This window comes from Cystobacter fuscus (assembly GCF_044360685.1).
Classification (GTDB): Bacteria; Myxococcota; Myxococcia; order Myxococcales; family Myxococcaceae; genus Cystobacter; species Cystobacter fuscus_C.
Genome location: NZ_CP043491.1, coordinates 4,602,449 through 4,716,557, shown reverse-complemented (window position 1 = coordinate 4,716,557; position 114,109 = coordinate 4,602,449). Strand labels below are relative to the sequence as shown.

At 69.3% G+C, this 114,109-nt stretch carries 92 protein-coding genes and 2 pseudogenes (2 of these 94 cut by a window edge); 46 read left to right on the top strand and 48 right to left on the bottom strand.

Features of this window, described 5'->3' with window-relative positions; translation table 11 throughout:
* Positions 1-139 carry the beginning of a GNAT family N-acetyltransferase gene (locus F0U63_RS19410; RefSeq protein ID WP_395847419.1) on the bottom strand. Its footprint begins 473 nt before the window's first position, so only the first 139 of its 612 coding nucleotides appear in the window; the start codon lies at positions 137-139; its stop codon lies off the left edge, out of view.
* Between the two features lie 193 nt (positions 140-332).
* Between F0U63_RS19410 and F0U63_RS19405 the strand changes: the two genes are divergently transcribed.
* The gene (locus F0U63_RS19405; RefSeq protein ID WP_395847418.1) at positions 333-2,246 is read left to right on the top strand and encodes a hypothetical protein; all 1,914 of its coding nucleotides are present in this window, start codon (positions 333-335) and stop codon (positions 2,244-2,246) included.
* A gap of 41 nt (positions 2,247-2,287) precedes the next feature.
* On the opposite strand, the gene F0U63_RS19400 is transcribed toward F0U63_RS19405, so the two are convergent.
* Both F0U63_RS19400 and F0U63_RS19395 read right to left on the bottom strand, forming a co-directional pair.
* Positions 2,288-3,655, bottom strand: coding sequence for a class II 3-deoxy-7-phosphoheptulonate synthase (locus F0U63_RS19400; protein WP_395847417.1), 1,368 nt, complete (start codon positions 3,653-3,655; stop codon positions 2,288-2,290).
* A gap of 75 nt (positions 3,656-3,730) precedes the next feature.
* Entirely contained in the window at positions 3,731-6,211 is a 2,481-nt protein-coding gene (locus tag F0U63_RS19395) for an ATP-binding protein (RefSeq protein WP_395847416.1), read from the bottom strand.
* Between the two features lie 505 nt (positions 6,212-6,716).
* Between F0U63_RS19395 and F0U63_RS19390 the strand changes: the two genes are divergently transcribed.
* Positions 6,717-7,640: a DUF4382 domain-containing protein gene (locus F0U63_RS19390; protein WP_395847415.1), complete on the top strand. Its 924-nt coding sequence runs from the start codon at positions 6,717-6,719 to the stop codon at positions 7,638-7,640.
* A gap of 536 nt (positions 7,641-8,176) precedes the next feature.
* The gene (locus F0U63_RS19385; protein ID WP_395847414.1) at positions 8,177-10,081 is read left to right on the top strand and encodes a hypothetical protein; all 1,905 of its coding nucleotides are present in this window, start codon (positions 8,177-8,179) and stop codon (positions 10,079-10,081) included.
* 120 nt (positions 10,082-10,201) lie between these two features.
* On the opposite strand, the gene F0U63_RS19380 is transcribed toward F0U63_RS19385, so the two are convergent.
* The 4 genes from F0U63_RS19380 to F0U63_RS19365 all read right to left on the bottom strand — a co-directional run bounded on the left by F0U63_RS19380 (position 10,202) and on the right by F0U63_RS19365 (position 15,445).
* Positions 10,202-10,822 carry a hypothetical protein gene (locus tag F0U63_RS19380; RefSeq protein ID WP_395847413.1) on the bottom strand — a complete coding sequence of 207 codons (621 nt, stop codon included), beginning with the start codon at positions 10,820-10,822 and terminating at the stop codon, positions 10,202-10,204.
* A 177-nt stretch (positions 10,823-10,999) separates the two neighbouring features.
* Positions 11,000-12,073 (bottom strand): SMP-30/gluconolactonase/LRE family protein, encoded by a 1,074-nt coding sequence (locus F0U63_RS19375; RefSeq protein ID WP_395847412.1) that lies wholly within the window; start codon positions 12,071-12,073, stop codon positions 11,000-11,002.
* Between the two features lie 115 nt (positions 12,074-12,188).
* A complete protein-coding gene (locus F0U63_RS19370) occupies positions 12,189-14,717 on the bottom strand; it encodes an ABC transporter permease (RefSeq protein ID WP_395847411.1) in 2,529 nt (842 codons plus the stop codon).
* Positions 14,714-15,445: an ABC transporter ATP-binding protein gene (locus F0U63_RS19365; RefSeq protein WP_395847410.1), complete on the bottom strand. Its 732-nt coding sequence runs from the start codon at positions 15,443-15,445 to the stop codon at positions 14,714-14,716. The genes F0U63_RS19370 and F0U63_RS19365 overlap by 4 nt, the downstream gene beginning before the upstream one ends.
* Positions 15,446-15,518: 73 nt before the next feature.
* Here F0U63_RS19365 and F0U63_RS19360 point away from each other — a divergent pair, with 73 nt between their 5' ends.
* The gene (locus tag F0U63_RS19360) at positions 15,519-16,184 is read left to right on the top strand and encodes an arylesterase (protein ID WP_395847409.1); all 666 of its coding nucleotides are present in this window, start codon (positions 15,519-15,521) and stop codon (positions 16,182-16,184) included.
* A gap of 117 nt (positions 16,185-16,301) precedes the next feature.
* Here the strand turns inward: F0U63_RS19360 and F0U63_RS19355 are convergent.
* Positions 16,302-17,165, bottom strand: a pseudogene (locus F0U63_RS19355) (MBL fold metallo-hydrolase); the annotation flags it as partial.
* A gap of 70 nt (positions 17,166-17,235) precedes the next feature.
* Here F0U63_RS19355 and F0U63_RS19350 point away from each other — a divergent pair.
* The 5 genes from F0U63_RS19350 (at position 17,236) to F0U63_RS19330 (ending at position 22,357) form a co-directional block, all read left to right on the top strand.
* Positions 17,236-18,195: a LysR family transcriptional regulator gene (locus tag F0U63_RS19350; RefSeq protein ID WP_395847408.1), complete on the top strand. Its 960-nt coding sequence runs from the start codon at positions 17,236-17,238 to the stop codon at positions 18,193-18,195.
* A gap of 217 nt (positions 18,196-18,412) precedes the next feature.
* On the top strand, positions 18,413-19,252 hold the full coding sequence (locus F0U63_RS19345; RefSeq protein WP_395847407.1) for a LytR/AlgR family response regulator transcription factor: 840 nt from the start codon (positions 18,413-18,415) through the stop codon (positions 19,250-19,252).
* Positions 19,253-19,460: 208 nt separating this feature from the next.
* Positions 19,461-20,042, top strand: coding sequence for a hypothetical protein (locus tag F0U63_RS19340; protein ID WP_395847406.1), 582 nt, complete (start codon positions 19,461-19,463; stop codon positions 20,040-20,042).
* 227 nt (positions 20,043-20,269) lie between these two features.
* Positions 20,270-21,136, top strand: a complete 867-nt coding sequence (locus F0U63_RS19335) for a helix-turn-helix domain-containing protein (protein WP_395847405.1) — start codon at positions 20,270-20,272, stop codon at positions 21,134-21,136.
* A gap of 57 nt (positions 21,137-21,193) precedes the next feature.
* The gene (locus F0U63_RS19330) at positions 21,194-22,357 is read left to right on the top strand and encodes a nucleotide disphospho-sugar-binding domain-containing protein (RefSeq protein WP_395847404.1); all 1,164 of its coding nucleotides are present in this window, start codon (positions 21,194-21,196) and stop codon (positions 22,355-22,357) included.
* An 18-nt stretch (positions 22,358-22,375) separates the two neighbouring features.
* Here F0U63_RS19330 and F0U63_RS19325 read toward each other — a convergent pair whose 3' ends face one another.
* The 4 genes from F0U63_RS19325 to F0U63_RS19310 all read right to left on the bottom strand — a co-directional run bounded on the left by F0U63_RS19325 (position 22,376) and on the right by F0U63_RS19310 (position 28,300).
* Positions 22,376-23,413: a PKD domain-containing protein gene (locus tag F0U63_RS19325; RefSeq protein WP_395847403.1), complete on the bottom strand. Its 1,038-nt coding sequence runs from the start codon at positions 23,411-23,413 to the stop codon at positions 22,376-22,378.
* A gap of 132 nt (positions 23,414-23,545) precedes the next feature.
* The gene (locus tag F0U63_RS19320; protein WP_395847402.1) at positions 23,546-25,942 is read right to left on the bottom strand and encodes a glycosyl hydrolase family 18 protein; all 2,397 of its coding nucleotides are present in this window, start codon (positions 25,940-25,942) and stop codon (positions 23,546-23,548) included.
* A gap of 121 nt (positions 25,943-26,063) precedes the next feature.
* Positions 26,064-27,533 carry a putative metal-binding motif-containing protein gene (locus F0U63_RS19315; RefSeq protein ID WP_395847401.1) on the bottom strand — a complete coding sequence of 490 codons (1,470 nt, stop codon included), beginning with the start codon at positions 27,531-27,533 and terminating at the stop codon, positions 26,064-26,066.
* Positions 27,530-28,300 (bottom strand): hypothetical protein, encoded by a 771-nt coding sequence (locus F0U63_RS19310; RefSeq protein ID WP_395847400.1) that lies wholly within the window; start codon positions 28,298-28,300, stop codon positions 27,530-27,532. The genes F0U63_RS19315 and F0U63_RS19310 overlap by 4 nt, the downstream gene beginning before the upstream one ends.
* A gap of 225 nt (positions 28,301-28,525) precedes the next feature.
* Between F0U63_RS19310 and tauA the strand changes: the two genes are divergently transcribed.
* The 4 genes from tauA to tauD are packed head-to-tail and all read left to right on the top strand — an operon-like array spanning position 28,526 to position 32,011.
* The gene (gene tauA / locus F0U63_RS19305) at positions 28,526-29,506 is read left to right on the top strand and encodes a taurine ABC transporter substrate-binding protein (RefSeq protein WP_395847399.1); all 981 of its coding nucleotides are present in this window, start codon (positions 28,526-28,528) and stop codon (positions 29,504-29,506) included.
* The gene (gene tauB, locus F0U63_RS19300) at positions 29,503-30,324 is read left to right on the top strand and encodes a taurine ABC transporter ATP-binding subunit (protein WP_395847398.1); all 822 of its coding nucleotides are present in this window, start codon (positions 29,503-29,505) and stop codon (positions 30,322-30,324) included. The genes tauA and tauB overlap by 4 nt, the downstream gene beginning before the upstream one ends.
* A complete protein-coding gene (gene tauC / locus F0U63_RS19295; RefSeq protein ID WP_395847397.1) occupies positions 30,321-31,154 on the top strand; it encodes a taurine ABC transporter permease TauC in 834 nt (277 codons plus the stop codon). The genes tauB and tauC overlap by 4 nt, the downstream gene beginning before the upstream one ends.
* Positions 31,155-31,177: 23 nt before the next feature.
* Positions 31,178-32,011: a taurine dioxygenase gene (tauD, locus tag F0U63_RS19290; RefSeq protein ID WP_395847396.1), complete on the top strand. Its 834-nt coding sequence runs from the start codon at positions 31,178-31,180 to the stop codon at positions 32,009-32,011.
* Between the two features lie 52 nt (positions 32,012-32,063).
* On the opposite strand, the gene F0U63_RS19285 is transcribed toward tauD, so the two are convergent.
* The gene (locus tag F0U63_RS19285; RefSeq protein ID WP_395847395.1) at positions 32,064-33,086 is read right to left on the bottom strand and encodes a pyridoxamine 5'-phosphate oxidase family protein; all 1,023 of its coding nucleotides are present in this window, start codon (positions 33,084-33,086) and stop codon (positions 32,064-32,066) included.
* Positions 33,087-33,247: 161 nt separating this feature from the next.
* On the opposite strand from F0U63_RS19285, the gene F0U63_RS19280 reads away from it, so the two are divergent.
* Positions 33,248-34,069, top strand: coding sequence for an AraC family transcriptional regulator (locus tag F0U63_RS19280; protein WP_395847394.1), 822 nt, complete (start codon positions 33,248-33,250; stop codon positions 34,067-34,069).
* A gap of 92 nt (positions 34,070-34,161) precedes the next feature.
* Here the strand turns inward: F0U63_RS19280 and F0U63_RS19275 are convergent, their stop codons facing one another.
* Positions 34,162-34,572: a hypothetical protein gene (locus F0U63_RS19275; RefSeq protein ID WP_395847393.1), complete on the bottom strand. Its 411-nt coding sequence runs from the start codon at positions 34,570-34,572 to the stop codon at positions 34,162-34,164.
* A gap of 199 nt (positions 34,573-34,771) precedes the next feature.
* On the opposite strand from F0U63_RS19275, the gene F0U63_RS19270 reads away from it, so the two are divergent.
* The 4 genes from F0U63_RS19270 (at position 34,772) to F0U63_RS19255 (ending at position 40,559) form a co-directional block, all read left to right on the top strand.
* A complete protein-coding gene (locus F0U63_RS19270) occupies positions 34,772-38,044 on the top strand; it encodes a GH92 family glycosyl hydrolase (RefSeq protein WP_395847392.1) in 3,273 nt (1,090 codons plus the stop codon).
* Between the two features lie 136 nt (positions 38,045-38,180).
* Entirely contained in the window at positions 38,181-38,474 is a 294-nt protein-coding gene (locus F0U63_RS19265) for a hypothetical protein (RefSeq protein ID WP_395847391.1), read from the top strand.
* 186 nt (positions 38,475-38,660) lie between these two features.
* Entirely contained in the window at positions 38,661-39,449 is a 789-nt protein-coding gene (locus tag F0U63_RS19260) for a ceramidase (RefSeq protein WP_395847390.1), read from the top strand.
* A 111-nt stretch (positions 39,450-39,560) separates the two neighbouring features.
* On the top strand, positions 39,561-40,559 hold the full coding sequence (locus F0U63_RS19255) for an SRPBCC domain-containing protein (protein WP_395847389.1): 999 nt from the start codon (positions 39,561-39,563) through the stop codon (positions 40,557-40,559).
* Between the two features lie 370 nt (positions 40,560-40,929).
* On the opposite strand, the gene F0U63_RS19250 is transcribed toward F0U63_RS19255, so the two are convergent.
* Entirely contained in the window at positions 40,930-41,421 is a 492-nt protein-coding gene (locus tag F0U63_RS19250; protein ID WP_395847388.1) for a DUF1579 domain-containing protein, read from the bottom strand.
* A 40-nt stretch (positions 41,422-41,461) separates the two neighbouring features.
* Between F0U63_RS19250 and F0U63_RS19245 the strand changes: the two genes are divergently transcribed.
* The 7 genes and pseudogenes from F0U63_RS19245 to F0U63_RS19215 all read left to right on the top strand — a co-directional run bounded on the left by F0U63_RS19245 (position 41,462) and on the right by F0U63_RS19215 (position 48,788).
* A complete protein-coding gene (locus F0U63_RS19245; protein ID WP_395847387.1) occupies positions 41,462-41,953 on the top strand; it encodes a cation:proton antiporter regulatory subunit in 492 nt (163 codons plus the stop codon).
* Between the two features lie 256 nt (positions 41,954-42,209).
* Entirely contained in the window at positions 42,210-43,808 is a 1,599-nt protein-coding gene (locus tag F0U63_RS19240) for a hypothetical protein (RefSeq protein ID WP_395847386.1), read from the top strand.
* Between the two features lie 15 nt (positions 43,809-43,823).
* Positions 43,824-44,552, top strand: a pseudogene (locus F0U63_RS19235) (RCC1 domain-containing protein); the annotation flags it as partial.
* A gap of 380 nt (positions 44,553-44,932) precedes the next feature.
* Positions 44,933-45,505 carry a DUF6992 family protein gene (locus F0U63_RS19230; RefSeq protein WP_395847385.1) on the top strand — a complete coding sequence of 191 codons (573 nt, stop codon included), beginning with the start codon at positions 44,933-44,935 and terminating at the stop codon, positions 45,503-45,505.
* Between the two features lie 171 nt (positions 45,506-45,676).
* On the top strand, positions 45,677-47,263 hold the full coding sequence (locus F0U63_RS19225; protein WP_395847384.1) for a methyl-accepting chemotaxis protein: 1,587 nt from the start codon (positions 45,677-45,679) through the stop codon (positions 47,261-47,263).
* Between the two features lie 185 nt (positions 47,264-47,448).
* Positions 47,449-48,348 (top strand): TIGR04222 domain-containing membrane protein, encoded by a 900-nt coding sequence (locus F0U63_RS19220; RefSeq protein ID WP_395847383.1) that lies wholly within the window; start codon positions 47,449-47,451, stop codon positions 48,346-48,348.
* A 47-nt stretch (positions 48,349-48,395) separates the two neighbouring features.
* The gene (locus F0U63_RS19215) at positions 48,396-48,788 is read left to right on the top strand and encodes a cysteine/serine endopeptidase inhibitor (protein WP_395847382.1); all 393 of its coding nucleotides are present in this window, start codon (positions 48,396-48,398) and stop codon (positions 48,786-48,788) included.
* Positions 48,789-48,883: 95 nt separating this feature from the next.
* Here the strand turns inward: F0U63_RS19215 and F0U63_RS19210 are convergent, their stop codons facing one another.
* From F0U63_RS19210 to F0U63_RS19195, 4 genes are all read right to left on the bottom strand, one after another.
* Complete coding sequence (locus tag F0U63_RS19210; protein WP_395847381.1) at positions 48,884-50,899, bottom strand: PQQ-dependent sugar dehydrogenase; 2,016 nt, start codon at positions 50,897-50,899, stop codon at positions 48,884-48,886.
* 215 nt (positions 50,900-51,114) lie between these two features.
* The gene (locus tag F0U63_RS19205) at positions 51,115-51,630 is read right to left on the bottom strand and encodes a hypothetical protein (protein ID WP_395847380.1); all 516 of its coding nucleotides are present in this window, start codon (positions 51,628-51,630) and stop codon (positions 51,115-51,117) included.
* Between the two features lie 278 nt (positions 51,631-51,908).
* Complete coding sequence (locus F0U63_RS19200; protein WP_395847379.1) at positions 51,909-52,253, bottom strand: antibiotic biosynthesis monooxygenase family protein; 345 nt, start codon at positions 52,251-52,253, stop codon at positions 51,909-51,911.
* On the bottom strand, positions 52,250-53,395 hold the full coding sequence (locus F0U63_RS19195) for a cytochrome P450 (protein ID WP_395847378.1): 1,146 nt from the start codon (positions 53,393-53,395) through the stop codon (positions 52,250-52,252). The genes F0U63_RS19200 and F0U63_RS19195 overlap by 4 nt, the downstream gene beginning before the upstream one ends.
* A 62-nt stretch (positions 53,396-53,457) precedes the next feature.
* Between F0U63_RS19195 and F0U63_RS19190 the strand changes: the two genes are divergently transcribed.
* On the top strand, positions 53,458-54,141 hold the full coding sequence (locus F0U63_RS19190; RefSeq protein WP_395847377.1) for an ArsR/SmtB family transcription factor: 684 nt from the start codon (positions 53,458-53,460) through the stop codon (positions 54,139-54,141).
* Positions 54,142-54,150: 9 nt separating this feature from the next.
* On the opposite strand, the gene F0U63_RS19185 is transcribed toward F0U63_RS19190, so the two are convergent.
* On the bottom strand, positions 54,151-55,059 hold the full coding sequence (locus tag F0U63_RS19185) for a hypothetical protein (protein ID WP_395847376.1): 909 nt from the start codon (positions 55,057-55,059) through the stop codon (positions 54,151-54,153).
* Positions 55,060-55,124: 65 nt separating this feature from the next.
* Here F0U63_RS19185 and F0U63_RS19180 point away from each other — a divergent pair, with 65 nt between their 5' ends.
* From F0U63_RS19180 to F0U63_RS19170, 3 genes are all read left to right on the top strand, one after another.
* Entirely contained in the window at positions 55,125-55,742 is a 618-nt protein-coding gene (locus F0U63_RS19180) for a hypothetical protein (RefSeq protein ID WP_395847375.1), read from the top strand.
* Positions 55,739-57,361 carry an apolipoprotein N-acyltransferase gene (gene lnt / locus F0U63_RS19175; protein WP_395847374.1) on the top strand — a complete coding sequence of 541 codons (1,623 nt, stop codon included), beginning with the start codon at positions 55,739-55,741 and terminating at the stop codon, positions 57,359-57,361. The genes F0U63_RS19180 and lnt overlap by 4 nt, the downstream gene beginning before the upstream one ends.
* Positions 57,362-57,576: 215 nt before the next feature.
* Positions 57,577-58,581, top strand: a complete 1,005-nt coding sequence (locus F0U63_RS19170; RefSeq protein ID WP_395847373.1) for a hypothetical protein — start codon at positions 57,577-57,579, stop codon at positions 58,579-58,581.
* 21 nt (positions 58,582-58,602) lie between these two features.
* On the opposite strand, the gene F0U63_RS19165 is transcribed toward F0U63_RS19170, so the two are convergent.
* Positions 58,603-60,564, bottom strand: a complete 1,962-nt coding sequence (locus F0U63_RS19165) for an ABC-F family ATP-binding cassette domain-containing protein (protein ID WP_395847372.1) — start codon at positions 60,562-60,564, stop codon at positions 58,603-58,605.
* 146 nt (positions 60,565-60,710) lie between these two features.
* Here F0U63_RS19165 and F0U63_RS19160 point away from each other — a divergent pair, with 146 nt between their 5' ends.
* Positions 60,711-62,462 (top strand): serine/threonine protein kinase, encoded by a 1,752-nt coding sequence (locus F0U63_RS19160; RefSeq protein WP_395847371.1) that lies wholly within the window; start codon positions 60,711-60,713, stop codon positions 62,460-62,462.
* A gap of 138 nt (positions 62,463-62,600) precedes the next feature.
* Positions 62,601-63,098 carry a GAF domain-containing protein gene (locus F0U63_RS19155; protein WP_395847370.1) on the top strand — a complete coding sequence of 166 codons (498 nt, stop codon included), beginning with the start codon at positions 62,601-62,603 and terminating at the stop codon, positions 63,096-63,098.
* A 9-nt stretch (positions 63,099-63,107) separates the two neighbouring features.
* Here F0U63_RS19155 and cmk read toward each other — a convergent pair whose 3' ends face one another.
* Together cmk and F0U63_RS19145 are read right to left on the bottom strand one after the other, a co-directional pair.
* On the bottom strand, positions 63,108-63,797 hold the full coding sequence (gene cmk / locus F0U63_RS19150; protein ID WP_395847369.1) for a (d)CMP kinase: 690 nt from the start codon (positions 63,795-63,797) through the stop codon (positions 63,108-63,110).
* Positions 63,798-63,831: 34 nt separating this feature from the next.
* On the bottom strand, positions 63,832-64,797 hold the full coding sequence (locus F0U63_RS19145) for an acetyl-CoA carboxylase carboxyltransferase subunit alpha (protein WP_395847368.1): 966 nt from the start codon (positions 64,795-64,797) through the stop codon (positions 63,832-63,834).
* Positions 64,798-64,893: 96 nt separating this feature from the next.
* Here F0U63_RS19145 and F0U63_RS19140 point away from each other — a divergent pair, with 96 nt between their 5' ends.
* Both F0U63_RS19140 and F0U63_RS19135 read left to right on the top strand, forming a co-directional pair.
* Positions 64,894-65,574, top strand: coding sequence for a tetratricopeptide repeat protein (locus F0U63_RS19140; protein ID WP_395847367.1), 681 nt, complete (start codon positions 64,894-64,896; stop codon positions 65,572-65,574).
* Positions 65,575-65,646: 72 nt separating this feature from the next.
* The gene (locus F0U63_RS19135) at positions 65,647-66,105 is read left to right on the top strand and encodes a hypothetical protein (RefSeq protein ID WP_395847366.1); all 459 of its coding nucleotides are present in this window, start codon (positions 65,647-65,649) and stop codon (positions 66,103-66,105) included.
* Positions 66,106-66,150: 45 nt separating this feature from the next.
* Here the strand turns inward: F0U63_RS19135 and F0U63_RS19130 are convergent, their stop codons facing one another.
* From F0U63_RS19130 to F0U63_RS19105, 6 genes are all read right to left on the bottom strand, one after another.
* Positions 66,151-68,163: an ArsA family ATPase gene (locus tag F0U63_RS19130; RefSeq protein WP_395847365.1), complete on the bottom strand. Its 2,013-nt coding sequence runs from the start codon at positions 68,161-68,163 to the stop codon at positions 66,151-66,153.
* Between the two features lie 337 nt (positions 68,164-68,500).
* Entirely contained in the window at positions 68,501-69,934 is a 1,434-nt protein-coding gene (nla6, locus tag F0U63_RS19125) for an enhancer binding protein Nla6 (protein ID WP_395847364.1), read from the bottom strand.
* Positions 69,935-70,010: 76 nt separating this feature from the next.
* Complete coding sequence (locus F0U63_RS19120) at positions 70,011-70,688, bottom strand: histidine kinase dimerization/phospho-acceptor domain-containing protein (protein ID WP_395847363.1); 678 nt, start codon at positions 70,686-70,688, stop codon at positions 70,011-70,013.
* A 234-nt stretch (positions 70,689-70,922) separates the two neighbouring features.
* Complete coding sequence (locus F0U63_RS19115; protein WP_395847362.1) at positions 70,923-71,387, bottom strand: deoxycytidylate deaminase; 465 nt, start codon at positions 71,385-71,387, stop codon at positions 70,923-70,925.
* A gap of 54 nt (positions 71,388-71,441) precedes the next feature.
* A complete protein-coding gene (locus tag F0U63_RS19110) occupies positions 71,442-72,335 on the bottom strand; it encodes a serine protease (protein WP_395847361.1) in 894 nt (297 codons plus the stop codon).
* A 136-nt stretch (positions 72,336-72,471) separates the two neighbouring features.
* Entirely contained in the window at positions 72,472-74,733 is a 2,262-nt protein-coding gene (locus F0U63_RS19105; protein ID WP_395847360.1) for a PrkA family serine protein kinase, read from the bottom strand.
* Positions 74,734-75,079: 346 nt separating this feature from the next.
* Between F0U63_RS19105 and F0U63_RS19100 the strand changes: the two genes are divergently transcribed.
* Complete coding sequence (locus F0U63_RS19100; protein ID WP_395847359.1) at positions 75,080-76,600, top strand: Hsp70 family protein; 1,521 nt, start codon at positions 75,080-75,082, stop codon at positions 76,598-76,600.
* Between the two features lie 154 nt (positions 76,601-76,754).
* Here F0U63_RS19100 and F0U63_RS19095 read toward each other — a convergent pair whose 3' ends face one another.
* From F0U63_RS19095 to F0U63_RS19080, 4 genes are all read right to left on the bottom strand, one after another.
* Positions 76,755-79,244: a kelch repeat-containing protein gene (locus F0U63_RS19095; RefSeq protein ID WP_395847358.1), complete on the bottom strand. Its 2,490-nt coding sequence runs from the start codon at positions 79,242-79,244 to the stop codon at positions 76,755-76,757.
* A gap of 554 nt (positions 79,245-79,798) precedes the next feature.
* Positions 79,799-81,076 (bottom strand): ATP-dependent Clp protease ATP-binding subunit ClpX, encoded by a 1,278-nt coding sequence (gene clpX / locus F0U63_RS19090; protein WP_071900379.1) that lies wholly within the window; start codon positions 81,074-81,076, stop codon positions 79,799-79,801.
* A gap of 206 nt (positions 81,077-81,282) precedes the next feature.
* Positions 81,283-81,915 (bottom strand): hypothetical protein, encoded by a 633-nt coding sequence (locus F0U63_RS19085; RefSeq protein WP_395847357.1) that lies wholly within the window; start codon positions 81,913-81,915, stop codon positions 81,283-81,285.
* Between the two features lie 54 nt (positions 81,916-81,969).
* Positions 81,970-82,914 (bottom strand): AgmX/PglI C-terminal domain-containing protein, encoded by a 945-nt coding sequence (locus F0U63_RS19080; protein ID WP_395847356.1) that lies wholly within the window; start codon positions 82,912-82,914, stop codon positions 81,970-81,972.
* Positions 82,915-82,980: 66 nt separating this feature from the next.
* Here F0U63_RS19080 and F0U63_RS19075 point away from each other — a divergent pair, with 66 nt between their 5' ends.
* The 3 genes from F0U63_RS19075 to F0U63_RS19065 all read left to right on the top strand — a co-directional run bounded on the left by F0U63_RS19075 (position 82,981) and on the right by F0U63_RS19065 (position 86,378).
* Positions 82,981-83,838: a tRNA pseudouridine synthase A gene (locus F0U63_RS19075; RefSeq protein ID WP_395847355.1), complete on the top strand. Its 858-nt coding sequence runs from the start codon at positions 82,981-82,983 to the stop codon at positions 83,836-83,838.
* Positions 83,839-83,964: 126 nt separating this feature from the next.
* A complete protein-coding gene (locus tag F0U63_RS19070) occupies positions 83,965-84,396 on the top strand; it encodes a MerC domain-containing protein (RefSeq protein WP_395847354.1) in 432 nt (143 codons plus the stop codon).
* A 77-nt stretch (positions 84,397-84,473) separates the two neighbouring features.
* On the top strand, positions 84,474-86,378 hold the full coding sequence (locus tag F0U63_RS19065) for a permease (RefSeq protein WP_395847353.1): 1,905 nt from the start codon (positions 84,474-84,476) through the stop codon (positions 86,376-86,378).
* 14 nt (positions 86,379-86,392) lie between these two features.
* Here F0U63_RS19065 and F0U63_RS19060 read toward each other — a convergent pair whose 3' ends face one another.
* The 5 genes from F0U63_RS19060 to F0U63_RS19040 form a co-directional block, all read right to left on the bottom strand.
* Positions 86,393-86,557 carry a ribbon-helix-helix domain-containing protein gene (locus F0U63_RS19060; RefSeq protein WP_002623731.1) on the bottom strand — a complete coding sequence of 55 codons (165 nt, stop codon included), beginning with the start codon at positions 86,555-86,557 and terminating at the stop codon, positions 86,393-86,395.
* 198 nt (positions 86,558-86,755) lie between these two features.
* Entirely contained in the window at positions 86,756-87,640 is an 885-nt protein-coding gene (larE, locus tag F0U63_RS19055) for an ATP-dependent sacrificial sulfur transferase LarE (RefSeq protein ID WP_395847352.1), read from the bottom strand.
* 85 nt (positions 87,641-87,725) lie between these two features.
* The gene (gene cysC / locus F0U63_RS19050; protein WP_395847351.1) at positions 87,726-88,520 is read right to left on the bottom strand and encodes an adenylyl-sulfate kinase; all 795 of its coding nucleotides are present in this window, start codon (positions 88,518-88,520) and stop codon (positions 87,726-87,728) included.
* A gap of 164 nt (positions 88,521-88,684) precedes the next feature.
* Positions 88,685-89,173 carry a Mov34/MPN/PAD-1 family protein gene (locus F0U63_RS19045; RefSeq protein ID WP_395847350.1) on the bottom strand — a complete coding sequence of 163 codons (489 nt, stop codon included), beginning with the start codon at positions 89,171-89,173 and terminating at the stop codon, positions 88,685-88,687.
* 3 nt (positions 89,174-89,176) lie between these two features.
* Positions 89,177-89,449, bottom strand: a complete 273-nt coding sequence (locus tag F0U63_RS19040; RefSeq protein ID WP_395847349.1) for a MoaD/ThiS family protein — start codon at positions 89,447-89,449, stop codon at positions 89,177-89,179.
* A gap of 143 nt (positions 89,450-89,592) precedes the next feature.
* On the opposite strand from F0U63_RS19040, the gene F0U63_RS19035 reads away from it, so the two are divergent.
* From F0U63_RS19035 to F0U63_RS19025, 3 genes are all read left to right on the top strand, one after another.
* The gene (locus F0U63_RS19035; protein WP_395847348.1) at positions 89,593-89,955 is read left to right on the top strand and encodes a hypothetical protein; all 363 of its coding nucleotides are present in this window, start codon (positions 89,593-89,595) and stop codon (positions 89,953-89,955) included.
* A gap of 92 nt (positions 89,956-90,047) precedes the next feature.
* Positions 90,048-91,328 carry a sensor histidine kinase gene (locus tag F0U63_RS19030; RefSeq protein ID WP_395847347.1) on the top strand — a complete coding sequence of 427 codons (1,281 nt, stop codon included), beginning with the start codon at positions 90,048-90,050 and terminating at the stop codon, positions 91,326-91,328.
* The gene (locus F0U63_RS19025; protein ID WP_395847346.1) at positions 91,325-92,062 is read left to right on the top strand and encodes a response regulator; all 738 of its coding nucleotides are present in this window, start codon (positions 91,325-91,327) and stop codon (positions 92,060-92,062) included. Before F0U63_RS19030 ends, F0U63_RS19025 begins: the two co-directional genes overlap by 4 nt.
* A gap of 32 nt (positions 92,063-92,094) precedes the next feature.
* Here the strand turns inward: F0U63_RS19025 and F0U63_RS19020 are convergent, their stop codons facing one another.
* Both F0U63_RS19020 and F0U63_RS19015 read right to left on the bottom strand, forming a co-directional pair.
* Positions 92,095-93,732, bottom strand: coding sequence for a hypothetical protein (locus F0U63_RS19020; protein ID WP_395847345.1), 1,638 nt, complete (start codon positions 93,730-93,732; stop codon positions 92,095-92,097).
* A gap of 52 nt (positions 93,733-93,784) precedes the next feature.
* Entirely contained in the window at positions 93,785-94,933 is a 1,149-nt protein-coding gene (locus F0U63_RS19015) for an AI-2E family transporter (protein ID WP_395847344.1), read from the bottom strand.
* Between the two features lie 107 nt (positions 94,934-95,040).
* On the opposite strand from F0U63_RS19015, the gene F0U63_RS19010 reads away from it, so the two are divergent.
* Positions 95,041-95,529, top strand: a complete 489-nt coding sequence (locus F0U63_RS19010) for a hypothetical protein (RefSeq protein WP_395847343.1) — start codon at positions 95,041-95,043, stop codon at positions 95,527-95,529.
* A 45-nt stretch (positions 95,530-95,574) separates the two neighbouring features.
* Here F0U63_RS19010 and F0U63_RS19005 read toward each other — a convergent pair whose 3' ends face one another.
* The 4 genes from F0U63_RS19005 to F0U63_RS18990 all read right to left on the bottom strand — a co-directional run bounded on the left by F0U63_RS19005 (position 95,575) and on the right by F0U63_RS18990 (position 101,871).
* On the bottom strand, positions 95,575-95,688 hold the full coding sequence (locus F0U63_RS19005; RefSeq protein ID WP_002623709.1) for a hypothetical protein: 114 nt from the start codon (positions 95,686-95,688) through the stop codon (positions 95,575-95,577).
* A 40-nt stretch (positions 95,689-95,728) separates the two neighbouring features.
* A complete protein-coding gene (locus F0U63_RS19000; protein ID WP_395847342.1) occupies positions 95,729-97,042 on the bottom strand; it encodes a P1 family peptidase in 1,314 nt (437 codons plus the stop codon).
* Positions 97,043-97,074: 32 nt separating this feature from the next.
* Positions 97,075-101,142 carry a PAS domain S-box protein gene (locus F0U63_RS18995; RefSeq protein WP_395847341.1) on the bottom strand — a complete coding sequence of 1,356 codons (4,068 nt, stop codon included), beginning with the start codon at positions 101,140-101,142 and terminating at the stop codon, positions 97,075-97,077.
* An 87-nt stretch (positions 101,143-101,229) separates the two neighbouring features.
* Positions 101,230-101,871 (bottom strand): TetR/AcrR family transcriptional regulator, encoded by a 642-nt coding sequence (locus F0U63_RS18990; RefSeq protein WP_395847340.1) that lies wholly within the window; start codon positions 101,869-101,871, stop codon positions 101,230-101,232.
* Between the two features lie 226 nt (positions 101,872-102,097).
* On the opposite strand from F0U63_RS18990, the gene F0U63_RS18985 reads away from it, so the two are divergent.
* Together F0U63_RS18985 and F0U63_RS18980 are read left to right on the top strand one after the other, a co-directional pair.
* A complete protein-coding gene (locus F0U63_RS18985; protein ID WP_395847339.1) occupies positions 102,098-103,531 on the top strand; it encodes a carotenoid oxygenase family protein in 1,434 nt (477 codons plus the stop codon).
* A gap of 53 nt (positions 103,532-103,584) precedes the next feature.
* Entirely contained in the window at positions 103,585-104,772 is a 1,188-nt protein-coding gene (locus F0U63_RS18980) for an acyl-CoA dehydrogenase family protein (protein WP_395847338.1), read from the top strand.
* Between the two features lie 10 nt (positions 104,773-104,782).
* On the opposite strand, the gene F0U63_RS18975 is transcribed toward F0U63_RS18980, so the two are convergent.
* From F0U63_RS18975 to F0U63_RS18960, 4 genes are all read right to left on the bottom strand, one after another.
* Positions 104,783-106,045 carry a hypothetical protein gene (locus F0U63_RS18975; protein WP_395847337.1) on the bottom strand — a complete coding sequence of 421 codons (1,263 nt, stop codon included), beginning with the start codon at positions 106,043-106,045 and terminating at the stop codon, positions 104,783-104,785.
* A gap of 107 nt (positions 106,046-106,152) precedes the next feature.
* The gene (locus tag F0U63_RS18970) at positions 106,153-106,623 is read right to left on the bottom strand and encodes an FBP domain-containing protein (RefSeq protein ID WP_395847336.1); all 471 of its coding nucleotides are present in this window, start codon (positions 106,621-106,623) and stop codon (positions 106,153-106,155) included.
* A 119-nt stretch (positions 106,624-106,742) separates the two neighbouring features.
* Complete coding sequence (locus tag F0U63_RS18965) at positions 106,743-107,480, bottom strand: 2OG-Fe dioxygenase family protein (protein ID WP_395847335.1); 738 nt, start codon at positions 107,478-107,480, stop codon at positions 106,743-106,745.
* 105 nt (positions 107,481-107,585) lie between these two features.
* Positions 107,586-108,092 (bottom strand): Hsp20/alpha crystallin family protein, encoded by a 507-nt coding sequence (locus F0U63_RS18960; protein WP_395847334.1) that lies wholly within the window; start codon positions 108,090-108,092, stop codon positions 107,586-107,588.
* 440 nt (positions 108,093-108,532) lie between these two features.
* Between F0U63_RS18960 and F0U63_RS18955 the strand changes: the two genes are divergently transcribed.
* The 3 genes in view from F0U63_RS18955 to F0U63_RS18945 are tightly spaced (at most 17 nt apart) and all read left to right on the top strand, a layout consistent with a single transcriptional unit that may run on beyond the window.
* Positions 108,533-112,024, top strand: coding sequence for a squalene/phytoene synthase family protein (locus F0U63_RS18955; protein WP_395847333.1), 3,492 nt, complete (start codon positions 108,533-108,535; stop codon positions 112,022-112,024).
* A 17-nt stretch (positions 112,025-112,041) separates the two neighbouring features.
* On the top strand, positions 112,042-114,003 hold the full coding sequence (locus F0U63_RS18950) for a terpene cyclase/mutase family protein (protein WP_395847332.1): 1,962 nt from the start codon (positions 112,042-112,044) through the stop codon (positions 114,001-114,003).
* Between the two features lie 11 nt (positions 114,004-114,014).
* Positions 114,015-114,109: the 5' end (the start) of an MMPL family transporter gene (locus F0U63_RS18945; RefSeq protein WP_395847331.1), read on the top strand. 2,170 nt of this gene lie beyond the right edge of the window; the window shows 95 of its 2,265 coding nt (coding positions 1-95); it begins with the start codon at positions 114,015-114,017; its stop codon lies beyond the right edge, outside the window.

Here is a 114,109-nt window from a genome sequence, read left to right as displayed (position 1 = left end):
ACGCGGACCAGCTCCAGTAGCGTGTCACCTCGGGATGGGAGAAGAGTTCGAAGAGCGCGGGAATGTCCGCCTCCGTCATCCAGCGCAAGCGCAGGCGGGGCGTCTCCAGGGTGGGCAGGCTCGAGGCACCGGTGAGCATGATGTTCCCCAGCCTAGAGCGCTCGCGCCTCCAAGTGCACCCACGAAGCTCGACCAGGGAATGGCTAACCCCTCGTTTCTTCAGCACTTCTCAGCCCCACGCAACATCGCGCCTCATTTGCCGAGAATAGAGAGCTCGTTTGGGTCCGAAATGACCTCACGATTGGTCGGTCGGTAGAAAAGGAGCTGGAACCATGGGTGTTGGACGCGTGGGGGATGGAGGCGCGGCGGAGGCGCGACGGGCGGCGGCGGCGGAGGCGCGACGGGCGGCAGCGGAGGCGGCACGGCGCGCGGCGGCGGAGGCCGCGGCTCGGCAGGCGGCGGAGGCCAAGAGCCGCGCGCCGGCGCAGCAGCAGTCCACCTTCGAGCCGGCGGCCCCGAAGAACAAGCTGAACCTGGATGGCCAGGGCGCGCCCGCGTCCTCGCTGTTCACCGAGAACTCGAAGGACGGCCAGGTCAACTGTCTCGATCAGGCAGCGGACTGGGTGAACAAGAGCTCTCCCGAGCAGCAGCGCCGCTCGGAGCTGGTGTTCCTCAAGGACTCGCGCGCGGGCACCGAGGGCCAGACGGGCCACGTGGTGGTGCGCGAGGGCGAGCGCGTGCTCGACCCGGGCAGTGGCAAGAGCTACGAGGACATGAACGCCTACCTGCGCGAGCAGCCGCACTACAGCGAGGCCGGCTCCATGTCGGGCACGGCGGCCGCGAAGGTCTTCTCCACCGAGCCCGGCTCCCTCGAGCGCGCCGAGGCCCTGGCCGACGCGAAGGTGTCTCCCGAGCTTCAGCAGATGATGGTCGCCGATCCGCCCATCACCGAGCTCGCGCCCAACCCCGCCACCGCCGAGCCGCGGAACATCACCGTCCCCGGCCAGCCCGGGCCGGTGTCCGTGGAGTTCAGCGACACGCTCGAGAAGGACGTGAAGAAGGAGGACGGCTACGTCACCGTCTCCATCAACGCCGAGACGAACGTCTCCGCCTCCGGAACGGTGGAGTTCGGCAAGGCGAAGGTGGGCGCGTCCGTGGGTGGCGGCGTCTCCGCGGGCAAGAACATGTCGTACGAAGTGAAGATGAAGGAGGAGGACTTCGAGAAGCTCAAGCGCGGCGAGATTCCTCCGCCCCACCCGCTCAACCCGGAGACGCTACCGGACGGGGCCTCCATCAAGATGGAGCAGAGCCAGTTCAAGGGCTACTCCACGGAGGCGGGCCTGTCCTACCACGAGGTGGAGCTGGGCCTGTCCGGCGAGGTGACGCAAGGCAAGGGCATGTCCGTGGACATCAGTCGGACCGGGGACAAGGTGCGGGTGACGGCGGGCCCCACCGAGTTCATCGAGAACGACGGCAAGGTGAGCATCGGTGCCGGGCCGGTGTCCGTGAGCATGGGCCGCACCGACACGCTCAAGGAGTACAAGCTGCGCACCGCCGAGTTCGACCTGTCCAACCCGGAGGGCCAGAAGGCCTTCGAGTCCTTCCGCAAGGACGGCCGCATGCCGGAGAAGGAAGGGCCGGGCGTGTCCAACACCCTGCGCTTCGACAAGGTCAACTACGAGTCGGTGGGCGGCAAGTTCGGCATCGAGCTGGGTCCCCTCAGCGCGGAGTCCGAGGGCACCACCAACACCGGCGACTACCTCATCACCCACCACCCGGACGGGACGCAGTCGCTCACCATGGACGTCACCTACGGGGGTGACCACCCGGACCTCACCTTCGAGCAGAAGTACGACAAGGACAACAAGCCCATTGCCGGCACGGAGAAGTACTCGCTGAAGTTCGACACCCAGGACGACAACGCCCGCGAGCTGCTCGTCTACGCGTACACGGGCGACGAGGCCCAGGCGAAGGCCGCGCGTGGGAATGACGATCCCATCACCGTCAACCTCACCGCCTCCGACGTGCGGGAGCTCCAGCGCCGCGCCGCGGACCAGCCCATGGCCCACATGGGACTGCACGCCCTGCTCTCCGACTACGACGACAAGCCGGTGGAACCGCTGATGGCGGTGCGCACCATGGCCTGCTCGCCGACGTACAACGAGTACCGGCTGGCCGAGAGCCTCATCAGCATCATGATGCAGGACGGGCGCAAGCCCATCCCCGGCGAGCTGAAGGTCGGCTGAGCTTCACCATGTGACGCGAGCAGGCCCGGCTCCCGCTCGGCTCAGGGCCGGGGCGCGCGGGGAAGGCGGCTCATGCGCCGGGCGAGGTGGAAGCTCATCTCCAGCGCCTGACGGTAGTTGAGCCGCGGATCGCACAGGGTGGCGTAGTTGCGCTCCAGGTCCTGCTCGGTGATGCCCACGGCGCCGCCCACGCACTCAGTGACGTCCTCACCCGTGAGCTCGAAGTGCACCCCACCCAGGTAGGAGCCGAGCTTCTCGTGCACGTCGAAGCTCTGCTCCACCTCGCGCAGCACGTCCTGGAAGTTGCGCGTCTTGATGCCGGAGGAGGTGCTCACGGTGTTGCCGTGCATCGGATCGCACACCCACAGCACGAGCCGGCCCGCCCGCCGCATGGCCTCCACCACCGGGGGGAGCGCGTCCGCCACCTTCTGGGCGCCCATGCGGGTGATGAGCACGAGCTTGCCCGGCTCGTTGTCCGGGTTGAGCGCCTCGGCCAGGCGGACGGCGTCCGCGGGGGACACGCTGGGGCCCAGCTTCACCCCCACCGGGTTGCGGATGCCGCGGAAGAACTCCACGTGCGCCCCGTCCAGGGCCCGGGTGCGCTCGCCAATCCACGGCAGGTGCGTCGTCAGATCGTACCAGCCCTCGCGCCACGGCACCTGGCGTGTCTGGGCCGACTCGTAGTGGAGGTTGAGGCCCTCGTGGCTGGTGTAGAAGTCCACGCGGGTGAGGTCCGCCACGGTGCGCTCGCCTAGGGCCTCCATGAAGCGCAGGGCCTCGCTGAGCTTGCGGGTGGTCTGCTCGTACTCCTCGCGCAGCTCGCCCGGCACGGCGGCCTGCCGGAAGAAGCTCAGGTCCCAGTACTCGGGGTGGTGCACGTCGGCGAAGCCACCGTCGCTCAGCGAGCGCACGAAGTTGAGCGTCATCGCCGCGTGGTGGTAGCAGGCCAGCAGCAGCTTCGGGTCCGCTCGCCGCGCCTCGGGAGTGAACTCCGGCCGGTTGACCAGGTCCCCGAAGTAGCTGGGCAGCTCCACGCCCCCGCGAACCTCCGTGGGCTTGGAGCGCGGCTTGGCGTACTGGCCAGCGATGCGTCCCACCCGGATGACGGGCCGGTGCCCCCCGTGGATGAGCACCAGCGACATCTGCAGGATGATCTTCTGCCGGTTGGTGATGATGTCCGAACGGCAGTCGGAGAGCGACTCGGCGCAGTCTCCGCCCTGCAGCAGGAAGCGGCGGCCCTGCTGGGCCTCCGCCAGCAGCTCACGCAGCCGCTCCACCTCCCAGGAGGTGACCAGCGGAGGCAGGCGGCCGAGCGACGCGACGACGTCCTCGACCTCCTTCGGATCCTCGTAGCGGACGTCTTGGGTAATGGGCTTCGTCTTCCAGGAACCGGGGGACCAGGTGCTCATACGCGGGTAGGAATATCAGACCGAGGGCATGGCGCGTACTCGGGTATCGGGGCTCCCTTGCTTCCACGTGGCGCATCAGGCCGCGTCCGCGACGCTCGCCCGGAGCAGCCTCACCGTGAAGCAGGAGCCCAGGCCCGGCCCGTTACTCGTCGCCTGGATGCGGCCCCCGTGGCGCTCCACGATTTCGCGGCAGATGGCCAGCCCCAGCCCCAGCCCTCCGGCATAGTGCTCGGTGGCGTTGCGCGCGCGGAAGAAGGGCGTGAAGAGCTGCGGCAGGCTCTCCCGGGGAATGCCGATGCCCCGGTCCTCCACTTCCACCCGCACCCCGTCCGCCTCCGCGCGCACCCGCACGACCACCGGCATGTCCGGCGGCGAATAGCGCAGCGCGTTCTCCACCAGGTTCGTGAGGAGCTGATCCAAGCGCTGCTCGTCCCACCAGCCCACCAGGGGCTCCGCGGGGACCTCCAGCGTCAACTGGCGCGCGCGCTCCGGCCGCGCGCTCTGGATGCGCTCCACCACCTCGCGCGCCAGTGCCCCCAGCTCCACGGGCGCCACCTTCAACGTGAAGCGCCCGGACTGCAGCCGTGACACGTCCAGCATGTCGCCAATCAGCCGCGTCAGCCGGTCCACCTGCCGGTTCAGCCGCGCGAAGGTGTCCCGCTGCCGCTCCGGGCTCATCCCCGGGCCGGACCCGGACTGGCGGATGAGCAGCTCCAGCGTCGCCTTCAACGGCGTCAGCGGCGTGCGCAGCTCGTGGCTCGCCATGGACAGGAACTGGTCCCGGATGGAGATGGCCTCGCGCAGCTCCTTCTGCGTGTGATCGATGCGCGTCGCCATCTCGTTGAAGCCCTGGGCGAGCTGCGCGATCTCATCGTCTCCCCGGGCCGGCACGTGCTGCTCCACCGACGGTGTGCCCAGCACGGCGAAGCCGTCCCGGAGGGTCTCCAGCCTCCGCGCCACGTCTCGCCCCACCCACTGCGACAACAGGAGCGCGATGGCGCCCGCCAGCACCGCGATGGCCACCACCCAGGCGCCCATGCGCGTCACCGGCGCGACGGCCTCGCGCAGCCGCGCGGTCACCACCACCGTCCACGGCGTTCCCGCCACCTGCGCGTGCGCCACCACGATCCGGCGCCCCGCGTCGTCGAACACCTCCAGGAGTCCCTCCGGACGCGCCAGCGTCTGCACCCCGAGCAGCTCCAGCACCGGCGACCGGGTGAGCACGTCGCCCCGCTCCGTCTCCCGCAGGAGGCTGCCATCCCGGCGGTCGAACATCTCCATGTGGTAGCTGCGCGAGGCCAGCGTCGGCTGCAATCCCAACCGCCCCAGGGACAGCCCGCCCACCAGGACGGCGCGCCGGCCCGCGCCCAGGTCCATGGGCACGGTGAAGACGATGAACGGCTGCCCCGAGCGGGTGAGGAAGGGCCGCGACAGCAGCACCTGGGCGCCGCCCTTCAGCGCGTCCTGGAAGTAGGCCCGGTGCGCGAAGTTGCCGCCCGCCTGGTTCAGCCACCCGGAGGACACCAGCGTGTCCCCGGCCTCGTCCAGCAGCCACACCGCGTCGAACAGCCCGGACTGGTGCGCCAACAGCGACACCCGCTCCCCCATGCCTTCGCGGTTCCCATCGCGAACCAGGGCGATGAAGCCCGGGTCCTGGCCCTGCACGCGCAACAGCGAGCTGGCGATGAGGGCCGTCCGCTCCAGCCACGCCGTCTCCGCGGCCACCACCTGTTGCGCATTGCCGTGCAGCTCCTCCTCGAGGGCCTTCTGCGCGAGGAACGACGCCACCGCGCCCACACCCACGATGGGCAGCACCGACGCCAGCGCCATGCCGCGAAAGAGCCGCCAGCGCACCCCCACCAGCGTCGGCCACCGGCGCACCGTCACGAGCAGCACACACGACAGGGTCAGCACGGAGTACACGCTCAGCCCCGACCACGAGCCCCGCGTCACCACCGAGATCACCATGTTCAGGAACAGGAGGCTCAGGACGCCCAGGGCCAGGCGGCAATAGCGCGGCTCGCGGCGCCACAGCCCCACGGCCAGCAACGCCCCCGTCACGAAGAACAGGACGCCCACCCACCGCACGTAGGGGCCCAGCCCCGCCAGGGCGAAGCGCAGGAACTCCTGGGGCGCCCAGAGCATCACCCCGCCGAAGCACAGCGCCAGGCCGGCGATGAACACCGGGAGCAGACCCCTCCCCCGGCGCAGGGTGCGCCGCTCCACGACGAGCGCGACCATCAGCAACAGGTAGAGAATGGAGCCCGTGAGGCTGACGGGCAGGACGCCGGCCGCCCACCAGTAGACCGCGATCGCGCCCAGCAGGAACGCACGACCCACCCCTCCCACGAAGGCGGGCCAGGCCGGGTACATGAGCGCGACGAGCATCATCGCCGAGCCCACCAGGAACAGGCTCCCCAACAGCCGGATGTGCGGATAGATGTATTGGAACATCGCGGCCCCGAACTCATAGGGCACGAACACCATCGTGGTACCCACCATGAGACCAAACGCCGCCGCGAACCATTCAATGCGTGCCCGCTCCAAGATGTCCACGGCTGGCACCCTGACACAAACCGACTCCGCTGTTGGAACCAAGTGCCTCACGAAAGGACCGTTCGTCCGGTGCCTATCTTCGTCGACAGGCGTCGAGCAGGTGGCCCACCACTACGTCCCCCCTCCCACGTCCCTTGTTGATGATCAAAATATCCAACTGCTGACGGCTTGATGCCCGGTCCGCCCTCGCGTACTCGTTCGCCATGACGCTGTGCGGCTCCGCCTCGGGTCAGTGATGAACCGTGGACATCTCGGGCATGAACCGGAGCGATGTGTCTGGGATTGACGTAGGGTAAGGCGCGAGCGGCAGGAGGCCCGCGCCTGGGGTGAAGCCCGTGCGCCTCGCTGTCGCTGGAACGAAGTAGATGCAGCGGGCTTGAATCACCCTCGCCACGGGCCCGGAAATGTATACGGGGCCGTGGTCGCCGCATCTCGGGCCGGGTGTTGAAGCCCGACAGCCCCCGACGGGTTGGGCCGGACCCGTCCTTAGCTTGGAGTACTCCAAATGAAGACTCGTTTCATCTCGCGACTGACCGCGCTCGTGGCCGTCATGCTGCTGCCCGTGCTGGGCTGTGGCAGCGGCAACAGCAAGCTCACCGTGCTGCTCAAGGACGCCCCCGGCGACTTCAAGGAGGCCGTCGTCACCATCGACCAGGTCTACCTCCAGGGTGAGGGGGGCAGACTGGTGCTGAGCGACAAGAAGGTCACCACCGACCTGCTCACGCTGGCCAACGACACCGCGACGCTGGTGCGGGACGCCGTCGTCCCCGAGGGAACCTACGGCGAGCTGCGCTTCGTCATCAGCGGCGCCTACGTGCGGGTGGACAACGGTAACGGCACCACCAGCATCTACGCCACCTCGCCCAACTACGAGGGCCTGCCCGAAGGCGCCCGGGTGGACGGCGATCTGCAGGCGCCGAGCCTCGGCACCTCCGGCCTGAAGGTGAAGCTGGACGGCGACAAGCTCGAGGTGACGGGCGAGCAGAAGGTGCTCGTGGTGGACTTCGACGTATCGCAGAGCTTCGGCCACGACGCGGGCAACCTGCGCAAGTGGGTCATGCACCCGGTCATCAAGGGCGCGGACATCACCCTGACGGGCAGCGCCGCCGTCACGCTGGCCCTGGCCGACGGCACCACGCTGCCCACCGTCAACGGCGAGCGGCTCACCCTGGCCGACTTCAACGCCGTGCTGACCAACTCGGACGGCACCCGCACGGTGGTGGCCCTGGCGGACACCAACGCGGACGGCGTCTTCGAGGTCAATTTCAAGTTCCTCTTCCCGGGCACCTACACCCTCTCCTTCGAGGGCCCCGAGGGCGTGACGAGCATCCACGTCACCCCGGCCATCCCCTTCACCCTCAACGTCGAGTCGGGCAAGACGGGCACCTACGCCTTCACGCTCAACGGCGCGGTGGCGGGCGCGCAGTAGCCCCGTACAGGCGCTCCCTCACCGGGGGAAATGGTCCGAGGTCCAGGCGATCGATGCGCGCGGACAACTGCCACGTCCGCCGCCTCCCTGGGCACGGCAGCGGCACGAGCAGCAGGTAGTGAAGCGGAAGCAGGAGGCCGAGAACTCCCGGCGGCGAGCACCTTCAACCGCCTCGCCGCCTGGAGTGGGCCTCCCCCGCCCTGGAACGAGTCCGCGCGGTTGTCCTCCTGGGAGCCCTGCCCCCCCAACGCCCCGGGCCCTTCGTCCGCCTTCAATCCCAGACACACCCCCTCGCAATGCAAGACACGCTGTTGCCGCCCAAGCAACGTGTTGCCACCCGGGCAACGTGTTGCTTGGACGGCAACATGTTGCTTCCAGAGCAGCGTTGCTCCCGAGGCAACAAAAACAGAATACTCAGCGAGACTTGAAATGGAAAGACAGACATGAGACAAAACTCTCCGCCCGCCGGACGCGGTTGCGTCCACGCTCCCCCTGGGAGTGGCTCGGGTCCCTGTCTCGTTTCGAGGATAGACGCCATGACTTACGCCTACCGAGTGAACACGGCCTCGCGCCGTGGATGGAAGACCCTTGCCCGCGGCCTGCTCGCGAGCCTGTCCCTGCTGACGTGCGCCGAGGCGTTCGCCCAGCAGCAAGGCGAAGAGGGTGACCAGGGCGAGCTGGAGGAGACCGGGGCGGACCCGAAGCTCTACTCGGAGAAGGTGATCGAGGAGGGAGAGGGCTATCAGCTCAAGATCATCACCGGCGTCACGGCGGATGACGAGACGCCCGTGGCCTACCAGCGCGAGTTCTACAGCATCTCGTCGCCCGAGGCCCTGCGGAAGATCAAGATGTCCCAGGGGCTGTACGAGGATCTGTCGGTCGCGTTCGCCGAGGCCAAGGGACAGGAAGACAAGGTGTTCTCGATCGACAAGCGCATCGTCGACGAGCTCCTCATCGCCGAGCAGAAGGGCGAGCTGACGCCCTACCTCAAGGAGATCGCCGAGCCGGCGGACGAAGAGGGTGGCGTCCAGCGCATGGGGCCCTTCGGCTCGTGCTCCGACCAGTCGAAGAGCAAGAGCAAGAGCTTCAGCTTCAGCTCCCCCATCAACACCTCCAGCAACCTGGGAGGCGGCTTCACCGGTTCCATCTACACCACCGGCAACATGTCGGGCAGCGCCACCGGTGAGGTGGTCATCAAGATCAAGCGCACCAAGGTCTTCTGGGTGTGCATCCCCTACGGCGTCCGGTTCGGCCACGCGCGCGCCTTTGGCAATGCCTCGGTGAGCAACAACTCGTCCATCAACGGCTCGCTCAGCTACGCCTTCAACTGGCAGAAGCAGGTGGCCAAGCCGAGCCTGGGCTCGCTCAACTTCCTCGTCGGGCCCATCCCGGTGCACATCGGCTTCAACCTGCCCATCGACCTGGGCCTGAGCCTCAACGCGACCGCCACCGGCACCGTCGCCTACAACGGCCAGCAGACGGCCACGGGCAGCTTCGACTACACCTGCACGAGCGGCGGCTGCAGCGGCTACGCCAACTACAACCTGGGCAGCGCCACGCCCCAGCCCGTGACGGGCAGCGTGTCCGGCCGCATCCAGCCCACGCTCTGGGCCCAGGTGGCCGTGCGCGCCTACCTCTACAGCGAGTGGATCGCCCATGCGCAGGTGGGTGTGCGCGCCTACCTGTACGGCGACCTGTGGGGCTACTACGGCAACACCTGCGGTGACGCCAACGGCGACCTCGTCAACGAGACCGTCAGCGCGCTGACCTTCGACCTGGACTGGCGCCTGTTCATCACCGGGCGCGCCTCGCTCGTGGGCAGCACCTCCAACTGGGACAACCTGTGGAGCACCTCGCGCCGCCACATCAAGTTCTGGGATCTGCTCAGCGGCGGCTCCAGCGCCCTGCGGCCCACGCTGCTCGGCCCCGCCACCGTGCCGCTCAACTACACCAACTCCTACAGCTCGCGCATGCGCCCCTGCTGGCCGTACGCCGACAGCGTGAACTCCCAGTTCAACTGGGGTGACGGCACCTACGCCTCCTTCAGCGCGGTGCCTGGCACCACCACCACGCGCGCCAAGTTCTGGACGTCCACGGGCGCCAAGGCCGTCCGCGTCACGGCCCTGAACGACAGCCACGGCCGCTCCTTCACCAACGCCTTCACCGAGCGCACCGTGCAGGTCAACGCTCCGGTGTGGACGAGCTGGATCAACCGCGACGTCCCCGGCGGCGTGGGGGACTACGAGACCCTGGTGAACATCCGCGATGAGGGCTACCCCGTGTGCGCCAGCCCCCTGGCCGTCGAGTGCAAGACCACCGCCGGCGTGGACTGGAGCCAGACCGGCCAGAGCTACACCTGCAACGCCTCCACCGGCGGCACGTGCGTCAACTCCTCGTCCCAGAGCTGCCTGGACTACCAGGTGCGCTTCCTCTGCTTCTGAGCGAGCCCCCCTGCTGAAGCTCCCCGCCCCCTTCTGGCCCGCCGGAAGGGGGCGGTCGTCTTTTCAGCGCTCGGGCAACAGGCCGATGCGCGTTCGTGCTCACCGGGCTTTCTGGCCTGATTAGAGGTGAAGACCTAGATTGGTCTCGACCAGGCCCGACCAGGTATCGCTCGGAATGAGGCAGAACCGAGCCTGTGCGGACCGGGCTTCGCGGAGTCGCTCGAGAAGGTATCGCAAGTCGACCAGGAGGAGGGCTGACTCGGGAAGTGTCTGGGGTGACTCCTCAAGCGCCCGGATGAGTGCCTCGACCAGGGGTATCGCGCTCGCTGGCTCATGACAGGCGGCGCCCTGCCTGGGTACGGGGAGCGGCGCCATGAACTGGCTGAGCGGAGAAAAGCCCGATGCGACAGCGAGCCGGTCGAGTTCTTCCCCGTAAAGGGTCAGCATTCTCCCGCCCTCGGGAGTGCGGCGGGCGCTCACGGGCAGACGCCGATCGAAGGCGACTTGAATCTTCTCGGGCTTGGCGAGGAGCGAAGCCACATAGAGACACCCGAGATAGATGGCGACGGCGGTGGACAGGCCCGCGCACAGCACCGGGACGTCCTCGTTCATGAAGCCATGAAAAAGCAGCAGGCTGAAACAGATGGCGCCCGCCGTCACGAATCCCCAGGTGATTTTCGTTGCCCGTAGAAATTCCCGATAAGGACTGGCCAGCACGGAAGAATGCATCGCAAGGGGCATGCCAGCCCGCCCCCGCGTCGACCCCTGGGAGCGGAGCCGCCGCCTCCGCGACTTCTTGTCTCGATGGAAGAGCAGCAGCGCGACAAGCTGGCAAACCCATCCCCGTGAGTGCGCCGCCCACCGACTTCGACACATCTCTCGGGATGGCAACGGCCGCGTCCGAGGTCCTCGGACGGGTCATCCGAGCGGCTGCTTCAGCTCGCCGAGCGGCACGATCAGGAGCGCGCGCGAGACAAAGGAGCCGATCCAGAGCTCGTCACCGACGACGATGGCGCTCGTGCCCCCGCTGAAGGTCTCGTTCGCGCCTCGCTTGAAGAGCGTGGCCGCCTGGAAGGTGGACGGATCGATGCGGGCCACCTCCGTCCCAACGCCACACCTCACGACGAATCCACACAGGGCAACGATGGCAATCGAATTCGGGTGCCCTGTCGCGAGGATGGAGCCATCGGGCGCGAACCGGATGTTGTCTGGATGGAAGCCCAGGTTGACGGACCGGGGGGGCGTGGCGGCTCCAACGAGGGGGACCTCGTGCACCTTGCTGTTGTTGTACTCGTTCACGTACAGGCGCGTGCCGTCCGGAGACACGAGGAGGCCGTTGTCCCCTTTGAAGCGCGTCCCCGGAACTTCGCTCCAACCGCCGCCAGGCCCCCACCGCAACACCGCGCCTTCTGAGTCTGACGAAGACGGAAGGTGCGGAATGGTGACGACGATGCCGCCGTCCGGGAGGGGGGCGATGGAGTTGGCCGCATGCTCCGCGGGCAGCACCACGCAGCCGGTCCAGGTCAGCTCGGGCCCCTCGGCGGAAACCCGGACGTCGAACACCTCGACCGACTCGCGACCGCCGTGGTTGACCGCGTACAGCGTGTACTCACCCTCGCCGCGGGCACGGAGCGCGATCCCGTGCGCGGAGAAGAGCTTCGGATCGGGTGCACCGGGGCAGTCCCGGTAGGTCGGCGCGACCGGGCGCGAGAGCTCGGGTGTCAGGGCGCGGAAAGCTTTGTCGCTCGTCCTGATGGCGAAAAAGCCGCCCTCGGCCCAGTCGTTGTTGCCCATGTTGCCCGTGACGACCCAATCACTGTCCCCGAGGCGCAGCATGTCCTCGGGCTTGTTGAGCCCACACAGGGCATGGACGCCGCTGGTGAGTTCGCACTCCCTGCCCTCTCCTCGTCCGGCCGGCCAGAGCGTCCAGTAGAGCGCGAACGCGGCAACGAACACCAGAAGAGCGAGGAGGCCGCGTGCGGCGATGCGCACGCCCCTCCTGGAGAAAAAGCGACGGGGGGCGGCGGGTGCCCGTGTCGCATCCCCGCCAGGTGTCGGCATGTCTTTCACCCAGATCTCCTTTTCACACGTCAACAAGGACCCGCGCTCAGCCCTGCAACTCGCGCAGCGTCACCGAGGGCGGCGCGTCCAGCACCCGCCGGGTGGCGAACATGCCCGCGCTCACCGCCGCCAGCACCCCCAGCCCGCCCCCCACTCCCACCAGCCGCCAGTCCGCCTGCCATGGCAGTTCGAACACCTGCGTGGCGATGACTCCGGCCAGGAGAGAGGCGGCGGCCGCCGCGGTGAGACCCGACAACAGTCCAAGGGCCGCGAACTCCGAGGCCTGCGCGAGCCGCAACTGCCGGCGGCTGCCTCCCAGCACCCGCATCACGCCACCTTCCAGCAGACGCTCGTCCTGACTGGCGTTGACCGCGGCCATCAGCACCAGCAGGCCCGCGAGCAGCGAGAAGTAGAACACCACTTCCACCACGGTGGAGACCTGGTCCGCGGTGCTGCGCGCCTGCTTGAGCAGCGCATCCACATCCACCACCGAGAGGTTGGGGAAGCGGGACACCAGCTCCGCGGTGAAGCGCGTGCGCGCGGGGGGCACGTGCATCGCGGTGATGTAGCTGGCCGCATAGCCCGCGAGCGCGCCCGGCGACACCAGCACGATGAAGTTCGGCCGGAAGCTCTCCCACTCCACCTCGCGCAGGCTGGTGACGGTGGCCTCGAGCCGCTGGCCCGCGATGTCGAAGGCCACGCGGTCTCCGAGCTTCCAGCCCATCGAGGAGGCGAAGCCCTCCTCCACGGACAGCTCCGGCTTCTCCGGGCGTTGCTGCTCCCAGAACGTGCCCGCGGTGATGCGGTTGTCGTCGCGAAGCGTGGTGGCGCTGGAGAGGTTGTACTCGCGCTCCCTCCGCCACTGTCCGCGACGCTCCTCCTCGGTGTTGGCGGCCCCCTCGGCGGGTGAGGCCTTCACCGGCTCGCCGTTGTGCGCCACCAGCCGGCCGCGCACCATGGGGAAGAGGTCCGGCACGGGCAAGCCCTGCTCGGCCATGAACGCGCGCACCGGCTCGAGCTGATCTTCCTGCACGTTGACGATGAAGCGGTTGGGGGCCTCCCTGGCGAGCGCCATCTGCCAGCGGTCGAGCAGGTCGGTGCGCACGAAGGTGAGCAGCAGCAGCGCCATCAGCCCCAGGCCGAGCGCCGACACCTGCGCGACACTGGTGGCCGCGCGCCGGCTCACGTTGGCCAGCCCGTAGCGCAGGCTCCCGCGCAGCCGCGAGCGCAGCCGCCGCACGACGGAGATGAGCCCCCACGCCAGGGCGGCCAGCACGCCCAGCGTGGCGACGATGCCCAGGAGCATCGCGGACGCCAGCCCCGCCGAGCCGGCCTTCCACCACAGCAGCGCGGTCAGCCCCGCCACGCCCGCGAGCCCCACCAGCCAGGAGCTCGGCTCGGTGCGGTCGAGGTCCCTGCGCAACACGCGCAACGCGGGCACCCGGCGCAGCGCGAGGATGGGGGGCGCACCGAAGGTCAGCAGGACCACCAGTCCCACCCCATACCCCTGCACCGCCGGCACCCAGCCGGCCGCCGGGATGTCCAGCTTCAGCGCTTCGGCGAGCCACCTGCCCACCAGCCACTGCAGGAAGAAGGCGAGCAGGACGCCGAGGGAGCTCGCGATGAGGCCGGCGAGGAGCAGCTCGCCACCGTGGGTGGCCACCAGCGTGCGCTGGCTCGCGCCCAGACACCGCATCACCGCGGTGCTCGACAGGTGCCGCTCGCTGTGCCGGCGCGCCGCCATGGCCACGGCCACCGCCGCCAGTACCACCGACACCAACGCCGCCAGGCTCAAGAAGCGGTCGGCCCTGTCGAGCGCGGAGCGCATCTCCGGGCGCGCGTCCTTCACCGTCTCCAGGCGCTGGCCACGCGCGAGCCCCTCCCGCGCGGTGCGCACGAAGCGCTCCACCGCGTCCGGCGCTCCGGCGACCACCAGGCGGTAGCGCAGCCGGCTGCCCTCCTGCACCAGCCCCGTCGCGGGCAGGTCGCCGAGATTGAGGAACACCCGGGGCGCGATGTTGAAGTAGTCGATCGCCGCGTCCGGCTCCTGCACCACCAGCGCGGAGAGCCGCAGCTGCGACTCGCCAATGCCAATCATGTCCCCCACCCTGGCATCCAGCGCGTCCGCGCCCGCGCGGCTCAGCCACACGCTGCCCCGCTCGGGAATGCCCGAGGCGTCGTGCTCGGGGCCGCCCACCGAGTCCACGAGGCGGAAGCGGCCCCGCAGGGGAAAGCCCTCTCCGAGCGCCCGGAGCTCTCCGAGCTTGAGCCGCTCATCGTCCGCGTCGCCGACCCGGATCATGCTGGGCAGCTCCTGCGTCTCGGTACTTCGCAGCCCGGGCGCCTTCGCCGCCTCGCGCACCACCCCCTCGAGGGGCGTGTCGCCGAGCACCACCGCGTCTCCGCCGAGCAGCCGGTTGGCCTCGAGGACCAGCGCGCGCTCGGCCCGGTCGGTGACGAAGCCGATGGCCGTCACGGCCAGCACCGCGAGCACCAGGGCGGCGAGGAGGATGCGGAGCTCTCCGGCGGCGAAGTCACGGAGCAGCTGGCGCCAGGCCATCTTGAGCAATCTCATGACGCTTGCCGCTCCTCGGTGACCAGGCGGCCCCCGTCGAGCCGCAGCCGCCGTCCGCAGCGCGCCGCGAGGTGCTCGTCATGGGTGACGAGCACCAGGGTGGTGCCGGCCTCCGCGTTGAGCGAGAACAGCAGCTCGACGATGGCCTGGCCGGTGCGGGTGTCGAGGTTGCCGGTGGGCTCGTCGGCGAAGAGCACCGCTGGCCGGGTGACGAAGGCGCGCGCCAGGGCGACGCGCTGCTGCTCTCCGCCGGACAGCTGGCGCGGGTAGTGGCCCAGCCGCTCCCCCAGCCCCACCTTGCCCAGGATGGCCCGAGCGGGCGTCTCCACGTCCGCGTCTCCGCGCAGCTCGAGCGGCAGCATCACGTTCTCCAGCGCCGTCAGCGAGGGCAGCAACTGGAAGCTCTGGAAGACGAACCCCACCTTCTCGCCGCGCACGCGCGCACGGCCGTCCTCGTCCAGGGCGGACAGCGGCTCGCCGTCCAACAACACGCTCCCGCTGCTGGGCGTGTCCAGCCCGGCCATCAGCGACAGCAGCGTGCTCTTTCCCGAGCCGGAGGCCCCGACGATGGCCACGGTGTCACCATGGGAGATGGAGAAGCCCACCCCCTCGAGGATGGTGAGCGCGCCGGATGGCAGGGACACGCGTTTGCCCAGCTCCGACACCTGGAGGGCCAACCGCTGAGGGTCGGGCTGGACTTTGATGTGCATCGCGAGGTCGTGGGGCATATTGGGTTCTTCTTCAGGCGAGCCTCTGCTCGCGGCGCAGACTTGTAACGGCGGACCGGAGGAGTTGCAGCGGATGAGCCAAGGATACATGGGGATGCGCACCCGGACCGCCGGTGTGCTCGGTTACCTGGTGGTGGCGTTGGTCGTGGGGCTGGCCACGCTGGGCGCATCGGTCGCGGAGGCCGGGCCCGAGCGGACGGTGCTGGTGATGGGGGACTCGCTGTCCGCCGCCTACGGGCTCGCGCCCGAGGAGGGCTGGGTGGCGCTGACGGCCGAGCGGATGGGCAAGGAGACGCCCGGCTGGCGGGTGGTGAACGCCAGCGTCAGTGGAGAAACCACCGCGGGCGGAGCCGCGCGAATCGAAGGAGAACTCGCGCGCAACCGGCCCGCGGTGGTGGTCATCGCCCTGGGCGGCAACGACGGGCTGCGGGGCCTGCCGCTCAAGCAGACCCGGGCCAACCTGGAGAAGATGGTGAGCGCGGCCAAGGCCTCGGGAGCCCGGGTGTTGCTGGTGGGCATGCGCATGCCGCCCAACCTGGGGAAGACCTACACGGAGGGCTTCGCGGCCAACTACCGGACCGTGGCCGAGGCGCAGAAGGTGTCCCTACTCCCGTTCCTGCTGGAACCCATCGCCATGGACCGCGCCTCCTTCCAGGCCGACAACATCCACCCCGTCGCCACCGTGCAGCCCAAGCTGCGCGACCATGTCTGGCCCGCGCTGGCTCCGCTGCTGAAGTGAGGGCCCTCGTGCCCCCCGGTCCCTCGAGACCCGAGGCTGTGCTCCAATGCACGGGGGGACCCCACCGTCGTCCGCGCCGAAGAGTTCCACGAAGGCCCGGCGATCGTGCGCGGGCAGGATGAGCAGTTCCGGATCCTGCGCGTGGAGCTGCACCAGCTTCGCCACCTCCGCCTGGGTGCGCGCGGAGTCTTCGTCGGTGAGCTGCCGCATCAGCCACGACTTTCCTACCTTCCGCTCGATGGACTCCCTCAGGTTGATGAGGTCCCCCACGTGCACGAAGCGCTGGGCCGGTGACACGTTCACGAACGTCGTCACGCTGCCTGGTGTGTGCCCGAAGGTCGGCACCACCACCACGGTGCCATCACCGAAGACGTCGAAGCGGGCCTCGTAGTTCGCGTACGGCTCCGCCACGAAGGGAATGGGCACCATGCGGCCCATCAAGGCCCGGGCATGCGCGGGGAGCGCCACTCCGCGCGGGTGCTTCAGCTCCGCTTCGATGAGCTGCTTCTCCTCGGCGGCCAGCCACACCGGCACGTCCGGCAGTGACGCCGCCCCACCGGCATGATCGGCGTGCACGTGGGAGAGCAGCAGCGCCATCGGCCGGGTGACTCCGAGCGCGGTGAGGGCTTCCTTCAAGTCCCGCCGGGGAACGTTGCGGCCCGCTGTCTGCGAGAAGGTGAAGCGGCCCCAGGCGCCCAGCTCCCGCTGCTCCTCGTGCGCATGGGGGGAGATGCCGGTATCGAGCACGAGGTCGCCCTTCGGGTGGCGGATGACGAGCGCCGCGGAGGTGATCTCCCAGGTGGCGGCCACGGTGGAGCCGCCCGCGCCGTACCCTCCCGGCACCGTCACGCCTCCCGTTTCGACCCAGCACACCTGGAGCGGCGCGCCCGGAGCTGGCGGGGGCACGAAGGCGTGCGGCGCCGCCGGGGGCAACGACGCGCACGCAGTGAACAGCAACGACAACACGATGAGCTTCCGCATGGAGCACCTCCGCTGAAGGTTCGACCGCAAGGTGCCCGCCCAGCGCCTCATTTGCATGCTGGATGTGGGAATGAGCAGTATTCACGGGATGAATCTCGCCACCTTCGACCTGAACCTGCTCCGCGTGCTCGACGCGCTCTTCATCGAGCAGAGCGTGGGGCGCGCGGCGGCGCGCTTGCGGCTCTCGCAGCCGGCCACCAGCAACGCGCTGGCGCGACTGCGCGATGCACTCGGGGACCCGCTCTTCGTCCGAAGCCGTCAGGGCATGGTCCCGACCGCTCGGGCCCGGGCCCTGCGCGGGCCGCTCACGCTCGCGCTGCGGCAGCTCCAGGAGGCACTGGTACCACCCGAGGACTTCGTACCCGAGACCGCGCACCGAACCTTCGTGCTGGCGGCGAGCGACCACGCCCAGCTCCTCGTGCTCCCGCAGCTCGCGGCACGGCTCGCGCACTACCCCGGCGTGAAGTTGCGCGTGGTGCCGCTCCCGCGCGACTTCCCCTCTCCCGAGCTGGAGTCCGGCGAGCTGGACCTGGTCCTCGGCGTCTTCGACCTCGCCCCGGGGGACCGCACGCCGCGAGGACTGAAGCGGCAGGTGCTGGTGCTCGAGCGCTTCATGCTCGTCGGCCGCGCGCACCATCCCGCCCTGAGCAAGCCGCGGCGCTTCGAGCTGTCGCTGCCACAACTCCATGTCTCACCGCGCGGCGGTACCGAGGGGAGCTTCGAGCGAAAGACGAAGCTCCGCCGCAACGTGGTGCTCTTCACCCCCCACTACCTCGTGGCGCCCTGGGTCCTGGCGAGCACCGATCTCATCGCCGCGCTGCCGGAGCGGGTGGCGCGCCGCTTCGCCGAGGCCTTCCCGCTCACCGTGGTGCCAGTGGAACTCCCCCATGAGCCGCTGCGGGTGCAACAACTCTGGCACCCGCATCGGCAACAGGAACCCGCGCACCGCTGGCTGCGTGAGCAGGTCCTCGCCGCCGCGCGCGCATCGCCCACGGGAGAGGGAGACTCCGCGGTTGCTCGCACGCGGTAGATTAGAACTGCTTGATGTATCGAGAAGATTCCTGAAACCATCACGGAAGGGGCCCACACCGCGGCCCCTCGGGGCTCCGACCGTCACGGCCCCATCACGCGGTCCGCGTAGACCACTCACCCAATCTCGATTCGAGGAGGTGTGCGTGGCTCTTTCCGTGGGGGCACTGAAACAACGTGGCGACATGCTGGAGGCGTCTGGCCTCTCCCCTGGAGTCATGAGGGGGGCAGCTACCGCCCTGGAGCCCATCCGGGTCCTGCTGGTGGATCCGGAGTGTGCGACCCGCCAGGGCCTGGGGCTGCGGCTGGCCGCGGATCCCGAGGTGGAGCTGGTGGGCCTGTGTGCCAGTGGTCCCGAGGCGCTCCAGTTCCTGCGCCAGCACCCCATCGATGTCGTCTTCCTCGATGTGGAGATGTCGGGCATGGATGGCTTCCAGGTGCTGCGGGAAGCGGGTTCCGAGCGCACGGGCGCCATCATCTTCGTCACCGCGGCCGCCACCCATGCCCTCAAGGCCTTCGAGGTGCATGCGCTCGATTACCTCCTCAAACCCATCCAGGACGAGCGCTTCACCCAGGTGCTGGCCCGCGCCAAGGAGCACGTCCGGGGCGAGCGGATCCGGGTGCTGGCGCGCCAGCTCGTGGGACTGCTGGGCATGACGCCTGGGGCGGCGCTCGCCACCCCCTCCCTGGTGCCACCGCCCTCCGCGCCGCACTACCTGGATCGGCTGATGCTCAAGGAGGTCGGCCGGGTGGCCTTCCTCCCCGTGGACGAGGTGGACTGGATGGAGGCCGAGGACTACTACGTCCAGGTGCACGCGGAGGGACAGACGCACCTGCTCCGCCAGTCGCTGCGGGAACTGGAGGAGCGGTTGGATCCCCACCAGTTCGTGCGGATCCACCGCTCGACCATCGTCAACGCCCACCGGGTGCGGGAGATGCGTCCCCTCTTCCATGGCGAGTACCAGGTCATCCTGCGGGACGGCACGAGCCTCAAGCTCAGCCGGAGCTACCGCCAACGGGTGGATGTCCTGCTGGGCCGTGCTCGCGGTCACGCGTGACGAGCCCCTCGAGGCCAGACGGCTCACGGGCCGGCGGGCCGCTTCACTGCACCGGCGGAGCGCCTCACGGAACGGTTACGGCACACGAGTGCGCGGCGCTGTACCTTGGCTTCGCAACCCGGGCAGCCCGGTGTGCCCGAGACGCCACCCGCCAAGGGCGGCCCCGGCCATTCACACACATTCCAAACACCACCGACAGGAGTAGACCATGTTCCGCAAACTCATTTCCCTCGCACTGCCCACGCTGGCGCTGAGCCTGACCGGCTGCGGCGTCGACACGGTGGAGCAGCAGCCCGCCCAGGGCACCGAGCAGACGGCCACCACCGGGAAGCCGCTCACCTCGGTCGTCCTCAATCGTCTCTATCTGCCCTTCTACGTGCCGCCGCGGGTCGGCGGCGACGCCGAGTTCGACGGAAACGGTCCCAACATGCTCATCGAGATGGACATCGATCTGCGCAACAACGGCACCGAGCTGTGGGTGGGGTCGCGCATCCGGGGAACCGAGGTGGGTGGCGACACCAAGGTCGATGGCTGGCCCTGGTACCACGTCTTCACGGCGCCGAGCCCCATCCAGAGCGTCTATCCGGTGACCATCTATCCCGACGCACCGGAGTTCTCGTTCGGTTACAGGGACTACGGGCACGCCAACGACACCTACCAGTTCCCGCAGCTCACGCCCCCCAGCCGGATGGTGTGGCAGCTCTCCTGCGTGGGCGACACGGATGGCAAGGAGGCCGGCACGAGGACCGGCTGCGAGATCATCCTTCACGACCTGACCATCAATTACTGAGTCCGGCGACGACTCGGACAGCGCGCGCCGAGGCTCAGTTGTTGGGCGCGTCGCTGGAGCCCATCGCCATGGACCGCGCCTCCTTCCAGGCCGACAACATCCACCCCATCGCCGCCGTGCAGCCCAAGCTGCGCGACCATGTCTGGCCCGCGCTGGCTCCGCTGCTGAAGTGAGGGCCCTCGTGCCCCTTTCCCAGGCGCGCTATCCTGTCCCCCATGCAGGACGAGTTGGGTGAACAGCTCCTGGAGTGGTTGAAGGGCGACGCGCGGTTGATCCGCAACGCGCCCCCCATCGGTGTCACGCGGTTGGTTTCGGATGGACCAAGCACCGTCGACGGGCCGACGCATCACAACCCCTTGCTGGAGCTGGCCTGGGTGGAGCAGGGGCGCATGGAGGTGCGGTCCGGCCGCCAGCGCGTGGAGGCCTCCGCCGGTACGTGCCTGCTCATCCCCACCACCCTCGAGCACACTCCCCGCTTCCATTCCGCGCTCGTTCACATGGTGCGCTTCTCGCCCCAACGGCTCGCGGACGCGGCGGAGCAGCTCGAGCGTCCATCCCCGCTCGCGCTCGAGCCACGGGTCTTCGGGTCCGAGCAGCGGCTCTCCCGGCTCGCGCGCTGTCTGGCCGAACAGTTCACCCTCGGGCTCGACATCGACGACCCCGAGGTGAGCGCTTCGAGTGACGCCCTCACCTACTGCCTGGTGCGCGGACCTCCCCCCTCTCGCGAGCACGCGCCCGACCCGAGCATCCGCCGGGCGCTCGAGCTCATGGCCAGCTCCTTCGGCGAGCCGCTCTCCGTGGAGGAACTGGCGCGGGCCGCCGGGCTGCCGCGCTTCGTGTTCCTCCGGCGCTTCCGCGCCAAAGTGGGGACGAGCCCGTACCGCGCGCTCACCGAGCTGCGCCTGGAGCGTGCCGCCGAGCGGCTGCGCACCTCGCGCGACTCCATCCTCGAGGTGTGCCTGTCCTGCGGATTCGGGGATCCGGGCCGCTTCGCGCGCATGTTCCGCCAGCGCTACGGTTGCACTCCCCGCCGCTTCCGCGCCGAGCAGAACCCGGCCGCGCACGAAACGCCGATTCGCCGCACGACACGCTGAGACGCCGCGCGGCGCCGCGGCCAGGATGGCGTGCATCCCTCATCTCCGGAGCACGTCATGCGAGTCCTCTTCTGCAGCTCACCCCTGCTCGGCTATTTCCTTCCCCTCGTGCCCTGGGCGTGGGCCCTGCGCGCGGCGGGCCACGAGGTGCGGGTGGCCACCGCGGGCGAGGGGCTCGAGGCCTGTGGGCGCGCCGGGCTGCACGCCTTCGATGCCGCGCCGGGCGTGGACGTGGATGAGGTCTTCCAGCGCACGATCGAGGCCAACCAGCGGCTCGCGCCTCCCGGCTCGCGCCAGGGCCGTCCCCCCTTTCCGCCCGTCCCCGGGATGGTCTCCCCCTTCGCCCGGGTGGCCGACCTGATGACGGATGAGACGCTCCGCATCGCCCGAGCCTTCCGGCCGACGCTCGTCATCTACCCTCGCCTCCACGTGTTGGGCCGACTGGTCGCGGAGGTGCTCGGAGTGCCGGTGGTGGAACACTCGCCCGGTCTGCCCTTGAATCCCGATCGGTTCGGCTCGCTCGGGTGGCTCATCACTCCCGAGGCCTGCGAGCGCCATGGACGCACCCCCGAGCTGGCCCGGCCCACGGCCCTGCTCCACCCCACTCCACCCAGCATGCTCGGCAACGACGCCTTCGCTCCGGGCTGGTCCACGCGCTACGTGCCCTACAACGGCTCGCGCGGGGCGCTTCCGCCATGGCTGCTCGCGCCGCCCACGCGCCCGCGGGTCTGCGTGACGATGGGCTCGGTGTTGCCGGGGATGAAGGGCGTGGCGGTGGTGAAGCACGTGGTGGATGCGCTCGCCGGGCGCGACGTGGAGGGAGTGCTCGCGCTGGGCGGCGCGGACCTGAGAGCCCTGGGGACCCTGCCCGACAACGTGCGCGTCACCGGCTGGGTGCCACTCAATGAACTGCTCTCCGGTTGCGGCGCGATCGTCCATCACGGCGGCGCGGGCACCACCTGGACGGCGCTCGCGCTCGGCATTCCCCAGCTCATCCTGCCCCAGGGCGCGGACCAGCCGGACAACGCCGAGGCGGCCCAACGGCGCGGGCTGGCCGTATCGCTCTCCCCCACTCCAGAGAACCAGGAGCCCGTGGAGGCGGCGCTCGATCGGGTGCTGAAGGACGCCGCGCTGCGCGCGACAGCGCGCGCCGTCCAGGAGGAGATGGCGGGACTCCCGACGCCGCATGACATGGTCGAGCGGCTCGTCGCGCTCACCTGACACCACGCACACAGCGACTCAGTTGTTGGGCGCGTCGGCGAGGATCCAGGAGCGGATGCGGGTGAGCTCGCCGGGGCGCTCGTCGAAGTAGGCCAGGTTGTCCTGCGGCATCCTGGTACCACAGAGGGGATTGGCGATGAGCTTCTTCACGAGCAGCGAGTCGTCGGGCTGCTTCGGCAGCACACGCGCGAGGTTGGTGCTGACGCAGGGAGCGTTGTTGCTCTTGACGTTGACCATGGAAGCCCAGGACTTGCCCGCATCGAGGTTCAGCCCTCCGCGGCTCGCGGTGGTGCTGTTGTGGCAACGCGTGCACTGCGCGTCCCAGATGGGCTGGATGTCCCTGGCGTAGGTGGGGATGGAGACCTCCACGTTCATCGAGCGCGTCACCGAGTCGTGCCCGTCGGAGACCGTGACTTGGAAGGTGTAGCTCGTCGCCGCGGCGAGGTCGCCGGAGCGCCACTGCGCGGCGGCGGCCGTGGGGTTGGTGAAGGTGCCCGCGCCCGCCGGGTCGACCGTCCAGGCATAGGTGAGAATGTCCCCATCCAGATCCGTGGCGCCGATGGAGAGGTTGACGGTGTCACCCGCGATCACCGAGCCAGGCGCGGTGATGGCCGCGTCCACGGTGGGGGCGCGGTTGACGGTGGGAACGTTCTTCACCGCCACGTCCACCGTGCCCTCGGCCGTGCCGTCCTTCCCATCCGAGACCGTCACGTGCAGGGTGAAGGTCGTGTCGGCCGGCACGGCGGGCGCCGTCCAGGTGCGGCTCGCCCCGGTCTCGGTGCCGAAGGTGCCGACGGGAGTCGCCGGGGTCTGTGTCCAGGTATAGGTGAGCGGGTCCCCGTCCGCGTCGGTGGCGGTCACCGCGAGGGTGGTGCTCGCGACCTCGTTGACGGAGGCTGGCGTGGCGGTCACCTCGGTGAGGGAAGGAGCGTGGTTGGTATTCGTCGAGCCATCGAACAGACCGCAGCCGCTCCACCCCAGACTCAGGAGCAGGAGCGCGTGGAACGACTTCCGCGAGGGCCGCCACGAGGGCGGGGTTGGCTGACGCGTGTGCATGACTCCCCCTTGTTCGGGCACCAATCGCGAGCCCGGTGCCAGCGACGATCGTATGCCGGACCCGCCCAAGACGCTCCCGGGCAAGGAAGAGGTTCGCGGGTCCTGTGAAGTCGCAAACAACGCAGCAGACGACTATTTGATGCTCTGGTTGAGCTGCGCGCACTCCGCGGCGGTCACGTTCTCACCGCAGACCGCGATCTGCTCCTGTGGCTTCGCGTCCGACAGGTTGCTCACCAGCGTGTTGCCGAGCACGTGGTTGAGTGCGTTGAGGTTGTAGCCGTTGTCCTGCTCCATCTGCCACCCGAACACGCCGGCCAGGCCATTCGCCTTGGCGTAGGCGGCCTTCAGCGCCACGGTGCGCGGCGTCTCGACGGTGATGAACGAGCCGAGCGGATTGACCATGTAGTCCGCATTGGAGGCCTTGTCCGTATAGAGGTGGTAGCCATTCCTGGGCTTCAGGTCCTTGTCGAGGAAGTTCTGATACAGATCATAGCCCTCCACCACGCCGGCTTCCCACGAGCCGACGCCGGCAACGCCCAGGACGAGCCCGACGCCGGTGGCGTTCAGATCGCCGAAGGTGGAACTGCCCTTCAGGCCGTGGGTGTACTCGGTGATGTCGCCAGGCTTGATGGCCTTGGCGCGGTGATAGTTGGCGATGCCAATCATGATCTTGTTCGCCGGAGCCCCCTCCCCTCTCAGCGTCTGGACCGCCGCGTCCACGGAGAGGGGCGCGGTGTTGCCCTGGGCATCCTTGAAGTTGGGGTTGGTGAGCAGCGGCGTGTGGTGACTGAACTGGCGCTCCCAGGCACCGGAGAAGTCGTAGGTCATCAGGTACAGGCGGTCGAGGTACTTGCTCGTCTCCGCCCAGTTGATGAGCTTCAGCTTGCTCGGGATGGCCGCGATGGCGCTGGAGAGGCGGTACTGCTTGCCGGTCTTCCTGCTCAGCCAGTCCATGCCGGCGCGCAGTTCCTTCAGCAGTTGCAGGTAGTTCTGCGGGTCGTCCGGACGGGACATCCCGGGCACCGCGCCGTCGGAGCCCGGGTACTCCCAGTCGATGTCGATGCCATCGAAGTCGAACTGCTCCAGGAAGCGGACCACCGAGTCCACGAAGGCCTTGCGCCGCACCGGGTCGTGCGCCATCCACGGGAAGCCCTCGCTCAGGGTCCACCCACCCACCGACAGATCCAGCTTCAGGTGCGGATTCTCCTGACGCAGCTTGTAGAGGACGCCGAACACGCCCGCCACGTCCTTCGGGTCCAGGTCATACATGGGCTCCGTGCCCGTCACCTTGCCTCCGGTCTGGCCCGGCAGCACGCGCAGGAAGGCCGCCTCGAAGTCCGCGACGGCCATGGCTCCGTCCGGCAGGTTGCTCTGCTTGCACGTGCGATTGACCGCCGCGGGCGCGGTGGTGGGGAAGCCAGGGTCCTGCGTGTTCTTCGCGGCCGGGAAGCAGATGCCCGCGAACCCATAGACGAGCCGGTGCACGTTCTTCACCGGCAGCTTGTTGAAGTCGAAGCGACGGCCATAGATGGCCCAGTCCCCGAGGTACTCGACGATCTCCTGTCCGGCGCTCAGTTGATACACGTTGTGCTGGAGTGGCAGCGTCCCGGGAGGAAGCTTGGAGACGCGCGCGCCGGTGTCCGCGTCGAAACCGGGGTGGTTGCCGCCCGGGTCCTTCGAGGGATCAATACCGCCCCGGGTGCCGCCGCTGCCGGTGCCGGAGACCGGGTGGGCCGCGCCGATGGGTCCCGAAGGCGCGACGCTGCCCGCGCGCGTATTGCCCGTCACCACCGACGGCTGGCCGTAGTCGATGGTGTTGGGAATGGACACCGGGCACAGGGCCTCGTCCGGAACGCCAACGAGCTCCCACATGTTGTAGATGGTGTCGTCGGGCCTGATGCCGTGCACGTCGGCCAGGGCGCGGTAGGCCTTGCCGTTGTATCCGACGACCTTCCCCTTCGCGTAGATCTTGGTGGCCACCCACGCGGATGCGCAGAAGGGTGTCGTGGGGCCGTTACCTCCCCCCGTGTCGGACGGAGCCACCTTCCACAGGGTGGCAGCATTGGACGGCTCCCAGCCTGGCGCGGAGGTATGGGCGAAGATGCACTGGTACTTCACACCACCGTAGGAGACGACGTCGCCCACCGCGTACTGCGTGTTGGCGGCCCAGGGGCTGGCCGTGCTGGTGCCAGCGTCCGTGCTGGTGCCAGCATCCGTGCCGCCGCCCGTACCTCCGTCGGCGTCTCCTCCACCGCAGCTCCCTCCTGGCTGCCAGAGAGTGGTCGTATCCCTCGGGTTCCAATTGGCCCCGGGATACGCGGTGTGGGCCACCCGGGCGGTGTACGTCGCCCCCTGGTAGGTCACCACCTGCCCGACCGTGTAGCTCGTCCCCTCGGCCCACCCGGTGCAGGCCGCGGCCAACGAACTCTCGCTCATCGCCAGCAGCGGGGCGTCACGCTCACCACAGGCGGTTCCCAGAAACAGGATGGCCGCCACCGTGGCGGACAGACCACACGCACGACGCCGCATAACGCCTCCGAAATGCACGATGTCTGGTCAAGCGGCCCTCCTCGGGCCGCGCCGCCAGGTTCAGGCAGAAGGAGACGGATGGCTCATTTTTCGGGTCATCGCGCCCGACGCGCCAGCGAGGCTACGGCCCCCAGTAGAAGCCGGTGCCGTCCTCGGCCACGCTCCAGACCTCGTCCGACGACAGCGCCTCGAGGCTCGTGAAGCCCTGCGTACCGAAGCGGAAGTCCAGCCACCGCGTCCCGTCGAAGCGGACGATGTCATCCGTGTCCAGGCGGCCAAGGACGGAGCCCCTCCCGAAAGACACCACGTCGAGGATGTCCGGGGCGACGCCGCCGTCCACGAAGATGGGGTACGAGGGCTTCGCGGTCCACGTGCCCCCCTCGCGCTCCAGCAACAGTCCCTGGTCTCCCGAGGCATAGGCGAGGCCCGGGCTCACCACGTGCACGGACTGGAGGGCATCCTGCCCCGCGGAGGACGGCGGCAGCTGTTCCGGCAACCACGTGCCACCATCCGGGTTGGCGTGGTAGGCGACCGGCTGCTTGACCCCGGCCGTCCCCACGGCGATGAGCGTCCGCGGGTCGAGCCCGTGGATGGAGCGCAGGTCCGCGTCCACGTGAGCCACCCGCACCGGGTCCGCCGGGTAGTCCCAGCGGAGGATGTCCCCGGACTCGCTCACCGCGTAGAGCGTCGTGCCCGCGTCTCCCTCGAACCCCACGATGTCCTGGATGGCCGCGCCGCCCCCGTCGAAGGGCGTCAGCGTGCAGGGCGCCCCGACGATGGTCGTCCGCGTGGCGAGCTGGCCCTGCCAGGAGCCCACGAAGACGCGCCCGTCGCTCGGCCGCGCCCAGGCGGTGGACCACTCCCCTGGGCAATCGCCGAACCGCCGCATGTCGAAGCCGCCGTCGGCCTCGCGGCTGACGTAGGCGAGCACGCCACTGTTGCTCACGAACCAGGCCCGGCCGCGCGCGTGAGGGGCCACGTCCCGGAGGGCCACTCCGTCAAGGCGCGGTGTCGTCCTCCACTCGACGCCGGCGCAGACGGGGTCCGGGTCCACGCGGGAGTCACAGTTGTTGTCGAGGAAGTCGCAGCGCTCCTCCAGGCCGGATGCGATGGAGGCGGAGTGGTCGTCGCAGTCCGTGCCCCCGGTGGCGGCGCTCACGTAGCCGTCCCCATCCTCGTCGCGAGCGCCCAGGCCCAGGGGGACCTCCACACTCCCCTCCTTGGGAACTTCCACCCGGGCCGTCGCGGTGGCCACCTCCTGTCCGGAGCACGAGCGCTCGCGTGCGGAGGCCGTCACCACCACGGTGTGGCTCCAGTCGACCCTGCGAACGAAGCCCACCTCGCGGGTGCCCTTGCCTTCCAACACCGGAGGCTCCACCGGAAGCTCCAGCGTCTTCGAGGAGGACTCCGCGTCCGTGAGCCGCAGCGTGACGCAGCCCGGACGGAAGCCGTCGTAGGACAGCTGCACTCGGACCTGACAGGGGTGGTCCGCGTCACAGATGCTCGGGCGCTCGGCCTCGAGCTCCTCGATGTCCGGCACGGTGCAGGTGATGCAGAGCCACCCGAGTCCCACGGCCACGGCGCGCTTCATGGCGACACCTCCGCCCGCGGCGATGGCGTCGTCCTGTCCGCGAGCAACCAGGTGACGGCCGCTCCCGCGGCGGCGGTGACGGCCGCGCCCAGGAGGACGTTGGCCACGAGCGCGTGTCCCCGCGCGCTGTCCAGGTGCGCCTGCCGGTCGCTGTAGAAGACGGCCTCGCGCGCATCACTCACGTTGCCGCGTGACCTCAGGCCGAAGTAGCCGCCCACGCCGCCGAGCGCCGCGCCCGCCCCCAGCAGCGCCAGGGGGAGCACCGGCGTGGAGCGCGGGGCGCTCACCTGCGCTTGCGCCCCGGCGGAGGGGACGAGCCCGGGAGCTGGCGTCCCCGCGAGCTTCGCGTCCGGCACCGCGCGCGGCGCGTCCGACGGTGGGCGCGGGTTGCGGGCCAGCTCGCGCTGGACTTCGCGGCGCACGTCCTCGAAGTCGCGCGCCACCTTGGGGGACACCTTCACCGGGAGGCTCGCATCGGGCCGCAGCATCAGGCCGGCGCGGAAGGCCGCCATGGACGCCTGGCGCCGCCTCAGGTCCCCGAGCACGAGGCCCCGGTAGATGGCCACCCGGGCCCGCTCTCCATCGTCGCGCGCGAGGAGGCTGGCGCCGTCGAGCTCTTTGAGCGCGTGCTCGTAGTCGAGGTCCTCGTAGGCTCGCGCCGTGGCCGCCATGCGGCCCTCGAAGTCCGAGGCAGTGAAAGCCGACGGCTGGCTCCACGCTGGCGGCACCAGCATCAGCACGAGCCCGAGCACGATTCGCAGATCCATGGGCGGGCAGGATACTCACCCGGCTCCAGGCGGCGAGACGTTCCGTCACCATGGTGCGGTCGTCACCGACGCTGTAACGCCTGGGACACGCGATGAGGTCCGCGACGCCTTGGCGCCAGACACACGGCCAGGGCGCTGGCGAGCATATGCTCATGCGAAAAGGTTATTTATCTCCGGGCGAATCCTCGAACACGCTGATTATTCCGTGTTCGAGGAGCATCCCGCATGAGCGCATCCCTGATTCCCCATCGGTTGCTGGCGGTCCTGGTGGGGGGCTGCCTGGCACTGTCCGCCCAGGCGGCTGACATCGTCATCGGATACCAGACGGGCATCGACCCGACCAAGGTGCCACAAGCCGACGGCACCTACGAGAAGGCCATCGGTCAGAAGCTCGACTGGCGGCGTTTCAACAGCGGCGCGGAGGTGATCACCGCCATGGCCTCCGGCGCCGTGCAGCTCGGCAACCTGGGCTCCAGCCCGCTGGCCGCCGCCGCCACCCGAGGCCTGCCGATCGTCACCTTCCTGGTCTCCGCGCAGATCAACTCCGCCGAGGCCCTGGTGGTACGTCATGGCAGCAATATCAACACCCCCCAGGATCTGGTGGGTAAGACCATCGCCACCCCATTCGTCTCCACCTCGCACTACAGCCTGCTCGGCGCGCTCAAGCACTGGAAGCTGGACGCGACCAAGGTGAAGGTGATCAACCTCAACCCCACCGAGATCGCCGCGGCCTGGAAGCGCGGTGATATCGACGGTGCCTTCGTCTGGTCACCGGCCCTCGGCGAAATCAAGAAGAGCGGCAAGGTGCTCACCACCGCCGCCGAAGTCGGCTCCTGGGGCGCGCCGACCTTCGAGGTCTGGGTCGCGCGCAAGGACTTCGCGGAAAAGCACCCCGAGGTGCTCGCCCGTTTCGCCAGGATCAGCCTGGAAGCCTTCGCCGACTACGCCGCCCACAAGGAGGCCTGGACCGCCGACTCCGCTCCGGTGCGGAACATCGCCCGGCTGACCGGCGCGAACCCGGTGGACGTGCCGGAACTCCTGGCCGGCTCCACCTATCCGGATGCCAGGGCCCAGGAACGGCTGCTCGGAGGCGAGACCGCCAGGGCCATTGCCGCCACCGCCCTGTTCCTCAAGGAGCAAGGCAAGACCGACACGGTACGGCCCGACTACTCGCCCTACGTCAGCGCGAAGTACTTGAAGGAATGACGCGCGCCTCCCCTCTCCTCCCCGAGACGAAGAAGATGGCCCTACTCCAACTGGAGCGCATCAGCGCACGCTACCCCGGCGCGGCCGGTCCGGTCCTGACAGACATCTCGCTCAGCCTCGGGCCGCGGCAGTTGCTGGTCGCTCTCGGCCCGTCCGGCAGCGGGAAGACCACGTTGCTCAACCTGATCGCCGGCTTCGTGCCACCCAGCGGCGGACGCATCACCCTCGACGGCGTCCCGGTGCGCGGCCCCAGCGCCGAGCGTGGCGTGGTCTTCCAGGACGACGCCCTGCTGCCCTGGCAGGACGTGCTGAGCAACGTCGCCTTTGGCCTCGAGCTGGCCGGCATGCCGCGTGACCAGCGCGAGGCCCGGGCCCGCGACATGCTCGCCCTGGTCGATCTGGCCGGTTTCGACACGCGGCGCATCTGGCAGCTCTCCGGTGGCCAGAAACAGCGTGTCGGCCTCGCCCGCGCCCTCGCCGCGGACCCGCGCGTCCTGCTGATGGATGAACCCTTCGGCGCGCTGGACGCCTTCACCCGCGAGCAGATGCAGGAACTGCTGCTCCAGGTGTGGACGCGCACGTCCAAGCCGGTGTTCCTGATCACCCACGACATCGAGGAGGCGGTGTTCCTCGCCACGGAGCTGATCCTCCTGTCGCCCGATCCGGGACGTATCAGCGAACGCCTCGAGCTCGACTTCGGCCAGCGCCATGCCGCCGGAGAGAGCGCCCGGGCGATCAAATCCGACCCGCGCTTCATCGCCACCCGCGAACACGTCCTGGCCCAGGTCTTCGCCGAGCGGAAGAGGAGAACGGCATGAGCAGCCTCGAACTTCCAGCCGTGGCGACCCCTCCCGAGCCCACGGCCCGGCCTCCGCGCCGCCCGCTGAGCCTCACCGTCATCAGCGCCCTGACTGTCTCCTCCCTGCTGCTCCTGTGGTGGGCGGTGACCACCGCCGGGCTGATCGAGCCCCTGTTCCTGCCAGGCCCCCAGGCCGTGGCGCAGAAGGGCTGGGAGCTGCTGACCCGGGGCTACATGGACGCCAGCCTGTGGCAGCACCTGGGGGCCAGCCTGGGGCGCATCGGCGTGGCCCTGCTCGCCGCCGTGCTGACCGCGATTCCTCTGGGCATCGCCATGGGCCGTAGCCGCGTGGCCCGAGGCATCTTCGATCCGTTGATCGAGTTCTACCGGCCGATCCCTCCTCTGGCCTACCTGCCGCTGATCGTCATCTGGTGCGGCATCGGCGAGCTGTCCAAGGTGCTGCTGATCTTCCTGGCCATCTTCGCGCCCATCGCCATTTCCACCGCCACCGGCGTGCGCAACGTCGATCCGGCCCGGCTGCGTGCCGCGCAATCCCTGGGCGCCACCCAGGCGCAGCTGATCCGCCATGTCATCCTGCCCAGCGCCCTGCCGGACATCCTCACCAGCGTGCGCATCGGCCTCGGAGTGGGTTGGTCGACCCTGGTGGCCTCGGAGTTGATCGCCGCCACCAGTGGCCTCGGCTTCATGGTGCAGTCGGCGGCGCAGTTCCTGGTCACGGACGTGGTGATCCTCGGCATCCTGGTCATCGCCCTGATCGCCTTCGCCCTGGAACTCGGCCTTCGCGCCCTGCAACGCAGGCTGGTGCCCTGGCATGGGCAGAGTCACTGAACCTTCAGCAGAGGTAGAGAACGATGTCCCTGAACATCACGCCCTTGAATCCCGCCCTCGGTGCCGTCGTCGAAGGCATCGACCTGCGCGAGCCCCTGAGCAACTCCAACCGGGACGCCATCGAGCAAGCCCTGCTGCGGCACCAGGTGCTGTTCTTCCGCGACCAACCCCTGACGCCCCAGCAGCAGGCCGCCTTCGCCGCGCGCTTCGGGGAGCTGCACATCCACCCCATCTACCCGAACATCCCCGAGCAACCGCAAGTGCTGGTGCTCGACACCGCCGTCACCGACGTGCGTGACAACGCCATCTGGCACACCGACGTCACCTTCCTGGAAACCCCCGCCCTCGGCGCCGTGCTCGCCGCCAAGAAACTGCCCCCCTACGGGGGCGATACCCTGTGGGCCAGCAGCAGCGCGGCCTTCGACGCCTTGTCGAAGCCGATGCAGAAACTGCTCGACGGCCTCACCGCCCTCCACGACCTGACCCGCTCCTTCCCCCTGGAGCGCTTCGGCGCCACCCCGGAAGACCTCGCCAGGTTCGAGGAAGCCAAACGGAAGAACCCACCGCGCACCCACCCGGTGGTGCGCACCCACCCGGTGACCGGACGCAAGGGCTTGTTCGTCAACGACGGCTTCACCACCCGCATCAATGAACTGGAGCCGGCGGAGAGCGATGCCCTGCTGCGCTTCCTCTTCGCCCACAGCACCCGCCCGGAGTTCTCCCTCCGCTGGCGCTGGCGGGAGAACGACGTGGCCTTCTGGGACAACCGCATCACCCAGCACTACGCCGTCGACGACTACCGCCCGCAACGGCGGGTGATGCACCGCGCCACCATCCTCGGTGACAAGCCGTTCTGACCCGGAGGGGGCCTCGCCGAACCGGCGCGCGCTGCCCGCCGGAGCCGCGTCGTCAGTAGAGGTTGGTCTTGTAGTCCTTCTCCAAGCCCTTCTGCAAAAGGCCGGTAACGCCGGGAACGGACAGGACCGCTCTCGCCAGCCTGGCCCCGAGGCCCTTATCGCTGTTGAGCTTGCCGTGCGCGACGAACACCTTGGCCGGGTCGAGGCCTTCGGGACGCGCCTTGACGGGCCAGAGCTTGGCGCGGACGAGTGTGGGGCTCTCGCGCAGATCGAGGGTGGGGTCGTCGATGCCGGTGACCAGCGTCGGCGTCTTGCCCTGAACGACGAATCGCGCGCGCACCGCCTCATCGGTCGTGAGCCGCGCGCTCCCCGAGAGATGGGCGACGTGCGTCGAGCCAGGAATCAGGAGCACGGCGGCGATGCGCGGCTGGGCGATGATGTTGCGGAAGCTGTCCACGCGGCGGTTTCCCGGACGATCGGCGAACCAGGCCCTGCCGTCTTCGAGACTCGCCATCGAGCCAGCCGGATCACCCTTGGGGCTGAGGTCGGCGCGTCCCTTCGCGTCGATGGTCGCCAGCGCCATGAAGCGGCTGGCGGAAAGGAAGGCCGCGGCGTCCCGCGGCGTGGCCGCGCCAGGCGAAGCAGCCCAGAAGTCCGAGCGGATCAGCGACTTGGCGCAATGGCCATAGCATTCCTCGACCGTGATGCGGATCTCTCCCTCGCGCACCTCCGCCACCCTGCCGTTGACACGCAGGGTCTCGCCGATGCCAGGGAGCAGGAACAGCGAGCCGAACCCCATGCCGGGCCGGGCCAGCGACGGGTCGTCGAGCAGCGCGGTGGGCAGCCGCAGCTCGCGAGCATCGCCCCCAGCGAAACCAGGGTGGCCGCCGCCGAGGGTGACCCCGATGAGGGGACCCTCCCCGAACCCGGCGAAGACAAGGGGCGACGCGGCGATCCAACGCAGCGCGCCCTCGTCCAGATGATCGATGACCTTGAGGTTCACCGGCGCTGGCACCTTGCCGATGTAGGCTTCCAGCGCGGCAACCGTGGCGATCGGGTCGCTCGTCCTACTCACGATGTTCTCTCCTTCCGAGGAGGATGAAAGGCGTGGCCGTGGTGGTCACCCAGACCCGTATCGGTCTCTTGCCTTGAATCTGACCTCATTTTCGCTTGACCGCATTACGCAACCCGGTCAACTTGTTTCGAGATTCGGCCACGGCGCTGAATCCATCCCGAATGCACCTTCCGGACATCCCCCAGCTCCCTGTCGATTTCGATCCGGATGATGTCGCCCGGCCCGTGCTGGTGGTTGGGATGGAGATGGTGACCGGGGAGATGGAGCTGAGCTTTCACACGCACCGCAAGGCACAGCTGGTCTTCATCATCCGTGGCGAAGTGACGTGTGAGGGATCAAACGCCCTGTGGCTCGTCCCCCCTCGGTCAGCGCTGTGGATTCCAGGCAATACGAACCACAGCATCAAGGGCCGAGCACCTCTCGAAGGGGTCGCTCTGTTCGTGGAGCCCGACGCGGTCGCTACCTTGCCCAGGGAATGCTGTGCGGTTTCAGTCAGCCCCCTGCTCCGGGAGTTGCTGTTCCGCGCCGCAACCTTGCCAGCACTGTATCCACTCGACGGGCCAGAGGCCCGGCTGGTCACCGTGCTGCTCGACGAACTGGCGGCGGCGCAGGTGGAGAAGCTGCGGCTTCCCATGCCCACGGACGCGCGGCTCCGGCGGCTCGTCGAGATGATCACCACCCATCCGGCGGACGGCTCGACCATGAAGGAATGGGCGAGGCGGATTGGCGTTGCCGAGCGAACGCTGAACCGCCTGCTCGTTCACGAGACGGGCATGAGCTTTGGGCGATGGCGCCAGCAACTTCACATCATCCTGGCGTTGCAATGGCTCACGCGGGGAGCCTCCGTGCAGAGCGTGGCCATCGACCTGGGCTACGAAAGCGCGAGCAGTTTCGTGACCATGTTCCGAAAGGCGATCGGCACGTCGCCCGCGCGGTACATGTCGCGGCGGCTCGACCTCGCCAGCCCCGACGCTGGCGACTGACTGCCCGCCGAGGGCTTCCGCATCTGAAACGAAGAAGCCCCCGGGAGGCGGCTCCCGAGGACCCCTGGCGTGGCCGATGGTGCCGCTCCGTGTCAATCCCCGTCAGCCGCTGGCTTGTCGGCGTCCCGCGTCGAGCGCGTGCCCTGCTCGTTGGACCAGACAGCACCCGCGGGCGTTTCGACCTTCACCGGGACCCCGGACTCCTTGGCGTCGATCGGCCCTCTCACCGTCGCATTGAAAGTTTTCACGACGCGAGCATCATCGGTGACGCGTCGGCCGGAGTGCCTCAGCTCCTCCTCGTCCCATTCCTGCTTTCCTCCGTTGGTGCGGGGAATCATGGCGACCGCCCGGTCGGCCTGACCGCCGTCGGCGATGTCGCGGCCGAGCCTCTCCTCGTCGACTTCCACCGAAATGCTGGTCGCGGCGGGTCCCTGAACCGTTGCGGCCGTCTCGACGTGAATGGCCTTGGACGTCACATGGGATTGGGATTTGGTCTTTGACATGGTTCGCCTCGTGTTAGCCAAGCCACGAAGTTAGGGATTCGCACGCCAGATTCAAGTGGTGGGGCGAGCTGAAATCTTGTCAAAGTGGAGCGCTGTCAAGGTGAAAAGTCGCCGGGGTGAAAAGCTGTCAAAGCAGGCCACTCCGCGTATAAGGAGACGCGTATTCCCGACAACGTCGTCACAACGAGGAGTTCCGTCCATGTGGTTGCGTGGCAAGAGAAAAATGGCGGGTCTGGCGGTCGCTGGACTGCTCGTCGGCTGCAAGAGCACCGTGCCCCCCCCGGTCGACGAGCCCGAGGTGGATCCCACCCCATTCGTCAACCCCTTCATCGGCACCCAGAACTTCGGCAATACCTTTCCCGGCGCGAGTGCGCCCTTCGGGATGGTGCAGGTCAGCCCGGACACGGGCGGACAGGGAGGATACGACTACCAGCAGGATTCCATCTACGGGTTCAGCCAGACGCACCTGTCCGGTGTCGGCTGCGGCGTCATGGGTGAATTGCCGATCATGCCCACGACCGGCGCTGTCGAGACCGTCGACGTCAATGGCTACAAGTCGAAGTACTCGCATGACGACGAGGAGGCCACGCCCGGGTACTACCGCGTCGGCCTCTCCCGCTACGGCATCAAGGCCGAGCTCACGGCCACCGAGCGGACCGGCTGGCTGCGCTTCACCTTCCCGGCCACGGCCGCCGCGAATGTCCTGTTCAACACCGGGAAGGCCAACCAGGCGGTCCAGGACTCGGAAATCCACGTCGTCGGGGACCGGACCCTCGAGGGCCGGATCAAGGCCGGCGGCTTCTGCGCCGGGCGTGACCAGCACACGGTGTACTTCACGGCCACGTTCGACCGGCCCTTCGCGTCCCACGGCACCTGGCGCGGCTCCACTCCGGCACCGGGCTCGCGGGACGCGGCCGGTTCTGGAGGCAACGGAGCCTGGGCGACGTTCGACGCGACCACGGATCAAGACGTCACCGTGAAGGTCGGGCTGTCCTATACCGGGCTCGACGGTGCCAGACGGAATCTCGCGAAGGAGACGGGCGAGTCCTTCGACTTCGATGCCACGCGGACCCGGCTGCATGACGCGTGGGTCGACAAGCTCGGGGCCATCAAGATCAGCGGAGGGCCCCGCGAACGGCAGGTCGCCTTCTACACCGCGCTGTACCATGCGCAGTTGCACCCGAACCTGGCCGGCGACGTGGACGGCCGGTACGTCGGTTTCGACAACCAGGTGCACGCCGCGAGTGGCTACACGCCGTACCAGAACTTCTCGTTGTGGGACACGTACCGCCCCCAGAACCAGTTGCTGGAGCTGCTCGAACCCCAGGTCGCCCGGGACATCGCGCTGTCGATCCTCTCCATTGGCCGGGAGGGGGGCTGGCTGCCACGCTGGGCGCTCGCCAACAGCGAGACCAACATCATGACCGGGGATCCCGTCACGCCCTTCCTCGTCGAGGCCTGGGCCCGGGGACTGCTCGAGGGCCATGAACAGGAGGCCTACACGCTGCTGCGCCAGAACGCGCTCATCACCCCACCCGCTGATTCGCCCTACAACGGCCGCTCGGGTGTCGTGTACTACAACGCCCGCGGATATCTCCCGTCCGGTCTGGGCCTGGGCATCGAATGCGCGCACAAGGGCGGTGACAACGACTGCGTGCACCCGGCGTCGGCGACGCTCGAATACTCGGCGGCCGACGCGGCGCTCGCGTTGATGGCGCGGGGGCTCGGGCACGAGGACGATGCACGGATGTTCGCCGAGCGCGGGCAGTGGTACCGCAACCTGTGGGACTCCTCCATCGGCCAGTTCCGCCCACGCACGGCCGACGGCACGTGGCTGACGCCGTACGATCCAGTGGCGGCCTCCCACCAGTTCCACGAGGGCGGCGCCTACCAATATCAGTGGCTGGTGCCACAAGACCCCGCCGGGCTGGTCGCGCTCATGGGTGGTGAGCGCTCGACCGAACAGCGATTGGATGCCTTCTTCGCCTACAACAAGCTGCTCGCCGATCCCACGGGAACCGCTCGCGGTGATTGGATCACCCAGCCCTACGACTACTACGGCAAGCCCACGTACAACCCGAACAACGAGCCCGACCTGCTCGCGCCCTACATGTACCTGTGGGCGGGTGCGCCCGCGAAGACGGCCACGGTCGTGCGCGCGGCGATGACGTTGTTCACCACGGGGCCGGACGGAATGACTGGCAACGACGACCTGGGCACGATGTCGGCGTGGTACGTGTTCTCCTCGATCGGGCTGTACCCGACGATGAGTGGCGCGAACTTCCTCGCCCTGTCCAGCCCCCAGTTCGAGTCCGCCGTGGTCCGCATCGGGACCTTCGGCACCCGCCAGGGTGGCACGCTGAACATCACGGCGCCCGGCGCCAGCGACACCCAACGGTACATCCAGCGCGTGACGCTCGACGGACAGGAAGTCTCACGGACCTACCTGGAGTGGAGCGAGTTCGTGCGGGGCGGCACCCTGGCGCATACGCTCGGTGGCGAGCCCTCGAGTTGGGGAACCTCGAGCGCCGCGAGGCCACCATCGGTCAATCAGGCCGAGGGGGACTCCCGCCGGCACGTCGACGCGTCCGTGCGGCCTTCCTCGGCTGTCATCGCGACGAGCAACACGGAACAGACGGTCGAGCTGACCCTGAACGTGCTCGGCCAGGCGCCTCTTGGGTTGGACGTCTCCGTGACGCCGACCGTCCCGGCGGGCTGGTCCGCCACGGCCCCCTCGTTCCAGCTGTCGTCCCAGCGTCTGCCCGTGCAGTGGACAGGGCCCCTCACCATCACCGTGCCCGCGAATACTCCGTCGGGCGTGTATCCGCTCCAGGTGGCCGTCTCGGCGGATGGCGCGAACACCCTGACCCGAAACGTGACCATCGAGGTACGGTCGGTGGGCACCTGTCTGCCCGGTATTCCCGAGCAATGCGCCTTGGATCTGACGAACGAGCGCAACCATGACGGCACCGCGACGATCGGCGAATCGCGAGAGGGCGACTTCGATGGCCAGGGCTGGAGCTACGACGCACGCCTGCTCCCCGGGGCCGGACCCATCACCTGGTCGGGTGTGACGTATTCGGCGCCCGAGCCGAACGGGAGCGCCAACAACTTCGTGGAGGCGCGCGGTCAGGGCATCCTCATTCCGCAGGGCCATTACCAGACGCTTCACCTGGTCTCCGCGTCGCACAATGGTCCCGTGACGACGGCGATCACCGTCCGGTATACGGATGGCAACCAGACGGACATCCCGGTCACGGCGGGGGACTGGGCGGGAAGCACGCCGTCCGGCACCACCGTGGTGCTCGACATGCCTCATCGGATCAAGGCCGGGAGCGGCGTGGACGGGCCTCCAGTGCGGTTGTTCGCCCAATCACTCGCACTCGACCGGGCCCGGCAGGTGCACTCCATGACCCTGCCAAACGAAGCGAGGTTCGAGGTGTACGCGATCTCGCTCAGCGAAGCCAGGTGAGGCGCGGCGCACCCGATGGACCGGATCATTGGGTGCGCCCTGCCCTGGTGTTGTCTCCTGGGCCTCGACTCCGACGAAGACACGAGAGTAACGTGCCGCTGGCAGTCCTCCGTAGACGAACCCAGGAGCATCCTCCATGCGTATCAAGTCCTTTCTCGCTGTCTCCATCGCGGGCCTCATCCTCGGCCTGATGGGTTGTGGCACCGAGGCCGTGGTGGTCCCGTCGTCCGAGCCCGCCGCCGTCGAGGAGCAGGCCTCCACCGGGGAGCAGGACGCCAACCAGAGCACGGCCCTGGTGGGCATCTGCCCGTTGAAGTGGACGTGCAACTTCCAGAACTTCTACAGCACGCAGACGCAGTGCGCCGCCTCATGTGGCGGCTCCTCGTGCTGGCGTGAATACGCGTGTACGGGCACCTGCGTTTGTCCTTGAGTCGTCGACACAGCGTGCCCCTCCGGCACGGGTATTGAAGAACGCGCGGACGTCCTCGAGTACCCCGGGGACGTCTCCGCGTCCGCGACGGTGACGCGGAAGCCTGAGTGCTCGAAGATCCCGCCGGCCGTGCATCTCCTCGTGAACTCGCGCTCGCGACCACGGAGGACTAGGTTCCGTTCCCCTATGCCGACAGCGAACACGGGCTTTTGGGGAACGAACACCGCGACGGTCGACTGGTGCGAGACGAACTACGAGCACCTCTCCTATGTCAGCGAGCTGTTCAACTCGGCTTCCAGTCTGGCGATGGTGCTGGCGGGAGTGCTGGGCTTCCTGCTGCACCGCCGGGTGCTGGAGCGCCGGTTCTTCCTGGCCTTCGCTCTCGTGAGCGTGGTGGGGCTGGGAAGTATCGCGTTTCATGCGACGCTCCTCTTCCAATACCAGATGATGGACGAGCTGCCGATGCTCTATCTGGCCAGCGTGATGGTCTACATCCTGGTGGAGAACCGTCCCGAGCGAAGGCTCGGACGGTGGTTCCCCTGGGCCCTGCTCGGTTACGCGCTGCTGACGACGTACCTGTCGGCGTTCACGCGAGGACGCGTCCAGTTCTACCTCTTCCAGGCGAGCTTCATCGTACTCGAGGGCTTCTCGCTGGTGAGCGTCTACCTCATCCACCGCCGGAGCCAGGATGCACGAGCGCGGCGGTTGTTCCGGATCGGCATGGGTTCGTATGCGATCGCCATCGCCGTGTGGCTCAGCGACATCAGGTTCTGCTCCACGCTGAATCAGACGCTGCCTTCGCTGGGGATTCCCAACCCGCAGCTCCACGCGTGGTGGCACGTGCTGGTGTCCGTCGGTTTCTACACGCTGCTGATCGTCATCGCGCACGACCGGCTGCGGACACTCGGGCAGACGCCTCGGCTCCACCAGGCCGCGGGAGTGGTTCCGTTCGTGCGCGGCAACTCCGTGGTGTAGCCCCTCAGAAGCCTGGCTCCGCGCCATCAGCCTGATCACGCTACGCCGCGGTGGCGCTGGAGGCTCTGGATGGGGACAATCCGTTCCGGGAACACCCGGGGGACGAAAACCATGGCGACGAAGCGTAGAAGTCCGCAACCCATCGACGCATACCTGGCGGGACTGGAGAACCCGGCGGCGAAGAAGACGCTGGGGGCGCTGCGCATGCAGCTCCGCAAGCTGCTTCCCGGAGCGGTCGAGACCCTCAGCTACCGGATGCCCACCTTCAAGGTGGACGGAAACGCCGTGGCTGGCTTCGCCTTCTTCAAGACCCACTGCGGCTACTACCCCTTCAGCGGCGGCGTGGTGCCGGCGCTGAAGGAGCAGCTGGACGGCTACACCACGTCGAAGAGCGGCGTGACCTTCCCGCCCGACAAGCCGCTTCCGGCGAAGCTGGTGAAGACGTTGGTGCAGGCGCGGCTCGCGGAGATTGCCGCGCGTGGGAAGAAGCCCCCGGCCGTGAAGAAGAAGGCGCTCATCACCGACCGCGTGACGGACAGCGCCGTGAAGGAGGCGACCGGGCGGGACTGGAAGGGGTGGATGCGCGCGCTGGACGCGGCGGGTGCGGGCGAGCTGAACCACAAGCAGCTCGTCGTCCACCTGGCCCGGGAGGTGGAGTCCACGTGGTGGCAGCAGTCCATTGCCGTGGCGTACGAGCAGGCCCGCGGCAAGCGGGTCGTGGGCGAGACGGCGGCCACGGGCTTCCAGGTGGGCGTCGTGCGCACGCTGCCGCTGCGTGCCGATGAACTGTGGGAGCGGATCGCCACCCAGGCGGAGCGGTGGCTCGGTGCCGGCGCGAAGCTGACGCCCGAGCCGGGAGCGGGCTACGAAGTTCCCAAGCGCCGTGGATCCCCCGGTGTACGCGGCGAGGTCCGGGTGGTGAAGCCTGGGCAGCGCATCCGCATGACCTGGCAGCCAGACGGCTGGAAGAAACCCGCGACACTGCAGCTCACCGTGGTGCCGAAGGCACGAGGCGCCGCCCTCCACGTGCACATGGAGAAGCTGCCGGACGCGAAGGCGCGCGAGGCGATGCGCGAGCACTGGTCCCGGGTGCTCGAAGGCCTCGCCTAGAAACCTGGGGGAGCAGCACCCGGTGGCGCACCACCTCTGCTTTTCACGGGTTCGAATCCCACCGGGGATGGTGTCTCCCTTTCAGGACGCCATCCTCATGGAGAAGGGATTCCGAACATGCTCCGACAGGTACTCAAAGGTGTCCTGCCCTTCCCGTTCGTTGATGCTCAGGGTGGGGACCGACGTTCCTCGCCTCGGATGACAGCAGCTACGTCAACGGCATCGAGCTCTTCGTCGACGGCGGCATGGCCCAGGTCTGAGCCCGTGTCCCCCGGGGCTCAGGCCCGCTCGACGCGCACGCGCGGTGAGGACACGGCGGATGAGTGCCCGGACCCACTCGCCGGCGACGCGGCACGAGCTGCTCGGTTGCTCACCTCTTACAGGACAGCTCGTAGCCAGTGCTCCAATTCCTGCCATCCAGCGAGTACTGGCCGAGCATGTTCACCTCGCCTGGCGATACGAGGGTCTCGGTGTCCCTGATCTCCATCTTGCCCATGGGGCCGCTCGACTCACCGGTCCAGATGACACCATCCGTGGACGAAGACACGGCGTGACCGCCCAGGTTGTCGACGATGACGTTCACCCACTTGCTCGATGAGGTGTCGAACGTGCGGTACGAGTTGAAGTTGTACTTGTACTTGCCGGACGACACCACGAACTCGGTCTGCAACCATGCCTTGTCGAGGCCAAGGCTGACGTTGAGGGTGACCTTGCTTGGGCTGGCCGCTCCATCGCCCCCGTAGATCGCTCCGTTACAGCGCCACGTCCCCGCCAGGGCCCTGGCGGCGTCGGCCAGCGGGGCGTGGGTGGCGGGCGCCTGCCTGGCCAGGGGAACAGCCTCGGGACCTTCCGGCGATTTCAAGAACCTTCCTCCGCATCCGAGAAACACAAGTGAACAGGCGATGGCGGCGAACAAGGAGGCGGACGGACGGATGAACATGATTGACTCCAGGGGGAAATGTTTGGGCAACCAGGTTGCATCTATTCCCGTCTCTCGCCATGCGGGAAGGGCGCCGCTTGCGCACGGGTCGGCGGATCTTTCGGTGCTCTTGGACGGAACGAACGCGAGGCCCCTCCGCGGGACCTGGCTGTGCGCCGGGTCTGGCCGGTCCTGCTGTCCTTCACCTTCATCCAGTTCTTCTGGAGCAGGGAGACGTCGTGATGCTGGCCGAGGGGCTGGACGTCTTCCGCTACCCGCCTCGGCGAAGGTCATCGGCCGCTCGCTGCGCGACACGCGCATCCGCGAGGAGACGGGCTGCAGCGTCATCGCGCTGGAGATGCCGGAGCAGACGGTGGTGAACCCCGACCCGAGCCAGCCCATCCCCAGGGGCGCCGAGCTCATCCTCATCGGGACCGCGGAGGGCGAGCGGCGCTTCAAGGAGCGCTTCGCCTGAGTCCCGGACCTGGGGCCTTTCGCGTTTCAACGGCCCACTGCCGTGAACGGTCACCCCGAGACGAAAAACGTCATCCCGCGCGGGACGCTCGCGGGCCGTGCTCAAGGATTGCGAGGGCTTACCTGCTCGCCCGCCCTGGCACGGCCCCTGCTAAGGCGGCCAGCGGCGCACGGGCCCAGTCCAGGTCGACACAGACGGTAAAGGCCGTCCAGGCCTCGTGTTGCCTCGAACCCGAGTCGACTCGAGTGAGGATGACATGCAACGAAGAGCAAACCATGCGGGGGCCCAGTGGATATCGCTGCTCGGCGCCCTGCTGTGGGCCGGAAGCGCGAGCGCCGACGACGTGCCCTTCCCCGGGAGCGCCTGGGATGCGGCCGCGGGAAACAAGCTCGCAACCCATCAGGCACACTCCCTCGCGGTGGGCGCGGACGGCGCCCTCTGGTCCTGGGGCGACAACCGGTCCGGTCAGCTCGGGGATGGAACGGGCAATGCACGTCCCACGCCCATCCGGGTACCTGGGCTCCAGGACGTCGAGGCTGTCGCCAATGGCGATCTCCACAGCCTGGCGCTGCGCCGCGATGGCACCGTCTGGACCTGGGGCGACAACCAGTACGGCCAGCTCGGAATGGGCGAGCTGTGGGAGGGGCATTCAACGCCCCAGCAGCTTCCGTCACTGACGAACGTGGCCGCCATCGCGGCGTCCGAGTCCCATTCCCTGGCGCTGCGCCGGGACGGCACCGTCTGGGCCTGGGGCGACAACCAGTACGGCCAGCTCGGCGCAGCCGGGGGCGTCTTCCTCCTCGAGCCCACCCACATCCCCGGCCTCACGGACATCGCGACCATCGCGACCAGCCCCTCGCACCGTCTGGCACTGCGCGCGGATGGCACCGTCTGGGCCTGGGGTAGCAACCAGACCGGCCAACTCGGTGACGGGACCACCGTGAGCCGCGTGACGGTCGCGCAGGTCACGGCCCTCACGGACGTCGTGGCCATCGCGGCGGGTGGCATCTCCTCGGGCGCGATCAACGAAACCGGACACAGCCTGGCGCTGCGCCGCGATGGCACCGTCTGGGCCTGGGGCGACAACCAGTACGGCCAGCTCGGGGATGGGACGAACCAGCAGCGCTCCACCCCGGTGCGGGTCCAGGGCCTGACGAACGTGGTGAGCATCTCGGGGAACGGCCTGATTTCGCTGGCGCTGCGCCGCGATGGCACCGTCTGGGCCTGGGGCGACAGGAGGAACGGCCTGATGGGGGGCGGTGGAACGTCGGGCCTCCAGACCACCCCGGCCCAGGTCCAGGACCTCAAGGGCGTGGTGGCCATCGCGGCGGGCAGTCGCCATGCCCTGGCACTGCGCCGGAACGGGACGCTGTGGGGCTGGGGTAACAACCTGTTCGGCCAGCTGGGGACGGGCTCGAACCTGCGGACCGTCCCCGTGCCACTGAAGGACCTGGGGAGCGAGGTGTCCGTCGCATTCAGCAGAGACCACGCCCTGGCGGTGCTCGCGGATGGCTCGCTGTGGGCCTGGGGCTCGAACCACCGCGGCCAGCTCGGCGATGGAACGACGGAGACGCGCACCGAGCCCACTCGGGTGTCGGGCCTCTCGGACGCGGTGGCCGTCTCCCTCGGGCTCGACTACTCCTTCGCGCTGCGTGCGGACGGCACCGTCTGGGCCTGGGGCTCGTACGGCCTGTTCGGAGACGGGACGAACACCCCCCGGAGAACCCCCGGTCCGGTGCCCGGCCTGACCCGCATCACGGCCCTCTCCGTGGCCCCCGATAGTGCCTCGGGACATGTCCTGGCAATGCGCGCGGATGGCACCGTGTGGGCCTGGGGCGAGAACTTCTCCGGCTAGGTCGGCAATGGCACGAAGCTGCGCCAACCAGCCCCCATCCAGGTGCCGGGCCTGACGAACGTGGTGGCTGTCGCGACCGGGAGCATGCACTCCTTCGCGCTGCGCCAGGACGGCACCCTGTGGGCCTGGGGCGACAACCAGTTCGGCCAGCTCGGGGATGGAACACGGCTCGGCCGGCTCACCCCCTTCCAGGTGCCGGGTTTGACGAACGTCGTGGCCATCGCGAGTGGCGCCTTCCACACGATGGCGCTGCGCGCGGACGGCACCGTCTGGGCCTGGGGCTACAACCGGCAGGGCCAGGTCGGCGATGGCCATCTCTGGGACTCCACGTACTACATCCGGCCGACACCGGCGCGGGTGGAGGGCCTGACGGACGTATCGGCTCTCGCGGCCGGTGACTGGCACACGCTGGCGCTGCGCACGGACGGCACCGTCTGGGCCTGGGGCGACAACCAGTTCGGCCAGCTCGCGGATGGCACGGTGGAGCCCCGGGCCGTGCCCGCTCAGGTCACGGGTGTGAAGGGCCGGGCGGTGGCCCTCGCGGCCGGCGATGGAAACTCCCTGGCGATGCTCGTCGACGGCACGGCGCTCAGCTGGGGAAGCAACGCCTTCTCGAAGATCGGGGATGGGGTGAGCACCGTGCATGCCGTCCCCACCCGCGTGCTGCTGCCCTGCCGCCTCACGGGCATGCCCTCGGCGGAGCACCGCGAGTCCCCGCCGCGAGCGTGCCACGCGGCACCGTAGGCGGCCACGGTGAGGCGAAACCGGAAGCGGACACAGCCCCTATGCGGTGAGAGTACAGACAAAGCCTGGCAGCTCGGTCCCCTCACAGCCTCTACGGGCACACTCCCGCTCATCGCTCTCCACTGAAGCACCGCTCCACCAGCACGGGCCAGGGCTCGGAAGCTTCGCGGACGGCGCAACGCCCCCCCGTCCGTCCACGGCAGCGTCGCCGCTCGCTGGAGATTGGCGAGCCTCGGGTCACGGGCCGCTGTATGGAACCGGGCACTCCGGCGCTCCCTCCCACCACGAGACATGGAGGGCGGTGAAGAATCCGGGCACTCCCCTCGACTCCGGAGCCGTCCATGATCGACTCACCCCCTCGCCGCACAGGACTCGTCCTCGTGTTCCTTCTCTGTCTGTCCTTCGCGGCCCAGGCGGCGGAAGCGACGTCTCCCGAGTCCTTCCTCGCCACGCACAACAGGGAAGCGGCGCGGATGAATCAAACGGCCATGACGGTTCTGCTCGGCTGGGCCGTGCTCAACATCGGCACCGGCACGGCGGGACACTTCGTCACCAAGGATGAGACGCGGGCCTTCTGGCAGGCCAACGCGGCTTGGAACGTGGTGAACCTGGCCATCGCGGGCTTCAGTCTCCACGGGCAGGCCACGGCTTCTCCGGGGTCCTGGGACCTGGCGCGCAGCCTCTCCGAGGGGCAGAAGATGGAGAAGCTCCTGCTGCTCAACGCCGGACTGGACGTGGGCTACATCGCCTTCGGGGGCCTGCTCCTGGAGCGCGGCTATCGCACGGACTCGGCGCGGCTGCGTGGCTGGGGCAAGAGCCTGCTGCTGCAGGGCGGCTTCCTGCTGCTCTTCGACACCGTGCTGTGGGTGCTCAACTCCAACATCAACTCGAGGCTCACCGCCCGGCTGGCGCCCGCCCCCAGCGGCGTGGGCCTCGTCCTGACCTGGCCATAGGGCGCTCTCAGCACACGCGCGCTCAGGGGCCACTACTTCTTCTCGCCCTCGTCGCGGGTCATGGTGCTCCTCGCTGGGGGTCCCAGTGGCCACTCACTCCGCGCCCGTGGCGTCTCCCAAACGGGCGCTCGTCCTGGTCCCGTCTGGAAGAATGGAGCACGCTCCCCTTCCATGCGCTGGTTCCACGACCTGAGTATCTCCTCGAAGCTCCTCGTCGCCTTCCTCGTCTTGCTGGGGTTTTCCACCTTCCAGGGCCTCTTCGCCCTCGCGCGGATGGATGCCATGCGTGGTGCGTCCGATGAGGTGTCCCTGGAACGGCTGCCGAGCATCATGCTTCTCGCCGACGTGACCGATCGCGCGGCGAGCTTCCGCCGTGCCGAACTCTTGCACTGCCTCGCTCGGGACAAAGCGATCCAACGCGATTACGAGCGGCGGATGCGTGACGACCTCGAGAAGCTCGAGCAAAGCCTCACGCGGATCGAGTCGCACGGCTCCTCCGAGGAGGAGCGTCTCGCGCTCGAGGAGTTCAGGAGACTCTGGAAGGACTACCTGATCGATCACGGCAAGAGCCTCGAACTCTCGAGGTCGAAGCGGTTTTCCGAGGCGCTGGAACTCATCACCAATGACTCGCACCACAGCTTCTACGCCGTGAACACCCAGCTTCGGGAGTTGAGAGACATCAACTACAAGGCCAGCCAGAAGGCGGTGGGAAACTCGAACGTCACTCACGAGGACGCACGCAAGTGGATCCTCGGAGTCCTGGGAGGCAGCCTCGCCGTGTGCCTGCTGTTCTGCTTCTTCGTCGCCCGGGCGATCTCCGAGCCACTGGGACAAGCGGTAAGGGTGGCGGATCGCCTCGCCGAGGGGGACTTCACCGTGCACATCGCCTCGGGCGCGCGGGACGAGACAGGCCGGCTGCTGATGGCCCTGGAGCGCATGGTGCGCAAGCTGGCCCAGGTCATCGGCGAGGTACGCGAGGGAGCCAACGCGTTGGCCTCGGCGTCGGCACAGGTGTCGCTCTCCTCGCAAAACCTGTCGCAGGGCACCAGCGAGCAGGCCAGCAGCGTGGAGGAGACCAGCTCCAGCCTGGAGCAGATGACGGCCAGCATCACCCAGAACCGCGACCACGGCCGGCGGATGGAGCAGATGGCCGTGCAGGGCGCGCGGGACGCGGAGGAGAGCGGCAAGGTGGTGAAGGAGACGGTGGAGGCGATGGGCTCCATCGCGGAGAAGATCTCCATCATCGAGGAGATCGCCTACCAGACGAACCTGCTGGCGCTCAATGCGGCCATCGAGGCGGCGAGGGCGGGAGTGCACGGCAAGGGCTTCGCGGTGGTGGCCTCGGAGGTGCGCAGGCTGGCCGAGCGCAGCCGGACGGCGGCACGGGAGATTTCGGGGCTGGCCTCTGGCAGTGAGGAGGTGGCGGCGCGCTCGGGGCGGTTGCTGGATGGGCTCGTGCCCTCCATCCGCAAGACGGCGGACCTGGTGCAGGAGGTGGTGGCGGCGTCGGTGGAGCAGGCCGACGGGGTGGTGCAGCTCAACAAGGCGATGGGGCTCGTGGACCAGGTGACGCAGCGCAATGCGTCAGCCTCCGAGGAACTGGCGTCCACGGCGGAGGAGCTGTCGGCGCAGGCGGAGGCGTTGCAGCGGCTGATGTCCTTCTTCCGCGTGGGGGATGACGCCGAGCGCGGCGGTTCTCCTCGCAGTTCCCTCTCTCCCGTGGTCTCCGCGGAGCCCAGGCTGAAAGTGGCGGCGTGAGCGAGGGTCTCCGGCAGGCGTGTCAGCACCGCGTCCGCGCGAGGGGGTCCGCGGCTTCGAGCTCCTCACGGGAGTGTCCCGGCAATGTCACGGCGACGTCACGAGGGCCCGATGTAGAGTGAGGGCACGCGCTACCCCCATTCAGGCGGAGTGCCAGAACCAGGGGGAGTGCCCAGGAGCGATCGATGGATCCGCTGGATTGGAATGGGCCGCAGTTCCTCACCCTGTATGGACCGTTCCTCTTTCTCTCCTTCGTGGGGACGGTGTTCTGGAAGAAATGGCTCAACCAACCGGGAAACGCCCCCACCGTGGTCGAGCTGGACATGGACCCCTACCAGGTGGCCGCGCTGCAGGGCGAGGACGCGACGGTGAAGGCAGCCGTGGTGGCGCTCGTGCACGGTGGTGCCCTGCGTTTCGAGGACGCGGAATTGAGCGTCGCCAACGCCCTGCCCACGGGGGCTTCGGGGTTCGAGCGCGCCGTGCATGCCACGGTGGCCGCGGGCCAGGGCTCGCTCGAGGCGCTGCGCGCGGCGGCGCGGACGGAGTTCTCCCGGCTCGAGGAGTCCCTGCGCAAGCGGGGCTTCCTGCGCACGTCCGAGCAGGACACCTGGTACACCCAATACCCCCAATGGTTCTTCGGCGCGGTGCTCGGCATCGGGGCGATGAAGGTGCTGGTGGGACTGATTCGCCAAAAGCCCGTGGAGCTGCTCGTGATGCTGCTCCTGCTGGGAGTGTGCGGGCTGTTCTTCCTGAGCAGGCACCACCGGCTCACCGTCCGAGGGCAGAAGGCGCTGGCGATGCTCCGCGAGCGGCATGAGTCCCTGCGGCTCACCGCATCTTCCGGAGGCAGTGCCGAGACGATGCGCCCGCGCGACATGGCCCTGGCCATGGGTCTTTTCGGCGTGGGCGCGATCGCGCTCCTCGACATCCATCCCTTGCGCGACTACCTGATGCCCCCCGCCCCGTCGGGAGGTGGCGGAGGATCCGGAGGGGATGGCGGGAGCAGTTGCGGCAGCTCGAGCAGTTGCGGCAGCTCGAGCAGTTGCGGCGGTGGCTGCGGGGGCTGCGGCGGTGGCGGGGATTGAAGCGGCTCGAGGACCCGGAGGAAAAACCATCCAGAAAGGAGGCCCTCATGAAAAAGCGATTCGCAGCAGTGCTCATCACCTTGACCGCCACGGCGGCCGTCGCCGCCACCGCCAGCGTGAGCTTCAAGGGGAATGGGAAATTGAGCTGGTACGATGCTGCTGGCTATGGCGCTTGCGGCACCCAGCTCAATGCCGCCACGGAGCTTCTCGCAGCCGTCCCCGCTCAATACTGGACAGCCAGAAATAGCAACAAAGACCCTCTCTGCAAGCAGTGGGTCCTTGTCTCGTATAAAGGGAAGTCCATCAAGGTGCCCGTGAAGGACAAGTGCCCGGGGTGCGCCCCAAACAAGCTCGAACTCAGCAAGGCGGCCTTCCAACAACTCGACAATGTGGATGTCGGAATAATCAACGGCGCGAGCTGGTCTATTGTCTCTCCCTGATGCGCCATCCTCGGACAGCGCCTCGGCGATGAATCCAATCGTTCGCGGGGGATGGCCCCAGGCGCCGCCAGGGCGCCGGGGGCCTGGGACGTGCCCTACGGCCCGAGAAGAACGCGGAAGATCTTCTCGTTGCTGTTGTCGGGGATGCTGTCCTTGTCACCCTGGTTGGTGGTGGTCAGCCACAGGTTGCCGTCGAGGGTGGGCTCGACGGTACGCAGCCGGCCGTAGGTGCCGACGAAGAACTGCTGCACGTTGGTCAAGCTGGAGCCACTGATGACCTCGCGGTAGAGGCGCGAGCCGCGGGCACAGGCCACGTAGAGGACGTCGCGGACCACCGCGATGCCGGAGCAGGAGCCTTCCGCCGTGGAGTAGGTCCGCTTCGGGGCGATGTACCCGGCCGTCGCGCAGCCCGAGCCGCCCTGGGACACCGTCCCCTCACAGTTCGGCCAGCCGTAGTTGCCGCCCTTCTGGATGAGGTTGGTCTCGTCCATCACGGAGTTGCCGAACTCCTGTTCCCAAAGGCGCCCCTGGGAATCGAAGGCCAGCCCCTGCGGGTTGCGGTGGCCGTAGCTCCACACGTAATTGCCGAAGGGGTTGTCGGACGGAACGCCGCCATCGGGATTGAGCCGCAACACCTTGCCGGCCAGGTTGTTGATGTCCTGCGCGTAGGCGCCGTTCTGGGCATCCCCGGTCGCCGCGTAGAGCTTCCCATCCGGCCCAAAGCGCAGGCGCCCGCCGTTGTGGAACTTGTTGCGGCCAATGCCCTGGAGCAGCACCTGGAGCGAGGTGGTGTCGAGGGCACCGTTCTCGTACCGCAGGCGCACGATGCGGTTGTCGGTCGGGGAGGTGTGCATCACGTACAGCCAGCGGTCGCTGGAGAAGGTGGGAGAGAGGGCCAGCCCCATCAGTCCGCCCTCGCCGTCGGTGCTCTGCACGTTGGGGATGGTTCCCACCGACGTCTTCTGGCCCGTCGCCGGATCCAGGCGAACGATGTTCTGCGCGTCTCTGCGGCCGTAGAGCACCGAGCCGTCCGGCAGGTTCACCAGTCCCCACGGGATATCCGTGTCGGTGGCGACCTGGATGACGGAGCAGACGGCGTTCGTGCAAGCCTGGCCGGTAATGACCGTCACGGCCGGACTCTGGGCCGAGGCATTGCCCTGGGCGTCGCGGGCGAGCACGGCATAGGCGTAGCTCGTGTTCGGAGAGAGGCCGCTGTCGACGAAAGACGTCCCGGGCGGCGAGCCGGACACGGTCCCGATCTTCACGCCCCCTCGGAACACGTCGTACGCGCTCACGCCCAGGTTGTCGGTCGACGCGCTCCAGCTCACGGTCACGCTGGTGCCCAAGGCGGTGGCGGTGACGCCGGCCGGGACGCTGGGAGGCTGGGTGTCCACCTGGCACGGCGGCGGGGTGATGGAAAGCGTGGCACTGCCTTGAGAGACATTGCCCGCCGCATCCCGCGCGTTCACGTACAGGCCCCAGGTCGCGCCGGGGACCACGGTCAGAACGGTCGACACCGTGGCTCCGGAGACGCTCTTCATGAGCTGGCCGTCGTGGTAGACGTCGTAGAAGGCGACCCCCTCGTTGTCCGTGGACGGGGACCACGAGAGCGTGGCCGAGTTGCACGTCACATTGGACAGGGTGAGCCCGGTGGGCACGGTGGGGGGCTGGGCATCGGGCGGCAGCGACCACTGCTGGTTCGTCTGGGCGTTGCAAGTCCAGAGGATCACCGGCGAGCTGTTGGTGGTGGCCTGGTCGGACACGTCGAGGCACAGCGAGGACGGCGTATGGATCACCGCGCCGTTGGCGTTGCGGACCCACCGCTGGTTCGCCGCCCCGGTGCAGGCGCCGATGACCGCCCGTGCCCCGGCGCTGGCGGTCGCGGGCTGGACGCACCAGGCGCCGTCGAACACGCGCAGCTCGCCCTCGGGCGTGAACAGGAACCGCTGGTTCGCCTCCCCGTGGCAGTCATAGATGTTGAGCCCTTGCCCCGGCGTCTGGCTGTTCTGGGCCACGTCGAGGCAGCGGCCGGACTGCACGCCGATGAGCCGGGTGCCCGCGGTGAGCGCGGCGGTTCGCGTTTGGGGTTCGGGATCGTTCTCCGTCTTCACTCCACAAGCAACGACGGCGGCTAAGACCACGGCCAGTCCGGTACGGCGAACGACAACGGGCGGGTGACGAAGGTTCATTGAGGTGAGTCGCTCCTTTGCGACCGCCTCTTTCCCGGTTTCCGGGGTTGGATTCAAGTGAACTTTGTAGGTCCGCAGCACCTGATGTTGAACCCCGAGCAACAGGTGCTCACGGACCCACGCCGCCCGCCGTCCTCTCAGGGGCTGTACTGGGTATAGACGTCGAGGATGGGCGCTTGCTGGGCCGTGCCGAAGAAATCAGGGTAGATGGCGACGAAGTGGTTGCCCTGCAGAAGCGCGGAGGGTGGAGTCTGGGGGCCTGGCTCCACGGAGAGCCAGTTGCCGCTCAGGGGGCCATGCACCTGGAGATGGGAAGGGTAAAGGATGAGTTCTCCCAGGGAGGTGGTGCCGGGGAACCCGGCTTCACCCGGAGCCGCGTGGAAGCTTCCCAACACGGTCGACTTCCTCGTGGTGTCCAACCGCAGCGGCTCCACCGGGCTCGGGCTCAGGGCATGAATGCTGACGCGGCGCCATGCGCCCACGAATCGGACATACGTTGCCCAGGAATAAGCAGCCACGAGTCCCGCGGAGTTGGCCGCGATCGCCACCTGTGGCTCGTACTCGGAGGTCGCCAGCTCCTGGAGGGTGGGTGCCAACAGGCACGTGTTGGACGGAGTGCTCTCACGCTGAACGACGATCTTGTAACGAGTCACGGTGCCGTAGGGATCCCGAGGATCCGTACTCGGCTCGGTGTATGCTTGCGAGCTGATTGAGTACGTGCAGCCCTGCCAGACAGCCTGGGGGCCTCCGAGAACGGGCGGATCGGCATGAGCCGATGAGCCGAGCAACGTGACCATTCCAACGACAATCGATCCGAGTATGCGCATGGATGCGGTCTCCAGCAGGTGAGCCCCGGTAATGCCACGAACTGTATGCCATTCGACTCCAGAGCGCATGTGCCGGAAGTCATAGCTGCCGCTCCCGGGCGTGGTCAGCCATGCACGGTGCGGCTATCGGTGGGCGCGTCCACCCTGTCCTTCAAGCCATAATCCCTGACGACATGGGCCACGCACAAACGGTAGTCGCGGAACACGCCTCCCCGGCCCTCGCCCTGGGCTTCCCGATGGGCTTGCTGGCGCCGCCATTCCGCCACCGCCGCCTCGTCGCGCCAGTAGGACAGCGACAGCAATTTGCCGGGCTCCCCGAGGCTCTGGAAGCGCTCGATGGAGATGAACCCGTCGATGTCCGACAGCAGGGGCCGCAAGGCCGCGGCGAGATCGAGATACCGCTGGCGGTGCTCCTCGTGGGGCCAGACCTCGAAAATGACGGCAATCATTGTAGACCTCCCAGGATGCGAGCATTGGTGGATGCGCGCCAGGTGATGGACTTCGACAGCGGGGTGAGTTCCAGACCACTCGCGAGGATGCACTCCACCGCCGCGGACACCATCGTCACCGCGAGTTCCTGGCCCGGACAGACATGGGCGCCCAGGCCGAAGGTGAAGGTCTGGCGATCGGGGCGGCGTGGGAGGAACGCATCGGGCTGGGGATTCACCCGGGGATCGCGGTTCGCGGCGGCGAGCACGACGATCACCGTCGCCCCCGCTTCCAACTCCTGATTCGCGACGGCCGCGCGCGCGTGGACGAAGCGTCGGGTGTTCTGGATGGGAGACTCGTGGCGCGCCGCCTCCCGGACCACGTCGTCGATGGAGCACTCGCCCCGTTCGAGCTGTTCCCTCAGCGCGGGCATCCGGGCGAAGGCGAGCAACGCGGCCCCCAGCAGGCCGGCGGTCGCCTCATACGCCTGGGTGAGGAGCCCCACCGCGTTGGGAACCAGTGCCTCCGGCGGACCGCCTCCTTCGCGCACCCGCGCGGCGAAGGCGCCGAGCAGGTCCGGTGCGCGGGGCTTCGCCTGGAGACAGGCCGTCACACGCTCGACGAGCCGCGCAGCGCCCAGGGCTCCCCCGGTGCGCGCCTCCGGTTGAGTCACCGAACGGACGTACGCATCCACCTCCCTCACGCACTCCTCCAGGGAGTCCTCCGGGAACCCAAGCAGAGAGCCGAGCACGAACACGGGAAACTGAAGCGCCTTCTCCGGCACGAGCGACAGGCGAGGCTCGGAGAAGAGCCGGGCCGACCAACGGCGGCTTTCCGCATCCACGCTCCGCATCACCGTCGGAAGCGCGGACGCCAGGGCTTGTTTCACGGCAGCGGAGGGCGCTCCGTCGTTCATCCGCACGAGCCGCCCGAAGAGCGCGCCAGCCGGGGTGCCGGTCAGGTGCGGCGGGACGGGCTCCGCCCGGGGACGCACCCGGCAGGCCTCGCTCGTGAGCACGGCGCGCACCGTGGCGGCATCCGCCGCGATCCAGGGCTCGAAGCCCGCGATGCGTTGCAGACCGCCTCGAGCACACAGGCTCGTATAGTACGGGTAGGGGTCGGGGTGGGTGACGGCCTGATAGGGGTCGGTAGGGGGGGTCATCGCTCCTCGCCTGCGACACACTGCCCTTCCTGACTCCTCCATGTGCTAGGAAATGGTTCGTCATGGAACGAACGATGAACGCGGGACCGGACCTCGCGGAGCTGGCGGGCGCCGTGGGGGATGCCACGCGGATCCGGATGTTGGAATTGCTCATGGAGGGCCGGCCCCTCGTCGCCAAGGAATTGGCCTTCGGCACCGGCGTGAGCCCCGCGACGGCGACGGTTCACCTCCGGCGGCTGGAGCACGCCCGGTTGATTCGCTCGACCCGGCAGGGGCGCAACAAGGTGTTCCGGCTCGCCACGCCCACCGTGGCGCGCATGGTGGAAGCACTGATGACGGTGGCGGTCCGGGCGCCTCGCGCCTCGGCGACGCCGGAGAATCTCCGGGCCGCGCGCTACTGCTATGACCATCTCGCTGGACGGCTCGGGATGGGCATCACCGATGCGCTCCTGCGAAGCGGACACCTCTCCCTGCGGCGGCGAGCCTTCGCGCTGACGCCGAGCGGTGAGGAGTGGTTCGAGGCGTTTGGAATCGAAGTGGCCCCCTTGCGAGAACAGCGGCGCCAGTTCGCCCACCGCTGTCTCGACTGGAGCGAACGGAGGGATCACCTCGCCGGTGCACTGGGGGCGGCGCTCGCCTCACGCGTGTTCGCGCTGGGCTGGGTCGAGCGTCAACCCGACTCGCGCGGACTCATCGTCACGCCAGCGGGCCAGCGGGGACTGCGTCGTCACTTCGGCGCCCCGTGAGTGGAGACGTCACGCCAGGAATTGCACCGCCAGGAGCGCGAGGGAGCCCACGAAGTAGAGCAGCGCGCAGGTGATCTCCACGAACCGCCGGATCCCTCGCGCGTGGCGTGGAGACAACCACGTTCCCCCCAGGGCCAACGCTTCCGTGGGCACGCGCAGGATCGCGGCGTACACGACGAGCGCCGCCGCGAAGTACACCCAATAGGTGAAGAAGCTTTGCAGGTAGGGCGCCAGCCCATACATGCGGTACTGCGCGAACGGCCCGCCGTAGGTGATGTATTGATTGGCCCGGAACATGATGCCGCCGGGGATGAGGGGAAACAGGAGGAACTTGAACGCGAGCAGGAGCGCCCCCGGACGCAGCACCGTCGCCCGGGCGTGAGCAAAGGCAGTGAGCGGATGCCGCGCCTCCTCGCGTGCCTGGGCCTGCTCCTGGCCGAGCGCCTCCAGCACGGGGAGCGGATCCTCCACCTGGACACCGTATTGGAAGTTCCTCCCCGAGCGCATCCGCAGCACGAGCCCCACGCCCGGCAGCGGCAACCGCCACCCGCGAACGGACTCCACCGAGGACACGGGAATCTCGAACCGGTCCCCGCGGCGCTCCAGCACGAGCCGCTCGGGTTCCACCTGGAGGGTGGCGGCCGAGCGCCAGCGCGACAGGCGGAGGAGCCCATACAGGCCCAGCGCGAGCAACGCGAGCACACCGGCCCAAGGCGGAGGCATCGGGTTGGCATCCCCGGTGAAGGTGAAGACGAGGACGAGCACCGCGGCGGCGAGCACAGCGGCCACGAGCAGGGCCTGGAGCACGGCGTCGGCGAGCCGTTGCGGCGCCGTCCAGGCACGAACGGGGAAGCCCGGGAGGGTGGCCTGACGCGGAGCGGCGGGCGCCGTGGCGGCATCGGCGTGCGGAGAGGACATGGGGGACGGATTGCCCGGAAGGCGAGGGGTCCGTAGCATACGGGGCCCGAAGAACAGGGGCGAGAATGGCTTCGCGGCCTCCTACCTATGAGCGGCACGTCGATGGTGACGGCGTGACCCGCATCCAGAAGAAGAATACGTCCCAGGGCACCTGGCTCATCTGGCTGGCACTCGGCTTCACCGCCGGCTGCGCGGCCCTGTGCGCGTGGCTGCTGTGGCCCGAGGACCCTTCCCCCACGCCAGAGCGGGTCGCGCCCACGCGCGTCACGGCGACCCGTCCACCACCGCCGCCACCCCGCATGGGCAACGCGCCCGCGCCCCTTCCCCATGCCGAGGCCCCGTCCGCTCCGGAGCCCGTGACGCCACCGGACGAGCCCCCGGAACCCTCGGATGGCGTCCATCTGTACAGACAGGGCACCAAGCCCCTCAAGCAGGGCCTCGTCGTGCCCGAGGGCTTCGAGCTGCCCCCCGGCTACGTGCGCCACTACCAGTCCACGGATGATGGGCAGCCGGTGAAGGCCATCCTCATGTTCCATCCGGACTACCACCCGACCGATTCGAATGGACAGCCGGTGGAGTTGCCCGCCAACCGCGTCGTCCCGATGGAGCTGGCGCCCCCGGGCATGCCCCTGGAAGTCCTGGAGCTTCCCGAGGGGCCCGAAGGAGTGGAGCCCCTGCCATGAGCGGGTGGGCGGCACGCGCGGGGCGGTGGGGGCCCGCGCTGCTCGGCATCCTGGCGAGTACCGCCCTCCTCGCGTGGTTCGCTCGCCTGGAGGCGCGGTGGGTGGCGCTCGGCTGGGTGGAGCTCGTCCCCTGGCTGTGGGTGTTGGATCGCACGCGCTCCGGGAAGGAGGCCGTCCTCGCGGGCACGGCGCTCGCCATGACCTTCACCGCGGCCATCTTCGGCTGGTTCCCCGAGGCCCTGCACGGCTACTCCCAGGCGCCCCTCGCGGTGTGCTGGCTCGCCGTGCTTCTGCTGGCGCCGCTCATGGAGTCGCAGTTCATCCTCTTCGCGCTCGTGCGCCACCACCTGCGGCGCACCACCCAGGAGCCCCTCGGCTTCTGGCGCATCACCCTCACGAGCGCCCTCGTGTACGTGGGCACCGAGTGGCTGTGTCCCAAGCTCTTCGCGGAGACCCTGGGCCAGGGATTCTATGCCTCCGAGTCCCTCCGGCAGGTCGCGGACCTCGCCGGAGCACACGGGCTCACCTTCCTGCTGCTCATCGGCAACGAGTGCGTGCTCGCCGCGGGCAAGGCACTCGCGGCGCGGGAGGCCCCCCGGCGCGTGGCGGTGCCGCTGGCCGTGCTGGCGGTGCTCGTCCTGGCCGGGAGCGGGTATGGGCGGCTTCGGATCTGGCAGGTGGCACGGGAGACGGCACGCGAGCCCGCCCTGGAAGTGGGCGTCGTCCAGGCGAACATCACCAAGTACGACAAGCTCGCGGCGGAGACGGGCATGTACGAGGTGGTGCGGATGATCCTCGACACGCACTACCGGCTCTCGGACGAGCTGCTCCAGGACCGGGGCGTGGATCTGCTCATCTGGCCCGAGACGGTGTACCCGACGACGTACGGCTCGCCCAAGAGCGAGGCGGGCGCCGAGTTCGACGCGGATCTCTCCGGGTTCATCTCCGAGCGCCGGGTGCCCCTGCTCTTCGGCACCTACGAGCTCGAGCAGGAGCGCGAGTACAACGCCGCCGTGTTCGTGGGACCGGGACGTGGGGGGGAGCTGACGCGCTCGGCCTACCGTAAGACGATGCTCTTTCCCCTCACCGAGTGGGTGCCCGAGTCGCTCGACTCGCCGTGGCTGCGCGAGCGTCTGCCGTGGACGGGCTATTGGAAGCGCGGGCCGGGACCGCGCGCGCTGGAGCTGACCCTGCGCGAGGGCCGGCGGCTCATCATCGCGCCGCTCATCTGCTACGAGTCCATCTTCCCCGGCTACGTGGCCGAGGAGGCACGGCGGGGCGCGGAGCTCATCGTGACGCTGTCCAACGACTCCTGGTTCCAGGGGACGCCCGGGCCCAAGCTGCACCTGATGCACGCGGCATTTCGCAGCATCGAGACGCGGCTGCCGCAGGTGCGCGTCACCAACTCGGGCATCTCCGCCCTCATCAGCGCCACGGGCGAGGTGCTCACCGAGGTGCCCGATGACCACCGCGCGAGCCTCACGCTGAGCGTGCCACCCCCGCCGCGGCTGACCACCCTCCTGGTGGCCTGGGGAGATTGGCTGGGGCCCACGGCCCTGGTGCTCGGCGGGCTGCTGCTGCTCGGGCGCGCCCTCCCCTTCCGACGCCGGGCCCTTTGAGGCCCGCGTTTACCACCCTGGACAGTCCGCGCTCCATCCCCCTGCCCGTCCGCCCGGAGGGGGTTGCCTCCAGGGGAAAGGATGGCCATGGGGTGGGTGGACGAGGTGGCATGAATACTCCGCGGTGACGGACGTCTCCACCTCCACAGATTCCAAGCCCGGGCACGCTCCGTTCGTGCGACGACGGGCCAGGACCGAATGGATTGGAGAGCGTCATGACTCCTCGGTGGTGGATGTGTCTGATGATCGGGTTGGCGGCCCCCGTCGTTCACGGGCAGACCGCGCCCTCCTATTCGCAGGACGCCTCGCAGGGGTATTACGACGAGGAGGACGCCTACGAGGAGGAGACGGGCCCCCTGGCCCCCTACGCGCCTCCGGCCCTGCCCAACGAGGTGCAGACGGCCCGCCCCTTCCGCGACGCGGTGTGGGCCTCCGGCCACTGGTACTGGGATGGCAACGAGTGGCGCTTCAATCCGGGCACCTGGATCGCCTCCATGCCGGGCTACCAGTTCATCAACGGCTATTGGCAGCAGGAGGGCTCGGGCTGGCGGTGGATCTCCGGTGGCTGGGCTCGGCCCGGCTCGACGCAGGTGGAGATTCCCATCGCCGTCACCAATGAGGAGGTCGTCGCCTCCCAGGCTCCTCCGGCGCCCCAGATGGAGACGCCGCCCCCCGCGCCCGCGCCTTCCTACACGTGGGCCCCCGGCTACTGGTACTGGTCCGGGGTCAACTGGTCCTGGGTGGCTGGAAGCTGGATGGCCCCGCCCCGTCCGGACCTCGTCTTCGTCACGCCGCGTTGGGTGCGTCGCGGTCCCTCCTGGTACTTCGTGGGCGGGGGCTGGGCGATCCATGGCTCGACCCGCGTCGTCGTGCCGGAGTACCGGTACGCGCGGATCTCCGTGGGCTGGGGCCGGCCGAGCTACTTCGTGCACACCTGGCGCCGCTACCCGATGTTCCATTGGAGTCGGCCGTACGGGTACCGCCACGGGCCCCGCCACAACCCGCCCCCCTACTACCGGGATCGGGACTGGGATCGCGGGCCGCGCCACCACGACTCACGGCCCAATGGCCCCTGGCGGGATCGCAACGACGGCCCCCGCCGGGACCACGATTCCGGGCCTCGCGGCCGGGACCATGATGGTCCTCGCGGCCGGGACCATGACGGTCCGCGTGGAGGCGGCTGGGGCCGGCACGATGCCACCCCGGTTCGCAACCACTGAGCCCCGCCCGGGCGCTCCGCCTCAGAGCGAGGCGGTCGCCTCGGCGAGCTTCTCCTGCGCGGTCTCCCACCGCGCGTAGAGCTGCTCCAGCTCGCTCTTGCCGTCGCGGTGGGCGTCCATGAGCGGCTTGGCCTTGGCGAAGTCGTTGTAGAGCACCGGGTCGGCCAGCTGCGTCTCCCGCTCCTTCTGCGCCTGCTCCAGCTTCGCGATCGCCTCCTCCAGCCTGGCGATCTCCTTCTTGATGGGGCCCTCGACGACGCTGCGCCGCTGCCGGGCCTCGGCCTCCAGGCGCTTGCGATCCTTCTCCGAGAGTCCCGCCGCCGCGCCCTTCTCCGCTGGCTTGTCGCCCCCACCCTCCGCCTCCAGCGCCAGGCGCCGCTGCTCCTGGTGGTAGAGGTAGTCGTCCAGGTTGCCCGGGTGCGTCTCCACCTTGCCGCCCACCACGTCCCAGACGTGCGTGGACAACCCGTTCACGAACGCGCGGTTGTGGGACACGAAGAGCAGCGTGCCGCCGTAGCCCTGGAGCGCCTCGATGAGCATCTCCGTCGAGTCCAGGTCCAGGTGGTTGGTGGGCTCGTCCATGAGCAGCAGGTTGGAGGGCACCAGAAGCAGCTTGGCGAGCGCCACGCGCGCCCGCTCTCCACCGCTGAGCACGCCCACGGGCTTGTCCACGTCATCGCCCGAGAACATGAACGAGCCGAGCACCCCGCGCACGAAGCTCTCCGGCTTGTCCGCCGCCAGGGGCCGCACCTCCTCGATGATGGTGTTGCGCTTGTCGAGCTTGTCGCCGTGGTGCTGCGCGTAATACCCCATCACCACGTTGTGCCCGAGCTTCACCGTGCCGCCATCCGGCGCGAGCTCGCCCGCGACGATCTTCAACAGCGTCGTCTTGCCCGCGCCGTTGGCGCCCACTACCGCGATGCGCTGGCCGCGCTCCACGCGCGCATCCAGCCCCGAGTACACCACCGCCTCGCCGTAGCGCTTCTGGATGCCCTCGAGCGTCACCACGTCTCGCCCCGAGCGCTCCACCTCCGGGAAGCGGAAGCGCATGGTGGCCCGCTCCTCGATCACCTGCACGTCCTCGAGCTTCTCGAGCATCTTCGCGCGGCTCTGCGCCTGGCGGGCCTTGGTGGCCTTGGCGCCGAAGCGATCGATGAAGCCCTGCAGCTCCGCCTTGCGCGCCTCCACCTTCTCGGCCTGGGCCTTGAGCTGCTCCTTCTCCTCGGCGCGCTGGCGCTTGTACGTGTCGTAGTTGCCCACGTACGAGCGCAGCCCCTCGAGCTCCAGCGACAGGATGCGGCCCACCTGCCGGTTGAGGAAGTCCTTGTCGTGGGAGATGAGCACCACGGCCTTGTTCGAGCGCTTGAGGAAGCCGTCGAACCACGCCTGGGTGGGCACGTCCAGGTGGTTGGTGGGCTCGTCCATGAGCAGCAGGTCCGGATCCTGGAGCAAGAGCCCCGCGAGCGCCGCGCGCATCCGCCACCCGCCGCTGAGCGCCCCCGTGGGCTTGGCCAGATCCGCCTCCCGGAAGCCCAGGCCCTTGAGGATGCGCTCGGCGTGGTGCCGGCCGTAGTGCTCCTCGAAGTGATCCAGCTCCGCGTGCAGGTCCGCGAGCGATTGGGAGAGCTCGAGTTGCTCCTCCTCGGAGCTGGCCGCGGCGAGCGCCGCCTCCGTGTCGCGCAGCCGCGCCTCCAGCGAGTCCCGGCCGGGCACGGTGCTCATCACCGCGTCCACCACCGAGCCCTCGGGCAGTCCCGCGAGCTCCTGGGGCAGGTAGCCAATCCGGGACTTGCGCCGGTAGGTGAGCGTCCCCGAGTCCGGGTGCTGCACGCCGGCGAGGATCTTCATCAACGTGCTCTTGCCGGTGCCGTTGGCGCCCACCAGGCCCACACGGTCCTTGGGGCCGAGCGTGAAACTCTCAGAATCGAAGAGAACCTTCTTCCCGTAGGAGAGGCTGATGTCCTGGGCGATGACGAGGCTCATGGCGGATCCGGGGATGTAACAGCCCGCCGCTCGGACGGGAACGGCTGATTCTGCCTGCCCGCCTCCCCAGCGGCCCGGAATCCATGCGGGATCCCCGCCACTCCCCCTGCCCCCGGCCTCCGGGCTTCCCCTATACTCGCGACCCCATGGCTTCCCCCTGTCAGCACTGCGGCAGCACAGACGGTCCCGATCATCTCTGCGGCGGCTCCCAGATGGCGCTCATCGGGCAGGTGCTCGATGGCCGCTACCAAATCGAGGACGTGCTCGGCCAGGGAGGCATGGGCATGGTCTTCCGCGCCACGCAGACGTCCGTGCAGCGTCCGGTCGCCGTCAAGACGCTCAACCCCTCGCTCGCCGCCGCGCCCCAGTTCTTCGAGCGCTTCCGGCGCGAGGCGGAGGTCGCCAGCCGGCTGCGCCACCCCAACGTCATCACCATCTACGACTTCGGCCGCTCCCAGGACGGGACCTGCTACTACGTCATGGAGCTGCTCGAGGGCGAGAGCCTGCGCGAGCTCGTCAAGCGCGATGGCCCCATGAGCCTGCGCCGCGCGGTGGACGTCATCGAGCAGGCGTGCCGGGGCCTCGCCCACGCGCACGAGCAGGCCGCCGTCCACCGCGACATCAAGCCGCACAACATCATGGTGCAGCAGCTCGACGGGCGGGACTTCGTCAAGGTGCTGGACTTCGGTCTGGTGAAGGCGCTGGAGATCGAGGAGGAGCAGCAGCTCACCACCACCGGCCAGGTGCTCGGCACGCCCCAGTACATGCCGCCCGAGCAGGCCGGTGGCGATCACGTGGATCACCGCTCCGACCTCTACTCGATGGGCGGCGTCTTCTACTACTGCCTCACGGGCACCTCGCCCTATGGGGCCAACTCGGTGCGCAAGGCGCTCACCGCCGCCCTGACGCAGCCGGTGCCCACGGTGGCCTCCAAGCGCCAGGGCGCGCCCGTGCCCCAGGCCCTGGAGGAGTTCTTCCAGATCGCGCTCGCCCCCGAGAAGGAGGACCGCTACCAGAGCGCCGAGGAGTTCATCGAGGCCATGATGGAAGCGGTAGCGCCGCTGTCCGCGCAGCAGCTCGACGCGCTGCCCACCAACTCCTCGCCCGAGGCGGCGGGCGGTGGCAGCAGGAGCAAGGCCGGCCAGCGCAGTGGGTCGCGCAGCCGCTCCTCCGCGAGCGCCGTGCGTCCCAAGCCGGGCTCGGGCGCCCGGAGTGGCACGCCCGCCTCCGGCTCCCGCGCGGGCCAGCCTTCCGCCGTGAGGAACGCGGCGCCGGGGTCGCGCCAGCCCAGCATCGTCGGGGGAGGCGTCTCCCGCGTGGGCGCCACCACGCCGGGCATGCGCCCGAGGACGAACCCGTCCCGGGCCGCTCCGGCCCCCGCTCCCGAGGAAGTACCCTTCAAGTGGTCGGTGAAGAAGATCTCCATCGCGGTCGCGTCGCTGGTGCTCTTCGCCACGGCCGGAGCGGTCGTCGCGCTGCGGCCCTCCAAGCCCGCCCCGGACGCGTCGGCCCCCGTCGCGGCGAAGTCGCAGCCCGCCGCGTCACGTCCCGCCGCGTCACGTCCCGCCACGTCACGTCCCGCCGACAACGGCATGCTCCTGGTGCACATCCGCTCCACTCCCGCGGGTGCCAGCGTGTTCGACGGGGACGTGCAGATCGGCACGACGCCGCTGGATCGTCAGCTCCCGCGCAGCCAGGTGCGCGAGCTCACCTTCCGCATGGCCCAGTATGAGGAGCGCAAGCTCAAGCTGGACTTCACCGGAGAGGTGTCGGACGCACAGGACGTGAGCGTGACGATGACGCCGCTGAAGGCCGCCGCGGCGGAGCCCGCCCGCCCGACCCGGGCCGCCAAGTCCAGCAAGGAGACCCGGGACGACTCCGTCCCCATCTTCGAGTAGGGCCATCCGCCTCGCGCGCGGCCCGCGCCGCCCCCCCGTTGTCACGGTGTTCGGAGTCGCGGCGAAGAGGGCTTCAGGATAAATCTACGCACCGCCTGGAGGGACGCCCTCCGGCGACCGTATCGAGGAGCCCACACCATGGCGGAAGTGACCCTGGATCTGCGTGGCCGGCCCAAGGCCGAGGCCTATGCCGAGCTGCACCAACACGTCGAGGCCGTCCTGGAGGGCATCGACGACGACGTGGCGGCCATGGCCACGATGAGCTGTCTGCTGCACCACGCCTTCGGCCACCTGTGGACGGGCTTCTACCGCGTGGTGGAGCCGGGCAAGCTGCTGCGCGTGGGCCCCTACCAGGGCACGCTCGGCTGCCTGGAAATCCGCTTCGGCAAGGGCGTGTGCGGCACCTCCGCCGCCGAGGGCCGCACCGTCATCGTCGAGGACGTGCACGCCTTCCCGGGCCACATCACCTGCGATGGCCGCTCGGCCTCGGAGATCGTCGTGCCTGTCTACAATCCCCAGCGCGAGCTCATCGCCGTGCTCGACATCGACTCCGAGCACAAGGCCACCTTCGACGACGCGGACCGCCGCGCCCTCGAGGCCCTGATGGGCTGGTTCTCCCGGCCCCGCCGCAAGTAGGCGGGGCGCTCAGCGCCGGGCCATGCGCGCGAGGATCTCCTGCTCCAACGTGCGCACCACCTCGGACAGCGGCAGCAGCGAGGAGTCCACCCGCCGGGCATCGTCCGCTGGCTTGAGCGGTGCCACGGCGCGGGAAGCGTCATCCTGGTCGCGCTTGACCTGATCGGCCAGCACGTCCGGCAGCGCGCGTTCCACGCCCTTCTGGAACAGCTCCTCGAAGCGGCGCCGGGCGCGGATGTCGGGATCCGCCTCCAGGAAGAACTTGGCGTCCGCGTCCGGGAACACCACCGTGCCGATGTCCCGGCCCTCGAGGATGGCGCCCTTGGGCGCCTGGAGCGCCAGGCGCCGCTGCAGCGACAGCAGCCCCTCACGCACCACGGGCCGGCTCGACACCTGCGAGGCCGCCATGGAGTTCTCCGGCGTGCGGATCTCCTCCGACACGTCCTCGCCGTCCAGGAACACGTGGTTGTCCTCGCCCACCACCTCGAAGGACACGCGCACGCTCGCCAGCAGCGTGCCCAGGCTGGCGTCGTCGTCGAAAGCGATCCCCTCGCGCCGCGCCTTGAGCGCCACGCACCGGTAGATGGCGCCCGTGTCCACCAGGGCGAAGCCCAGGCGGCGCGCGAGCACCTTGGACACGGTGGACTTGCCCGCGCCCGCCGGTCCGTCAATGGCCACGATGAAGGGTCTGGAACTCATTGAGGGGCTCTCTCCTGGAGACGGCACGGTGAGGCTAACGCCCGGAGAACACGCCGAGCTTGCGGAAGCGCTCGTAGCGATCCCTCACGAGGTCGTCCGGAGACAGGCCCGACAGCTCGTCGAGGTGCTTGCGCAGCGCCTGCCCCACGTTCTGCGCCGCCTTGGCGTGATCGCGGTGCGCGCCACCCGCGGGCTCGGAGATGATCTCGTCGATGATGTTCATCCCCATGAGATCGCGCGCCGTGAGCTTGAGCGCGTCCGCCGCCTTCTCCGCCTTGGTCGTGTCGCGATACAGGATGGACGAGCAGGCCTCGGGAGTGATGACCGAGTAGATGCTGTTCTCCAGCATCAGCACGCGGTTGCCCACGCCGATGGCGAGCGCCCCACCGGAGCCACCCTCGCCCACCACCGTGGAGACGATGGGCACCTTGAGCCGGCTCATCACCTCCAGGTTCACGGCGATCGCCTCGGCCTGGCCGCGCTCCTCGGCGCCGATGCCCGGGTAGGCGCCCGGCGTGTCCACGAAGGTGAAGATGGGCTTCTCGAAGCGCTCGGCCAGCTCCATCAGCCGGCGCGCCTTGCGGTAGCCCTCCGGGCGCGGCATGCCGAAGTTGCGCACCATGTTTTCCTTCGTGCCGCGCCCCTTCTGGTGGCCGATGAGCATCACCACCTGCCCGTCGAAGCGCGCGAAGCCGCCCACGATGGACGGATCCTCCCCGAAGTGCCTGTCCCCGGCCAGCTCCAGGAAGTCCGTGAACAGGTACTGGACGTAGTCCAGGAAGTAGGGCCGCGAGCTGTGACGCGACAGTTGGACCACCTGCCAGCGCGACAAGTCGCTGAAGATCTCCGTCTGGAGCTTCTTCGCCTTCTTCTCCAGCTTGGAGATTTCCGAGGTGAAATCCACCGAGCCGCTCTCCGAGAGCGTCTTCAGCTCGCCGATCTTCTTCTCCAGCTCGATGAGCGGGCGCTCGAAATCGAGTGGATAGTTGACGTTCGCCATGGCGCGGGAGCCCTATCACCCGCCCCCCCGCCTGACAACGCGCAACCTGTTACGCGGTACGCTGAATCCCCACCTTCCCCCCCTCGTCGAGACGACATGGACGCCCTCCCGCTGCTGCTCGCCCTCCTGCTGTCCGCCGCGCCCGCCCCCTCGGCGCGCACCCTCAACACCCAGGGATTCCGCCTCTACCAGGCGGGCCAGTACCCCGAGGCCCTGGCGAAGTTCGAGGCCGCGGCCCAGGCGGACCCGAAGCTGGCCCTGGCCCACTACAACGTGGCGGCCACCCTGGGAGTGCTGCGCAAGCAGGGGAAGATTTGCGACCACTCGGCCTACCGGGAGACGATCGTCGAGCGGCTGACGCGCTCGGTCGAGCTGGATCCCCGCCGGCTCGCCCGCGCCAAGAAGGACGCGGACCTGGACCCCATCCGCGACACCCTGGGCTGGCAACGCCTGCTGGGCCTGTCCCCCCAGAACGAGGCCGATGTGCCCAAGCTGCTGCGCCGGGTGACGTGGTTCAAGCTCGACGCGGGGATGGCCCGCGAGAAGCTCACCTTCCCGGACGCCCGGAGGGTGGTGGTGGAGCGGACGGGCTTCGACGAGGAGACCCAACGCGTCACCACCCGGAAGCGGACGGGCACCTACACGCTCCAGGGACGCACCCTCCGGGTGAGCTTCCCGAACGAGCCCCCCGTCGAGGGGACGCTGAGCGACAAGGGGGCGCTCCGGCTCGGCACGCTGGGGACGTTCACCGATCTGCCGCCGGAGTGCGATGCATAGAACGGATCGCCACCTGACGGACTTGGCGGCCCGGGAGCCCCGCCCCACCCTTGCCTTGGGGAGGTGGTGGGGATGGTGAGACTCGAGGGACGGCAGTGGGGATTGGTGGCGTTGGTGGCGTTGACGCCCTTCTTTTTCGCCTTCCTGCTGGCGGCGTCGGCGCCCGGCGTCGTCGAGCCCGTGCTGGGCACGGTGCTGGGCGGGGCGAGCTGGCTGCTGGCGGCGCTGCTGGGGCTGCTCGGAGGCGCGCTGTTCGCCGGGTGCCTGAGCACGCTGGCGGCGGTGCCAGGGCGGCCCTCGGCGGCGCGGCGCGCGCTGCACCTGGTGGGCGCGACGGTGGTGCCCGTGGGGCTGTGCATCGTCCCGGCGCTCTGCCTGATGCTGGCGGGCCCGGCGATCGCGCGCCAGCTCGAACAGGGCCAGGCCCTGCCCCAGGCGCTCCGCCCGCGGACCACGCACCCGTTGCTGGAGGGATTGCGCTACCAACTGCCGCGCGTGCTGCGCAACATGGGCGGGCTGCACCTGCGCTGAAACACCCCCCTCCCGCGAGGGAGAGGGGCACGGCACGGCGGCCGATCAGGCCGCCTTCGTCTTCGCGGTGGCGCTCAGGGCGTACCAGGCGGTGCGGAACGCCTTGAGCTCGCGCAGACCGGCGGGGTGACGGCCCAGGGCGGGCGCCACCGTCACCGGCAGGCCAATCGTCTTCTCGATGTTCTTGGCCGCGTTGAGCTCGTTCTTGCGCCGGTTCTCGCACTTGGGGCAGTCCGCCTTGGGCCCCACGCGGTTGACCAGCACGCGCTCCACCTGGAGCTTGCGATCCTTGAGGTACTGCACCAGGCGCTCGGAGCGCTCGGCGGCCAGCTCCTCGCCGCGCGTGACGACGACGAAGCGCGACTCGGTGGGCGAGGCCAGGGCCTCCTCGAAACGCTTGATGTGCTTGAGGAAGCCGGCCATGTCCTCGGCCAGCTCACCCAGGCCCTTGGACTTGTGCTTGGACAGCACGCTCTGCAGGGCGCCGAACCAGCTGCGGGCCGTGTCCACCAGCTCCACCACGCGCAGGGTGGACACCATGGGGGCGCCGTCCACGACGATGCGCTTGAAGCGCTCCTGCACCAGGGCGTCCGTCAGGCACGACAGGGCGGCCAGCTCGTCGATGCCCGCGGGGGCCGCGTCGAGCAGGTTGCGGAAGAGCAGCAGATCCACCGGCACGTCGTTGCCCGTCTTGGGCGCGCCCTCGTAGGCCTTCTCCGCCTTTTCCTTCCAGCGCTTGCGCACGGCGTTGAACCAGCCGGCCATGTCCAGCTCGCGCGCGTACAGGCCCTTGGTGCCCTTGACCTGCGTCTCCACGTCCGTCAGCCGGCTCTGCAGCACGTCGGACAGCGAGTGCGCGGGATCCGTGGAGATGAGGAGCACCGGCCCCTCCTTCTCCGTCAGCGTGACGGCGGCGGCGGCGGCACAGGAGCTCTTGCCCACCCCGCCCTGCCCCACGAAGAAGATGAGCCGCGTGGGCGGCAGCGGCGGCGCGGCGATGGGGGGCATGGAGGGCGCGCGCACCAGGGCGGGAGGCCCCTCGGCGGCGGCGAACTCCAGCGTCTTGGTCTCCTTGCCGCTCGCCCACTCCTGGGAGAAGGGCTTGAGCAGCTCCAGGCCCCGGGGCGCCACCTCGCGCCGGCCCACCAGGTGCACCGGCACGTTCTTGTCCAGCGCCTGGTACTTGCGCACGTGCGGCGCCTGGAGTCCGCGGCGGCCCAGGCAGGCGGCACAGCCTTCCTTGTCCTCCACCTGGTTGACCACCACCTCGACCACGGGGATGCCGCGCTCGCGCAGCTGCGCGAAGTACATGCGCGTCTGGGCCTCGGGCACCGGCTCCGCCAGCGCCACCAGGTGGAAGGCCGTGCGCGCCGGATCCTTCAGCAGCGCGAGCAGCTTCTCCGCGCGGGCGAGCTGCTCCTCGAGGAACCCCGGCTCCTCGGCCACGGCGGCGGCCTTCTTGCCCTTGCCGCCCGAGCCCTTCTCCGAGCCCACCCTCACGACGCCCAGGAACTTGCGCAGGCCCACCGGCATGTCGAACAGCCGCAGCGTGTGGCTGGTGGGCGCGGTGTCCACCACCACGCGATCGAACTCGCCACTCTCCGCCAGCTCCGCCACGTACATCAGCCCCAGCAGCTCCTCGAGCCCCGGCGTGGCCTGGGTGTACAGCTTGCCCAGCTCGTCCTCCGTCAGGTGGGTGCCCTTGCCCGCCGCCTTCTGCAGCGCGGACGCGTACTTGCTCAGATAGGACTTGCCCAGCGCGCCCGGCTCCAGCTCCATCGCCCACACGCCGCCGTCCGGCTTCGCCTTGGCGCCCTTGCCCTTGGCCTTGGGGGCCTCCTTCACGGGCTCCGTCTCCTCGGCCTCCAGCTTCGTCGGCTTGCCCGTCAGGGGCTTGCGCAGCAGATCCGACAACGAACGCACCGGATCCAACGAGACGAGCAGCACCCGCTCCTTGGGCGCTTCATCCGCCAGCCGCAGGGCGTATGCCGCCGCGAGTGTGGTCTTTCCCACCCCACCCTTGCCGCCGAAGAAGTGAAGAACTCGTGCGTCGCTCATGAACACATGGCCTTCCTTGACACCCCTCGGCCGAACCCGCCTCCGTCCTCTCGGGGACGGTCACGAACGGGACTCGCCAGACTTCTGTCCGGGTGGGGAACAGTCTTACCGGCTGCCGCATGGGGTGTGGTGTGACCTGAAGGATCGCCCGCCGCGACCCTGTGAGTCAAGCAGAGACCGGGCAGCCGCCCCCTTGCCCAACGCGGCGCGTCATCGCTTGAATGAAGACCACCGTGAAGCCGGGCGCCCGTCTGCCTGGCCGCCCGACTCCCAGGGCCCCATCGCCCGCCATCCCACCTGAGGGGTAGGCCCGGCGATGGGGGTCCACGAAGTCCGCTCAGCGGAACTCGGGGCCGTTGTTGATGAGCGAGCCGCCATGGCCCGACGACAGGGTATTGCCCTCCGCGCCCTTGCCCTGGCGGGCCTCGGCCGCGTAGCGGTTGAGCTTGTTGTAGAGCGTCTTCTCGCTCACCCCGAGGATCTCCGCCGTGCGCGCCTTGTTGTTGCTGTTGCGCTGGAGGCTGCCGAGGATGTACTCGCGCTCCACCGCGTCGAGCGACAGCCCGTAGGGCAGCCGGAAGGTGTGGCGCTCGGGGCTCTTGCCCGCCATGTCGGGCGGCAGGTGCTCGCGCATGATGAGCTCGCCATCGCAGAGGATGACGGCGCGCTCCACGGCGTTGCGCAGCTCGCGGATGTTGCCCGGCCACTCGTGGTTCTTGAGCGTCTCCATGGCGTCCGGGTGCACGCCCGTCACGCGCTTGGCCGAGTCTCCCCGGAACTTCTCCACGAAGTGCTGCACGAGGATGGGCACGTCGTCCCGGCGCTCGCGCAGGGGCGGCAGGTGGATCTGGAAGACGTTGAGGCGGAAGTAGAGATCCTCGCGGAAGCGCTTGGCCTCGATCTCCTTCTTGAGATCGCGGTTGGTGGCGCACAAGACGCGCACGTCCACCTCGAGCTCCACCTTGCCGCCGAGCCGGCGCAGCCGTCCCTCTTCCAGCACGCGCAGCAGCTTGGCCTGCAGCTCGATGGGGATCTCGCCCAACTCGTCCAGGAAGAGCGTGCCGCCGTGGGCGAGCTCGAACACGCCGGGGCGGCGCTGATCCGCGCCGGTGAAGGCGCCCTTCTCGTGGCCGAAGATCTCCGACTCGATGAGGGTGGCGGGGATGGAGGCGCAGTTGATGGCGACGAAGGGCTTGTCGCGCCGCTGCGACAGGTTGTGGATGGAGCGCGCCACCACCTCCTTGCCCGTGCCGGACTCACCGGAGATGGCCACGCTCGCCTTGGAGGGAGCCACCTTCTCGATGAGATCGAACACCTTGCGCATCACCGCCGACTGGCCGATGAAGTCCGTGGCGCCCAGCTGCTTGAGGCGCCGGCGCAGGCCCTGCACCTCGCGCATCGTCTCCTTCTTCTCCAGCGCGCGGTCGATGCAGACCTTGAGGCGCGCGGTGTCCACCGGCTTGACGATGAAGTCGTAGGCGCCCTCGCGGATGGCGGCCACCGCGGCATCGATGGTGCCGTGGCCGGTGAGCAGCACCACCGGGCAGTCCGGCAGCTCGTCGCGCAGCGTGCGCAACAGCCCCAGGCCGTCCGTCTCCGGCATCGCCAGGTCCGACAACACCACGTCCGGACGGAACTCGCCCGCCTTGCGCAGCGCATCGTGTGCGTCGAAGGCGGTCTCCACCTTGTGACCCCAGGCGGTCAACATCTCCGCCAGCGCCTCACATGAATCGCGCTCGTCGTCCACGGCCAGAATTCGCGCGCTGCCCACGGGACCTCCAGACATCAAAACGGCTCAGATGAAGAAAGATGGGAGAAAAAGATCCAGACAACCCCGCCGCCTGGCATCAGGCGAGCGGGAAGGTCAACCGGCAGGTACCGGCCACCAGATGCAGCTCCACACCGAGCTGCGCACACCGCAGTTCCAGGGCGGCCGAGGCCTCGTTGCCGCCCACCACCCCGGTGGCGTTCGCGTCCACCACCTCGAACACCGCCTTCGCGTCCTCACTGCGCACCACCACCGACACCTCGTGCCCCGTCTCCGAGCGGCCATAGGCCCGCGTCAGCGCCTGCACCACGAGGAAGCCCAGCTCCCCGATGTCCGCCAGCCGCGCCCGGACTCCGGGAGCGAGCGTGGGGCGCACCTGGAGCCGCCGCTTGCGGCTCTCATGCGCCAGAACCTCCATGGCACGTGTCACCGTCTCCGACAGATCCGCCTCCCCGGCACCCCCGGGGCGGCTCACGATGAACTCCGCGAAACGCCGCAGAATGCCATCCACGCGCTGAATCTGTTCACGCATGGACTTGAGGTTCTTCTCTTGCGAGGGCGGCACCTGGCCGTCGACCTTGAGCTTCTCGGTCAACACCTCCAGGTGGATGGACATCGCATTCAAGGGATTGCGCACATCGTGCAGCAGGCTGTCCATCAAGGAGGGCACCGTGCTGTAGCGCGCGGCGTCCACCACCGTCTCCGTCACTTCGCGCACCGGGGGCGCGCCGCTATTCGCAGCCGTGGAGTTGATCACAGATTCTCCTGAGGTTGACTGGCGTCCATCGCTACCCGCCGCCCCGTCGCTTCGAGGATTTAGGGACTGGCGTTATTACCGTCAACCCTGGGTCGGTAATTCTTGCTGGGCAAGAGGAATTCCCACACCAAGCGTTCGCCACTCGGCCGTCGGGATGTTGTCCCGCGAACGCTTCCCCTGCCTTCAAGCGCCCCTGCACCCGAGGTCCGTGCGCCGCTGGACACCCGGTGCCGTTTATCGACGCTCGGAGGGTTGCTCTTCCGGACCGGGACCCACGAGCTCGATGCCCAGGCGGGCGGCGTACTCGAAGATGCGCGGATCCCGGTAGAACTCGCCATAGACGATGCGGTTCACGCCCGAGTTGGCGATCAGCTTGAAGCACGGCCAGCAGGGGCTGGCGGTGGTGTAGAGAGTGGTGGGCTTGTCGCGCTCGCTGTCGATGCGCACGCCGTTCTTGGCCGCCTGGATGATGGCATTGGCCTCGGCGTGGACGGTGGCCACGCAGTGGCCGTTCTCCATCAGGTGGCCCACGTCCGAGCAGTGGGGCATGCCCCGGATGGAGCCGTTGTAGCCCGTGGAGAGGATCGTGCGATCTCGCACCAGGAGCGCTCCCACGTGCTTGCGATCACAGGTGGCCCGGCTGGCGACCTGCCGCGCGATGTCCATGAAGTACTGATCCCACGAACTGCGGTTGCCCATATGCGCCTCCCCCGTGGGATGTACCGTGGAGGCGCCCCCTGTCGAGTTTCGCGACTAGCGGCTGGCCGTCTGCGCCCCGGATGGGCCGCCCGCCTCGCCCACTCCCTCACCCAGCAGCCGGGAGAAGCCGCGCTGGGAGAGGAACTGGCGCACCTTGGCGCCCGGCGCGGCGAAGGTCTCTCCGGGCATGGGCACATCGAAGCTGAAGTCCTGCTCGGCCACGGAGAAGCCCACCTTGGCGGTGCGGTAGCCCTCGACGATGGCGAGCAGCTTGCCGGACTCCAGGCTGAAGATGCCGCCGCCCGAGGCGCCATAGCCGATGGGCGCGTCCGTCTTCACCATGCGCGGCCGCTTGCTCTCCTTGTCCCACTCGATCTGGGACACCATGCCGCCGGAGAGCGACAGGGCGCGGCCGAAGGGCGAGGCGGCCACCACCACGTCCTCCCCCATCTCCAGCTCCGCGTCCGTGGCGAGCCGCGCGGGCGTGCGCGGCAGACCGGGCACCTTCACCAGCGCCAGGTCCATGTCCGGCACCGCCCCGAGCGCCACCACCTCGGCCCGGTACTCGGTGGAGTCGGCCCGCTCGTCCACGATGACGACGAGGCCCGGGTGCTTGAGCTCCCGCGTGTCCACCGCGTGCGCGTTGGTGAGCACGTAGCTGATGGGCCCCTGGGGCGTCTGCTCGTTGCCGATCACCACCCCGGAGGCAGTGCTGCGGACCTTCTCTCCCTCGAGCAGCGCGAGCCGCACGTTGTGCGGAAGGATGCGCTGGACCTGCGCCTTGCGCGACAACCGCGGCGCGGGAGCCTCCACGGGCCGGGTCACCTCGGGCGGAGCGATGTCCGTCCTGACCTCGTGCGTGGGAGCAGGGGCCACGGGCGAGGCCGAGGTGGCCGCGCAGGACAACAGGGCGAGCAGGCCGGGCAGGCCGAGGGACAAACGCTTCATCGAGGCTCCAGGGGGCACAAAGGAGAGAGGGCCGGAGTTTCCAACCGTGAGGCCCCAGGGATCATCCCCCCATGAGGCCCCATCGGAAAGCACCCCGCCCTCCCTGCGCCAGCTCCCCTGGCCGCTCAGCAGCCGCTCAGCCGTAGCGCTTCTTCATGAGGAAGAGGATGGCGTCCTTGGCGCAGTGCTCGCAGTAGCCGTAGCGCTCGCTCATCGTCTTCAGGGTGCTCTCCACCTGGGACTGCTCGCGCGCGGACAGGGTGCCACGGTCCTCGGAGAGGTACTTGAGGACGTTCTCCTTGTTGCGGCGCAGCACGCGCTTGCGCTCCTCGAAGTAGTGGTCGCGCAGGCGGCGGAACAGGTCCGGGAAGATGCGCGGGTAGTCCATCTCCGTGTCGTCCGGATGGTCGAGCTTGTGCGCGCCCACCTGCGAGATGAGCCCCCGGCGGAACTCGCCCGGATCCTCGCCCTTGGGCATGACGATGGCTTCCATCTCCGCCATGCGCTGCTCGTCCACGCGCTCCATGGCGCCGGTGTGGCGGTTGCGGATCTTCTCGCCCTTCACCCAGTGGCTCACGTTGTAGACGTAGCGCTCGACGAGCTCGCGGTACTGCCCCTCGGAGACCAGGCCCATGGACTCGCGCACCTCCTCGTCCACCTTGTCCAGGTAGGTGGCCTGCACCGCGCGCACGAACTCCTCGTGGTCATGGTAGCCGTCCACCACCTCTTGCAGGAGGAACTCGTAGACGCTCTTGTCCTTGCAGATGGCCTCCAGCTCCTCGAACACCGCGAGCGCGTGCAGGCACTTGTAGTCCGGGTGCTGCGCGGCGTTGAACAGCGCCGTCTTGATCTCCCGGGCGCTCGCGCCGCTGCGGCCCTCGTAGTTGGGGTAGGCGTCGGACTCCTCGTACATGTCCGCGCGCAGCTTTCGCAGCTCCTTGCCGTGCGCGAGGCTGAGCCGATCGGGCACCACCCCGTCCTCGTAGAGGAACATCTTCTCCACCGGGGTGATCTGATCCACCAGATCCTTGACCCCGGGCGGGTAGCGGTCGGGGATGGGCTTCTTCAGGCGCGTGAGCACGGCCCACATGGCGGCCACCTCGGTGGCATGCGGGGCCACGTGCTTGCCCACGGTGGTGGGGGTGATCTGCGCGTCGTACACCTCCTGCTCCGCCTTGTAGCGGCGCAGGTAGGGCACGCGCACCAGCTCGATGCGGCCCTTGAACGAGGCGAAGTCGGGCAGCTCCTTGAAGGCGCCCAGGTGCTTCTCGTTGGAGGAGGCGATGAGCACTTCGTCGAGCTGCAGCACGAAGTGTTCGAGCGGCACCTGCGCCGTCTCGCTGAAGCCCAGCAGGTACTTGAAGGCCTCCAGCGGGCGCTTGAGCAGATCCGAGTACTCGATGAGGCCGCGGTTGGCGTGCACGAGCGCGCCCTGGGGCTCGAAGAGCGCCACGTTGTGCAGCGCGGGCGGCATGTTGAGCAGCTTGGCCCGGTCCGCGGACACCTGCTGGTACATGGCGTCCACGCTCATCTGCGGCTCCACCGTCACCGTGCCCTCCTGATAGCGGCGCGAGATGTAGAAGCGCTCGACGCGCACGTGGCGCATCACCTGCATGTAGTCGCCCTTGTAGTTGGCCAGGAGCGCCGTGTAGATGCTGCGGCACTTGTGGCACAGCTCTCCGTGCAGGATGAAGTCGGAGAGGACGAAGTCGCCCTCGCCCTGCCCGTCTCCCGTGCCCACGCCCTTCTTCTTGAGCGCGCCCTCGAGCAGGCGCTGGCGCTCGGAGGGGGGAATGGCGAAGAGGGGCGGATCCCTCAGCTCGCACGGGATGCGCACGTCGATGGAGTCGGCGTCCAGGTGCGCGAAGGTGGACAGGTCCCCGCTGGTGGCCGGAATGCGCTCGCCGCCAAAGCCGATGGAGCCCTTGACGAGCTTCTCCGAGGGGAAGATCCAGCTGATGTGGTAGAGCGCCCCCTCGCTCTGGCGCGAGTAGTGCTCCATGCCAGCCTTGAGGGCGTTGACGAAGGTGGACTTCGCGCTGCCGTTGGGGCCGTGCATCATGATGAGCTTATTGATGCGGCCGGCGCGCGTGAAGTTGCCGAGCATCCGGTAGACGGCGTTCTGCACCTCCTCCTGGCCCGCGACGCGGCCGTCCCGATCGCTGCCGGGCACGTCGAAGACCTTGAAGCGGCGCAGCTTCCCGGTGGGGTGCGGCACGGTCTCCGTGCCGAAGGAGTCCATCACGTCGCGCAAGTACTGGGCGGCATTGCGCGCCTGGCCTCGAGGATCCGCCATGAAGAGCGTGAGGTACTCCTCGAAGGAGAGGATGGAGCGGTTCTTGACGAAGTCGTCTGACACCTGGGCGCCCACTTCCTGCAGGTATCGTTTGGCTTCCACGGGTCTTCTCCTCCTGTGCCTGGGTGTTTGGAACCCACTCGAATCAACCTGGGCGGGCCGCCGCCACGAAACGCCGGGGGCCCACAGACCTTTCCTCCCGGCCCGCGCGAAGTCCAGGGTCCTCGTCGCTTTGTGTCCGGGGCCTTGCTCTCCGCCGGCCCTCCCCCACCCCCCCGGGCGGGCTTGCCCCCCGTTCCACCGGCCCCCGCCCCCTGGCGCCTCCCCCTCCGACGGGCCCAAGGAGACCTCGCGCTCGCGCGCCCCCGTGAAGTTGCACTAACGTCGCGAATTGATAAGCGGGGGCGCGCCTCCCGCCCGCCGCCCCCTTCCCCGGAGTTCACGCGCGATGCAAAAGGATCCCATCATCGGCATCGACCTCGGCACGACCAACTCGTGCGCCGCGATCGTCGAGGACGGTGGGAACGTGAAACTCATCCCCTACAAGGGAGGCGAGTACACTATTCCCTCGATCTTCGCGATCGACGACAAGGGCAACGAGCTCATCGGCTACGAGGCCAAGCGCCAGTGGCAGCTCAACCCGAAGAACACCATCTACGGTTCCAAGCGGCTGGTGGGGCGCTCCTTCCAGAGCGACGTCGTCACGGAGATGAAGAAGGTCGTGGCGTACTCGATGCGCCCCGGCAAGAAGAACGAAGTCCTGCTGGACGTGGGCAAGAAGGAGTTCTCCCTCCAGCAGATCAGCGCGAAGATCCTCAACAAGATCCGCGACGTGGCGGCCAACTACCTCAAGACGCCCATCAAGCGCGCGGTGGTGACGGTGCCCGCGTACTTCAACGACCGGCAGCGCCAGTCGGTGAAGGAGGCGGGCAAGCTCATCGACCTGGAGGTGGTGCGCATCATCAACGAGCCCACCTCGGCGGCGCTGGCATATGGCGCGGGCAAGAGCGTCAACAAGAAGGTGCTCGTGTATGACCTCGGGGGTGGCACCTTCGACGTGTCCATCATCGAGATCCGCGACCGCATCTTCGAGGTGAAGGCCACCGGCGGCGACGTGTTCCTCGGGGGCATCGACTTCGACAACGCCATCATCCACCACGTGCTCAAGGACTTCGCGTCCAAGACGGGCCTCGATCTGGCGACGGACCCGGTGGCGATGCAGCGCATCAAGGACCTGGCCGAGCGCACGAAGATCGATCTGTCCGCGCGCGACGACGTCCAGTTCAACATCCCCTTCATCACGATGACGTCGCAGGGCCAGCCCCTGAACATCGAGATGAAGTTCACGCGCAAGATGCTCGAGCAGCTCACCAATCACCTGGTGGACCGCACCCTGCAGATGGTGGCGCGGGTGCTGGTGGACTCGGGGCTGTCCACCAAGGACATCGACGAGGTGCTGCTGGTGGGCGGCCAGACGCGCATGCCGATTGTCCAGGACCGGCTCACCAAGTTCTTCGGCAAGGCGCCGAGCAAGGGCGTGCACCCGGACGAGGCCGTGGCGGTGGGCGCGGCGCTCTACGCCAAGAGCCTGGAGGACAACTCCAGCCTGCGCCTGCAACTGCTGGACGTGATTCCCATGGCCATTGGCCTGGAGCGCGCCGGAGGGGCCTTCCACACGGTCTTTCCGCGCAACGCGCCCATTCCCAACGCGAAGCAGCTCGTGGCCACCACCAGCCGCGACAGCCAGACCGAGCTGGCCATGCGCATCTTCCAGGGGGACCACGAGCAGGTGGCGAGGAACGATCTGCTCGGCGAGTTCACCTTCTCCGGCATCCGTCCGGCCAAGGCGGGCTCGGTGCAGGTGGAGATCACCTTCGACGTGAACGTGGAAGGCATCCTCACCATGCGCGCGCGAGATCCGGCCACCGGCCGCGAGATGACCACCACGGTGCGCGTCAGCTCCGCCTGACGCCCTTCTCCCCGCCTCGACCCCTCTCCCTCCTGTCCCTTCCCCTCGCGGTGGATTCCGCGCGCCTGTTGGCCTCGCCCGCAAAAGCCGGGCCCCGGCGAGGGAGCGCGTCGCGCACCCAGGCCGGGGCCGGGAACCACACCAGGCGTCGGGATTACTGCTGGAACAGCTCGACGGCGCCCTGGTTGGTGTTGCTGTTGCCGGCCACCACCAGCACGCGGCCATCCAGCAGCAGCGTGGCGGTGTGGTAGTAGCGGTCCGTGCTCATGCTGGCCGCCGGGCACCAGGTGCGGCGCGAGGGATCGAACAGCTCGGCCGTGGTGAGGATGCCCGAGTTCTTCGGGTTGTAGCCGCCCGCCACGAGCACCGCGCCCGAGGGCAGCAGCGTGGCCGTGTGATCCCGCCGGGGCGTGGAGAGGCTGCCGGCCGCCGACCAGGTGTTGCTGGCCGCGTCGAACAGCTCGGCGGTGGCGACACCCACCGCGTTGTTCGCCTCGCCGCCCACCACGAGCACCTTGCCGCCCGGCAGCGCGGTGGCCGTGTGATCCAGACGCCCGTGGGCCATGGCGCCCACCGCCGTCCAGCTCCCCGTGGCCGGGTCATACACCTCGGCCGAGGCCAGGTTCGCCCCGCCGTTGGAGCCACCCGCCACCAGCACCCGGCCGTTGGACAGCGCCGTGGCGGTGAAGGTGTAGCGCGCCTGGTTCAGGCTGCCCGTCGCGGACCAGGTGCCCGTGGCCGGGTCATACAGCTCGGCCGAGGCCAGCGCGGCGCCGCCCGCCTTGTTCTGCCCACCCACCACCAGCACGCGTCCGTCCTTGAGGCGCACGGCGGAATGGCGCATGCGGAAGGTGATCAGGTTGCCCGTGGCGGACCAGGAGCCCGTGGCCGGGTTGTACACCTCGGCCGAGGAGGTGGCGCTGGCGCCATCGCCACCCGCCACGAGCACGCGGCCGTCATTGAGCAGCGTGGCCGTGTGGTAGCGGTGCGTGGTGCGGGTGGTGCCGGTGTTGGACCAGGTGTTGGTGGAGGGGTTGAAGATCTCGGAGGTGCGGCTGAAGCCACCCAGCACGAGCACGCGCCCGTCGGTGAGCCGCACGGACGTGTGGAGGATGCGCGGCGCGGCGAGGCTGGGCGCCGACGTCCAGGTGCCCGGCGCGCAGTAGGGGGCGGCCGGCCCGGGGCCATTGGAGCGGAAGGTGTTCAACCCCTCGGTGAGCCAGTTGGTGGCCGGCTGCGCGGGGATGGAGCCATCATCCTCGATGTTCGTCACCGCGTAGGCGTGCTGGTTCCAGATGCGGCGGGCGCTCTTCCAGCCCTCGCCGTGGAACACGCGGATGCCGTTGAAGCCCGGGTAGGCGTGGTCGTTGGCGCCCACCACGATGTCCGCCTGGTAGTCCCCGTCCACGTCCGCCACCACGGGGCCCTCGTGCGTGGTGCCCGAACTGTTCTTCGTCTCGAAGAGCACCGTGCCCGTGGCGCCGTCGTAGATGCGCAGGTACGTCTCGTCGGCGAACACCACCTCGAGCTTGCCGTCACCGTCGAAGTCGAAGGTGGTGGAGCTGTTCTTGCCGGAGCTCAGGTCCCGGATGGGGCGCGACCAGAGCACCGAGCCGTCCGCCTTCAGCACGCTGTAGAGGTTGTTGCCGGCGATGCCGATCTCCGGCTGCCCGTCGCCGTCGAAGTCGGCGATGTTGGGCACGCCGCCGTGGCCGCCGCCGGGCACATCCACGCTCCAGCGCACGGTGCAGGTGTCATCCACCAGGCTCACCTTCTCACGCCCCGCCACGACGATCTCGCCCTGGGGATCCTCGTCGAAGTTGCCCACCGCGGCGAAGCCGTGGGGCACGGTGGAGGGGGCGCACAGCAGCGAGCCATCGGCGCGGTACACGGAGCGGCCGTTGATGAGCTCCTGTCGGCCGTCCTGATCGATGTCCGCCGCGAAGGCGTTGGGGCCGGTGTACTTCGCCCCGCCCATGCCGTCCGAGCCCACCCACTTGAGCGCGCCCGTGGCGGTGTAGACGCGGTTGCCGTCGAGGATCTCCACCTGGCCATCGCCGTCCAGGTCCGCCAGCGCGGGGCCGCCCCACTCGTTGTAGTCGTACGCGCCCTCGGGGGTGCGCAGCTTGAAGCCACCTTCATTCGTGAAGCAGATGACGCCGCGCCCGTTCTCGGGGATGCCGCACACCTCCACGCGGCCGTCGCCGTCCAGGTCACCCGCCGTCAGGCCCGCGGCCGCCTTCACGCGCAGCGCCGGGTCCGTCACCGTCCACAGCTCGTGCCCGTCGTCGCCGCTGATGGCGCGCAGCACGCCATCGGCACCGTAGTTCGAGCCCGCGAACGTGCTGAAGACGATGTCCGGCACGCTGTCGCGGTTGAGATCGATCACCACCGGCGTGGTCATCACCTGCCTGTAGTCGGGGAGCACCTCGCTGCCCCTCCACTCCCACTTGAGCGTCGGCGCGATCGCCGAGGACACCAGCGCCTGGGAGCCGTCCGCCGCGAGGCCCTCACCCGACCCTGACGGCGTCTCGTCAGCCGTTCCCTGACACGCCACCAGCGTCGACAACGCCAGCGCCACCGAACTGCCCACCACCCGCCGATTCATGCGCCGCGTGTTCCGGCTCTTCGCGCTCGTCTTCATGTGTTTCCCCTTGCCGCGTGGAACCCGGGCCCATCGCCTTGGCCCTGGAGGACGAGCCCGGTTTAACAAAGGAACTCTTAGAATTCAAGTACAATTGATAAATTTCAACACATTCACAATTGTGTAAAATTCCAGGAGAACGTGTTTAGCGGGAGTCTCCATGAAAGCATGGGAGCGGGAGCAGCATCCCCCTTGGGGGAGCCGTTGGCGCGGGAAGGTGGACGCGAAGGGTCCGGGGCTCAACCCGCGCGAATGAGCGCACCACACCCACAGCGGCCACCAGGGCTCCGGGGCCGGAGGGAGCGGTTCACTTATCCGAGGGGAAATCCGTACTCCGGGTGATGGCCTTCAGGCGTCCAGCTCGCGGCTCATGAGGGCCACCCGCGAGAGGTGCGCGAGTCGCACCCACGGAGGTCAATCCGCCGCGGCGGCGCTCTTGCAGAATCGGGATGGAAGCGAAGAGGCCCTGAAGCGGGAGCGATACCATCGCCCGGAACACTCCCCTGCCGTCATCCCCCCGGAAGGGGAGAGGCAAGGGAGGCTCCGGCGGACACTCACGCCGACTTCTTTTCCTTCTCCAGCACCAGTTGAGGCGGCTCGTGCTTGGTCACCACCGTCTCGGTGATCTTGCACTCCTTCACGCCGTCCCGGTACGGCACGTCGTACATGATGTCGAGCATCGCGTCCTCAAGGATGGCGCGCAGGCCGCGCGCTCCGGAGTTGCGACGCATGGCCTCACGGGCGATCGCCTTGAGCGCTTCCTTGGTGAAGGTCAGCTTCACCTTCTCCATCTCGAAGAGCTTCTGGTACTGCTTGATGAGGGCGTTCTTCGGCTGGGTGAGGATCGTGATGAGATCCTCCTCCTTCAGGTCGTTGAGCGTCGCCACCACCGGCAGACGGCCGATGAACTCGGGAATCATCCCGAACTTCATCAGATCCTCCGGCTCCACCATGGCGAGCAGCTCGCCCACGCTGCGCTCCTCGCGGTGGGTGATCTTCGCGCCGAAGCCCAGGCCCTTCTCGCCCACGCGGCGCTTGATGACGCCGTCGATGCCGTGGAAGGCACCGCCGCAGATGAACAGGATGTTCGTCGTATCAACCTGCACGTACTCCTGCTGGTTGTACTTCTTGCCACCCCGCGGCGTGACGTTGGCGCGCGTGCCCTCGATGATCTTCAAGAGCGCCTGCTGCACGCCCTCGCCGCCCACGTCGCGCGTGGCGCTCGGCGTGTCACCCTTGCGCGCGATCTTGTCGATCTCGTCGATATAGACGATGCCGCGCGCCGCCTTCTCCACGTCGTAATCGGCGTTGTGGAGCAGGTTCTGGATGATGTTCTCCACGTCCTCGCCCACGTAGCCGGCCTCGGTGAGGCTGGTGGCGTCGGCGATGGTGAAGGGAACGTTGAGGAAGCGCGCGAGCGACTGGGCCAGCAGCGTCTTGCCGCTGCCCGTGGGGCCCACGAGCAGGATGTTGCTCTTGCTCAGCTCCACGTCCTCGGAGCCCGAGGGCTTCATCCCCGGACGAGGCCGGGCCGCCGGCTTCTTCTGGTAGATGCGCTTGTAGTGGTTGTACACGGCGACCGACAGGACCTTCTTCGCCTGGTCCTGGCCGATGACGTAGTCGTCGAGGAACGCCTTGATCTCCATCGGCGTGGGCAGGCTGACCTGCGGCTTGCCCTCCTCGCGTTCGTTCTCGTCCGCGATGATGTCGTTGCACAGCTTGATGCACTCGTCGCAGATGTACACCGTGGGGCCCGCGATGAGCTTGCGGACCTCGCGCTGCGACTTGCCGCAGAACGAGCAGGACAGGTTGACGTGGTGCTCCTTCTTCACTGCCGCCTCCGAGTTCTACCGACCCCGGTCACCCGGAGCCTGCCTAGCCGACACCCTCACCACACCCAAGTCGCCCGGCTGCCCACGTCGCGAACAACCGTCGAGCGAAATATAGGCGCCTCCTGAATCCACAGGAAGCCCATCCCGAATGTGACGCCCAGCGGCGTGTGCACCGCTGGACGAGGTCAGCGTTGAGTAACACTCGTTCAGGCGTCATTCACGCTCGAAGCGCACTCCTCGAGATCCTGGGCCAGGGCGCTCGCCCGCTCAGCGACGGCGTGGGGGACTCGCCGACATCCGGACACTTCGGCCGCCAGCTTACGCGCCATCTGGGCCAATTTCCTCACCTGGAAGCTCTCCGGAGGCGGTTCCGGGGGAGGCCGGGGGAAGCGCTCGGCGACTTCCCGCTTCAGCTCGCTGGCGGGCTTTTCCGCGTCCCAGATGCTGTCTCGGAGTGAACGGTACTCCTGGGGAGAGAGCTGGCCACGCTCCTCGGCGTCGGCGAGCACCTCGATGACCTCGAAGGGAGGGGCCTTCTGGGGGAACTCCGGCTGGGCGACCTCCTCGGCGGCCTCATGGCGGGCGAGGAAGCTGAAGGAGCGCGTGAGCTTGAGCGCGGTCTGCTTCTTGATGTGCAGCTCCTTGAGGCAGTAGGCCTCGAAGGAGGCGTGGCCCCAGGACTCCCAGAGGTTCTCGTCCTTGACCTGCACGAGCAGCTTGCCCAGCTCCGCCCAGGTGGACTTGAAGCGCTTGGCGGCCACGAGCACGGTGTGGCGGAAGGTGCCCGGGGGCACTTCGGCGGCCTTCTTCTCGATGTCGGCTTCGGCTACAGAGAGCATGCACCCTGTATCCGTCAGGAAGACGGGAGGGGCAAAAAAGCCGCCCGCCGCCTCCTAGCGCTTCTTGCCGATGGTGAACGCCAGGTTCACCGTGGCGCGCTCACCCGTGTAGGCCTTGAAGGGCCACTTCTTCAGCTCGGCGAGCAGACACTCGAAGAGCGGCCCCTTCTTGAGCTTGGGGTTGTCGATCCACAGCTGCGCCACCCGGCCGTCGTTGCCGATGGTGAACTCCAGCGGCACCTTGGCCGCGAAGCCCGGGCTGCGCTCGACCTCTTCCTTGAAGCAGTGGCTGAGCGTGCCCTGCTGGGCCTTCACCACCCGGTTGATGGCCCCCATGTCGTAGTTGACCTCGGTCGACAGGCCATCGGGGTCCGTGGAGACCCGGCCCGAGGGACGGCTACCACTCTTGCGGCCCGGCTTGGGCTCCACGGAGGCCACCTTCTCCGGAGGCTTGTCGCCCGTGGGGGCGTCCACCGCGGGCTTGTCCGGCGCGGGGTCGGCGGGGCGAGCCGGGGCGCGCTTGGGCTCGCCGGGGTAGTCGAAGAGCTCCTCGGGAATGGAGCGGCGCGCGGGGGTGATGACGGGCGGGTCCACCTGGAGGGTGAACTCCTCGCCGCCGCCCGGCAGGTACACGGCGGCGTAGCGCGAGAGCTGCCAGGCACCGATGCCGAGCGCGGAGAACAGACAGAACGCCATGACGCCGGCCACCGCCTGCTGCCGGTTGCGGCGCGCCCGCGCGGCCCGGGCCTCCGCCTCCACACGCAGCTTCACCACCGCCTGGGCCACGTGAAGCTGGAAGGGCTCCAGGTCCTTGAGCTTGCGGAAGCCACTCGGGCCCGACGAGGACACCTCGGTCTCGCCGGTGATGCCTCCCGCGTAGAGCTTGTCCACCAGCTGCTGGCCGGTCAGGGGCCCGAGGACGAGATCTCCCTGGCGGTAGAGCCATTGAGAGGGAGGCTGGGCCTGTTCGGGAACGTGGAGGTCTTGTGCGGCCGACATGAGGCGCGAAGTATCCTAGGCTCCGCGAGCTATCGCAACGCCCCTCCCGCTCCTCCTCGACCCTTCATGAAACGCACGCCTGCCGCCTTGTGGATCTGGTATCGGGGCACGGCCTTCCGGGGCTTCCAGCGCCAGCCCGAGGGCCCCACCGTCCAGGAAGTACTCGAGGACTCCCTGCGCAAGGCGGGTGTCCCCTACCCCATCATGCCGGCGGGCCGCACCGACCGCGGCGTCCATGCCCGCATGCAGGTGGCCAGCCTCCGCCTGCCTCCCTGCTACACCTCGGAGATGCTGTCGGAGCGGCTACCACCCCACTTGCCCCCGGACCTGGGGTTGTGCGTGGCCCGGCGTCCGCCCGAGGGCTTCCACTCTCAATGGAGCGCCAGCGGGAAGGAGTACCGCTACCGCGTCCAGTTGGGGGGCCGCGTCGCCGAGGCCTGGCGGCCCTTCGTGCTGGCGCCGGAGCTGGAGCCCCGGATGGAGGGCCGCATGCCCTCGCCGGAGCGGGTGGCGGAGCTGCTCGGCGCGGCGGTGGGCTGCCGGGACTTCAGGGCGTTCCACGAGAACTCCAGCCTGCGCAAGCCGCGCACGCTGGAGTCCGCCACCCTGCACGCGCTGGGCGGCGGCCTGTTCGAGGCGCGGCTGAAGGGAGATGGCTTCGGGCGCTACCAGGTGCGCTACCTCGTGGGCACCGCCCTGCTCACCGCCGCCGGGGGCCTGTCCGAGGAGCGCTACCGCGAGGCGCTCGACACGGGCTGCTCCATTCCGGGGCTCAAGGCCCCCGCCCAGGGGTTGCTCCTCTGGGAGGTGCGCTACCCGGCCGACAAGGATCCGTTCTCGCGCGAGGAACGCGCCCGGCCGCCGCGACTGCCGCTCGAGCCGCCCTTCATCAGCCCCGAGGAGGCGGACGTCCAGGCGGCCTGAGCGGGGCCCGCTCGAGGGTCATCGCATTGAAATGCAACCCGGTTGCTTTTGTAATAGGGTTGCTGGATGTCCGGATCACGAAGGTGGGTTGCTCCTGCCACTGGATTTCATCTAAGAGGCGGGCCCATGAGCCCCAAGGTCTTGGAGCGCACGCGAGGAAACAGCTCCGGGACGAGCCGGTGGGACCGGTGGGGCCAGGCGCTGTCGCTGCTGTGCATGGTCCACTGCCTGGTGCTGCCCCTGGTGCTGGGCGCGCTGCCGGCGGTGATGAGCCATGCCCTGGAAGAGACGCCCATCCACCTTGGCATGGTGGTGCTGGCGGCCGTGCTCGGCGGGGTCAGCTTCGTGCCGGGCTTCAGGCGGCACCGGGATGGGCGTGTCCTCGCCCTCGGTGCCCTGGGACTGGGCCTGTTGCTCCTCGCCCAGTTCCTGGAGCACGAGAGCGCGCGGGAGACGGCGGTCACCGCCCTGGGCGCCACCGTGCTGGTCATCGCCCATGGGTTCAACCGCCGCCGCTGCCAGGACGGCTGCGCCGAGGCCGTCGTCAACGCCCGCTGACGGCGCCCCCCGGGCTTGTTCCGTTCCGCGCGGCGGCGCATGATTCCCGTTCCATCTCGAATTGCCAGGAAGACGCGATGACCCTGTCCCTCAGTCTGGCTGCATGGATGCTGGCCCCCCTGGTGGAGTGGTTCGTGAAGGGGCGGAGGACGGCACGCGTGGCGGTGGAGGGCTTCCTCTTCGTCGCGCTGGGCGGACTGGTACTGGTGCACATCCTCCCGCACAGCATGTCGCTGGGCGGCCCGGAGGCGCTGGGCGCGGCGGTGGTGGGCGGAGGACTGGCGCTGGCGTCACGCCGGTGGCTGCCAGCCTCGGCCGGAGGAGTGATCGCCGTCGCCGGACTGGTGGCCCACGCGGCCCTCGAGGGACGGGCCCTGTCGCTGCTGGGCCCCGAGAGCGATGCGCTCACCCTGCTCACGGTGGTCCTGCACCGGCTCCCCCTCGCGCTGGGCCTGTGGTGGCTCGTGCGTCCGCGCACCGGTGCCCTGGGTGCCAGCGCGTTGCTGGCGGGCGTGATGCTCGTCGGCGCGGTGAGCCTCGGCTGGGGCGGTGGGGTGCAGGCCCCCGGCGCCATCCGGGCCGCCGCCCTGTTCCAGGCCTTCACCGCCGGAGCGCTCCTTCCCGCCCTGCTCCGGGCACGCCCGGGCCTCGAGGCCCAGGACGCCTCGCAGCGGCTCACCGCGGGGCTCGGGGCGCTCGCGGCCGTGGCGCTGCTCGTGCTCATCTCCCACGCGCACCCGGTGCTGGGCACGCAACCCGGAGAGCTCGGCGCGGGCGCCACCTTCCTCTCGCTCTCCCTGGAGACGGCACCCGCGCTGCTCGTCGCCTATGTGCTCTCCGGGCTGCTCCAGGCCTTCCTCGGAGAGGCCTCGCTCGGGTGGCTGCGGCGCGGCTCCTCCCTGTCCCAGGCCCTGCGCGGCAGCGTGGTGGGCATGCCCCTGGCGCTGTGCTCCTGCGGCGTGCTCCCCGTGTACCGGGGCCTCATCCGCAAGGGCGTCCCCGTCGCCGCCGCGCTCTCCTTCCTCGTGGCCGCGCCGGAGCTGGGGGTGAGCGCGCTCATCCTGTCGGTGCCGCTCATCGGCTGGCCCCTCACCCTCGCGCGCCTGGGCGGCGCCTTCGCCGTGGCCGTGCTCTCCGGCGTCCTCGTGGGCCGGCTGGTTCCCACCTCCCCGGTCCCCTCCCCCTCCTCCTCCGGGCAGGCCGTCCCGCCCCTGCGCCAGCGCATCGCCCACGGCCTGCGCGAGGGGCTCGTCGAGTCCGTGGACCACACCGCGCCGTGGATCCTCGTGGGCCTGGGGCTCGCGGCCCTCATCGAGCCCCTGCTCCAGGCACAATGGCTCTCGCGCCTGCCGCCGGGCGTGGACGTGCCCCTCTTCGCGCTGCTCGGCGTGCCCAGCTTCGTGTGCGCCTCGGGCGCGACTCCCCTGGTGGCGGTGCTCCTGCACAAGGGCCTGTCCCCGGGCGCCGCGCTGGCCTTCCTCCTCACCGGTCCGGCCACCAACGTCACCACCTTCGCCGTCATGGCCCGGCTCCATGGACGCAAGGTGACCGCGGCCTTCGCGGGCGTCGTGGCGCTCAGCTCCGTGGGCATGGGGCTCGCGCTCAACGCGCTGCTGCCAGCCCAGACGGGCCTCGCGCACCAGCCCCACGAGGCGCATGGTGGAGCACTCGAGTGGGTGGGGTTGATCCTCCTGGGCGCCGTGTTCCTCGCCTCGCTGCTGCGGCAGGGCCCCCACGCCTTCCTCGCGCAGATGTGGCCCGCCGCTCCGGGCGCGGAGACCAGCGTCTCCTCCGCGGAGCGCATCTCCCAGTTGCACGTGCACGGACCGGCCTGCGGTCATGCCCACCCCGCCCCCGACGTGCCCGGCCCGGGCCGCGCCGCTTCCCCCCTCCGGGCGCCACTGCGCTGGCGTCCCCGCCGGGCCCACGTCCATGGCCCGGCGTGTCACTCCGGCGCCTGCCGCCACTCCCGCGACGGCTAGGCGCTCCCGGCCCCTCAGTCGACCAGACTGTCCTCGTACTTCGTCAGCAGGTCCGAGATGGCCTCGCGCAGGTACTCGCTCTGGCGGATCCTCGTCGAGCGCGACAGCTCCTTGAGCGCATCCAGCTTCTCGCGGCTGAGACGGAACACCACCGAGGTGAGGCGAGGATTCATGTCCATGTGCGTTGTCTCCTACAGGTGCGCACGTTGTCGCACATGTGCGAGAGATCGCAAGAAACCCACTGACCTGGGGGATCACCCGGGGAGGCGGGGTTCGCGCTCGCGCGGGCAAGCTCTACGTTCGATCCGAAACAGGATCCAACTTCCAGCTCGCCAACCTGTCGGATCAGCCGTCGGCTCGGCGTTGGCTCAGCTGGTTCAGCTCACGACGGGCAGTGGATGCACGTCGGCGGAGGGCCTGGAGATGCCGGCCGCGTCGTTCATCCGCCCGGAGCGGAAGGGCTCGAGGTCCAGGGCCACGAACTTGAAGCCCAGGGCCTTGAAGGCGGCGTCCACCTCGCGGCGCAGCTCGGCGGACAGGAAGCGCTCGTACTCCTCGGCGGCCAGCTCGATGCGCGCCACCTCCTGGTGGTAGCGCACGCGGAACTGGCGGAAGCCGCGCTTGCGCAGCTCGGACTCGGCGCCGGCGATCTGGAAGAGCCGCTCGCGCGTCACCGAGGTGCCATAGGGGATGCGCGACGCCAGGCACGCCATCTGCGGCTTGTCCCAGGTGGGCAGCCCCAGGGCGTGGCTCCAAGCGCGAATCTCCTCCTTGGTCAGCCCCGCGATCGCCAGGGGCGAGCGCACCGCGTGCTCCTGGGCGGCCTTGTGCCCCGGGCGGTGATCCTTGAAGTCGTCCGCGTTGAAGCCATCCAGCACCACCGCGAGCCCCCGCTCCCGCCGCTGGACCTCGCACAAGTCGTACAGCTCCGTCTTGCAGAAGTAGCAGCGGTTGGTGGGGTTGGCGGCGTACTGGGGGTTGGACAGCTCGTCGCTGGACACCACCACGTGCCGGGCCCCCAGCCGGGCGGCCAGCTCGCGCGCCTCGCGCTCCTCCTCGGGGGCCACCGAGGCCGACAGCGCCGTGAGCGCCAGGGCGCGCTCGCCCAGCTCCTCCACGGCGATCTTCAGCACGAAGGTGGAGTCCACGCCGCCGGAGAAGGCCACCAGCGCCGAGCCGTGCGCGCGCAGCGCGGCGCGCATCGCCTCGAGCTTGGGACGGGAGGACTCACACAGGGCCTGGATGCGCTCGGGGGTCAGCATGGGGGCCCTCTATAAACGAAGAACCCCCGGGTTGCCCATGCAACCCGAGGGTCCGTGGAGAGGCCAACGCTCCGAGGCCGCCCGGCTAGCGGGCCTTGCGCTTGGAAGCGGACGCCTTCTTGCCGGCCTTGGTGGGCTTGGCCACCCGGGCCGCCCGCGCCGCGGGACGCGCCTTGGCGCCCTTGGACGAGGCCTTCGGGCCCTTGTCCGCCTTGGCCGCCGCCTTCACCACCGCCTTGACCACCTTGCCCGCCTTGGGCGGCTTGGCCGAGGACACCCGCGTCACCTCCACCTGCGTGGGCGGCTGCGCCTTCATCTTCTTGCCGGTGATGATCTTCAGCTCTTCCGTGGTCACGTAGCCGAGGTCCAACAGCGACTGGAAGATCTTCGCCGCCCCCTCCTCCACGCTCTCCTGATCCGAGTGGATCACCACCTCGGCCGAGGCGGGCGGCTCATACGGCTCGGTGATGCCGATGAAGTTGGGGATCTCTCCACCGAGCGCCTTCTTGTAGCGCCCTGTGCTGTCGCGCTCGATGAGCTTCTCGGTCGGACAGTCGACGTACACCTCGATGTAGCGGCCAATGGTGCGACGGTTGTCCTCGCGGCCCGCCTTGTAGGGGCTCACACAGGGCACCAGCACCGCCACGTTGTTGCGAGTGAGCACGCCGGCCACGTAGCCCAGCCGCCGGACGATCGTCATGCGCTCGTCCTTGCTGTCGCCCAGGCCCTGCCACAGCTCGTTGCCCAGCTCGTTCTCGTCGAGAATCTCCACGTTGCGGTCGACCTGGCGGAGCCGGGCCGCGATGTAGGCGGCCATCGTACTCTTGCCAGTTCCGGACATGCCGGTCAGCCACACGGTGAAACCAAGCGTCTGCGCCATACGGGTTCAAACTCCCTGCGCTTCTCAGGGCGTTTACATTCGGAGCCCCCCAAGAGCGCGGCAGATCAAAAGTCCGGGGCGTTATAGACGAAAAACCGGTCGTTTGACAATTCGTGCCTACCTTTCCGCAGGTAGAGAGAACAACTGGACAAGCGCTCGTCTTCTCAGGGGATTTTCGTGGTGGCGAGCGGCCAGGAGCGAAAGCCCCCCGCCTCCCAGCGTGAGATTGACGCGGCCGTGACGCACCCCGCCCGCACCGCCATCACCAGATAGCCCACCCCCGGCAGCAGGGGCTGGCCGTCCGGAGCCGCCTGGCGCGCATCCTCGGGAGAAAATTCCGCCGGGCCGTCCACATGGGAGTGGAACACACACGCCACCACCTCTCCCCGCGCCTCGGCCTCCAGAAGGACGCCGAGCCACTCACGCGGCTCGAAAGCGTAGGCGGTCCGGGAGGTGCGAGGAAAGCGCACCGGATCCTCCTCATGGAGCGCGTCCTGGACATTGCGCAGGGGGCGGCACCGCCAGGGCCCCGTGCGCCCCGCGCGCAGCAGCACCCCACAGCCCTCGTGCGGCCAGGCGGACTCCAGGTGGCGGACGACGTCGCTCAGGTCGTCCGGCAGGAGCGCTCCGTCCTCGCCCTGGGCGGGGACCACGCCCTACCCGCCCGCCATGGCCGGAATGAGGGTGAGGCGGTCCGCGTCCGCCACCGGCGTGGCCAGCTCCTCCAGGAAGCGGATGTCCTCGTCGTTGAGGAACACGTTGACGTAGCGCCTCACCGCGCCCCGCTCATCGAGCACCCGCGCGCCCAGCTCCGGGTGGAGCCGGCCCAGGTGCTCGAGCACCTCGCCCACGGTGGCGCCGGGGACCTTCACTTCGCCCTGTCTTCCCGAGAGGCCGCGCCAGGCGGTGGGGATGCGGACCATGGCCATGGCCTCCGTCTCGCCCAACCCCCCCGCCGCCGTCAACCCCGCGCCCGGTGAAAAGCTGCCTGTCCCCAGCGCCCCATGCCTATGTTCCCGCCGCGCTCCGGCTCCCCGCCCGAGCCTCCACTCGCCGTCCTTCCCGAGGATCCATGAGACACGCGCTCATCCTGCTCGCCGCCGCCTGCCTCACCACCGGTTGCCCCAAGAAGACCGCCGAAGCCCCCACGCCCAAGGAGGAGACCACCTCCAGCGACGCGGCCCTGTCCGCCCGGGACTCGGGCACCCCGGCCGAGACGCCGGCCACGGATGGAGGCGCGAGGGCCGCCCAGGAGGCGTGCGTGGACCGCTGGCTCCAGGAGCACAAGCTGGACCGCTACGGCCACCCCGAGGGCACCATGTTCACGGGCGGCTCGCCCCTCTTCAACGAGGCCACCGGCGAGGCCACGGATCGTCTGGCGTACGTCTTCGCCCGTCAGCCCGACGCGCTCAAGGCCTGCCCCGCCACCCCGTGAGCCCACTCCGCCCTCCCCGCCTGGAGGGCGAGCAGCCTCGGTCGTCCGGAGGATTCCCGGAACCCGGCGCGTCTTCTAAGCTCGCCGGTCTGATGGAACCCGTCGTCGGCCTCGATCACACCACTCCCGAGTCGCACCGACGCGCCCGGGTGCGCGCGGTGCTCGAGCGGCGCAATCTCACGGACAATGTCTCCGCCGAGCAGGCCGCGGCCTCGTGGGAGCAGGAGCGCTTCGTCACCCGGGCCCGCGTCCTCTTCTACGCGCGGCTCATGTTCCTCACCCTGGGCCTGGCCATCCTCGCGGTGCCCCGCTGGTCCATCTACTTCGGACTGCTGGGCCCCCTGTCCTTCGCGGGCTACTTCGCGATGCTGCTCTACAGCGTCGCCAACTTCCTCGTCATCGACCATCCCAAGGCCGGCCGGTGGGTCACCTACGTCACGCTCTGCCTCGACGTGGTCATCATGGTCGTCGTGCTCGCCAAGCCCCAGGTGGGCGGCGGGTTCCAGAGCCCGCTGCTCGCCACCCAGCTGCTCTTCACCACCCTCTTCGCCCTCCTCTTCCCCAAGCCCCTGGCCATCGTCCCCTCGCTGCTCGCGCTGCCCGTCATCCTCCGGTTGGATCTGCTGCTCGACCGCGAGGTGTCCGCCATCGAGGTGCTCACCCTCTTCTGGTACCTGGGCCTCAACGTCATCATCATCTACGTGCTCTCCTACCTGAATGATCGCGAGACGGCCGCCCACCGCGAGGTGGTGGAGATGCAGTCGGATCTCAAGGAGATGGCGCTCGTCGAGGAGCGCAACCGGCTGGCTCGGGAAATCCACGACGGGCTGGGCGCCTCGCTCTCCTCGATGATCATCCAGACCGAGTACATCCTCGGGCTCGCCCAGGGCGGCCCCCTGCGCGCGGAGATCCAGGAGCTCAAGAGCAACGCCGAGGAGTCCATCGAGGAGCTGCGCCGCAGCCTGCAGATGATGCGCGAGGACTTCGAGCTGGCCCAGGGGCTCGAGGAGTACGTGAAGACGTTCCAGCAGCGCACCCAGCTCAACATCCGCTTCGAGCGCACCGGCCTGCCGCGCCAGCTCGCGCCCGACGCCCAGCTCGCCCTCTTCCGCATCCTCCAGGAATGCCTCACCAACGCCGCCAAGCACGCCGACCCCCAGCAGGTCGAGGTGCGCCTGGACTACGATCCCGAGCGCACCCACCTGTTCGTGCGCGATGACGGCAAGGGCTTCTCTCCCCAGCACACCCCCCGTGGACACTACGGCCTGCTCAACATGCACGAGCGGGCCATGAAGCTCGGGGCCACCCTCCTCGTGGACTCGGCGCCCGGCACCGGCACCCGCGTCTCCTTCTCCCTCCCCTCCCGCCCATGACCGAAGCGAGCACCGAGTCCCCCATCCGCGTTCTCGTCGTCGAGGACCAGAAGCTCATCCTCAAGAGCCAGCTCAAGCTGTTCGAGGGCCGCCAGGAGCTGGAGATCGTCGGCACGGCGCTGTCGGGCGAGGCCGCGCTCGAGGAGGTGCCCCGCTGTGAGCCCCACGTGCTGCTGCTGGACCTGGGCCTGCCGCGCATGAGCGGCATCGACGTCACGCGCCACGTCAAGGCGAACTGGCCCCAGGTGGAGATCCTCATCTTCACCATCTTCGAGGAGGAGGACAAAGTGCTCGAGGCGGTGAAGGCCGGTGCCTCGGGCTACCTGCTCAAGGGCACGCCCGTCGACAAGATCATCGAGGCCATCAAGGAGGTGCGCGCCGGAGGCTCCGTCATCCAGCCGAGCCTCGCGCGCCGCATGCTGCGCCACTTCCGCGTGAGCCCGGAGCCCGGGGCCCCCATGAGCCCTCCGTCCGCCCCGGCCCTCGCGCCCACCCCGCCCGCGTCCAAGCCGCCCGACGACGGGGGACCTCCGGTGAAGCCCCTGTCGGACCGGGAGAAGGAGATCCTCCAGCTCATCGCCAAGGGCGTGTCCAACAGCGAGGCGGCCCAGGTGCTCTCCATCTCCAAGGCCACCATCCGCACCCACCTGGAGCACATCTACCGCAAGCTCGAGGTCACCAACCGCACCGAGGCCGTCACCGAGGGCATCCGCAAGGGCATCATCTCGGTGTGACGCCCGGGCGGGGCCCGCCCGGGCGCGCGGGCTCACCAGGAGGCGGTGACTCCCGCGAGGACGCTCAGGTACGACTCCTGGGCCACGCCGCCCTCGGTCCACCCGCGCCGCGCCCCCTGCCCCGTGAAGCCGTCCTGGTAGCCCTCCACGTGCCCCCGCACGCTGTAGCCGAAGGGGCCCCACACGTCGCCGGCGACCCCCACCTCGGCCGACCAGCCGAGGCTCGACACCGCCGTGCCGTAGTCGCGCACCTCCGAGGGGTACGGGCCGTCGTCCCCGCCCCCCAGCAGCGAGCGCCCCGGCGACGGCAGGAAGAAGAAGCGCCCCGCGGCCTCCACGCGCACGAGCTTGAGCAGCGGCACCGAGACGTCCACCCCCACCGCCGGCGAGAAGCGGTGCACCACCGGCAGGGCCACGTTCAACGTCTCGTCCAGGCCGAACTCCCGGCCGAGCACGCCCAGCCGCACGCCGGCGTACCCCCACAGCGGCGCGTCCGCGCCCTCGCGGGCGAAGAAGTAGCGCCAGGCGAGCATGGCGCCATAGGCCGTGTCCGTGGCCGTCACCTCGCGCTGGGGCGTGGAGCCGGTGGGCGTGGTCACCACCACCGTCGTCGGCGCGAAGCTGCGTTGATAGGCCAGGGTGAGCCCCAGCCCCCGCAGGAGCGACGTGCGGTGCGTCAGGGGGAACACCTCCGCCTCGGCGGCGACGCCCGCGTAGGGCGCCTGGGCGGAGTAGTCGGCGGTGTCCCCCAGGCGCTGCTCGGGGGGCCGCGCGTCGAAGACGGCACAGGACTCGACGCCCGGCCGCGCGCAGTACGAGCGCCACGTCACCGCCGCGCCCACCAGCACCCGCACCCGGGGGGGATGCGCGCCCGGACGCTCGGGGACGTCCTTCACCTGCTCCTCGTCGGCGACACCACCCCCGCTGCCCGCCACGAAGGTGTGCGACTCGTCGTCCAGCTCCACCCACGCGAGCGCGGCGGAACGCCCGGCCTTGCCGGAAGCGGGGGCCTTGGGCGCCGCGGGCGCGCGCACGGGCGCGTCCTTGTCCTTCTTCACCACCGGAGCCGGGGCCGTCCCCTTCGCGGGCGGCTCGGGCGGCACCTCCCGGGGCGTCTCTCCCGGCTCGGCGCGGGCCTGGGGCTCGGAGCGGGACGGCGGCGGGGGCAGGGGCGGGAGCGGCGGCGGAGCCACTGGGGCCGGCGCCGGGGGCTCGGGCGCGGTGAGACGGGCCGTGGCCACCGCCTGGGCGAGCCGGGCCGCGTCCTTCGGTGCGAGCAACCCGCGCTTGAGCGGATAGCTCTCGGACCACACCACCTGGCCGTCCTGGTTCATCAACCGGACCTCGAGGTCGCGCCCCGCCGAGCCCGTGAGGACGGCGTCCACCCGGAGCTTGGGCGCCAGGCGCTTGATGGCCGCGGGAGTCACGGCCGCGGGGCCTTTCAACCCCTGCTTGCCCGCCGCCTGCGTCCAGGCCGTGGGGGGCGACACCTGCACCTTGCGCGTCTTGCGCAGGGCGGCCGTCACCTGCGCCCGGAGCTTGCCCTTGGGGTCCCCCTCGAGCGCGGAGACCGCCACGCGCGCGGCGAGCGCGACCTGGGAAGTGAGCAGCACGGCGGCCAGGCCCAGCACCGCGCTCCAGCGACACAGCCTGAGTCCTGAAACCTTCATGTGCCCGGCAGCCTCACCCACCGCGCGGGCCCTTGTCCAGGCTCGCGGTGCGTCAGACCTCGACCGCCGCGGGCGTGGGGCCCACCGAAGCGGCCGGCAGCGCGGGCGAGGTGCTGGTAACGGCCGTGGCGGGAGTCCCCGGCGGCGGCACCACCGGCGCGCGCAGCCCGAGGAAGTCGCGCCGGTAGATGCGCACCATGGCCATGAAGAGCGAGGCGATGAGCGGCCCCACCAGCAGCCCCATCATCCCGAACACCGCCAGGCCGCCGAAGATGGACAGGAAGACGAGCAGCGGGTGGAGCGCCATGCGCGAGCCGCACAGCCTCGGCCGGATGACGTTGTCGATGCTGCCCACCACGAAGGCGCCCCAGGACAGGAGGAAGATGCCCTCGTTCACCTTGCCCATCATCAGGAGCACCAGCCCGATGGGGCCCCACACGAGCGCCGTGCCGCCCACGGGCACCATGGCCACCACCACCATGGCCGCGCCCCACACCCCCGCGTGCGGCACCTTCACCAGCAACAGCCCCACCACCCCCAAGAGCCCCTGCACGAGCGAGGTGATGGTGTTGCCGTAGATGATGGCGTGCGCCACGTCGGTGAACTCCTTGGCGAACGCCTGGATGTAGCGCTTGTCCATGGGCACCAGCTGCGTGCCCTCCGTCCACAGCCGCCGGCCATCCAGGAAGAAGTAGTACATCGCCACGATCATCAGGAAGAGATCGACGATGAGCTCCGTGCCCGCGCCCAGCACGTTGGTGAGCACCGACACCCCGCTGGACATCGCCCCCGTGAGCGCCTCCTCGGTGCGCGTGCCGTGCAGGCCCAGCGCGTAGCGCCGCAACCCGCGCGGCAGCCCCGCCGCCATCCGCTCACGCACGTCCACATGGTCGAACACGTCCTGCGCGTGCTCCATCAGCTCGAGCACCTGGCGCACCACCAGCCAGCCCACCACCACCAGCGGCACCAGGATGAGCAGGAACACGGCCAGGGTGCTCAACCCCGCGCACACCGGGGGCGACAGCTTGAAGCGCATGCGCAGCAGTGCATCCTGCAGGGGCTGGAAGAGCACCACCAGGAAGCCCCCCAGCAACACCGGCATCAGGAACGGCAGCAGGATGCGCGAGAAGAGGATGATCGCCAGGACGAAGAGTCCGGCGAAGATAAGATTGGAACACCGCTTCGTATCGAACCCCGTCACCACCCCACCCCCACCCACATCGACTCCACCCGCCCAGGACACGACAAAACCTAGGAACCTCGTTTCCTCGCGGGAAGTCCATTCCCCCCTTTCGTGGGAGACAAGTCATGACTTCTGGACGGATCCCCTCGCCTGAACTCGCCGCCCTCCTCGTGTCCCTGGCCGTGGCGGGGTGTGGAGGCTCGTCACAAGGCTGCATCCAGTGCTCACCCGTCGACGGGCGCTATGCGCTGGAGTTCGGCACCGGGATGACACCCGGCACGTGCCAGGGGGTGACGGTGACGCTGCCTCAAGGACCCCTGGAGCTGACGCGCCAGGGCAGTGAGCTAACCGGCACCCTGGACGGATTGACGCTGCGCGGCACGCTCTACGAGTCCAACGACTTCAACCTGCTGGGCAGCAGCGTGGGGAGCATGGACGGGGGCACGGCGGGCCTCGAGTCGGAGAGCCTCACGGGGCGCTACGTCGCCGGGGTGGGGGACGGAGGCGTGGACCGGCTCATCGGGGACTGGCAGGGCAACTACTTCGCGAGCACCTCGACGGGGAGCACCCGGAGATGCTCGGTCACCCGCCCCTTCACGGCGACCCGCCAGTAGACACCGGCGGGCACGACACGCGCGGAGCGGGTCCGAGCCGCGGAACTACTTCTTGGCAGCGGCTTCCTTGGCGGCGGCCGCCTTGCGCTTGAGCTGGCGCTTCCACTTCTGGCGGATGATGTTCTGCACGCGGCGGTGCTTGCTCTTGCTACGGGCCATCTGGGTGACTCCTGGGTGAGGTAGGACAGACGAAAGCCGCCTACGTATCAGAACTCTTCTTGGAAGAGGAGTCCTCGATGTCCGGCTCCGGCGCCGGCCGGGTGGGATAGGGAATCCCCTCGGCGCCCCGGAGCTTGGCGTGCTCGGGCTTGTCCCCCTCGGCCGCCTTGCCCTTCACTCCGGGAGTGCCCGGCTGCTGGGCACGCTTCTTCACCGAGGAGAAGATGGGCTGGCAGGCGCTCACGAACCGGCGCACCTCGTCCAGGGGCAGCGCCGGCACGAAGTTGCCGTTGACGCCCGTCATCGACGTGGCCATGCACATGGCGTTGAGGATGGCCTCCTCCGTGGCCTCCATCACCGCCTCGTAGAGTGGATCCAAGCGCTGATCCAGGAGGATCTTCAGCTTGTAGACCATCTTCTGGGTGCGCCGGGGGATGATGTTGGCGGTGGAGAAGCCCACGACGATCTCCCCCGAGCCGTGCGCCGCGTAGCTGCCCACCCGGCCGATGCCCAGGCCCACGCGCTTGCACAGGCGGTTGAGCTGATTGGTGAGCAGGGGCGCGTCCGTGGCCACCACCGCGATGATGGAGCCGTAGTTCTGCGTGCGCCGGGGCATGTGCTTGAACTTCTCCGCGAGCAGCTCGCCCACGGGCAGCCCGCCCACGCGCAGGTTGTGCATCTTGCCGAAGTTGGACATGACGAGCACGCCCAGGGTGTAGCCGCCCAGGGACTCGGGCAGCTTGCGCGAGGAGGTGCCGATGCCGCCCTTGAAGTCGCACGTGAGCATGCCGGTGCCGCCGCCCACGTTGCCCTCCGCCACCGGGCCGTCCGAGGCCGTGCGGATGGCCTCGTAGACGTGCTCGCGCTTGACGTGCCGGCCGGAGATGTCGTTGAGGTAGCTGTCGTCGCACTCGCCGACGATGGGGATGATGACGTCGTGCTCGTCGCCGATGCCCGGGTTCTGCTCCACCATGTGGCGCGTCACCGCGTCGGACACCGCGCCCACGGCCATGGTGTTGGTGAGCAGGATGGGCGTCTCAACCAGCCCCCACTCCATGAGCTGCGTCATGCCGGACACCTCGCCGGCCCCGTTGAGCACGAAGCCCCCGCCCGTCATGCGCTCCATGAAGATGTCGCGCCGGTTGGGCAGGATGGCGGTGACGCCCGTGCGCACCGGCCCATGCCCCGGCCGCAGCGGCCCCTCGCCCTGGATGATGGTGCTGTGCCCGACGAGCACGCCCTCCACGTCGGTGATGGCGTTGTGCCGGCCGGGCTTGAAGCGGCCCAACGGGAGGCCCAACTCCCGGGCTCGCACGCGCTTCTCGGGGGTCTCTGACTCGGGAAGGTGGCCCATGGGGCGCCAACCTAGCCGAGGCGCCCCCCCGGTCAATTGTCCGGTGGGTGCGGCGCCTGTTTCCGTTCGATCATCTCCCGGATGCGCGCCGCCAGCACGTCCAGCGCGAAGGGCTTGGTGATCATCTCCATGCCGGGGGCGAGGAACCCGCCGCGCACCGACGCCCCCTCCGCGTAACCGGTGATGAACAACACCTGGAGCTCCGGCCGGCACTGGCGCGCCACCTCCGCCATCTGCCGCCCGTTCATCCCTCCGGGCAGGCCCACGTCCGTCACCAGCAGATCGATCCGCCCCTTGCCCTCGAGGATCGGCAGCGCCGAGCGCGCGTCCTTCGCCTCGAGGGCCGCGTAGCCCAGGTCCTCGAGGATCTCCAACACCAGCATGCGCACGGCGGGATCATCCTCGACCACGAGGACCGTCTCGCCTTCCTGGGCGCGCGGCAGGGGCATGAGCTCCGGCCTCGTCTCCCCCGCCTGGGCGCCCTCGCCGGCATGACGCGGCATGTAGAGCTTGATCGTCGTGCCTCGGCCCACCTCCGAGTAGATGCGGACGTGGCCGTCCACCTGCCGGGCGAAGCCGTAGATCATCGACAGGCCGAGCCCCGTGCCCTGGCCGATGGGTTTGGTGGTGAAGAAGGGCTCGAAGGCGCGGGCGATGACCTCCGGGGGCATGCCATGGCCCGTGTCGCTCACGCACATGACCACGAAGTCGCCGGGCTTGAGCCCCTCCACCCCGCGCGCATAGGCCTCGTCCAGCCGCGTGTTGCGCGTCTCCACCGTGAGCTTGCCGCCCTGGGGCATGGCGTCGCGGGCGTTGATGGCCAGGTTGAGCAGCGCGTTCTCGAACTGGTTGGCGTCCGTCCTGGCCGGCCACAGGGCGGGGTCGAGCATCGTCTTGAACGAGATGCTCTCGCCCAGGGTGCGGCGCAAGAGCTCCGCCATGGACAGGACGAGCGCGTTGATGTCCGTGGGCTTCACGTCGAGCGACTGGCGGCGGCCGAAGGCGAGCAGGCGCGCGGTGAGCGCGGCGGCCCGGCGCGCCGAGTTCATGGTGGCGTTGATGTACTTGTCCGTCTCCGCGTAGCGGCCCGCCTCGATGCGCCGCCGCAGCATCTCCATGGAGCCGATGATGCCGCCCAACAGGTTGTTGAAGTCGTGCGCGATGCCGCCGGTGAGCTGCCCCACCGCCTCCATCTTCTGGGACTGGCGCAGCTTGTCTTCCGTCTCGCGCAGGGTCTGCTCGTGCTGGAGCTGCCGGGTGATGTCCCGCGTCACCATGCCGAGGCCGAGCAGCCTTCCCTCCCCGTCGCGCGTGGCGAACACGTTGTACTCGACCGGGATGTCCACCCCGCTGGTGAGGTGGCGGAAGCGGCAGCGGCCCACCCACTTGCCCTCGCGCAGGGCCGTGGGCAGCACGGTGCCCTCGATGAGCGGCCGATCCTCGGGCGAGAAGAACTCGAGCACGGTGCGCACGCCCACCCCGCCCGGGCTGGAGAGGCCGACCATCCTCCGCCCGGAGGCGTTGACATAGAGGATGCGGCCCTGGGGCTCGGCGATGCCGATGAAGTCGGGAGACTGATCCAGCACGTCGAACAGCCGCTGCTGGAGCGCGGCGGTCTCGCGCTCGGCGGTGACGTCCCGGCCGATGGCATAGAAGACCTTGTCGTCGCCAGGCACCGCGGTCCAGGACAGGGAGCGGTAGGAACCGTCCACCCGCCGCAGGCGGTTCTCCATGCGGTGCACGCGCTCGCCCCGGCTCAGGCTCGCCACGATCTCCCACACGGCGGCATGGTCGTCCGGGTGGATGAGGTCCATGAAGTGGCTCATCAACAGCGTCTGCTCGTCCACCCCCAGCAGGCGGCTCCAGGCGGGATTGACGGACTTGAGGAACCCATCGGTGCCCATCACCCCCATCAGGTCATCCGAGTGATTCCAGATGCGATCCCGCTCGCGCGTGCGCTCCTCGACCCGCAGCTCCAGGCGCTTGTTGGCCTCGAGCAGGGCGCGCTCGGCGCGCTTGCGGTCCGTGTTGTCCAGGATGAAGAGGTAGACGCCCTGGACGTTGCCCCGCAAGTCCCGCCGGGGAAAGAAGCGCAGCTCCAGCTCGCGCGGACTGCGCCCCGGAATGAACAACGGCGCCTCGAAGGAGGTCACCTCTCCCGCGAGCGCGCGCCGGAAGTAGGGCTCGCGCAGCGCGAAGGCCTCCTCCCCCAGCAGCTCGAGCGCGGACTTGCCGATGATCCGCTCCAGGGGCCGGGCGAACCACTCCTCGTAGGTGCGGTTGACGAACCGGTAGACGAGGTCGCGATCGACGTAGCCGATCATCTCCGGCGCCTGATCCGTGATCTGCCGCAAGTCCTGCTCGCTCTCGCGCAGCCGCTGCTCGGCCTGGGCCCGCTCGATGGCCTCCCACGTGCGGACGGAGACCTCGCGGATGAAGCCCACGTCCGCCTCCTGCCAGGCGCGCGGCAGGCAGCTGTGCGCGTAGATGAAGCCGACGAGCCGCTCATTGCGCATGAGCGGCAGGCTGGTGAAGCCGCGCATGTCCAGGGCGCGGTAGTTGGGCAGTTCCGCGAGAGGGATCCACTCCGCCGTCTCGGCATCCGTCTCCACGAGGGACTGGCCGCGCCTCAACAGCTCCAGGGCGGAGCCGAAGACGGCGAAGGGATAGCCGCCCGCGATGCTCGCGACCTGCCCATTCGACCAGTCCTGCTCGACGGTGAGGGTCTCGGTGTCCAGATCGACCAGGGCGAAGCCCACCCGGGACAGCTCCAGCGTGCGGCCGATCAACTGCGCGCCCAGGGTGGCGATCTCACGCGTGCTGCTCAGGTTGCGCAGCTGATCGCTCAGCTCCAGCAGCGCGCGCTGGCGCAACTCCGTCCGCTTGCGCTCGGTGAGATCGATGACGATGCCCGGAAACCGCACGGGCCTGCCCTGCTCGTCCCGATAGATGCGTCCCCGGACCTGGATCCACCGCACCTCGCCCCCGGGCGTCACCCGGTACTCGCTCTCGAACTCGAGCTCCTTGTCGAGGCCACGCTGGATCTCCCGCCCCACCCGCTCCCGGTCCTCGGGGTAGATGCCGCCGAGGTAGGTCGTGAGCGGAGCCCCGGCGGCCGCCACCTCCGGCGCGACGGAGAAGAGCCGGGCGCAGCGGGCATCCTGGTAGAGCTTGTCGGCCAGGATGTCCCAGTCCCAGACGCCCACCGAACCGGACGCCTTCAGGGCGAGTTGCAGGCGCTCATCGCTCCGGCGCAACGCGGACTCGGCCTGCTCGAGCGCGGTGACATCCCGGCTGAGGAGCGCGTAGCCGGTGAGGCGGCCCGCCGCGTCGCGCAGGACGAAGGCGTTGCAGTCCACCGGGATGAGCGCGTGGGTGCCTTGGTGCTGGAGGTGGATCCGGCCCCGCCAGTGCCCCACGGCACGCTGCGTGGGCAGGATGACGTCCTGGAGGAAGCCGCGCTCCTCGGGCGGGAAGAAGTCCGCCAGGCCCATGGCGCGGATGTCCCCCTCCGGCAGGCCCACCATGCGTCGCCCGGCCTGGTTGATGAACAGCCCCCGGCCCTCCGCGTCGGCGAGGCACACGAAGTCGGTGGATTGCTCGGCCAGGAGGATGAAGCGCTCGCGCTCCTCCTCGAGCCGCTTCTGCGGGGTGCGGTCGCGCAGGATCTTCACGAAGCCGATGGGCGTGCCCCGCTCGTCCTTGAGCGGCATCATCTCGCCGCTCGCCCAGAACCGGGAGCCGTCCTCCCGCTGGTGCCAGCGCTCGTCGATGGCGCGGCCTCCCGCCAGCGCCTTGCCCATCTCCAGCTCCGGGATGCCCCGCGCCCGATCCTCCTCGGTGAAGAACACGGCGGCCGGCTCGCCGCGGATGCGCTCCTGCGTCCACCCGAGGATGCGCCGGGCGCCCTCGTTCCAGTGCGTGACCCGCCCCTGGAGATCCAAGGCGATCACCGCGAAGTCGATCGCGCTCTCCACGATCCGCCGGTAGCTCGCCTCCTGGGCCGCGTTGGGGTCGACTCCCCCCCGATGGAGCAACCCGCGCAGGCGCTCGACTTCCGCACGCAGGAGCCGCAGCTCATCGGGCTGGGGAGAACTCATCGAATGCTCGGCGCATGGGGGTGGAGCCAGAAGACATGCCCATTTGTCGCCGCACACGCAATGGAGAAATGGGCGGCGGAGGGCGCCTTACCCGGCCGGGGTGAGCGCCAGACCCCTCATCAACATCCGCGTCTGCTCCCGGGCCAGCACCTCGACCCCCATGCGCAACCCCGTGTGCTCCAACTGGCGGTCCACCCACAGGGAGGCCAGGCCGTGCACCAGGGACCAGCACGTGAGCGCGAGCGCGTGGGGCTCGCCCTCGCGCACCTCTCCGGCCCGCTGGGCCTCGAGGATGGCGTCCACCAGCAACTGGAACGAGTTGCCCGCCTCCTGGGTGTCGGAGGGCTCCAGGGGCCGGGTGAAGTGGGGACCGAACATCACCCGGAAGTGCGCGGCGTTCTCCACGGCGAAGAGGACATAGGCCACCCCACAGGCAATCAGGCGCTTTAGGGGCGTCGGCTCCCGGGCCATGTCCTGGCGCATGCGCGCCGCCATCGCGCGAAAGCCCTCCTCGGCCACCGCCGCCAGCAGCGCCTCCTTGTCCGCGAAGTGCCGGTAGGGCGCCGCGTGCGTCACCCCGGCCCGCCGGGCCACCTCCCGAAGGGACAGGGCGCCAAAGCCCTCCTTGGCGATGAGCTCCAGGGACGCGTCCAGCAGCGCCCGGCGCAGATCTCCATGGTGGTACTGCTCCTTGTCCGCCACCTTCTTCCGGGCACCCCGCACCGCCATGCCGTCTCCTCTCCCCAGGGCCCGCCGCGCTCGGGCGGCACGCCGGAGCACGGGGACGGGGGCCCTGCACCCTACATGTTTACACCGTCAGCACCAACGGAAGACTCCGCGCGGGCGCCCGTGGGGCAGCCGGGACGAGCCTTCCCGCCCTCCAGCCATGGGAACGGCATGATCGCGTCGGGGAGGGACGGGTTATGAGGAGGGACCCTCTCTCCCCGGAGACCCCATGACGAGTGCCGCCCCCGCCCTCCGTTCCGCCGAGCCCCCCGCCTGGCTCAAGGCCTACCGGGACCTGCCCCGCTCCCACGGCTTCGAGCCGATGCGCGTGGAGGGCCGGCTGCCCGAGGAGCTGAACGGGACCCTGGTGCGCGTGGGGCCGGTGACCTTCGGCGTGGGTGGGCAGCGCTACGGCCATTGGTTCGACGGGGATGGTGGCGTGCTGGCGGTGCGCTTCGCGGACGGCCAGGCCCAGGGCGCGGCGCGCACCATCGACACCCCGAGCATCCGCGCCGAGCGCGAGGCGGGCCAGGTGCTCTACGGCAACTATGGCACCCGCGCCCCCTCGCTGTGGCGGCGGCTGTTCGGCGGGGTGAAGAACGCAGCCAACACCTCCGCCATGGCGTGGAACGGACGGCTCTTCGCCCTGGTGGAGTCCACCCTGCCCACGGAGCTGTCGCTGGAGGACCTGAGCACCCTGGGGGAGACGGACCTCGGAGGCGTGGTGGGCCCCTCCTTCTCCGCCCACCCGCATGCCGTGGTGTCGCGGCGGGCGTCCTACAACTTCGGGGTGCGCCACGGGCGTGTCACCCAGCTCGACCTGTACGAGCTGCCCGACGCCGGCGCCGTGCGCCGCCTGGGAAGCGTGCCCTTGCCCGGCCCCACCCTGATCCACGACTTCATCGCCACCGACCAGCACCTGGTCTTCTTCGTGTCGCCGGTGCGCCTGCGCGTCTTCCGGATGATGCTGGGACTGGGCAGCGTGTCGGACAACCTCGAGTGGCGTCCGGAGCTGGGCACGGAAGTGCTCGTCGTCCCCATCGATGCGCCCTCGCGGGTGGCGCGCTTCCCGGCCGAGCCCTTCTATGCGTGGCACTTCGGCAACGCGTTCGAGGACGCCGGACGCCTCCAGGTGGACTACGTGCGCTATCCGGACTTCGGCACCAACCAGTGGCTGGCCGAGCAGCTCCACGGCTGGGCCCGCACGGACGCCCAGGGCCGGCTGCACCGGGCGACATTGGACGTGAAGGCCGGCACGTTCCACTCCGAGCAGGTCTCGGACCGGCGCTGCGAGTTTCCCGGTGCCACGCCGCTGCGGGCCGGGGCGCGCCACCGCTACACGTACCTGGCGGCGCACTCGGGCCCCGACACCTGGCGAGGACCCCAGGACGTGGTGGTGAAGGTGGACATGGAGACGGGCGCGGAGACGGTGGTGGCGCTGGGCGCCGGGCACCATCCCTCCGAGCCCCTCTTCGTCCCGCGCGCCGGGGGCTCGGCCGAGGACGACGGCTGGCTGCTGGTGCAGACCTACGATGCCACGAGCGATCGGACGTACGTGGCGGTGCTGGACGCGAAGGCGCCCGAGGCGGGAGCGGTGGCCCGGGCGTGGCTGGAGCACGCCTTCCCGCTCACCTTCCATGGCACCTGGGTGACGGCGCGCTGAGGCCGGACCCGGGCGCTGGCTCCGTCCGGGCCGCGCCCCGTAGACTTCCGGGCATGACGATTTCATCCCCGCCCGCCGTGAAGACCTCCTCCGAGCATCCCCTCCTGGCGGAGGCCCGGCGCCTGGCGCCCGAGCTGTCCGCCCGTTCCGAGGAGATCGAATCCGCCCGCCGGCTGCCCGCGGCGCTGGCGCGGGAGCTGGCCGATGCCGGGTTCTTCCGCATGGTGCTGCCCGAGGCCTATGGCGGCCTGGAGCTGCATCCCGCCCGGATCATCGAGATCGTGGAGGAGCTGTCCCGGGCGGATGGCTCAGTGGGCTGGAACGTGATGATCGGCGCGTGTACCGCGATGGTCGCCGCCTGGGTGCCCGAGTCCGCGGCACGTACCATCTTCAGCGCACCGGACGTCATCATCGGAGGCGTGGCCGCGCCGACGGGACGCGCCGAGCTCGTCGAGGGGGGCTACCGCCTCACGGGCCGCTGGTCCTGGGCGAGCGGGAGCCAGAACTGCCGCTGGCTGGTGGGGGGCGCGGTGGTGACGAAGGACGGAGCGCCCCGCATGGTGCGCGAGGGCATGCCCGAGATCCGCACGTTCTGCTTTCCCGCGTCGGACGCGACCCTGCACGACACCTGGAACGCCATGGGCCTGAGTGGCACGGGCAGCGGGGACATCTCGGTCCAGGACATCTTCGTGCCCGCCGAGCGCGCCTTCTCGCTCCTCACCGAGCGCCCGCGCCTCGACCGTCCCCTCTATGCCTTTCCCGCGATGGGGCTGTTGGGGGTGGCCCTGCCGGCGGTGGGGCTGGGCATCGCCCGCCGGGCGCTCGACGAGCTGGCGGCGCTGGCGCAGACCAAGAAGCTCATGCCAGCGGGGCGACTGCTGGCCACGCGCGGCGTGGTGCAGGTGTCCTTCGCGGAGGCCGAGGCCACGCTGCGCGCCGCGCGGGCCCTGCTGATGGAGACGGTGAACGCCACCTTCGAGGCGGGTGTGCGCCGCGAGCTGACGGTGCGCCACCGGGCGGAGCTGCGGCTGTCCTATGCCCATGCCATGCGCAGCGCGGCGCGCGTGGTGGATGCCATGTACGAGGCGGGCGGAGGCGTGTCGGTCCACCGCGCCTCCCCGCTGCAGCGCTGCATGCGCGACGTCCATGTGGCCACGCAGCACGCCATGGTGGGCTCGGTGGTCCTCGAGACCATTGGCGGCGTGCTGCTGGGGGTGGATCCGATCGCGCCCCTGCTGTGAGCCGTGGCCGCTACTGGAGCGCGGCCTGGATGGCGTCGCGCATGGACTTGCGGATGTTCAGCAGGCCCGTGTTGGGAAAGGGCGCGCCGGTGGCGGTGGCCGCCCCGATGACGGGGTAGAAGGGGTCGGCCTTCACGCCGGGCAGCTCATACACGTCCAGGTTGGCGGGCATGAGGTAGCGCGGCACCCGGCCCTCGGCGGGCGCGTCCTCGCCGAGGACGATCCACTGGTAGGTGCTCGTGCGGGTCATGTACGCGACGAAGGCCTGGGCGGCCTGCTCGCACGCACCGGTGCAGCGCTCGCCCAGGAAGAACGAGTCGGTGAAGAGCAGGGGTTGATTGCCCTGGCCCAGGGGCGCGGGGGAGATGCGCAGCGCGGCGCGGCTCTCCGCCGAGGGCAGCTTCTTGAGGATGCCGTGCAGCCGCTCGGAGAAGCCCAGGGTGGCGTCGGCGCGGCCCTCGGCGAGGAGCACATCGGGCACGTCGAGGTTCGCCTCGGCGTCGTACGTGCCGTCGATGCAGGGGTTGCCCTCGGTGGTGGCGCAGGCGCTGGCGAGCTTCTTCATGCCGGCGAGCACGTCCGCGTCGTAGTGCTCGGTGGTCACGGCGGACTGCACGTGGTCGGGGCCGTGGGTGTCCGTCCAGGCATCGAGGTAGAGCGAGGGCAGGTTCCAGCTCCCCAGGAAGTTGGCCGAGAGATCCATGGCGGGGGTGTTGAGCGCCGCGAGGGCCTGGACCAGCTCATCCACGGTGTGCGCGCGGCTCACGGCCTCGTCGCGGGAGATGATGTAGTGGGCGCATTGCCAGTGCGGCACGCCGTAGAGCTTGCCCTCGAACGTGGAGGCGGACACGCCCGCGCGGTGCCAGCGGGGGCCCTCGGGGAGCGCGGACCAGGGCCGCACGGCGCCAGTGCCCACGAGCTCGCCGAGCAGGGACGTGTCCACCTCGACGACGTCATAGGGGCACTCGCCTTCTCCCCGGAGCGAGCGCGCGAGCTCGGAGGGCTCATAGAGGTCATCCTTGAAGCAGGAGGGATTGACGTCCAGGTCCACCTCCGGGTGCTCGGCCTCGAACTCGGCCTCGATGCGCGCGGACAGGGCCTGGAACTTGTCCCCCGCGGCGTCGGGAATCCACGAGTAGAGCGGGACGCGCAGCACGACCCGCTCCTGCTCCGGCGGAACGGGCGTGACCGGAGGCTGGCCACCGCAGCCGAGCACGGGCCCCGCGACCACGCCCCACAGCACCATCCACTGCATGTTCTTCGTGACGTTCATGGAGTCTCTCCGACAGGCGATGCGACGGCCGTCGTTTACACCAGTCGCGTCGAACACGCGGTGGCGACTCCACGCCTCCGTTCACGAAGAAGAAGCCCTGGGCGGGCTCACTGCTCCGGCACGGACTCGATGCGCAACGCCTCGCGGGCGAAGCGCTGCATGCGCTCCATCAGCGGGGGGATGACGTCGCGGAAGTGACGGCCGGACAGGTCCGCCGCCGACTCCAGCTTCTCCTTGCAGCGCAGGTCCTGGCAGAGGTTGACGCCCACCCGGCGCTTCGAATTGACGTCCGTGGTGAGCAGCCCGATCTCGTTGGACGAGCCGTAGGAGTGGCACCAGTCGCACATCTGGGAGGGCGCGGGGCCGCCGTGCGAGTCGCGGCGGAAGGCGATGCCCATGGGCCGCTTGCCCTGCGGCGAGGGGCACACCAGGAAGACCCGGGTCCCCGCGGGCTCCACCCACGCGAAGTAGTCCCGCACGAAGAGCGGGAAGCGAATGTCCTTGGGAAGCTCGACCTTCTCCCGGTCACGGGGGCGGAAGGCCTGCAACAAGTCTTTCTCGGTCTCGATGAGGAACATGGTCGATCTCCTCACGGGGGCCTGGGCGCACCCGTGCACCGCCTACATAAGAGCATGGGCGTTGAGCCGCTCGTTTCTCGCGGAAGCGAGCGCTCGCCCGGCGCCTCGCTCCGGGGACGCTACGGCGTGGAGGGGCCCTGGAAGCCGTTGGCACGGAAGGTCAGCACCAGCGTGTCGCGGTGCCCCTGCCCGGCCAGGGGTTGAATGGGCGTGCTCTCGTGGATGACGCGCTCGTCGTCGAGCAGGAGCACCGACCAGGGCTCGGTCAGCGTGAAGCGGATGCCGTGGGGGCCATTGGCCTCGAACACCCGCGTCTCTCCGCCCTTGATGCCCTCGCGCCCGATGAGCAGCACGGCGACGAAGTCCACACCATCCCGATGCGCTCCCTCGGGTGTCGGCCGGCCAATGCCATCCGTCGTGTCGATGCGGAATTGGTGCGCCTCCACGAACCAGGGCCGCGCCCCCCGCAGCTCGGAGCAGTACGCGGCGAGCCGGCTCAACAGGCGCGGCCAGACGGGCTGCGCGACCACGGCCGGAGTCATCGGCTCGAACCAGCGCTCCAGCCCGCCGTGCAGCGCGTTGTATTCGACCGGCTGCCAGTGCGCGCGGTGGGGCACCTGGGTGACGGCCTCGCCCTCGACGACGAAACACGAATGCCGGCGCGAGCGATAGCGGCCCCCGTCGCGCAGGTAGGCGTCGGGCGGCAGCTCGTTCCAGGTCGGACGCAGGGCCTCGAGCGCGGCGGCCGGAGTCCCCACGTGTTCACACAATCCCGCCCGGTCGAGCACGGCATAACCAAGCTCACGCAGGGCGGAGGTGACGTGGGAAGGGGTGGTGACAGGCGGTGAGAGGCTCATGATGGAGGGGGCCCGGAGAGTGTCCGGGCTCTATCCACGAGCCGGGAAGAAGTCCAGCGGCGATGCCGGGAGGCGGGAAGCGTGCACCCGCCTCCCCTCGCGGCCTCACGCCTTCACCTGGCCCTTGTCCTTCGAGCCGCTGCTCACCTGGATGCGCTTGGGCTGCACCTCGGGCACCTTGGGCAGCCGCAGGTTGAGCACACCATCCTTCAAGTCCGCGATGCAGTGCTCCGCGTCCACCCCTTCCGGCAGGGTGAACGAACGGCTGAAGGAGCCGAAGCTGCGCTCATAGGCGTAGAAACGGTCGGATTCCTCCTTCTTCTCGTTCTCTCGCTTGCCGCTGATGGTGAGCCGGTCTCCGGTGAGGGAGATCTCCAGATCCTCGTCCCTGATGCCGGGAAGATCCGCCTTGAAGATGTACGAGTCCTTCGTCTCCTTCACCTCGAAGGCCGGGTTGAAGCTCCACGACCGGTCGGTCCCCAGCAGGCGCTCCACCTGGTCAAACGGATCGAATCCCATCAATTCCTTCATCTGCTCGAAGGGATCGGCCGTCCGGGGCCATCGGCCCAAGGACGAAGTTCCACTGCCTCGACGCACGGGAAGATCAGACATGACGTTTCTCCTTTCCGAACAGGGTCGCGCGACGCTGCGCCACGGCCCTCCCCTTTCACGGTAGAGCGTCGAGCGGTGCTGGCAAGGCGCGCCCACGCGGGGCCCCCGCCCTCCTGCTCCGCCCGGGGGCACACGGGCCAGCGGGGCTGACGCGGGAGTCAACGGACTGTGCGCGAAGAGCCCATGGAGACAGGCGTGTGTCACCACTCGGGTCCCCTCATTTCTCGGGAACTTGGACTGCTGTCGATAGCCTCGCGATCCATCACGCGGTTTGCTACAGGACGCGTCCTGGAGTCCTTTCGCCCGTCCAGGAGCCTGTCCATGAGGCCAGTCATGAGTGCGAGTGCCGGTTCGGCCGGGTCGGCATCCGCCATGGCTCGGGTCTCGGCTCCTGGTCTCTTGATGACGCCGCCACGCGCGGCATGGAACGGATTGCGACGATGAGATTCACACGAAAGCACTACGACGTGGCGGTCATCGGTGGAGGGCCCGCGGGGCTGGTCTCCGCCATCGCCTTCGCCCACCGGGGCGCGCGGGTGCTCGTGCTCGAGGCCAATCCGCAAGCGTGCCGGCGCTTCGCGGGCGAGTTCATCCACCCCCCGGGCGTGGGCGTGCTCGACTCGCTGCGCATCCGCCGCTCGGACTGGGCCCATGCGCGCACGAGCTTCGGCTTCAAGCTCTTCCCGGACGATGGCAGCGCGCCCATCGAGATGGCCTACCCCCAGGGCGTGGCGCTCACGTGTGCCCATGACACCCTGGTCGAAGGGCTGCGCGAGGAGGCGGCGGGCCTGGCGGGCGTGGAGCTGGTGACGTACGCGCGGCTGGCGGGCCTGCAAGGGCACGTGCTGCGCGTGGATGACCGGGAGCGGGGCGCCCAGGTGGAGGTCACCGCGGCTCGCATCATCGGGGCGGACGGGCGGGCGTCCGTGGTGCGCCGGCAGCTCGGCCTGGAGGAGAACAGCACGCTGCTCTCCTATATGGCCTCGGTGGAGCTGCGCGGACTGGAGCTGCCCTTCGAGGGCTTCGGGCACGTGATGCTCGGCGGTCCCGGGCCGGCGCTCCTCTACCGGATCGGCCCTGATCGGGTGCGGGGCTGCCTGGACGTGCCCCTGCGCTACGGCGCGGCCCAGCGCAACCCCACCTTCCTCTGGGATGCCTTCAGCCCGGTGTTGCCGCCCGCGCTGCTGCCCGCCTTCCGGCGCGCGCTCGCCGAGGGCCCCGTCACCTGGGCCGCCAACCGCTTCCGTCCGCGCTCGGAGTTCGGCCGGGGCCACGTCGCGCTCGTGGGCGACGCGCTCGGCCACGTGCACCCGATGACCGCCATCGGCCTGAGCATGGGCTTCCTCGACGCGCGCAGCGTGGCCGCGCACGAGGACCTCGAGCGCTACGCCGAGGAGCGCCGCGGCTACGTGCCGGAGCTGCTCGCCAGCGCGCTCTACCACTGCTTCCGGCGCGAGGATCCGAGCGCCACCGGCGTGCGCGAGGCCATGTTCGACGTGCTGCGCGAGAACGCCGAGGCACGCGGCCAGACGATGCGCATCCTCTGCGGCCAGGAGGAGCGCACGTCGAGCTTCGGCGGCATCTTCATGCGCATCGCCGCCGAGGCCATGAACAGCACGGCGCGCTCGGCGATGCGCCGCGGCGGGCTCAAGAGCGTGTCCACCGAGCTGGCCGCGTATGGCGAGTGGATGCAGTGGCCCGCCGCCAGCCTCGTGCCGGGTGGAGTGCATCAGCGCTACCGCGGACGTGGCACCCCGACCCACCCCATTCCCCTGCTCAAGGAGTTCATCCCCGTGCGGGACGTGCCCCGGAGCGAGTCGGAGGACGGTGAGTTCGCCGTGCGCCGCCAGGCCACGCCCCCGCCGCTCGCACCGGCCATGGAGCAGGCAACGGACTTCCTCCTCCGGGAGCTGGAGTCGTTCGCCACGCAGCTCAAGCAGCGGCCGGATGACGTGCTGCGCGCGGGGGCGATCCGCATCATGCGCGCCATCACCCGCACCGACATGCGCGCGGGCATCGCGGCGCGCATGAGCCTGTGGCGCCGCCACCTCGCGCACGAGGGCCTCCGGCGCCTGCTCGAACTCGACGGGCGCGAGGCTCCGGGCGCCCAGCCTCCCTCCATCGCCACGGCGGACCTCGCCGGACTCTTCCACCTGCTGCTGGGCGGCTCCACCTGGGTGCAGGAGCCCATCGTGGGCATCTCCGAGGGCGTGGACGTGCTGCTCGGGTGCCAGACGGTGGCCGGCGGCTTCGCGGCCCGTACCTTCGACAGGACGCGCGCGGGCAGCCGGGGCGTGGGGGATCTGCGCGCCACCGCCCTGGCCTGCGAGGCGTTGAAGATCATCCAGCGCCGGCAGCCCGGCATGTTCGACGCGCGCATCACCCCCGCGCTCGAGCGCGCGGCCCGCTGGCTGAGCGAGACGCAGTCGCCCGACGGCTCCTGGGCCCCCCTCGGCTCCGAGGGCCGCATCGCCGCCACGGCGTGGGCCATGGAGGCCCTGCTCGCCGCCAAGGGACCCACCACGCACTCCCGGCTGCGCCGCGCGGCGCGCTGGCTCGTCGAGCGGCAGGCGGAGGACGGTGCCTTCACGCAAGGCATTCCCGTCCAGGGTGACGCCGAGCGCCGGTGGCTCACGGCGATCGCGCTCCAGGCCCTGATCTCCGTGCGCGCCCCCTACCCCGAGGCGATGGAGGCCGCGGAGGCGCTGCTCGCGACGGCGCTCGCCGAGGGCCTCCACGACGAGGCGCGCGGCCCGTACCAGGTCGCGCCCTGGGAGGAGTGCGCGGAGAGCCTCGATGCGCTCGCGCTCCACGAGCTCCTGCGGCGCGAGCGGCCCGAGCCCCTGCGCCGCGCGGCCTCCGCCCCGTCGGTGCCCTCCGGCCGCTCCGAGGCGGATTGGATCTTCTGCAAGGAGAGCCTCGGTGAGGTGTCGCGCACCTTCGCGCGGCCCATCGCGCTGCTGCCCGGCAACCTCGAGGTGGCCATGACGCTGGGCTACCTGCTGTGCCGCGTCGCCGACACCATCGAGGACCACCCGTCCGTGCCGCTCGCGGCCAAGGAGCCGCTCTTCGCGTGCTTCCTGGACGTGCTGCGAGGCCACAAGGAGCCGGAGGCCTTCACCGAGGCGTTCAAGCCCATTCCGGGCCAGGACGCCGAGCTGGCCCTGTCGCGCGCCCTGCCCACCGTCATGCGCGTCTTCCACACGCTGCCGGAGAACATCCAGGCGAGCCTGGCGCGCTGGACATCGGAGATGGCGCGCGGCATGGCCATCTACGCCCACCGGGAGCGCGGCACCGACGGCCTCGTGGCGCTGCACACGGTGTCCGACCTGGAGCGCTACTGCTACTTCGTGGCGGGCACCGTGGGCCACCTGACGACGGAGCTGTTCCTGGAGGAGCTGGGCAGCGAGGTGACGCCGGAGCAGGCCCAGACGATGCGCCTGCACGCGGAGGCCTTCGGCACCGGGCTGCAGCTCGTCAACATCCTCAAGGACGTGACGGATGATCGCGAGGAGCGGGGCTGGTCCTTCATCCCCCGCGCCCTGTGCGCCGCGGGCGGCATGGGCGTGGCGGAGCTGACGGACCCCGCGCAGCGCACCCGGGCACATGCCACCGTCGCGCCGCTCTTCGAGCTCGCCCGGAGGAACCTCGACGACGGGCTGCGCTACGCGCTCGCCATCCCCGCCACCGCGCCCCAGCTGCGGCTCTTCTGCCTGCTGCCGCTGTGGATGGCGGCACGCTCGCTCGTGCTCGCCCGGGGCAATGACGCCATGTTCGTCGCGGGCCAGCCGGTGAAGATTCCCCGCACGGAGGTGGAGGCGCTCATCACCGACTGCATGAACCACCACGCCGATGACACCACCCTCCAGGCCCGCTACGCGGAGCTCTGGCGCCAGGCGCCCAACCACCACCAGCGCCTCTCGGCCGGGTAGCCCGAAGGAACACGCACATGCGCAACATGGCTCCTGATTCCAGTCCCGGCGCGCGGCGCACGGTCGACTCCGCCCTCTCCGCCGCCATGACCCACCTCTCGGGGCTGCTGTCCCCGGAGGGCTCGCTCAAGGGCGACTACGGCGGTCCCCTCTTCATGCTGCCCATGTACGTGGGCACCGCGCACGCCGTGGGGCTCGAGCTCGACGCCGCCACGCGCGAGGGCATGGTGCGCTACCTCAAGAGCGTGCAGAACAAGGACGGCGGCTTCGGCCTGCACGTGGAGGCGTCCAGCTACGTCTTCACCTCCACGCTCTGCTACGTGGCCCTGCGCCTGCTCGGCGTGAGCGCGGAGGACCCCGCCGCCACGTCCGCGCGCCAGTGGATCCTCGCGCACGGAGGCGCGCTCACCTCCGCGCCCTGGGGCAAGTTCTTCCTCTCGGTGCTCCGCCTGCACGAGTATGAGGGGTTGGATCCGCTCCTGCCCGAGCTGTGGCTGCTGCCCGAGGCGCTTCCCATGCACCCCTCGCGCTTCTGGTGCCACTGCCGCATGGTCTACCTGCCCATGAGCTGGCTCTACGGCAAGAAGGCGCGCATCCCCGACTCGCCCCTGCTCCAGCAGCTTCGCCGGGAGCTGTACACGACGCCCTACGAGCAGATCGACTGGCCGGCCCACCGCACGCGCGTGTCGCCCACCGACTCGCAGGTGCCGCGCTCGGCGCTCGTGCTCGCGGCCAACCATCTCATGGGCCTCTACGAGTCGCAGGCGTCCACGCGGCTGCGCGAGCGCGCCCTGTCCTTCGTGTTGGATCACATCCGCCAGGAGGACGAGAACACGCGCTACATCTGCATCGGCCCGGTGAACAAGCTCTTGCACGTGTTGGTGTGGCACTTCGAGCGTCCCGGCGGCGCCGAGCTGCGGGCCCACCTCGCCCAGCTCCCCGACTACCTGTGGAAGGGGCCGGACGGCGTGAAGATGAATGGCTACAACTCCTCGGAGCTCTGGGACACGGCGTTCGCCGTCCAGGCGGTGGTCGCCAGCGGCCGCATCCAGGAGAACCTGCCCTTCCTGCGCTCGGCCTTCGACTTCATCGACCGCAGCCAGGTGCGCGAGGACACGCCCAACGCCGAGCGCTACTACCGCCACCGCTCCAAGGGCGGCTGGCCCTTCTCCACGCGCGACCACGGCTGGCCCATCAGCGACTGCACCGCCGAGGGCCTCAAGGCGGCGCTCGCGCTCGAGCCCTTCGTCGACTCGCCCCTGTCCCAGGAGCGGCTCACGGACGCGGTGGACCTGATGCTGTCCATGCAGAACGAGGACGGCGGCTGGGCCACGTACGAGCTCACGCGCGGCCCCAAGTGGCTCGAGCTGCTCAACCCGTCCGACTGCTTCTCGGACATCATGATCGACCCGTCCTATGTCGAGTGCACCTCGTCCTGCATGCAGGCGCTGGCGCGCTTCCGGGAGCGCTTCCCGGGGGTGCGCGCGAAGGAGATCGACACGGCGATGAAGCGGGGCGCGCGCTACGTGGAGAAGGCGCAGCGGCCGGACGGCTCGTGGGAGGGAAGCTGGGGCATCTGCTTCACGTATGGGGCGTGGTTCGGCGTCTGGGGCCTCGTCGCCGCGGGGTTCTCGCCGAGCCATCCGGCCATCCAGCGTGCCTGCGACTTCCTGCTCTCCAAGCAGAACGCGGACGGGAGCTGGGGCGAGACGCCCGAGAGCTGCCGGCAGCGGCGCTACGTGCAGGCCGAGCAGGGCCAGGCGGTGATGACGTCATGGGCGGTGCTCGCGTTGAGCAAGGCGGGCCGGCGCGACTCACCCGAGGTCCAGCGCGCCCTGGGCTTCCTCGTGGGGCGGCAGCGTCCGGACGGCAGCTACCCCGAGGAGCACATCGCGGGGATGTTCAATAAGACGAGCGGCATCCACTACGATCACTACCTCGACGTGTTTCCGCTCTGGGCCCTGTCGCCAGTGCGGTAGACAGCGCGTCCATGACGCCCTCGGAACCCTCCGTCTTCGCCTGGCTCGGCCGGGCGGTTCACCGCCACCGCGGCGTGGTCTTCCTCCTCACCGCGGGGGTGCTCGT

What these genes read in the sequence shown, in the direction of transcription:
- F0U63_RS19310 (WP_395847400.1), bottom strand. Translation starts at nt 28,300, where the DNA reads ATGGATCTGCGAATCGTGCTCGGGCTCGTGCTGATGCTGGTGCCGCCA.
- F0U63_RS19070 (WP_395847354.1), top strand. Translation starts at nt 83,965, where the DNA reads ATGAGCCCCAAGGTCTTGGAGCGCACGCGAGGAAACAGCTCCGGGACG.
- F0U63_RS18985 (WP_395847339.1), top strand. Translation starts at nt 102,098, where the DNA reads ATGACGAGTGCCGCCCCCGCCCTCCGTTCCGCCGAGCCCCCCGCCTGG.
- F0U63_RS19025 (WP_395847346.1), top strand. Translation starts at nt 91,325, where the DNA reads ATGACCGAAGCGAGCACCGAGTCCCCCATCCGCGTTCTCGTCGTCGAG.
- F0U63_RS18995 (WP_395847341.1), bottom strand. Translation starts at nt 101,142, where the DNA reads ATGAGTTCTCCCCAGCCCGATGAGCTGCGGCTCCTGCGTGCGGAAGTC.
- F0U63_RS18955 (WP_395847333.1), top strand. Translation starts at nt 108,533, where the DNA reads ATGAGATTCACACGAAAGCACTACGACGTGGCGGTCATCGGTGGAGGG.
- F0U63_RS19330 (WP_395847404.1), top strand. Translation starts at nt 21,194, where the DNA reads ATGCGAGTCCTCTTCTGCAGCTCACCCCTGCTCGGCTATTTCCTTCCC.
- F0U63_RS19270 (WP_395847392.1), top strand. Translation starts at nt 34,772, where the DNA reads ATGTGGTTGCGTGGCAAGAGAAAAATGGCGGGTCTGGCGGTCGCTGGA.
- F0U63_RS19005 (WP_002623709.1), bottom strand. Translation starts at nt 95,688, where the DNA reads ATGGCCCGTAGCAAGAGCAAGCACCGCCGCGTGCAGAACATCATCCGC.
- F0U63_RS19095 (WP_395847358.1), bottom strand. Translation starts at nt 79,244, where the DNA reads ATGAAGACGAGCGCGAAGAGCCGGAACACGCGGCGCATGAATCGGCGG.
- tauB (WP_395847398.1), top strand. Translation starts at nt 29,503, where the DNA reads ATGACGCGCGCCTCCCCTCTCCTCCCCGAGACGAAGAAGATGGCCCTA.
- F0U63_RS19140 (WP_395847367.1), top strand. Translation starts at nt 64,894, where the DNA reads ATGGACGCCCTCCCGCTGCTGCTCGCCCTCCTGCTGTCCGCCGCGCCC.
- F0U63_RS19240 (WP_395847386.1), top strand. Translation starts at nt 42,210, where the DNA reads ATGCAACGAAGAGCAAACCATGCGGGGGCCCAGTGGATATCGCTGCTC.
- F0U63_RS19080 (WP_395847356.1), bottom strand. Translation starts at nt 82,914, where the DNA reads ATGTCGGCCGCACAAGACCTCCACGTTCCCGAACAGGCCCAGCCTCCC.
- F0U63_RS19255 (WP_395847389.1), top strand. Translation starts at nt 39,561, where the DNA reads ATGGCGACGAAGCGTAGAAGTCCGCAACCCATCGACGCATACCTGGCG.
- F0U63_RS19280 (WP_395847394.1), top strand. Translation starts at nt 33,248, where the DNA reads ATGCACCTTCCGGACATCCCCCAGCTCCCTGTCGATTTCGATCCGGAT.
- F0U63_RS19180 (WP_395847375.1), top strand. Translation starts at nt 55,125, where the DNA reads ATGGCTTCGCGGCCTCCTACCTATGAGCGGCACGTCGATGGTGACGGC.
- cysC (WP_395847351.1), bottom strand. Translation starts at nt 88,520, where the DNA reads ATGGCGCAGACGCTTGGTTTCACCGTGTGGCTGACCGGCATGTCCGGA.
- F0U63_RS19275 (WP_395847393.1), bottom strand. Translation starts at nt 34,572, where the DNA reads ATGTCAAAGACCAAATCCCAATCCCATGTGACGTCCAAGGCCATTCAC.
- tauC (WP_395847397.1), top strand. Translation starts at nt 30,321, where the DNA reads ATGAGCAGCCTCGAACTTCCAGCCGTGGCGACCCCTCCCGAGCCCACG.
- F0U63_RS19325 (WP_395847403.1), bottom strand. Translation starts at nt 23,413, where the DNA reads ATGCACACGCGTCAGCCAACCCCGCCCTCGTGGCGGCCCTCGCGGAAG.
- F0U63_RS18975 (WP_395847337.1), bottom strand. Translation starts at nt 106,045, where the DNA reads ATGAACGTCACGAAGAACATGCAGTGGATGGTGCTGTGGGGCGTGGTC.
- F0U63_RS19220 (WP_395847383.1), top strand. Translation starts at nt 47,449, where the DNA reads ATGGATCCGCTGGATTGGAATGGGCCGCAGTTCCTCACCCTGTATGGA.
- F0U63_RS19200 (WP_395847379.1), bottom strand. Translation starts at nt 52,253, where the DNA reads ATGATTGCCGTCATTTTCGAGGTCTGGCCCCACGAGGAGCACCGCCAG.
- F0U63_RS19065 (WP_395847353.1), top strand. Translation starts at nt 84,474, where the DNA reads ATGACCCTGTCCCTCAGTCTGGCTGCATGGATGCTGGCCCCCCTGGTG.
- F0U63_RS19190 (WP_395847377.1), top strand. Translation starts at nt 53,458, where the DNA reads ATGGAACGAACGATGAACGCGGGACCGGACCTCGCGGAGCTGGCGGGC.
- F0U63_RS18990 (WP_395847340.1), bottom strand. Translation starts at nt 101,871, where the DNA reads ATGGCGGTGCGGGGTGCCCGGAAGAAGGTGGCGGACAAGGAGCAGTAC.
- F0U63_RS19155 (WP_395847370.1), top strand. Translation starts at nt 62,601, where the DNA reads ATGGCGGAAGTGACCCTGGATCTGCGTGGCCGGCCCAAGGCCGAGGCC.
- F0U63_RS19040 (WP_395847349.1), bottom strand. Translation starts at nt 89,449, where the DNA reads ATGGCCATGGTCCGCATCCCCACCGCCTGGCGCGGCCTCTCGGGAAGA.
- F0U63_RS19340 (WP_395847406.1), top strand. Translation starts at nt 19,461, where the DNA reads ATGTTCCGCAAACTCATTTCCCTCGCACTGCCCACGCTGGCGCTGAGC.
- F0U63_RS19160 (WP_395847371.1), top strand. Translation starts at nt 60,711, where the DNA reads ATGGCTTCCCCCTGTCAGCACTGCGGCAGCACAGACGGTCCCGATCAT.
- F0U63_RS19135 (WP_395847366.1), top strand. Translation starts at nt 65,647, where the DNA reads ATGGTGAGACTCGAGGGACGGCAGTGGGGATTGGTGGCGTTGGTGGCG.
- F0U63_RS19225 (WP_395847384.1), top strand. Translation starts at nt 45,677, where the DNA reads ATGCGCTGGTTCCACGACCTGAGTATCTCCTCGAAGCTCCTCGTCGCC.
- cmk (WP_395847369.1), bottom strand. Translation starts at nt 63,797, where the DNA reads ATGAGTTCCAGACCCTTCATCGTGGCCATTGACGGACCGGCGGGCGCG.
- lnt (WP_395847374.1), top strand. Translation starts at nt 55,739, where the DNA reads ATGAGCGGGTGGGCGGCACGCGCGGGGCGGTGGGGGCCCGCGCTGCTC.
- F0U63_RS18960 (WP_395847334.1), bottom strand. Translation starts at nt 108,092, where the DNA reads ATGTCTGATCTTCCCGTGCGTCGAGGCAGTGGAACTTCGTCCTTGGGC.
- F0U63_RS19400 (WP_395847417.1), bottom strand. Translation starts at nt 3,655, where the DNA reads ATGAGCACCTGGTCCCCCGGTTCCTGGAAGACGAAGCCCATTACCCAA.
- F0U63_RS19165 (WP_395847372.1), bottom strand. Translation starts at nt 60,564, where the DNA reads ATGAGCCTCGTCATCGCCCAGGACATCAGCCTCTCCTACGGGAAGAAG.
- F0U63_RS19360 (WP_395847409.1), top strand. Translation starts at nt 15,519, where the DNA reads ATGAGCCAAGGATACATGGGGATGCGCACCCGGACCGCCGGTGTGCTC.
- F0U63_RS19145 (WP_395847368.1), bottom strand. Translation starts at nt 64,797, where the DNA reads ATGGCGAACGTCAACTATCCACTCGATTTCGAGCGCCCGCTCATCGAG.
- F0U63_RS19100 (WP_395847359.1), top strand. Translation starts at nt 75,080, where the DNA reads ATGCAAAAGGATCCCATCATCGGCATCGACCTCGGCACGACCAACTCG.
- F0U63_RS19020 (WP_395847345.1), bottom strand. Translation starts at nt 93,732, where the DNA reads ATGAAGGTTTCAGGACTCAGGCTGTGTCGCTGGAGCGCGGTGCTGGGC.
- F0U63_RS19345 (WP_395847407.1), top strand. Translation starts at nt 18,413, where the DNA reads ATGAGGGGGGCAGCTACCGCCCTGGAGCCCATCCGGGTCCTGCTGGTG.
- F0U63_RS19365 (WP_395847410.1), bottom strand. Translation starts at nt 15,445, where the DNA reads ATGCCCCACGACCTCGCGATGCACATCAAAGTCCAGCCCGACCCTCAG.
- F0U63_RS19035 (WP_395847348.1), top strand. Translation starts at nt 89,593, where the DNA reads ATGAGACACGCGCTCATCCTGCTCGCCGCCGCCTGCCTCACCACCGGT.
- F0U63_RS19115 (WP_395847362.1), bottom strand. Translation starts at nt 71,387, where the DNA reads ATGGGCAACCGCAGTTCGTGGGATCAGTACTTCATGGACATCGCGCGG.
- F0U63_RS19000 (WP_395847342.1), bottom strand. Translation starts at nt 97,042, where the DNA reads ATGGGCCACCTTCCCGAGTCAGAGACCCCCGAGAAGCGCGTGCGAGCC.
- F0U63_RS19380 (WP_395847413.1), bottom strand. Translation starts at nt 10,822, where the DNA reads ATGCCCCTTGCGATGCATTCTTCCGTGCTGGCCAGTCCTTATCGGGAA.
- F0U63_RS19130 (WP_395847365.1), bottom strand. Translation starts at nt 68,163, where the DNA reads ATGAGCGACGCACGAGTTCTTCACTTCTTCGGCGGCAAGGGTGGGGTG.
- tauD (WP_395847396.1), top strand. Translation starts at nt 31,178, where the DNA reads ATGTCCCTGAACATCACGCCCTTGAATCCCGCCCTCGGTGCCGTCGTC.
- F0U63_RS19385 (WP_395847414.1), top strand. Translation starts at nt 8,177, where the DNA reads ATGACTTACGCCTACCGAGTGAACACGGCCTCGCGCCGTGGATGGAAG.
- F0U63_RS19170 (WP_395847373.1), top strand. Translation starts at nt 57,577, where the DNA reads ATGACTCCTCGGTGGTGGATGTGTCTGATGATCGGGTTGGCGGCCCCC.
- F0U63_RS18980 (WP_395847338.1), top strand. Translation starts at nt 103,585, where the DNA reads ATGACGATTTCATCCCCGCCCGCCGTGAAGACCTCCTCCGAGCATCCC.
- F0U63_RS19195 (WP_395847378.1), bottom strand. Translation starts at nt 53,395, where the DNA reads ATGACCCCCCCTACCGACCCCTATCAGGCCGTCACCCACCCCGACCCC.
- F0U63_RS19405 (WP_395847418.1), top strand. Translation starts at nt 333, where the DNA reads ATGGGTGTTGGACGCGTGGGGGATGGAGGCGCGGCGGAGGCGCGACGG.
- F0U63_RS18965 (WP_395847335.1), bottom strand. Translation starts at nt 107,480, where the DNA reads ATGAGCCTCTCACCGCCTGTCACCACCCCTTCCCACGTCACCTCCGCC.
- F0U63_RS19315 (WP_395847401.1), bottom strand. Translation starts at nt 27,533, where the DNA reads ATGAAGCGCGCCGTGGCCGTGGGACTCGGGTGGCTCTGCATCACCTGC.
- F0U63_RS19110 (WP_395847361.1), bottom strand. Translation starts at nt 72,335, where the DNA reads ATGAAGCGTTTGTCCCTCGGCCTGCCCGGCCTGCTCGCCCTGTTGTCC.
- F0U63_RS19320 (WP_395847402.1), bottom strand. Translation starts at nt 25,942, where the DNA reads ATGCGGCGTCGTGCGTGTGGTCTGTCCGCCACGGTGGCGGCCATCCTG.
- F0U63_RS19185 (WP_395847376.1), bottom strand. Translation starts at nt 55,059, where the DNA reads ATGTCCTCTCCGCACGCCGATGCCGCCACGGCGCCCGCCGCTCCGCGT.
- F0U63_RS19215 (WP_395847382.1), top strand. Translation starts at nt 48,396, where the DNA reads ATGAAAAAGCGATTCGCAGCAGTGCTCATCACCTTGACCGCCACGGCG.
- F0U63_RS19030 (WP_395847347.1), top strand. Translation starts at nt 90,048, where the DNA reads ATGGAACCCGTCGTCGGCCTCGATCACACCACTCCCGAGTCGCACCGA.
- F0U63_RS18970 (WP_395847336.1), bottom strand. Translation starts at nt 106,623, where the DNA reads ATGTTCCTCATCGAGACCGAGAAAGACTTGTTGCAGGCCTTCCGCCCC.
- F0U63_RS19390 (WP_395847415.1), top strand. Translation starts at nt 6,717, where the DNA reads ATGAAGACTCGTTTCATCTCGCGACTGACCGCGCTCGTGGCCGTCATG.
- larE (WP_395847352.1), bottom strand. Translation starts at nt 87,640, where the DNA reads ATGCTGACCCCCGAGCGCATCCAGGCCCTGTGTGAGTCCTCCCGTCCC.
- F0U63_RS19370 (WP_395847411.1), bottom strand. Translation starts at nt 14,717, where the DNA reads ATGAGATTGCTCAAGATGGCCTGGCGCCAGCTGCTCCGTGACTTCGCC.
- F0U63_RS19010 (WP_395847343.1), top strand. Translation starts at nt 95,041, where the DNA reads ATGACTTCTGGACGGATCCCCTCGCCTGAACTCGCCGCCCTCCTCGTG.
- F0U63_RS19260 (WP_395847390.1), top strand. Translation starts at nt 38,661, where the DNA reads ATGCCGACAGCGAACACGGGCTTTTGGGGAACGAACACCGCGACGGTC.
- F0U63_RS19060 (WP_002623731.1), bottom strand. Translation starts at nt 86,557, where the DNA reads ATGGACATGAATCCTCGCCTCACCTCGGTGGTGTTCCGTCTCAGCCGC.
- F0U63_RS19245 (WP_395847387.1), top strand. Translation starts at nt 41,462, where the DNA reads ATGGCGGCGAACAAGGAGGCGGACGGACGGATGAACATGATTGACTCC.
- F0U63_RS18950 (WP_395847332.1), top strand. Translation starts at nt 112,042, where the DNA reads ATGCGCAACATGGCTCCTGATTCCAGTCCCGGCGCGCGGCGCACGGTC.
- F0U63_RS19085 (WP_395847357.1), bottom strand. Translation starts at nt 81,915, where the DNA reads ATGCTCTCTGTAGCCGAAGCCGACATCGAGAAGAAGGCCGCCGAAGTG.
- F0U63_RS19075 (WP_395847355.1), top strand. Translation starts at nt 82,981, where the DNA reads ATGAAACGCACGCCTGCCGCCTTGTGGATCTGGTATCGGGGCACGGCC.
- tauA (WP_395847399.1), top strand. Translation starts at nt 28,526, where the DNA reads ATGAGCGCATCCCTGATTCCCCATCGGTTGCTGGCGGTCCTGGTGGGG.
- F0U63_RS19265 (WP_395847391.1), top strand. Translation starts at nt 38,181, where the DNA reads ATGCGTATCAAGTCCTTTCTCGCTGTCTCCATCGCGGGCCTCATCCTC.
- F0U63_RS19350 (WP_395847408.1), top strand. Translation starts at nt 17,236, where the DNA reads ATGAGCAGTATTCACGGGATGAATCTCGCCACCTTCGACCTGAACCTG.